This window comes from Blautia sp. OM06-15AC, assembly GCF_003481425.1.
In the GTDB taxonomy this organism is placed as follows: Bacteria; Bacillota; Clostridia; order Lachnospirales; family Lachnospiraceae; genus Fusicatenibacter; species Fusicatenibacter saccharivorans.
In genome coordinates, this window is the sequence record NZ_QULD01000011.1 from 1 (window position 1) to 103,338 (window position 103,338).

Below are 103,338 nucleotides of genomic sequence, written 5' to 3' on the forward strand. Positions count from 1 at the left end.
TTCCGACTACTCTATTCTCCCCAGCATAGCTGGGGGATTAGACTTTTCATTCAGAGCCATGCAAAATGGAAGAAAATTGCGAATCATGCTTGCATGAATGAGCGGTTTTCTTCCTTTTCATATGGCGAGAAGCAACATCGAGATGCAGCGTAAGCGGAATCGAGATGGGGCTCTGAATAGTTACTTTCCTATTATAGTCTGAATCATTATATAGGGAAATTCCCCCTTTTGGCAAGCTTTTTCTATACCGTCCCAGACTTTTATCCCGTATCCGAAAAGTATCCTTTTCCACAACAAAAAAGAAGAACTCCTTCGGAAAAAGGTTCTCCTCTCAGAATTCTTCTTTTTGTTTTTTTGTTCCAAAACCATAACCGTTTCGGAATTTTAAAAGCATTTCTTTTTTTGTCCATACACCCAGTCCGCATACATTTCCTTCACGGATGGATAGACATACTCCACAAGATACTGTGAGCCCTGCATTTCTTCGCGTGTAGATTCGCCCGAAAGCACAAGGGCTGCAGAAATGCCCGCTATGTTTGCGCACGCAATGTCCGTATAGAGACGGTCTCCCACAAGAACAGCCTCATCGCGGGTTCTGCCTGTCATATCAATCGCCATCTCAACCATCCGTGTACCTGGTTTCCCGATATAAGTCGGCATGCGGTGGACAGCATGTCCGATCATCTCGCAGATGGAACCGCAATCCGGCACGTAGCCGAATTCAATCGGACAAACATAGTCCGGGTTCGTTGCAGCGTAATCAAGCTCCGGGCGCTCTGTCAACAGCCGACAGATATCTGTCAGTTTTTGATACGTCAATTCATTATCATAGCTCGCAAGCACACACGCAATTCCTTTTTCCTCTGGATCACGGGTGGTATACACGCCGAAGCTCTCCAATTCCCGAATCAGAGAATTCGTTCCCAGCACATAGACGAGACGGGATCCATATTTCTGTTTTAGGTAATGAGCTGTCGCAACGGATGCTGTCAGAAAGTTTTCGCTTGTTGTCTGGATGCCCAGCTTTGCAAATTTTTTCCGGTAATCTGCCACACTCATCGTCGTATTATTTGTGATAAACACATAATCTCCACCGTATTCGGACAGTCCGTTTAAAAACCGGTCTGCTCCCGGAATCAGACGGTTCCCCACGCAGATGGTTCCGTCGATGTCCAAAAGGAACAGCTTTTTTTCTCCAATCGGTATCACTTCGCACTGCGGCACGAAACGGCCACATCCGGGTAATTGGTGATGACTGCATCTACACCGGCATCCATCAGGCGTTCGATCTCTGCCTTATCATTGACCGTCCATACATGCACAGCAAGATCGCTTTCCACATACCTCTGAAGAAAGTCTGCCATCTGCACATGAAAGGTGGCCGGATGAAGAGCTCCTGTTCCGATTTTTTTCGCATAATTCACGACATCATAAATAATATCTGCGTAGAGGATGCCTGTGCTGGCTTTCGGATCCAGTTCCAGAATTTTTGCAATACTGTAATGGTTAAAGGAAGAATAAATCACACGGTCCTCCATCTCCATCTCTTTTGTCAGTTCGAGTACCTTTTTTTCCAGGCCTTTGTACCAGAAAATACCGGTTTTCAGCTCGACATTGATCGTCATTCCCGTTGGCTTTAATGCTTCATATACTTCGCGAAGCGTCGGGATTTTTACATTCTGATACTCCGGATGTGTCTTATTAAAGTTCAGGGCCTTTAATTCCGCAAGTGTATAATCTTTGACAAATCCGCTTCCGTCACTGACCCGGTCGATTTCTTCATCGTGGACAACAACCATCTCGCCATCTTTCGTCAGCTGTACATCCAGCTCCACACCGTCTGCTCCATGCTCTGCCGCAAGAAGAAACGCTTCCAGTGTATTTTCCGGCGCATATGCACTGGCTCCTCTGTGTGCCCATACTTTTGTTTTCATCTCGTATCTGTCCTCCATTTTCCGTTCCCATTTCCAAATCTGCACTCTTTTCTATCTTTTGTCCCGGCTGCAGCTTTTTTTCTTTTATCGTAAACCCTGAAAATAATTAAAAAAAGCGGTACTGACTCTTTTGCATTATTTGGAGGCTTACTATAAATCCGGAAACACGCCGGATTTTTGTCTCCGACGCATTTCCAGTCATATCTGAAAAATCATTTCCGTAACTCGGATCTTCCCCTTCATAGAAACCGTTCAAACACGCTTTGGGAACTCGTTTTTCTTCACTATAGGACGAAATCTTATTTTTGTAAAGCCTGTCTCTTATTCATTTACCAGATTATAATCCTCGATGGAGCTGTTAATCTGGGAAGCCATCGATTCTACTGCTTTCTCCGGGGTCTCATTTCCGTTGATCATATTCTCGATTTCTGTTTCCACAATCTGTCTTGCCTCCGGGAATACAGAGAGAAGTGCGCCGGCATACTGCGGCTTGGAATCGTGCAGCTGATCAATCGCGGTCTGGAACTGCGGATACTGTGCTACATTATCTTTGAAGGTCTGCTCCTCATCGGCGGCTGTTGTAACTGGGAAGTAACCAGTCTCGGCATTCCAGTATGCCTGAGATTCCGGGGAAATCAGGAATTTGATAAATTTCCAGGTAGCAGCTGCTTTCACATCGTCGTTATTGTTCAATGCCCAAAGAGAAGCTCCTCCAATGGAAACACCGCCCTCATCGCCGTCCTTGATTGTCGGGAAATATGCAGTTCCAACCTCGAAGCTTCCGTTGACATCCTGCAAAATCTGCTTCAGAGATGCGGTAGAGCCAAGGGTGATCGCTGCTTTTCCGGAAGTAAAGTCTGTCGTTGCGGTATCACTTCCGGCACGGCCTACGTTTGGTGCAACGTCGGCATCATTCAGGGCTTTCCACTCATTTAAGATGTTGAGCGCTCCGCCGTTGGAATCAAATTCAACCGCAGTAGCAGCAGCATCACGGCCATTTCCATTATCCGCATAGGAAAGTCCCTGTTTGCAGAGCCACTGTTCGAAATACCATCCATAGATGGAGAGTGCCAGCGGTTCACCGGCTCCGCCCTTTGTTTTCAGATCATCACCGATGGCAAGAATTCCTTCCAGGCTTGTAGGAACCTCGGTGATCCCTGCTTTTTCAAACATATCTTTGTTGTAATACAGAATCGGTGTGGACGAATTGAATGGCATCGAGTACAGCTCATTGTTTACCGTATAATAAGCAGCGATATTCGGCTCGATCTGGGAAATGTCATAGCCATCTGCATTAATCAGCTCCTGCATCGGAATGACCCAGCCGGAATCAATCATAAAGCGTGTTCCGATATCATAAATCTGTACCAGGTCTGCTCCCATATTTCCGATCTGTGCACTTTTCAGTTTGTTAATCGTATCATCATATTCTCCCTGATAAACCGCCTCAACGGTAATGCCATCGGTATTCTCTTCATTGAATTTATTGACAAGATAATCCATCGCTTCGCCATTGACACCTCCCATGGAATGCCAGAAGGTAATCGTGGTTCCCTTCGTATCCTGGTTTAAGTCCGGTGCTTCTGCTCCATCCGCCGTACTTCCTGCCTCAGTGCTGGCTGTGGTTTCATCTGTTGTCGCACTCTGTGCCTCACTCGTTGTTTTTCCGCCTCCGCATCCGGTAAGCGCCATAGCTGCCATAGAAGCCGCAAGAATTGATGCAATCACTTTTTTCTTCATTTTTTTCTCCTCGTTTTCATACAGTTTTCTATTCTTTTTTCTGTCACAGGAATCAGCCCTTGACTGCTCCCGAAAACATTCCTTTGATTAAGGCCTTCTGGCCCACGATAAAGATGGAAATGGATGGAATGATAATCATTACTACGCCCGCCAGCATCAGGGTAATCGACTGTGCGTCGACGCTGTTCAGCATACTGATACCAATCTGTACGGTACGCTTGCTGTCCGAACCTGTAACCAGCAGCGGCCACATGTACATATTCCATGCATTGATAAAGGTGTAAACCGCCATTGCTCCCATTGCTGACTTTGTCAGCGGCATCAGGATTTTTACGATAAACCGCAGATTACCGCAGCCGTCCAGCTTCGCCGATTCATAAAGCGAAATCGGAAAGGTCATGTAGAACTGGCGGAACAGGAAAATTCCCATTGCAGAGGTAAGAGAAGGCAGGATCAGAACAATATAGGTATCGAGCAGTCCGAGACTTCCTACTGTCAGATAATTGGAAATAATGGTTGCCTCACCCGGCACCATCATGGTCGCCATGACCAGCATAAACAGAACATTTTTTCCTTTGAAGTTCAGGAAAGAGAAGGCAAATGCCGCAAGAGAACACGTTACAATCTGACCCAGTGTAATGCTGCCCGCAACCAAAAATGAATTCAGGACAAAGCGTACCAACGGGATTTTATGAAATGCTTCCACAAAATTTTCCAGTGTCGGATGTTTGGGAACGATATTCATCGCCATTGTGTATAACTCGCCGGACGGCATAAATGCTACGCTGATGGTATAAAGCAGCGGAAACAGCATAAACAGGCAGACAATCAGGTTCATGATAACCAACGCTGTTTTCTGAATCATTTTCTTTCTTTTTGCTTTTGCATTCATTGCCAGATGCAGTGCCTGCAGCTCCTCTGCAGAATAAGTTTTGGGTCTGGCAATCGTAGTTGCTATCGTAGACATCAGTATTTTACTCCTCTCTTTTCCACGCGGAACATAACCAGGGTAAGCGCCATGACAATCAGAAACAAAACAACGGACTGTGCAGCTGCGCTTCCAAACCGGTAATTAAAAAACGCATCACGGTAAATCGAATATACAATCAGGTTAGTGGATTCTCCCGGTCCTCCCTGTGTCAGGATTTTCACCTGTCCGAATGACTGGAATGCCTGAATAATGTTAACAACCAGTGTGTAAAACATGATTGGAGAAAGTCCCGGCAGTGTCAGCTTAAAAAATTTCTGTACTGCATTCGCGCCATCCACAGAAGCACGCTCATAAATCGAATCGTCGATGTTTCCAAGTCCCGCTGAAAAGTACAGGAAATTGATGCCACTGTTCAGCCATGCCGTGAGGACAGCCACACAGATCAGCGCATATTTCGGATCGCTGACCCAATTAATGCTCACATGCAGCAGTTTGTTTACGATACCGATCGTGGGATTTAAGATAATCTTGAAAATCATGGCGCCTGAGCTCGATGCTACTGCCATTGGGAGTGCATAGGAAGTACTGAATACCCGGATTCCCGGAAAAGCCTTGCTGCAAAGAACTGCTCCCAGAAGGCCAAGCGCCATACTTCCGACTACAACAATCGCCACAAATTCCAGCGTAACCCAGAGGCTGTTGTAAAAGGATGGATTCGATAATAAGCTTTTATAGTTGTCCAGTCCCACATACAATTTCGCTTCTCCAAGCTTGTTTGTCTTATACAGGCTCAGATAAATGGTCTTAATAAACGGATAAAACAGAAAGATGCTAAAGATCACCATACTCGGGATCAGATACATATAAACTTCTGCTTTTTTACACTTTTCGATTACTTTTTTCACTTCTTGCTCCTTCTTATGCTGTTGCACGTTCTTCTTTTTCAACCGGCAGAGATAAAATATTTTCTTCTGTAAACGGATCAAAGATCTGTGCTTTCTCCATATCTGCATACAATGTAATGCTTTCCTTTACAGCAACCGGTGCCTCGGAAGGCACTCTTGCTGTAATCAGATTTCTTCCGGTATTCATATGCAGATACGCTTCTGCACCTATCATCTCCCGCAGGTCAACAAATGCCTTCAACTGATTCTCTTCATAACAGATCTGATGTGCGGAAGCGGTTATTTCGTCCTGTAAATCCTCCGGTCGCAGGCCCAGGATCATCATTTTTCCGAGATAAGCACGGCGAAGCACCATTTCATTCTCTCCTCTGACACGAAGGGTAATTCCTCCGTCTGCCTCCAGATAAACCGCTCCGTTTCTTTCCATCACCATCGTTTCCATAAAATTCATACTCGGAGCTCCGATAAAACCAGCCACAAATTTGTTTGCCGGATGGCGGTAAATCCGCTCCGGTGTATCCGCCTGCTGCACAACACCGTCTTTCATAACAATAATTTTTGTACCAAGCGTCATCGCCTCCGTCTGATCATGGGTAACATAAATCACCGTCGTTTTCAGTTCCTTATGTAATTTTGCCAGCTCCACCCGCATCTGTGCCCGCAGCTTCGCATCCAGATTTGAAAGCGGCTCATCCATTAAAAATGCTTTCGGCCGTCTCATAATTGCGCTTCCAATCGCAACTCTTTGTTTCTGACCACCGGAAAGTGCTGCCGGTCTCCGGTCAAGTAAATGCTCAATTCCAAGCATTTTAGCTGCCTCATGTACCTTTTTATCAACTTCATCCTTGGGCTGTTTCCGGATTTTCAGAGAAAACGCCATATTTTCATATACCGTCATATTCGGGTAAAGCGCGTAGTTCTGAAATACCATCGAAAGATCGCGATCCTTTGCTTCTACATAATTACAAAGCTGTCCATCAATCCAGAGCTCCCCGCTCGTAATCTCCTCAAGACCGGCAATCATCCGAAGCGTCGTCGATTTTCCGCAGCCGGAAGGTCCAACAAAAATCACAAACTCCCGATCCGGTATTTCAAGCGAAAAATCCTGAACCGCATAATGTTCCTTATCATAAGATTTACAGACATTCTTCAACACAATATTTGACATTCGTTTTTCTTCCTCCTCGTCTTGTCGAGATTCATTATACCTTTCCTTCCGTAAAGCCCACTACCACCGCTTTGTAAAATACCCGTTAATAAAATAACCGGCTACTTTACAAAAATCTTTTACATTTTCTCTCATCTCCGTCTCCATCCCCTTCTTTTCCAGCCATTTTTCCAGATCACTCTTTGTAAAATCCCCGAAAATCACCCGCAAAACCAATTTTCAAAACGAGTTCTGAATAGCCATTCTTTTTCCCAATACCAGACAGATTATTTTTGACACAAAAAAAACGCCGCAACTCTCAAAGCTGCAGCGCTTTCTCATCATAACATACCATATTCTTCTTTCATGTCAACGCAGTGGGCGCTCCCGCGCCCACATCCGTGTCCGTCCAAACCTATTCCACCGGTTCCGCCGGCACAAACACCCTGCTGTTTTCCTGTTCTTTTGGTTTTTCCGCTCTTTCCGTTGCCTCCCTGCAGAAATACTCCTGTGAATTCACCAGCGTCTTTCCGCGCTTATCCGGCTTTGTATACGTTCCGTCTGCCTGTAAAATACTGGCTTTCACATTATCCTTCATCTGGATATCAAGAATATGCATTACTTCTTTCTTGATCTGCTCATCCTCAACCGGGAACACGATCTCCACCCGTTTTTCCAGATTTCGCGGCATCCAGTCCGCGCTTCCCATAAACACCTCTTCATTTCCACCACTGTAGAAGTAGAAAATCCGCGCATGTTCCAGGAAATTGCCGACAATCGAGCGAACGGTAATATTCTCGCTGACACCCGGGATTCCAACCTTCAGGCAACAGATTCCCCGGATAATCAGGTCAATCTTTACTCCGGCTGCCGAAGCACTGTAAAGCGCCGCAATAATATCGCGGTCGCATAACGAGTTCATCTTCGCAATAATATGCGCTTTCTGTCCCTTCTTTGCGTGCTCCTCTTCCATCGCAATCAGATGCAGGAACCGGTCCTTCATCCAGAGCGGTGCAACAATCAGTTTGTTCCAGCGATCCGGCTCCGAATGGCCCGAAAGCATGTTAAATACTGCTGTTGCGTCCTCACCGATCTTTGCATTGCATGTCAGCAGACCACAGTCGGTATACAGCTTTGCCGTAGAATCGTTATAGTTTCCCGTGCCAAGATGTACATATCTGCGAATACCTGTCTCCTCACGCCGAACCACCAGTGTAATCTTACTGTGTGTTTTCAGTCCCAGAAGACCATAAATTACATGGCATCCCGCCTTTTCCAGCATCTTTGCCCAGACAATATTGTTTTCTTCGTCGAACCGTGCCTTTAATTCCACCAGTACGGAAACCTGTTTGCCATTTTCCGCCGCCTGAGCCAGTGCTGCAATAATCGGAGAATTGCCGCTCACACGGTACAGCGTCTGTTTGATTGCCAGTACATCCGGATCCTTTGCTGCCTGTTGTACAAATTGCACGACCGGATCAAACGTCATATAAGGATGATGCAGTAAGATGTCTCCTTTTCGGATGTTTGTAAAAATGTCATCCTCATTCATCAGCGCCGGAACTGCTGCTGGAATGTATTTTGGAATTTTATACTCATCAAAGCCGTCGAGCCCATACATTTTCATTAAAAACGTCAGATCGAGCGGTCCCGGAATCCGGAACAGATCGTCTTCATCGATGTCAAACTCTTTTTCCAGCATCTTCAGGAGCCGCTTATCCATCTTATCTTCCACTTCCAGACGGATCACTTCTCCCCACTGACGTTTTTTAAGCTGCTTCTGGATCTCTTTTAACAGGTCGGAAGCCTCATCCTCATCGATCGAAAGATCTGCATTTCGCATAACACGGTACGGATGCGCGCAGACCACATCGTAGCTTAAGAACAGCTTTCCAATGTTCCGCTCGATGATCTCCTCCAGAAGAATCACATACCGCTGTCCCGTCTTTTCATCCTGCGGAAGCAGAATAAAACGCGGCAGTACCGAAGGAACCTGAACCGTCGCAAATTCCAGTTCTTTCTCTTTTTCCTTCTCCTTGCCTTTCTTCTCTTTCTTATCCTCCGCACGGCTCAGAAGCGAATCCTCTTTCTTCTGCACCAGTGCACCGATATTCAATGTTTTGTTCCGGATCAACGGGAACGGGCGGGCCGAATCCATGGCCATCGGGGTCAGAACCGGGTAAATGTTTTCCTCAAAATAGGAATCCACATACTCCGCCTGCTCCTTCGTCAGCTTCTCGTGCTCACTGATAATCGTAAGGCCAACGTGCTCCAGAGACGGAACCGCCGAGCGATTGTACGTATTGTACTGCAGCTGCACCAGCTCATGCGTCCGTTTGCTGATTTCGGTAAGCTGCTCCTTCGCATCCATGCCGGACAGATCCTTTTTCGTATAGTTTGCATGCACCTGGTCTTTTAGTGAAGCCACACGAACCATATAAAACTCATCCAGGTTGGAGGAGGTAATGCTGATAAATTTCAGACGTTCAAACAGCGGAATACTCTTATCCCGCGCCTCGTTTAAAACACGCTCGTCGAAGCTGATCCAGCTCAATTCCCGGTTTCGAAAATATTCCGGTTTCTTATATGGTGTTATATCCATCTTGTTCGCCTCCTTACATCTGCCGTTTCATCTTAATAATCGGCTGTATGCTGAATACCTCATTGAAAAAATCTAATTTATCCTGGCACAGTCCCTGCTCCAGTGTGAAATCACGGTCAACCGTCAGAGACAGATGCAGTTCTCTCTCCTTTAAGGCAGCGCGGATCGACTGGATTTTCTGCAGGTGACTCCGATCTAGTGCATTCGCCAGACGGACGATTGCTGTCAGCTCCGATACGGTCAGATACTGTTCTGCACTAAGCGACGATTCCATCACCAGCTCATCGTAGGATGGAAGCACTGCCGTATTGTATTTTGCAATCAGTGCGACCATCTCCCGTTCAATATGGGACAGTCCGATGATTTCGTTTGACATGATAATATTATAGGAAGAATCCGCTACATTATTAAGGCTGATGTATTTTCCGACATCGTGCAGCATCACCGCCATCCGAAGCAGCAGCCGCTCGCGTTCTTTCATGCCGTGCATCTTTTTCGTCGCATCAAACATGGCAAGGGCCGTCATCTCCAGGTTCTGGACGTGCGGGCGATTCACCGCGTACCGTTTTCCGATATTTTTTGCCGCCATCAGAATATCATTTTCGAAATTATGACCGCCTTTCAGCAGTTTCATCTGCTCCGCATACTCGTATGCAATACCACGTGTCATATGCACGCCCGGAATCCAGATATGCTCCGCACCCATCATATCAATCAGACATTTATAAATCACAGCAGACGGGTACATCAGTGAAGCGTTTTCCAGCGGAATACCAAGTTTTACAGCAAGCTCCATCGGTGACTGACGGATAATTTTCTCATACCAGGTATTAAAGTTTTCACGGGAAATGATTTTTGTCGTTTTTTCTTCGATATTCTGATAAACACTGTCGGTGAAAACATCGCCGATCAGCATAATGTTTTCGATTTTACGGTCTTTCAGATACATCTTTTTAAAGCTCGATACTTCATTCCAAATCAGCTCTTCGACCATCTCTTCGTAATGTTCCGTCTCACTCTGAATTCCGGCAAGACGCTCGCGGATGCGAAGACTTCCCATGCGGATGTTCTGTGTTGTGACAAGTGCATCCTTGTCGAACAGGGAAATCTGAAAACTGCCACCGTCAAGATCGAGAATCGCAGTTCCCTTTTCAATGATCTTGTTAAAATTGTCCTCCATCGCCGCGAGCGCTTTATAGCTAAGAAAACGCTGCTCCGAGTTGGAGAGAACAGTGACAGAAAAACCGGTCAGCTGATGAATTTTTCCAAGGACATAGAGACTGTTCGACGCCTCACTGATCGCACTGGATGCCGTTGCACGGTAATCGTCCACGCGATAGCCTTCCATAATCCGCACAAAATCTGCGAGTACACGGCACAGCTCTTCTTCCATTTCAGGGCGAATTTTTCCCAACGTGTACGTATCTTTTCCAAGCTCCATCCGATGACAGATCTTATCCACGCTTCGGATTCCCTGTTTTTTGGAGATCTCGAAAATCTCCAGAATGACGTCGTAGCTGCCGATATCAATGGCAGCAAATGTGGAATACTGCATATATGCTTTTCCTCCTTCTTTTTCAAAGGATATCCCAAAAAGCCCGCTCCCAATACCAAGCGGACTTTTTGACCTTTTTCTTTTTACTGTTTTCCGAGCAGATAATCGATAAACTGCTGTGCGGTACGGCCGGACAGACCGCCGTGGGACAGTTCCCATTTGTTCGCTTCTGCCAAAAGCTCTTCCTCACGCAGCGTCACGCCGTATCGTTCGGCCAGTGTGGAAACAATCTTCTGGAATTCTTTCTTATCCGGTGCACCAAAATAGATGCTGACGCCGAAACGGTATACCAAGGATAGTTTCTCCTGTACGGTGTCGGAAGTATGCATATCCTGTCTTGTTCCTTCTTTATCACTGTAATCCTCTTTAATCAGATGGCGACGATTGGAGGTTGCATAAATAAGAATATTGTCCGGACGTTTTTCCAGGCCTCCCTCAATGACAGCTTTCAGGTATTTGTACTCAATCTCAAACTCTTCAAAGGAAAGGTCATCCATGTAAATAATGAATTTATAATTTCTGTTTTTGATCTGTGCAATCAGCTCATTTAGATCCTGAAACTGATGCTTGTAAACCTCGATCATTCGCAGTCCCTGATCGTAATATTCATTCAGGATACCCTTAATGCTGGAGGATTTTCCGGTTCCGGCATCGCCAAAAAGCAGACAGTTGTTTGCTTTCTTGCCCTCGACAAACGCTTTCGTGTTGTCGATCAGCTTCTGCTTTGGAATTTCGTAGCCGACAAGATCAGAAAGGCGCACATCCGGAATGTTGGTAATCGGGATAATCTCAACGTTCTCTCCTGTATGCGCAATACGAAATGCCTTGTGAAGTCCCAGTTTTCCCACTCCGAAATCTTTGTAAAACTGAACCATATCAGCCATAAATTCATCTGCGGATGCAGCCTTTGCCAGACGGATGGCCAGCTCACAGATACGATCCCGGACTTCTTTGTTGAACAGTTTATTTGGACTGTCCGTGTTCTCGTAGGAACTGATGACAGAGGCATCGCCGGACTCAAAAATCTCATCAAAAACACAGATATCAAAATCAAACAGTTCTTTGAAACGGACAAAATCATGTTTTGCCATCTGGTTGATGCTTCCCTCGACTTTTCCGACAATCTCGCAGGAGGTAGAAAATGCATTTTCTTTGTTGACCAGAAGATATGTCAGATAATCGTGCCAGAGATTTCCGGAGAAGCCGTAGCGGTTTGCCATCTCGACAAGGCGGTTCAGTGCCTCGTAAAACTGCGGCTCATATGCGCTCATATTCTCACGGAACCGGCGGTCTTTTAAGGAAATCTGAGCATTGACCAGTTTTTTGTAGGTCTCCACCAGTATCGTCATATCGCGCAGTACCTCTCCCTCTGCGAAATCGCGGTAGAGGATACATTCTTCTATTCTAATCATCTTTTTGTCTCTTCCTTCCTGTCATTTTTCATTTTATTTATGCGAAAAGGCCGCTTGGTACGGCCCTCTCTTCTGGATTAATAATTTCCGAAAATCCGGAATTTTGCGGATTCTGCCTGAAGTCCACGCAGTGCATTTTTGACCGCCGGATCACTTAAATTCCCTTCAAAATCCACGAAAAAACGGTATTCCCATTTCCGCTGCGAAATCGGCCGGGATTCGATCTTTGTCATGTTCAGATCGTTGTAAATAAAATGTGCCAATGCATTGTAAAGAGAACCGCTTTGATGCGGCAGTTCCATGCATACGCTGATTTTCTGTGCATCCTTTACAAAGCGTTTCTGACCGGAAATAATAACAAAACGTGTCGTATTGCCCCGGGCGTCAAAAATGCCTTCTTTTAAGATCTGCAGTCCGAAGTGTTCTGCTGCATATGGGCTTCCGACGGCTGCCATCGTCAAATCCCCGCTCTCAGATACTTCTTTTGCAGCGGCGGCCGTATTCAGTCGTTCCTCTGTTTTCCAGTTTTCATTGGAATCGAGAAAGCGGCGGCACTGGGCCAGTGCCTGCGGGTGGGAAATCACGGTACGGATGTCCTCAACTTTCGCACCCGGCAGTGCCATCAGCACATGCTCGACCGGCAGCTCCTGCTCGCCGACGATGTAGTGCGGGTATTCCACGAGAAGATCGTAAATGTCGGATACGATGCCTGCGGTGGAGTTCTCGATTGGAAGCACAGCGTAATCAGCCTCGCCCTTTGTGATCGCCTCCATCGCCTCTTTCCAGGTGTCTACGTGGAAACTGGTGATCGTATCATCGAAAAATTCTTTCATGGCACCGAAGCTATAGGCGCCCTCCACACCCTGGAAGACAACTCTTCTGCCGTGCGTCGGGAGATGGTCAACCTGTGTGTAATCGGTCATCTCCTCGCCGCCGTTCTCGGTCAGCAGCTGATACTGGCGCTTCCGGCTGATCGACATGATCTGCTGGAACAGCTCCTGGATGCCTTTTGTATTGAATGCATTTGTTCCCTCGCCTGTCAGCTTTTCCAGCTTCTGGCGCTCGCGTTCCGCATCAAAAACGGCTTTTCCTGTCTCTATCTTGTACTGCGCAACCTCCGCCGTCAGCGCCATCCGGTGCTGGAACAGGCGGACGATCTCGTCATCGGTGACATCGATCTCGTCGCGGATTTTTCCTAAGTCTAGCATATCTGGTCCTCCTGATACTCTGCATTTGTTGCAGATATCAATATTTTACTCCATCTCCGTTTAATTTACAAGAAAAGATCTTCCGAAATTCGGCTTTTGTACAATCTTTTTCCTTTTTGACTGCTATTTCACTTTATTTTTTCACATTTCATATTACTCTGCTTTTCGACCTTTTTCCTGCCATTTTTTATCTTGCATTTATCCTGTTTTTGTGTTAAGGTGGAACACAGAAAAAATAAATTACTGTTCACTCAGCAGTGAAACACCTGCTGTTTCGCTGCGTAAGAAAGTGATTCAGGCGTGAGCAGCCCTCCTTTTGCGAAGCAAAACTTTAAATGAGGGCTGCGAATGTTACCGTTCGCAGGGAACCTGTGAACGGTAACAAAAATAAGGATCTTCATAGGAGGTAATATATGCGACACTTAATGAGTCCCCTTGATTTCTCGGTCGAAGAACTGGATCAGTTAATGGATCTGGCGAACGATATTGAAAAGAACCCGGAGAAATATGCACATGCCTGCGATGGCAAAAGACTTGCTACTTTATTTTATGAACCAAGCACACGCACCCGTCTCAGCTTTGAGGCTGCCATGATGAATCTTGGCGGTACTGTTCTTGGTTTTTCTTCTGCCAATTCTTCTTCCGCTTCCAAAGGTGAAAGCGTAGCCGACACCATCCGCGTGGTATCCTGCTTTGCAAATATTTGTGCCATGCGTCATCCGAAAGAAGGCGCTCCGCTCGTTGCATCGATGTACTCCCGTATTCCTGTGATCAACGCAGGTGATGGCGGACATCAGCATCCGACGCAGACTCTTACCGATCTTCTTACCATCCGTTCTTTAAAGGGTCGCCTGAACAATCTTACCATCGGCTTCTGCGGTGATCTTAAATTCGGCAGAACGGTTCATTCCCTGATTGAAGCGCTGGTTCGTTATACCGGCATTAAAATTGTATTAATCTCCCCGGAGGAGCTTCGTCTCCCGGATTACATCCGTGATGATGTGCTGCGGGCGAACAATGTTCCATTTGAGGAAGTTATTAAAATGGAAGATGTTCTCCCGAAGCTGGATGTTCTTTATATGACCCGTGTCCAGAAAGAACGTTTCTTCAACGAGGATGATTACATCCGCATGAAGGATTTCTATATTCTGGATCAGTCCAAAATGGATCTTGCTTCTCCGGAAATGCTGGTTCTGCATCCGCTGCCGCGTGTCAATGAAATCTCCGTTGACGTGGATAATGACCCGCGCGCTGCTTACTTTAAACAGGTTCAGTACGGTGTTTATGCACGTATGGCCCTGATTCTGACGCTGCTGAACATCAAAGTCGATTAAGAAAGGAGCATCTTTCGCTATGCTGAACGTAGGACGTATTGAAGAGGGCTTCGTGCTCGACCATATTAAAGCAGGAAAGGCTATGACCATTTACCATGATCTGGGACTGGACAAGCTGGACTGTACCGTAGCCATTATTAAAAATGCCAAAAGTGAAAAAATGGGAAAAAAGGACATTCTGAAAGTTGAGTGTTCGGTTGATAAGATGGATCTTGACATCTTAGGCTTTATCGATCACAATATCACTGTCAATGTCATTAAAGACGGCGAGATTACGGAGAAAAAAGAACTTCATCTGCCGAAACAGGTGGTTGATGTGATTAAATGTAAAAACCCGCGCTGTATCACCTCTATTGAGCAGGGATTAAAACATGTCTTTATCCTGGCTGACCCGGAAAAAGAGGTTTACCGTTGCAAATACTGTGATGAGAAGTATACAGGAAACAGAAATAAATAAGAGCTGTACGGCAAAGCGCCCGGAACCACGTTCGGTTTCGGGCGCTTTCTTTTATCTTTCCTATGCAGTTTTTGCTTCTTTCGAACCGAGGCACACAATCAGCCAGCCGATGAAGGCCGCAAGAGATGCGCAGATCAGCATCGCGCCAACACCGGCTGCATCGATAAGCCAGCCGCCAAACAGGGAGCTCATTACATTTCCTGCGGTGATGGTCATCGCCATATATGCCTGTCCTTTAATCGAATCCTGCGGCTCCATGATGCCGTCCACGTAATAGACGCAGGCGACGTTGATCAGCGCCCAGCCGAACATCTGGAACGGCTGAACAGCGTAGTATGTCGGAATATTAAAGGCCAGGAAGGTTCCTATGCTTTTCAGGACAAAAAACAGTCCGGAGAGACGGAACCAGAAAACACTGCTCTTCTTTTTCAGCAGATAGCCGAACAGAAACATCGTTGGCAGCTCGGAAACTGCAGAGATGGTCATCGCATTTCCCATCTCACCGCTGCCACCACCTTTTGCCATTGCAATCTGATAATTGAAGCTGTTAATCAGGCTATGTGACATAAAGATCAGAATGCAGCCAAGCAGTACTACCACGAAGGACGGATACCGTTTCAGAAAATCGACCGGACCGGCTGCTCCTGTCTCTTCTTTTTCTGCTTCTGCTTTTTTCCTGTCCTTTTTAAACGGAAAGCGAAATACACAGATGAGGAAAAGAATGGTCAGTGCGATAGCCCAGATCGGAATCATGTCTGCTCCAAAGGATGCGGTCAGCCGGCCGAGCAGCCATGATGCAATCGCATATGCAACGGAACCCATGCCGCGCCCGATTCCGTAATCAAGTTCCTCTCCCTGGCGGATCGTCTCCATACCAAGAGAATTAACGAACGGAATCATCAGCATCAGCATCGTAATGCTTGCGCCGTACAGCAGTGTCCTTACCACCATAGAACTGCTTTCTGCCGTTGCAGCAAGGGAAATGATAAGAACAAGCTGAATCAGGTTCGCTCCAAGGAGCATTGTTCGTACGGACGGGCTTTCCGGCCGATCTGCGTAGGATGCCAGCGCAGGCTGCAGAACCGCTGACACGATACAGCCAACTGCCGTCAGAAGGCCGATTTGTGTGTTTGTGAAGCCTTTTTCAAGAAGATAGACGCTGGCATACCCCATCAGTGCCGCGTATCCCATCCAGTAGCAGCCTTGAATCGTGCCGTAGCGCACGGACAGGTGTTTTTTCATGTTTTTGTCCCCCTTTTTCTACAACTTTTCCCTTATCGTAGCGTATTCTACAGAAAATGGCAACTCAAAATCAACAATAAAACTATTTAGATTTTTTTCGAAATGCTTATTGACTTTTCGCTTTCCATGTGATAAAAAGTATTTAGATGAATTTCTAATTAATTTGCATTCATACTGCCGGAAAGGAGGTTTCCATGGCATTCGCAGAAACGTTTAAAGCTCTCTCCGATCCTGTCCGGCGAAGGATTCTGGAGCTTCTGAAAAACGAAAGACTTTCTGCCGGGGAGATCGGATCGCACTTTGATATGGCAGGTGCAACCATCTCCTACCATCTCGGTATTCTGAAAAAAGCAGATCTTGTGCTGGAATCCCGGGAGAAAAATTTTATTTATTATGAACTCAACACTTCCGTCCTGGAAGAAATCATGCTCTGGATTTCAGAGCTCAAAGGAGGCACTTCTGATGTGGAAAAAATATAAAACAACACTGATTCTGACAACACTCATTTCTCTTTTTCCGATGGTGATCGGACTTCTGCTCTGGAATCGCATGCCGGACACCATTGCCACCCATTTTGGCACAAACAACGTCCCCAACGGCTGGAGCAGCAAAACGATGGCAGTGATCGGTATTCCTCTGTTTCTTGCCGCTCTGCAGATTTTTACCGCTGTTCTCACTTTTTCTGATCCGAAGCGGCAGAACATCGGCCCGAAGATGATCCGTCTTGTTCTGTGGATCATACCTGTAACCTCCCTGATAATCTGCTGCTCCATCTACGCAAACGCAGTCGGCATCGCAGTTGATATCGGTTTTGTTAGCAATGGGATTGTCGGCCTTCTCTTTATTCTCATCGGCAATTACATGCCAAAATGCAAACAGAACTACACAACCGGCATCAAGGTTCCATGGACCCTTCACAGTCAGGAAAACTGGAACCGCACTCACCGCCTCGCCGGCTGGGTTTGGATCATCGGCGGCGTTGCCATGATCGTAAACAGCTTTCTGCAGCTTGAATGGATTTTATTTCTCACGATCGCAGCGCTGGTTTTGATTCCGATCGGATATTCCTTTCTCCTGTTTCAGAAAGGAATCTAAACCCGGAGAATTTTTTATAAGAAAATTCAACGAAGTTTCCTGTTTAAAAAAGCTTCTGTTCTTCCCTTTTTCCGGGAGGAACAGAAGCTTTTTTATTTCGCGATTTTTATATCTATAAGGAAATGATTCCTATTTTTATACTTATTCTACTGGATGCAGATTTTTCAATGATACATCAAGAATCGGTGCAGAATGCGTCAGTGCACCGCTGGAAACATAGTCTACGCCGGTGTCGAGGATCGTGGCGATATTTTCTTTTGTCACATTTCCGGAGCACTCGGTTTTTGCTCTGCCGTTGATGACGGCTACCGCCTCTTTCATCTGCGCCGGAGTCATATTGTCGAGCATGATAATGTCGGCACCTGCATCTGCTGCTTCGCGGACCATATCAATATTTTCGCACTCGACTTCAATCTTGCGCACAAACGGAGCATAATCGCGTGCCATCTCGATCGCTTTTGTGACACTGCCTGCAGCTCCAATATGGTTGTCCTTTAACAGAACGCCATCGGACAGATTGTAGCGGTGATTCTGGCCGCCACCGATTTTGACTGCATACTTTTCAAAAATACGCATATTCGGGGTCGTTTTTCTGGTATCGAGAAGGGTCGTTTTGGAACCTTCGAGCAGCTTCGCAACGCTTCTCGTATACGTTGCGATTCCGCTCATCCGCTGCAGATAATTGAGCGCGGTTCTCTCACCGGACAGCAGAACACGGATATCGCCGTTTACGGTTGCGAGCAGATCGCCTTTTTTGACTTCATCGCCGTCTTTCACATACGGAATAATCTCGGTTTTCTCATCGAGCAGAGTAAATACTCTTGCAAATACTTCCATACCGGCAATGACGCCGTCCTGTTTGCAGAGAAGCTGTACCGTTCCCTGGCAGGCTTCTGGCATGACAGCATTCGTGGTTACATCTTCACTGGAGATATCTTCCTGCAGTGCCAAAAGCAGCAGATTATCCACATTTAGTGTTCTTGTGATTGGATTCATATTCATCTTCCTTTCTGATCGCATCCCAGATGCTCTCTTTGCAGCGTTCTGCATATTCTTCCATATTCTGGTAATCTTCTTTTCTAATATCGTACCGTTTTGCAAGGAGCTTCCATTCATCTTCCTTCGGCTCCGTTGCCGTTTCTTTGCGGTCTGCGTTCTCTGTAAGACCCTCTGCGGCCCATTCGGCAGCCATCTTCTTTGCCGCGCGTTCTGCGAATACAAGGCTCTCCAGCAGAGAATTGCTTGCCAGACGGTTTGCACCGTGCACGCCGTTGCAGCTCGTCTCACCTGCTGCGTACAGATGATCCATCGTCGTTTCGCTATTGCTGTCTACCTTGACGCCGCCCATAAAGTAATGCTGTGCCGGTACAACCGGAATCGGTTCTTTCGTGATATCATATCCCTCTTCCAGGCATTTCTGGTAAATATTCGGGAACCGTTCTTTTACATCGAGCGGAATCGTTTTCAGGGAAAGCCATACGTGCTTCGTGTGGTCCTTTTCCATCTGGCGGTGGATCTCACGGGATACCACGTCACGCGGCTGCAGTTCATCGGTGAAACGCTCGCCGTTTTTATCGAGCAAAACAGCGCCCTCTCCGCGGACAGATTCGGAAATCAGGAAACGGCGGCCTTTCTTTTGGGAATACAGCGTTGTTGGATGAATCTGTACGTAATTGACATTTTTCAGTGCTACGTTCCTGTGGATTGCAATTGCAAGTGCATCTCCGGTCAGATGCGGGAAGTTCGTGGAATTATCGTAAATTCCGCCGATGCCACCGCATGCCCAGATCACATCCCTGGCATAAACCGTAATCAGCTTTCCTTCTTCATCCCGGATCAAAACACCCTCGCAGACATTTTTGCTGGAAAGAATATCACACATTTCCGTGTGCACAAGAAGCGTCACGTTCGGCAGCTTTTTTACCTGCGCGAGAAGCTTGCTCGTAATCTCCTTTCCGGTTACATCGTCGTGGAACAAGATGCGATTGGTAGAATGTGCGCCTTCTTTCGTATAGCAGAGTTCCCCGTTTTCATCGCGGCGGAAATCCACACCCCAGGCGATAAGCTGATTGATGACATTTCGGGAAGAACGGATCATAATGTCGACGGATTCCGGCGTATTTTCATAGTGCCCGGCATGCATCGTATCTTCATAGAACGCATCGTAATCGCTCTCGTTTTTCAGAACACAGATACCGCCCTGTGCGAGGAAGGAGTCGCTGTCCTCGGTATCTGCTTTTGTTATCATCAGAATATCGGCTTTCTGGGGCAGATGAAGTGCCGCAAAGCATCCTGCCACACCACATCCTACAATCACTGCATCATAATACTTTTTCATTTCATTTCCTCTTTTCCGCTTCTGCGTTCTGCTTATTTTGTTACTTTGCAAGCTCGAGCATTCTTAACAGCGGCGCATGTGCGTCTGAAATTTCCTGTTCGCTTAACAGAACTTCATTCTCCTCATTTTCCAGTGCTTCTATTAATTTGTCCAATATCACTTTTTTCATATTTGGGCAGATCTGCGTATTTCCCACTGCATAAAACTTCTTATCCGGGCAGCGCTTTTTCAGCTCTGCGAAAACGCCAAGCTCGGTTGCAACGAGAAACTCGGTATCTTCACTTGCCTCGGCATATTTGATGATGCCTGCGGTGCTTCCGACATAATCGGCAAGTGCAACGACTTCACTTCTGCACTCCGGGTGAACGAGAAGCTTTGCCTGCGGGCGCGCTTCCTTTGCAGCCTTTGCGGCTTCCGGGCGGATGGCAGCATGTACGTGGCAGAAACCGTCATTTAAGATGATATGTTTCTCCGGCACCTGCTCAGCCACATAGGTACCAAGGTGCTCGTCGGGGATAAAGAAGATGTCGTGGTTCGGCAGTTCTTTTACAATTTTCACTGCGTTGGAGGATGTGACACAGACGTCGGAATGACTTTTTAATTCCGCGGTGGAATTGACATAGCATACGACAGCCACATCCGGGTACTCTTTCCGGACTTCCTCGATTTTTTCAATCGCTGCCATGTGAGCCATCGGGCAGTCGGCATGCAGATCCGGGAGCAGTACTTTTTTGCCCGGGTTTAAGATTTTGGCGCTTTCACCCATGAAACGAACGCCGCAGAGAACGATGACACTGGCGTCCACTTTCGTCGCCATGTCGCTTAAGTAATACGAATCCCCGATGTAATCGGCAATTTCCTGCACCTCATCCGGCACGTAATAGTGTGCCATGATAACGGCATTTTTTTCTTTCTTTAATGTTTCCAGCTTTTCTCTTCTGGTATCCATTGGTTTTGTTTCCTTCCTATTTTTACTATCACGATTCAGAACCCTGAATAGTGATATTTTTTTAACACTTTAGCGCTTAGTATACCACAACTTTTGTCATGTGACAAGACAGTTGTAATATCCATTGTCCATTTTTTTCATGCCTTTTCCCTTCCCCGTGCTCTATAATAGGAAGTACTTGTCTAAGACATGAAAATCTGTGACGCAGTAATTCACGTTCTGCTGCGCTGAATTTTTGCATTATTTTCCGGGATTGCTATAAAAACACCCGGAAGTTTGACGGTTGAATAATGATCTACAAAAAAAAAACGGCCACAATACCCATATTTACTGGGTTTGTAACCGTTTTATCACCATACAGCTGTCAAAGACGGGATTCTATCATTTCACCTCTGGTATCTCACTATTTACCATTTCTTCCGCCGTATCTTCTTCTATTTCTGTCCTTGTCACCTGTTTGATATGCTTTTTTTTCAGATGCAGATATACGAATTCCCGAAAAATAGTATAGAACACGGAAAGCAACGGAATGAAAACAAGCATACCTACAATTCCCATAAGGTTTCCGCCGATCGTAACTGCTGCAAGAACCCAAATCGATGGAAGCCCTACAGACTCACCCACAACATGAGGATAGATCAGATTTCCCTCGATCTGCTGCAGCACCAGAAATACTATAATAAATAAAATTGCCTGTTTCGGATTTACCATAAAGATCAAAAAGCTTCCCACTGCACACCCGATGAAGGCTCCGAAAATCGGGATCAATGCCGTAAACGCAATTAAAACTCCGATCAAAAGTGCATATGGCATCCTCAAAATGCTCAATATCACAACAAACATACAGCCAAGGATCACGGCTTCCAGACACTGACCTGTAAGAAAATTTGCAAATGTCTGATAAGTCAGAGAGCAGACTTTAAGAAAAGCATCTGCTTTTTCCTTTGGAAGAAAAGCGAAAAATACTTTTCGAATCTGCACCTGCAGCGTTTCCTTCTGAAAAAGGACATAGCAGGCAAAGGAAAATGCAACAAAAAAGGCTGCCAATCCACTAACTATGGAACCCACTGCTGACATTGTGATATTCATCATATTTCCTGCACCATTTCCAAGCAGGCTTATCCCCCACTTGATCGCCTGATCCGGATTAAACTGTACCTGATCTACAAGCTTCATGATTTCCTGGTTATTATGGGAAAACTCCCGGATCCAGCTTTGCATCTGCGGAATAAAATCAGCGATACTCATCATCAGGGTTCCTATTGTCCGCGTAAGCTGCGGAATCACACCAAACATCACCAGTACAATCACGCCAACCGCAAATACGATCGTGAGGAACAGGCTTATCGGTCTTGCCAGTTTTTCGACTATCTTATTTTCTTTTTTTGCCCTTCCAAAAATTTTCTTTTCCAAAAAGCTCATTGGCACGTTGGTCACAAATGCGATCGCTCCGCCAAGTACAAATGGAAATACGATCCCCCATATTGCTTTCAACACATCGAGTACCACATTAAACTTCCACAGTGCGACCACAAGAAATGCTGTAAACACAATAAGTTCCCGGATTTTTTTTACAGATTTTTTACTTATATCCACTATCATTCTCCTCTTTTTCTTAATTTCATGCGTATCCATTTAAGCAACTGAATAATCGGAAAACTTGCAAACGCAAATTTTCAAACTTAAATTACTCCCCTTTATTAGACCTAATCGTATAACAGAATCGGTACCTCTGTCAAGATTTTTGAAATTATATTTAAAGTGTAATAAGATATAGTCGCCATTTTCTTTCTTGCCTTTTCCCTTCCCTATGGTCTATAATAGAAAGTACTTGTCTAAGATACGAAATTGCTGATAAAGGAGCATTCTATATGAACAAAAAGGAAATTGCTGAAATTAAAAAACTGTTTACCCCATCCCACTGTGCGATCACGCGAATCTGCGGATGCTATGTGGATGCGGAAAAGAATATTAAGACAAAATTAAAAGAAGCGTTTCTCTCTCTCGAAGAGGAAGAAATGTTTAAATATTTTAAGATTTTTAAAAGCACCCTCTCCGGTACCATCGGAAAGAATCTGCTGAATATGGAGTTCCCGCTCTCCCAGGAAAGTGAGAGCGGCACACAGGAGTTTCTCTTAAAACTCCGCAACAGTGAGCTGAAGGACGAAGCGCTGATTGATGAATTTTATGAAAAGGTAATGGCGGATTATCTCTATCCGGAAAACTACTATATTATTCTGATCCATGGTGCCTACGATGTACCGGGACGCGCTTCGGATAATCTGGATATGGACGATGCTTCCGATTACGTCTATGAATTTATCCTCTGCAGCATCTGCCCGGTAAAACTCGACAAACCGGGCCTCTGCTACAATGTGTCCCACAATACGATTGAAAACCGCGTGCAGGACTGGGTGGTCGGCGCACCGGAAAACGGTTTTCTCTTCCCGGCCTTCACAGACCGCAACACGGATATCCACAATCTGCTGTATTTCACGAAAAACGCAGAGATGGATCAGCCGGACTTTCTCGACCACTTCCTGGGCTGTCAGGCGCCACTCTCCGCGAAATCCCAGAAAGAAACGTTTCAGTCTATTATAGAAGAAACTCTCGATTCCGCCTGTGATTTTTCTACTGTTATGACCATTCAGGAGAACTTAAATACCATGATTGAAGAGCGGAAAGACGATCCGGAACCGGTGGTGCTCGATAAACACGAGGTAAAACGTCTGCTCGCCAGCAGCGGCGTACCGAATGAACAGCTTGACGAGTTCGACGAGAAGTACGAATCCATTGCGGATGAGAAAGCAAGCTTCGTTGCCTCGAACGTGGCCAGTACACGGAACTACGAGATCCGCACCCCGGATGTTATCATCAAAGTCAGCCCGGAAAAGGCCCAGCTCATCGAAACCCGTATGATCGACGGAACACCGTATATTCTGATCGAGGCAGCCGATGAAGTGGAAATCAACGGAATTCTTTTAAAACCGTCACGGCCATCCGATGCGGATGATACCGAATTTTAACAACCAAATGACAGCGAGTCTTTCTCATTGTCCGAAAAAAAAAGCGGCAGTCCCAGACAAAAGGGCTGCCGCTTTTTCTTCCTTTTATTTATGCTTAGCAGAGTGCTTTTCCAAGTACAATGCATGCTGCCTCAGCTTCATCATCTGGCGCGTCTGCGCAGATCACGCTGTCGCATACCAGCTCGGCGCCATCATTTTTGCAGCTTTCTTCCCAGGTGCGCATCCACTCGCCGTCTCCCCATCCATAGGAACCGAACAGAGCGATTTTCTTTCCGGAGAGTTTGGATTCACATGCGGAGAACATTGGCTCGAACTCGGTATCTTCCAGCTCTTCTGCCCCCATAGCCGGGCATCCGAAAGCGATTGCATCGTATGCATCTACATCATCCGCAGAGAAATCTGCGCAAGTCAGAACAGAAACTTCTGCGCCTGCCTCTTTTGCTCCCTCTGCTACTTTCTGTGCCATCATTTCTGTGTTGCCGGTTCCACTCCAATAAACTACTGCTACTTTGCTCATGTTTCAAATCCTTCTTTCTTTATTTTCTGATTCCGGGGGATTTTTCTTTCCCCGATCCTACTGCCCTTTTTATGGTATGCAGGATTTTATGTTAAACAGCTACGGTGAGCTGTAAAACGCTTCTTCCCTGCTTCCAGAGACGCAGATACACGTTTCTGCATTTCTGATAGCGCTGAAATGTTTTCTGTGTTTCGCACTCATTGCAATAGACCTTCCAGCATCCCTTGCATTTATAATTGTGGCCTTTGTTCTCAATAAAACCGATCACATCACCGAGCGGATAGTCGAGAAACACACCGATCTCATGCGGAAATCCTTCTTTACACTCTGCCACCCGGGTTTTTAGGCGATTCAGTGCATAAGCAATGTCTGTATTTTCATATCCATAGGATTTTAAAAACGCTGCATTCTCCGGATTTTCCAGCTCCTTCTGGAGAAGCCCTTCACGGTACACATAGACCAGTGCTCTCGTCTCATGCTCCCGCAATACAAAGATGCGAATTCCTTTTGGTTCCAGACAGGCACTCCAGTATGAAATCTGATCTTCCAGTTCTTCTTTGGATGAAAATGTCATATTACATAAATTTGCGGCTTTGATGGAAGCCAGCGTTGCCGAACAGTGTTCGATCAAAAATCTCTCAATCATGCCTTTTACGTCTCCTTCTTACATTGCTGCTGCGCAGTGCTCATCTAATACCGAGCGAAGTGCGGTGGCACTGCTGGTATGGATTCTTGCGATCGGAATATTGTTTTTCTTTGCTTCCTGGGAAGCAGTGATCACCATTTTGTGGGATACGGTGTTGGTAAAGAGAATCATCAGATCCGGATTCCCGATTTTTTTCTTAACGGAGCCATGCTCTTTCGGGAACACCTTTGCTTTACATCCATAGTCTTTACAGATATCTGTATATTGACACACCATTCTTTCATTTCCACCGATAATTACGACACTCATCTTCTCTACCTGCCTTTCTGTTGTTATCTTATGCTACTTGAAATTAGTTTATTCTAACTCCTGTGTTTTAAGAAAGAATCCCTCTACCGGGATCCCGTATGATTTTTGGTTTTATCCGTTGTACTTTAGTTAGCTACATCTAACTGTTGGGTATATCATACCGTTTTTGTCGGATTTTGTCAAGGATATCCTGCAAATTTTTCCGGCTTTTCTTGAGAAAATTGTATCATTTTCTTTTTCACATCACGCTGGTGAAAGAATATTCGCAATGGAAGCAGAGGCTTTCCCTGCTTTTGTTAAAAAGCCGCTGGAATCTTAAGAAGAAGACTCCAGCGGCTTTCCCGTTGCTATTCTGTTCTGTTTTTTATACCGGCTCGTCCAGCAGGTTACCCATACTCTTTAAGCCAATGTAAAGAGTAGATGTATTGTGAAGCAGTGCGGAAGTGGTTGGCTGTAAAATGCCGCCCACGCCGAGCAGAATCAGTCCGGCATTGAACGTAACGATAAAGCGGTAATTCTTATGAATCCGTTTCATCAGACGGTTGCTCAGCATACGAAGCACCAGAATTTCTGCCAGATCGTCTGCGGCAACGGTGATATCCGCGATCTCACGCGCAATCTCTGCGCCCTCGCTGATGGCGATTCCAACGTCTGCGGCAGAAAGTGCCGGTGAATCGTTAATACCGTCACCGATCATAATGACTTTACGTCCCTCTGCTTTTTCTTTCTCCACAAAGTTTGCCTTATCCTCCGGCAGTACCTCAGCATAGTACTCGTCCACGCCGACCTTCTTCGCGATCGCTTTTGCCGTGCGCTCGCTGTCTCCGGTCATCATGACGATCTTTTTCAGACCTGCTTTTTTCAGCTGACGGATAATTTCGGCCGCCTCCGGACGAAGCGGATCCTCAATGCAGATAACTGCTGCAAGTACACCTTCTAAGGCAAGATAGAGATGAGAATACTCCTCCGGCAGATGACGGAACTTCTCTTCCATTCCTTCCGGAATGATACTGTTCTCATCCTCAAATACGAAGTGATAACTTCCAATAATCGCTTTTTCTCCATTGATCGTTGTAGAAATACCGTGTGCAACGATATATTCTACTTTGGAGTGCATCTCCTCGTGATCCAGATGTTTCTCTTTTGCCGCGTCTACTACGGCTTTTGCCATGGAATGCGGAAAATGCTCTTCCAGGCAGGCTGCGATGCGCAGAAGCTCATCCGGGCTCTTTGTTTCGCTGAAGGATACCACCTCTGCTACGGTCGGCTGCGCTTTTGTCAGTGTTCCGGTCTTATCGAAAACGATCGTATCCGCTTCCGCCACAGCCTCCAGGAATTTACCGCCCTTTACGGTGATCTTGTGCTGGTTTGCCTCGCGGATTGCAGAGAGAACGGAAATAGGCATGGCAAGTTTTAACGCACAGGAGAAGTCTACCATCAGAATAGAGAGTGCTTTCGTTGCATTTCTGGTCAGAAGATACGTCAACGCCGTTCCGCCAAGGGAATACGGTACAAGACGGTCTGCCAGATGCTCTGCCTTGCTCTCCAGTCCGGATTTCAGTTTCTCGGACTCTTCGATCATCGCGGTAATCTTCTCGTAACGGCTGGATCCGCCGGTCTGCTTCACAAGAATGGTAAGCTCGCCCTCCTCAAGAACCGTTCCCGCATAGACAACGGAACCTAAGGTACGGCGTACCGGAACAGATTCTCCGGTCAGAGAAGCCTGGTTTACCATACCCTCGCCGTTGGATACCTCGCCGTCGAATGGAATCAGATTTCCCATATGTACGACAATCTCGTCGCCCGCAACAATTTTTTCAGACGGAACGAGAATTTCCTGGCCGTCTTTTTTCAGCCATACCTTTCCGACGTTCAGCGACATGCTGCGTGCCAGATCTCCGACGGATTTTTTATGCGTCCATTCCTCAAGCAGCTCTCCTACGCCGAGCAGGAACATGACAGAGCCTGCGGTTCCATAGTCGCCGCGGAGCATCGAAACACCGATTGCGGTTGCATCAAGAACCGGAACTTCGATCTTTCCCTGTGCCAGTGTCTGGATTCCTTTCCAGATATATTTTACGGAAACAACCGTAGTATAGATGGCACGGATCGGTGCCGGAAGAAGCCATTTTCTTCCAAAGTGGTAAATCACTTTGCTGATCAGCTTTTCCTGATATTCGTTGTTTAACGCTCTGCCGGAGCTCTCAAGCAGTCCGGTCGGCAGCTCTACTTCCTCGTAGTGGAAGAGCTGTATCATCCGAATCACAGCGGCTCGTTCTCCCTCGTAACAGATCACGGCATCGCCGGTTCTGTCATATACCTTCGCGAAAGATACCTGGTTCTGATTCTGCAGATAGTACAGCAGTGTCTCTGCCTGTACGGAGGACATGCGCTTCTGTGCCAGATGGATTCGGATTCTGCCTCTGCTTTCGTGTTTAATATAAAATTTCAAATCTTATGCCTCCTAGAAAAACACCTGCAGAGAATTCTGCAGGCGTTTTGTTTTTTCCGTATGAATACGACGTAAATCAGATGTTGCTGTGTACAGCTTATGCCTCAACCGTATCCTCTGCTTCTGCTTCAACAGCTTCCTCTGCTGTCTCTTCAGCTACATCCTCTACTGCCTCTTCTGCTGCTTCACGCTCTTCGTTGATCTGTTTTGCGTCAGCATAGATGTCCTCCGCATTCTCCTGGATGGTCGTTACCGTATCCATAACAACTTTCTTTGCACGAAGAACAGCTGCGGTGCAGTTGGTGTAAAGTTTTTTCGCATCCTTGCTGGACAGTGCTTTGATACCTGCTGTTCCGAATAATACTCCTGCTGCGAAAAGTCCTGGATGTTTTAAATCTTTGATTGTCATATTACATTTCCTCCTATTGTTAAAATAAATTTTTCCTGAATTTTACATTTTCCCCCGCTGTGGTTCACAGTATAGCACTCACCTGCTCGGTTAGACAATACGTACAGTTCTTTTTGATAATTATTTTCATTAAAACAGGGAAAACGGAAGGAATTTTCACCCGTTTTCCCCGTTTTTCAGCCTTCCACCGCTGAAACAATCACATTTTCAATATCCTGATTCTGAATATAGCCCTTTGCCTTCAGTCCGGATTTCATCACGTCCATCCACATCTCTCCGCTTAAGCGGCAGATGGTATGATCGCTCAGTTCTACGGTACAGCCCTGATCTTTGAAGCATTCTTCTCCACAGGCAATCTTGTAAAAATTTTTGCGGCTGATTGCACCGATGCTCTCCAGTGTATTCACCATGCGATACACCGTAGCAGGCCCGATGCTGCTGTCTTTCTGCAGAGCTTTATAGTAAATTTCTTTACAGCAGGAGCACTCCTCTTCCAGGATAATATCGAGCAGAATCCGTCTCTGTCTGGTTATTCTGCATCCCTGTTCCCGGAGCTTCTGAATAATCAGTTCTCGCTTCATCTGTGTTCTGTGATAATTTCTGGCTTCATGCTTTGTCTGTTCCTGCGGCATACGTTCTACCTCCTGATGATGATTCCTGTCCTGTCAGTCGCAATGTCCCTTGCACTGCCCGCAGTTACCACCACAGCTTCCCTTGCCACTTTTTTTATCTTTAATCATACTGCGTACTGCAAGTCCTACCAGACCAACAACGACTACAAGTGTGATAAAAGTTCCCATAGAAACAACTCCTTTCTTTTCAAAAGAGTCCGCATCCTGCAGCGGATGCCGGATACGGACTCTTCATCAGATACATGTTCTCTATCTGTCACAGCAATTATTTGCTGAACATTTTGTTGGTGGAAACGCTCAGAGTTGCGCTCTCTTTGTAAGGTCTTACCAGCAGATATACAAATCCAATGATGAGCAGAACAGCAACTACCGTTCCGATTCCAAAACCGCCGCCGATGAACAGGTTACCGATCTGATAAATGCACAGGGATACAACATAGGCAAGCAGTGTCTGATATCCGATTGCAGTAAAAAACCATTTGGTATTGTTCATCTCACGTTTGATTGCACCCATTGCTGCGAAGCACGGTGCGCACAGAAGGTTGAATACCAGGAAGGAATAAGCTGCTACCGTAGATAAGCTTCCTGCGAGCTGTCCCCAGATCTCGGCGCCGTCTTCTGCAACTTCACCAAAGCCGAACAGGATACCGAAGGTACCAACAACGTTCTCTTTTGCGATCAATCCGGAAACAGCTGCAACAGCCATCTTCCAGTCGCCCCATCCAAGAGGTGCAAACAGAGGAGCGATCACGCTTCCGATGGAAGCCAGGATACTGTCATTTAACTGCTCAGCTTCCAGCATTCCGAAGGATCCGTCAACCCATCCGAAGTTCATCAGGAACCACAGAACGATGGTAGACATCAGGATGATCGTACCGGCTTTTTTGATGAAAGACCAGCCACGCTCCCACATGCTGCGGAGAACGTTGCTTACCGTCGGCCAGTGGTAAGCCGGAAGCTCCATAACAAACGGAGCCGGATCGCCAGCGAACAGTTTTGTTTTTTTCAGGATGATACCGGAGCAGATGATTGCTGCGATACCAACGAAGTAAGCACTTGGTGCAACCCAGGAAGCTCCATTAAACAGAGCGCCTGCGATCAGGGCGATGATTGGAAGTTTTGCTCCACAAGGTACAAACGTTGTTGTCATGATGGTCATTTTACGGTCACGGTCATTCTCGATGGTACGGGAAGCCATGATACCAGGAACACCGCAACCACTTCCGATCAGCATCGGAATGAAGGATTTTCCGGAAAGTCCAAATTTACGGAAGATACGGTCCATGATGAATGCAACACGCGCCATGTAACCGCAGGACTCCAGAAATGCCAGGAACAGGAACAGTACCAGCATCTGCGGTACGAATCCAAGTACGGCACCAACACCGGCAACAATACCATCCAGGATCAGACCCTGCAGCCAGTCAGCGCAGTGGATCGCGTTCAGCAGATTTTCAATGGCCGGCGGAATGATCTCTCCAAAGAGTACATCGTTGGTCCAGTCCGTTACAAAAGTACCTACTGTTGTGACAGATACATAATATACAACCCACATAACAACTGCAAAGATCGGAAGTGCCAGCCAGCGGTTAGTTACGATCCGGTCGATCTTATCCGATGTTGTCATGGCGTTTTTCTTGTTCTTTGTGACACAGTCACCGATGATGCTGGAAATATAAACGTAACGCTCGTTTGTAATAATACTCTCGGTATCGTCATCAAATTTGTCTTCCAGCTGTTTGATCTCGGCAGATACATCCGGAACGGATTTCATCTGCTCTGTGATCTTATCATCTTTCTCCAGAAGTTTGATTGCAAAGAAGCGTTTCTGCTCATTTACAATATCACTTCCGAGTTTGCTCTCAACGGTGCGGATGACTGCCTCCACATCCTTGTCAAACTCATGAACCGGTACAGCAGCACCTTTTTTCTGTGCAATCTGCACTGCTTTATCAGCAGCTTCTTTGATTCCGGTTCCTTTCAGAGCAGAGATGGTTACAACTTCACAGCCCAGCTTTTTCGCCAGTTTGTCGATATGTATTTTGTCTCCGTTCTTCTCAACAATATCCATCATGTTGACAGCCATGATCACCGGAATACCAAGTTCCATGATCTGTGTGGACAGATACAGGTTACGCTCAATGTTGGTACCATCTACGATGTTCAGAATCGCATCTGGTCTTTCATTAATCAGGTAATTTCTGGCTACCACTTCCTCCAGTGTATACGGAGATAAAGAATAGATACCCGGAAGGTCCATGATGGTGACATCTTTGTGGCCTTTGAGCTTTCCTTCTTTTTTCTCGACGGTTACACCTGGCCAGTTTCCTACGAACTGGTTGGAGCCTGTCAGTGCATTGAACAATGTTGTCTTACCGCAGTTCGGGTTTCCTGCGAGTGCAATCTTAATTGCCATTTTTCCCATGCCCCTCTTTCTTTGATTTTTACTGATTTTAATAACTTCACAAGCCTTACCAATATTGGCTACAGCTTGCTTTTGTTAGCATCCGCTAACAAGCAGACAAAAAAATTTACTCTACTTCAATCATTTCGGCATCTGCTTTTCTTAAGGATAATTCGTATCCTCTGACGGTTACTTCGACCGGATCGCCGAGCGGAGCAACTTTGCGCACGAATACGTCAACACCCTTGGTGATTCCCATATCCATGATTCTTCTTTTGACCGGACCGGAACCGTTGAGTTTTACAACTTTAACGGTTTCTCCTACGGAAGTCTCTTTTAAAGTCTTCATCTTCTCTCCTTCTTTCCTATCAAATCAGGATTTTGGCTGCCATATCTTTTCCAACGGCTACCCTGGAATCTTTCACATTCACGATGAGATTGCCGTCGATTTCCGATACGACTGTCACGTTTCCGCCAACGACGAAGCCAAGATTTTCAAGAAATCTTCTGGTCTCTTCTTTTCCGCCAACTTTTCTGATTGTGTAACATTCGCCTGGATTTGCCATCGTTAAAGGCATAGTCAATTACCTCCTGTGTATGATAATGAGTTTCATCTCTATTTCAGTTGTTAGTATATGCTAACGTACGTTAGATGTCAACTGCTTTTTTACTATTTTTTTGTATTTTTTTCTGAAATTTACTCCGTTACTGAGAAAAAGCCTTCGTTAAGGGCCCTGTTTTTTTGAAAAATAAGGCAGAACAGAGAAATTTCGTATCTACCTGTTCTGCCCTTTTTGCTTTCCATTTTTTTTTACAAACGGTACATCATCTTATGCCATTTTGCACCGCCATGCGTCGAGTCGGAAAGTTCGATATATTCGTATCCGATCCTTTTGTAGAATGGAATCATATGATCCTTGCATGTAAGAACAACGGCTTTTTTGTCACGCTCTCCTGCGCTTTTTACCATATGACGCATCAGTGCTTCTCCAATGCCCTGTTTCTGGAACTTCGGATTGACGTCCAGTCCGAAAATCATCTGATAATCGCCGTCCGGGTTGTGCAGCGTGGCGTCATGGTAGAGTGCATCCGCCAGATAATCGGTATCCGCACAGCAGCCATTGCAGAAGCCTGCGATTTCGCCATCTTCAGTTTCCGCTACAAAAAAGCTGTTTTTGCAGGTTTTGTACCGCTCCATGAAGTCTTCATAACCTGCCGCCTCGGCAGCCGGGAAACATAGCGCCTCCACCTCGGCTACCTTTTTCAGATCTTCCTCTTTTACCGGACGGATCGTATACTTTACTTTTTGTTTTAAATAGGGCTTCAGTCCCGCAACGACTTCTTCCACCGTTCCATCCACGAACGGATTCTTCAGTCCGGCCAGCTCCAGCAGTGCAAAATATCCTTTGCTTCCGCCTGCCTGGCAGAGACGGTAATAATCGCCCCACGCCTTTTCCGGCTCTTTTTTGAAACGCTCAAAGAACTGGAAAGCACAGATCTGTGCCAGCGCATAATCAATATAATAGAACGGGTTCACAAAGATATGCTGCTTCTGCATCCAGAAACCGCCCTCCTCGAGGAACTTGTGGCCGTCATAATTTCTCCATGGCATATAGGTCAGCTCTAACTGATGCCAGATCGCACGGCGCTCCTTGGCCGTCATGCCGATATTTTCAAATACCTTATGCTGGAACTCATCCACACATACCATGTACGGAATCACTTCCAGCGCGCTCATCAGGTGCGCATAACGGTAATCATCTGCTTTCTCTCCAAAGAATGCATTCATCCAGGGGTATGCGAAATGCTCCATTGTCATCGAGTGAATCTCCGCCACCTCGCTTGTCGGGAATACCATATCCATAAACGGAATCTGTTTTGCCGCTGTATACGCCTCGAACGCATGGCCCGCCTCATGAGTCAGAACATCAACGTCCGCGCTCGTACCATTAAAATTGGAGAAGATGAACGGCGCCTTGAACGTATTCAGAAATGTGCAGTAACCGCCTGTCTGTTTTCCCGGCTTCGTCTCCAGGTCAAACAGCTCATGCTCCACCATAAAATCAAAGAACTCACCCGTCTCTTTCGACAGCTCATGGTACATCTTCTGCGCCTTCGCAACCAGTTCCTCCGTCGTTCCTTCCGGAACCGCGTTTCCTTCCGGGAAAATCAGCTCCTCATCGTAATAATGCAGCCTGTCCACTCCAAGCCGTTTCTCCTGCTCCTTCCGAAGCTCCAGGCAGAGCGGTACAATCTTCTCCTTCACCTGCGCACGGAACTTTGCAACATCCTCCGCCGTATAATCGTATCTTCCATAGCTCAGGTAAATAAATTCAATGTAAGAAGAAAATCCCAGCTTCTTCGCAATTTTATCGCGCAGCGGAACCATCTTGTCATACAGCGCATCCAGCTCCCCGGAAATCTCTTCATACAAATCTCCCCATGCCGTCATCGCCTCTTTCCGCATCTGGCGGTCCGTACTCTGCATCGCCTTCAGCAGTCCATAAAAATTACACGTTTCGCCCTTAAATTCCGTCGAAGCATTCGCCGTAATTTTACTGTACTGCTGCGTCAGATTCGCCTCTTCGATCAGATCCTCCACGATACAGTCGTCCGCTAATTTTTGGCCAACCTCCATATTCTTCACAAAAAATTCCCCGAACTCCTCTGCAAACTCTTTGATAAACGGAGACTCCAGAATCACCTTCTCTGCCTTTTGTATCAGCAGATGGATCGCCGGAATCGTCTCATTCCAGAACTGAACCTCTCCTTCATAAAACGAATCTCTGGTGTCCACCGTATATCTTACCTGCGCCACTTCCGCCATTGTCGCCCAGGCATCCTCGCGCGTTTTTTCTTCCATAAAAAGTCCGCGCAGCTCCTCATATGATTTTGCCTCTTTGAGCGCCTTCGTATACGCTCTTACTTTTTCCTGCTCTGCCTCCATGTCCGGCCTTACGTATTCAATTTCCGAAAACTTTTTCATCTTCTCTTACCTCCTTCTATTCCAGAACGCCCAGATTTTTCAACTCATGATAAACCCGGGACGCCGGCAGTCCCATCACATTATAATAGTCTCCCTGGATTCCTTTCACAAACTTTGTCCCAAACACCGTCTGAATTCCGTATCCTCCAGCCTTATCCGACCACACAGGAGCCTCCCCCTCTTTCTCAAGAGCAAGATACCCGTTTATCTCCTCCTCTGTCATCGCATAAAACTCTACATCTGTACGGTCACAGAACGATACCACACGCTTTGCGTCCCCCTCTGTTACCGCAATCGTAACTCCAGTATACACCTGATGCACCCTTCCCTGCAACTGCTGCATCATGCTTCTGGCATGTTCTATCCCTTTCGGCTTGCCAAGGATCTCCCCTTCAAAAGCCACAACCGTATCCGCCCCGATCACAACGGCATCCCCTTCGGTAATCTCCGCAACATCCAGACATTTCAGCCGTGAAAGCTCCTCCACAACCATCTCCGGTTCCGCAGACGTCACAACTTCTTCCGCCCCTGAAGCCTGAACCTTACACCGTATTCCCAACATCTCCATCAACTCTCTTCTTCTGGGTGACCCCGAAGCCAATATCACTTTCATCCTGCTGTCTCCTTTATTTTTTCTTTCATGACATGCATTTTTTTCACACCATGCAGCGATCCGCGGGAATGTGCGGCTTGCGCCGGATGGCCGGATAAAATAAGTACGCCGGGAACGAACACAATCCACTCGTGTCCGTTCCCGGCGTACTTATTTTATCCAGATGCCTGAATTTCCGTCTTAAGCAAAGCAAAACGATAAGCCGGGTTATGTCGTGTGTAATCATCTATCCAATGGAACTGTCGCCAGTCCCCTTAAGCGACCCACCTGAAAACATGACGGGCAGCCATATACGTTTTCTATTCGGTCTTGCTTCGGATGGGGTTTACATGGCTTTCTCTGTTACCAGAGAAACGGTAGTCTCTTACACTGCCTTTCCACCCTTACCAGGAAAAACCTGGCGGTATCTCTCTGTTGCACTATCCCTGGAGTCACCTCCGCCGGACGTTATCCGGCACCCTGCCCTGCGAAGCCCGGACTTTCCTCACCTGGCCCCTTTCGGTCCTGCCAGCCGCGATTACATATCTTACTTTGTCAAAAACGGAACATCAGACAGTTAATAATCTTACCACAAACTCTCTTTCTTGTCCATCCCCAAATCGCAGATCCCACAAATCCATACAAAACAGCCTTTCACACATCAAAGCAGCTTCCCCCCACAAACTCCCGCAGAATCGAATTCTTGGGAATATCCTCAATCGGCACTCCGACAAAATAATCCAAAAACTTCAACAGCCGCTTTGCCTCCTGGTACTCCGGCTCTCCCTCCTCAATCTGGAACAGCAGCGGTTCCGCATACAGCTTCAGAACCGAAAGCTCATACACCAGCGCTGAATTGAACATCACATCCGCCTTCTCCTGGTTCGGAAAAATATTCCGATCCTCGCCGCGGCGCACCGACGGCCACATCGCAATCGTCTCCTTCGCCGACGTTGCCCGCGTCCGGCTGTCGCGCACCATCCGCCGGATCAGACGTCCGTCCGTCGTCGGAATCCGGTTGTGCTCATCCACATTAATCTGCGTCAGCGCACTGATATAAATCCGGAATTTACTTTCCGAAGGAAGCGACCACGTCAGTTTTTCATTCAGCCCGTGAATTCCCTCCAGCACCAGCACATCGGTCTCCTTCATCTGAATAAAATTCCCCTTGTACTCGCGCTTGCCCGTCTTAAAATTAAAATACGGCAGTTCCACACGCTCTCCGTTCAAAAGTGCTGTCATATCCCGGTTCAAAAGCTCGATATCCAGTGCTTCCAGGCATTCAAAATCATAATCGCCGTTTTCATCCCGCGGCGTATCTACCCGGTTCACATAGTAATTATCAAGGCTGATCGGATGCGGCGTCAGACCATGCGCTGAAAGCTGGATGGAAAGCCGGTTGCAGAACGTTGTCTTTCCGGAGGAAGACGGCCCCGCAATCAGCACAAATTTAACCTGCTTTCTTTCCGCAATCTGCTCCGCAATCTTCGCAATCTTCTGCTCCTGCAGCGCCTCCGCAATCAGCATCATCTGCTGAATATTGCCCTTCGTGATGCGTTCATTTAAGTCGGCAACCGTGGAAATTCCCATCTGCTCACCCCAGCGCTCCGATTCCCGCTGCACCTGGAACACCTTCGGGGAGAGATTCGCCGCCGGCACCGTCTCCGGCGCCTTTTTCTCCGGCATCTGCAGCACAAAGCCGTCATCGTATAAATAGAGATCAAAATACTTCAGATAACTCGTATCATACGTCATAAATCCATAATAATAGTCTTCAAAATCCCCGAGACTGTACAGATTCACACGGGAGACACGGCGGTAACGGAACAAGCGGTCTTTATCCGTCATGCCATGCAGCCGGAACCGTTCTCTCGCCTCGTGCGTATCGACACTCCGCTTATAAATCGGCACCGCCTTTTCCACCTGTTCATGCATATACGCTTTTACTTCGTCCAAAAACTCCTGATTCAGCGTGATATCGCCGTCCACCGTGTAGAAAAAGCCCGAACCCGCCGAAAAATGCAGCATCACATGGCGGATCTTATCGTAGCCTCCCACATGATACACCGCTTTTACCAGCAGAAGAGAAAGACTCCTCTGATACGTTTTATGTCCGATCTCATCCTCCGTTGTCACAAATTCCAGTTCACAGTCTTTTTTCAGCTGTTTGTGCAGCTCCCGCAGCCGTCCGTCCACTTTCACAAGGACAATCGGCGCGTCCATTGTTTTTTCAAAATCCTTTGCAATCTCATAATAAGAGCAATTTTCCGGATATTCGTATCCTTTTCCATCAATTGTTACCTGAATCAATTGTAATTCCTCCTTCTTGCAAAACTTTCTGAAAATTCAGAAGTGACAGAAAAGGCGCGCCCGAAAATTACAACTGCTGAAATTTTCAGACACGCCCCTCTTGTGCAAACGCTGTCGTTACATCGTATGGAAACGCGCAAGCGCAGATTCCAGTACTGCCTCTTTTTCTTTTAATTCCCAAAGGCGCTGTGCTGCCTTTTCACTGGAGTGATCCGAAAGCTGGCGGATCAGCGTCTGGTTCTGCTCCTGCTGTTTCAGAAGGTATTCCCTCAGCACCGGATTTTCCTTTTCCAGAAGGCGCGGTCCATAGAAAAGCTCCTCCGCCTTCAGATTCTCCTTTTCCCCTGGCACTGCCCGCAGAATCGGATAATATTTTCCATCCTCCTCTACAAAATTCTCCTGTGCAAGGAAAAATCCGTGTTCCAGAAGCCATGCACGCACGCGGTCGATATCCGACTGCGGCTCCAGGATCAGCTCCCGAAAACCGGACAGCAGCGGCTCACCTTCGCTTAAAATTCTTATGGTAAGCCCGCCGCCCATGCCCGCGATGAGAAGAGAATCACCCTCTCCCGCACGCAGGGCATGGAGTCCGTCGGAAAGTCTTGTTTCTATGTAGTCCCCCATCTGGTACTGCGCAATATGCTCCCTGGCCCGCTCCAGCGGTCCGCGGTTCACATCCATGGCGATTGCGGAGGAAATCTTCTTCTGTTCCAGCAGCGCAATCGGCACATAGCCGTGATCTGTTCCCACATCGACCAGGCAGCCGCCCGGGGTGACAAACTCCGCTACCGCGGAAAGTCTTTTTGATAACTGCATTTTCCTGTCGTCCTTTTCTTCCTCGCAGATTAGTCCAGGTAATCTTTCAGCTTTCTGGAACGGCTCGGATGGCGCAGTTTACGGAGCGCTTTCGCCTCAATCTGACGGATACGCTCTCTTGTAACGTTGAACTCTTTACCAACCTCTTCGAGGGTTCTCGCACGGCCGTCATCGAGTCCGAAACGGAGACGCAGAACCTTCTGCTCACGGTCAGTCAGCGTGCTTAACACATCCTCGAGCTGCTCTTTCAGCATGGTGAATGCTGCCGCGTCTGCCGGTACCGGCACATTGTCGTCCTGGATGAAGTCACCGAGGTGGCTGTCCTCTTCCTCACCGATTGGTGTCTCGAGTGAAACCGGTTCCTGGGAGATTTTCAGGATCTCACGCACACGCTCTACAGACATGTGCATCTCCTCTGCGATCTCTTCCGGAGTAGGTTCGCGGCCTAACTCCTGCAGTAACTGACGGGAAACGCGGATCAGCTTGTTGATGGTCTCTACCATATGAACCGGAATACGGATCGTTCTCGCCTGGTCTGCAATCGCTCTTGTGATTGCCTGGCGGATCCACCATGTTGCATACGTAGAGAATTTGTATCCCTTGCGGTAATCGAATTTTTCAACCGCTTTGATGAGGCCTAAGTTACCTTCCTGAATCAGATCCAGGAACAGCATGCCGCGGCCGACATAACGTTTTGCAATGGAAACAACGAGACGAAGGTTGGCCTCTGCCAGACGTTTTTTCGCATCCTCATCGCCCTCTTCCATTCTCTGTGCCAGCTTGATCTCTTCCTCTGCGGAAAGAAGCGGCACTTTACCGATCTCTTTTAAGTACATGCGGACCGGGTCCTCAATGCTGATGCCTTCCGGAACGGAAAGGTCGATGTTTTCCATATCGATCTCTTCTTCCTCGGAAAGGTCGATGTCATCGTCGTCCAGAAGGAGAAGATCGCGGTCTGCCGCATTTGGATCCTCGGTCATATCGGAGAGGCGCAGTACGTCGATACCGCTTGCCTCCAGGTATTCAAATACCTTCTCCATCTGCTCCGCATCCAGCGGCATATCGCGGAAAAAGTCGTTGATTTCCTGATATTCCAGGACGCTCTTTTTCTTTTTGCCGTATGCTACCAGCTCTTTTAATTTTTCCATAAATTTTGCTTTATCGAACTCCATTGACTGTCCATCCTTCCATAGCTTGTATATATTCTGTCCCTGCCCTGCGAAATTAAACACGCAGAACAGAAGATTCCAGGGTTTTTCTTTGGTATCCAGGCCTCCTTAAAAAGCGAAATCCGGAAGTTCCCCTGCTTTCCACCGCTCCAGGCTCTTTTTGTCCGCCATCAGCTTCTGCAGCGCCGCCATATCGGTCACATTCATATGTGCCGACTGATACGCAATGCTGTTTTCTTTCATATTGCAGATCACATCATGCAGCGCGCGCCGTTTTTCCTCCTCTGTCTCCAGCGGGATTCTGGCATTAAAAAGGCCTGCAACTTCTTTCTGCTCCTCGGAATCAACAAACTGATTCAAAAGCTTTGCCGGATTCACCCCGCCCTCGTGATACTGCAGCACAATCATCTCTGCAATCTGGCGGTAAAGAGGTGTGGTAAAATCCTCCGGCGTAATATATTTTTCCAGTTTTCCAATGAGCGCCGGATAAGAGGTCATCCATGTCAGCATCAGCTTCTGTGCTTTTTCGACACCGCCCTCTTTCTCTTTTTTGTTTGCGGCTGTATTCCGCGGCTTGACACGCTCCGTCCTTCCGGCTCCTGATAGTGCCATCTGACCGACCTGCTTTCGCAGTACTTCGACGGCAATCCCGTATTTTCCTGCCACTGCCTCAAGATAACTGTTCCGCTCGATCTCATCCTCGATTGCAACGAGACGACGCACCGCCTCATGCAGGAAATCGGATTTGCCCTGCGGGTCGGCAAGGTCGAAATCGCGTTCCTTCATGCGGATCTCATACAAAACGCTGTTCTCCGCCTCTTCCAGACGTTTTTCGAACGCTTCGCAGCCCTCGTGCTGGATAAACTCATCCGGGTCCTTATACGGTCTCAAATTGACGACACGCGTTGTAAGACCAACCCCTTTGAGCATCGGAATCGCACGAAGCGCCGCTTTGACGCCTGCCTCATCGCTGTCATAGATCACAAGAACCTCGTCGGTATACCGTTTCATCAGCCCCGCCTGCAGCGATGTGAGTGCTGTTCCAAGAGAAGCTACCGCGTTATTGAATCCTGCCTGGTGCATGGAGATGACGTCCATATAGCCCTCGCAGATAATCAGATTTTTTCTCCGTGAAGAGCGCGCCAGATGCAGCCCGTAGAGATTGCGGCTCTTATCGAAAATCTTTGTCTCCGGCGAATTCAGGTATTTCGGCTTTCCATCCCCCATCACACGGCCTCCGAAGCCGATGACACGGCTGTTGGCATCCATGATCGGGTAAATGACACGGTTCCAGAACTTGTCCTGCATGCCATGCACCTCGTCCGCCAGAAAAAGGCCCGACTGACGCAGGATTTCATCGTCATACCCTTTTTCTTTTAAGAAACGGTACAGCAGGCTTCCATACTTATCTGAATAGCCAAGGCCGAATTTTCGAATCGTATCATCCGAAAGGCCGCGCCCCTTCAGGTAATCGTAGCCCTGTTTTCCGCGTTCGGTGTGGAGCTGGTAATAATAGAATTTCGCCGCCTGTTTGTTGATTTCCAGCAGCGTGTTCTTTAAATCCGCCTGCTCCTTTGCTTCTTTCGAATACTCCATCTGCGGAAGCTCCACCCCGGCCCGGTCGGCCAGAAATTTCAAGGCTTCCACAAACGTGAAGTTTTCGTATTCCATCAAAAATGTGAAAACATTTCCTCCGGCTCCGCATCCGAAGCAGTAATACATCTGCTTTCCTGGGCTGACGGAAAAGGAAGGGGACTTCTCATTGTGGAAAGGGCAGAGCCCGAAGTAAGAGCTTCCTCTTCTTGTCAGCTTTACGTAGCCGGATATCACATCTACGATGTCATTTTTCATACGAATCTCTTCCACTAAATCATCGGAATATCGCATTTTTTCCTCCCTGTATCTAATAAACCGCCCAGGCTTTCGGCACGAACAGCTCCTCGTATTTGTGCATGGAATACTGATCGGTCATACCGGCAATGTAATCGCATACTACCTGTGTCTTGTCCTCGCCGCACCCGATCAGATTCCGGTACTCGCGGGACATCTGTTCCGGGTGCTCCTGGTAGTAGGTGTAGAGGGAAATCAGCATCTTTTTTGCCTTCTCCTCCTCTTTTTTCGCCTCCGGGTTGCGGTAGACGTTCGCGAACATCAACTCCCGCAGCATGCGCATGCCCTCGGCAATCTCCGCCGACTGGCGCACATACTCCGTTCCGCGGCTCTGCTCCACAATGTCGTGGATCAGCGTATTGAGCCGCTCGCGGCATGTATCGCCAAGGACGACGCGGATCGTAATCGGGATGTCATCCTCGCTTAAAATGCCGGCACGGATGGCATCGTCCATATCGTGGTGGATGTAGGCGATCTTGTCGCAGAGACGCACAACCTGTCCCTCCAGGGTCGACGGCTTTCCCGCCGTGCGGTGGTTCAGAATTCCATCCCGCACTTCCCAGGTCAGGTTCAGGCCCTGTCCTTCCTTTTCTAGAACCTCCACGACACGGACGCTCTGTTCCGCGTGGCGGAAGCCCCCGGGATGCACCGCATTGAGCGCCGCTTCCCCGGAATGGCCAAACGGCGTGTGTCCGAGATCGTGGCCAAGCGCAATGGCTTCGGTCAGATCCTCATTCAGATTCAGCGCCCGCGCAATCGTGCGGGCAATCTGGGACACCTCGAGTGTGTGCGTCAGGCGGGTCCGGTAATGATCGCCCTGCGCAGCAAGAAACACCTGTGTTTTGTCTTTCATCCTGCGAAAGGCTTTGGAGTGGAGAATCCGGTCCCGGTCTCTCTGGTAGACGGTGCGGATGTCACACTCCGGTTCATATCGGTCCCTTCCTCTGGAATTCCGGCTGTGCGCCGCATAAGGACTCAGCTCCTGAAATTCCCGTTCTTCAAACGATTCTCTCAAGTTCAAACGAAGACCACCTCTTTCCCGGTAATATGCCTGTAACAGTTCTTTTCATTGTCCTCCTATTTCCTATATTCGGTGCCCGATTCCGATTTCCTTTTTTATTTTTCAAATTTTTCAAATTTTTTCAAAAAAAGTGTTGACGGCTTACAACTCTGGTGCTATAATACATCTTGTCGTCAGCGAGATGACAAAAACTTAAAGAACATGCGGAAGTGCTGGAATTGGCAGACAGGCCAGACTAAGGATCTGGTGGTCATTGCGATCGTGTGGGTTCAAGTCCCATCTTCCGCATGAAATTTAAAAAACTACATAACATGCGGAAGTGCTGGAATTGGCAGACAGGCCAGACTAAGGATCTGGTGGTCATTGCGATCGTGTGGGTTCAAGTCCCATCTTCCGCAGAATGAAAACCCTTGTGCATGCAAGGGTTTTTTCCTGCTCAAAAAAAATCAGAGGAAATTCCTTTCCGGATCCCTCTGATTTCTTATTTTTCTTTTTTTCAGAATTTTCTCTGCAATTTCTGTTTTTACAGGTTCGGTCTTACAATCTTCGGTGTATAGCCAGCCTCTTCCAGTGCTTTGACAATACGGTTCTTGTGATCGGTGCCGAATGCCTCCATTGTGATGCGGAGCTCTACTGCAGCACTTCTGTTCGTTGTGAAGAACTGGTTGTGGTCCAGTTTGATGACGTTTCCGTTCTCGTTTGCAATCACCTGGGAAACGCGTACCAGCTCGCCTGGTTTATCCGGCAGAAGAACGGATACAGTAAAGATACGGTCTCTCTGGATCAGTCCGTTCTGGATCACGGAAGACATGGTGATGACGTCCATATTTCCGCCGCTTAAGATCGAAACAATCTTTTTGCCCTTGACATCCAGATGCTTTAATGCAGCCACAGTCAGAAGACCGGAGTTCTCAACGATCATCTTGTGGTTTTCTACCATATCAAGGAATGCTACGATCAGCTCATCATCATCCACAGTAATGATCTCGTCCAGGTTCTGTCTTACATACGGGAAAATCTTGGATCCCGGTGTCTGTACTGCAGTACCGTCTGCAATTGTGCTGACAGGAGATACGGTCGTTACCTCGCCTTTTTCAAAAGAAGCCTTCATACAGGCTGCTCCGGACGGCTCAACACCGATGACTTTGATGTTTGGTTTCAGCAGCTTTGCCAGTGTGGAAACACCGGTAGCCAGTCCGCCTCCTCCGATCGGAACAAGGATATAATCTACGAGCGGAAGCTCCTGAATCACTTCCATAGCGATGGTTCCCTGGCCGGTTGCAACGGTCAGATCATCAAACGGGTGAATAAAGGTATAGCCATGCTCTGCTGCAAGCTCGTATGCTTTTGCACATGCCTCATCGTACACATCTCCGTACAGAACAACCTCAGCGCCGTAGCTCTGGGTACGCTCTACTTTGATGAGCGGTGTGGTAGTCGGCATTACGATGACAGCCTTTGCACCGTAGCATTTTGCCGCATACGCAACGCCCTGTGCATGGTTTCCTGCAGATGCGGTGATCAGTCCTTTTGCGCGCTCCTCTTCACTTAAGGTGCTGATTTTGTAATAGGCACCGCGCAGCTTATAGGCGCCGGTCAGCTGCATATTTTCCGGTTTTAAGTAGACTTTATTTCCCGTCTGCTCGCTGAAATATTTGCTGTAAACCAGTTTGGTCTCCTGTGTTACTTTTTTTACGATTTCAGACGCTTCCTCAAATTTCGGGAGTGTCAGCATTTCTTCTGCCATAGTCTTTTCTCCTTGTTGTCTTTTTAAGCATTCTCTTCGGATGTATGGAACAGTGCATTTACAAACTGGTCTGCATCAAATTTCTGTAGATCGTGGATGCTCTCGCCCACGCCGATGTATTTGACCGGAATATCAAGCTCGGACTGGATGGCAACGGCGATACCGCCCTTTGCAGTTCCGTCCAGCTTCGTCAGAATGATACCGGTGACATTTGCCACTTCTGCAAACTGTCTTGCCTGCTGCAGCGCATTCTGGCCCGTGGTACCGTCCAGCACCACCAGCGTTTCCAGGTATGCCTCTGGGTACTCTTTTTCCAGAATCCGGTAAATCTTGTGGAGCTCTTCCATCAGGTTCTTCTTGTTGTGAAGTCTTCCTGCCGTATCACAGATCAGCACATCCGCATTTCTGGCTTTTGCCGCTGCGACTGCATCGTACACGATGGACGCCGGATCTGCTCCGTTCTGTCCGCCGATGATATCCACGCCGGCGCGGTGCGCCCACTCCGTGAGCTGCTCGCCTGCCGCTGCACGGAACGTATCTGCTGCCGCAAGAACAACCTTTTTGCCCTGATCCTTCAGAAGGCCGGCCAGCTTTCCGACGGAGGTCGTTTTTCCGACTCCATTGACACCGATCACCAGCACTACCGATTTCCGGTTTTCAAATTCATAGGCTGTATCGCCTACATCCATCTGTTTTTTGATGCTCTCGATCAGAAGCTGTTTGCACTCTGCCGGATCGGTAATGTGCTCTTCTGCCACCCGCTCTTTTAAGTGGTCAATAATTTTGGTCGTTGTATTGATGCCGATATCTCCCATGACGAGAATCTCCTCGATCTCCTCATAAAAATCGTCATCAATATTGGAATAGCCACTGAAAATAGAATCAATTCCAGCTACAATGCTGTCTCGGGTCTTCGTCAGACCGTTGACAAGACGTTTGAAAAAGCCTACTTTCTCCTCCGCCATACCGTTCGCCTCCCTTTATCTTTTCTATCTTACTTCTTTCGTATTGTATCTTATTCGTTTCTATTTGTCCAGTTCTCCCTCGATCAAATCGACAGAAACAAGGGTAGAAACACCCTTCTCCTGCATCGTGATGCCGTACAGACGGTCTGCCGCCGTCATCGTACCGCGCCTGTGGGTGATGACGATGAACTGGGTATTTTTTGTCAGCTTATGCAGATACTGCGCAAAACGCGTTACGTTGGAATCGTCGAGCGCCGCCTCGATCTCGTCAAGTAAACAGAACGGGGACGGCTTTAAGTTCTGGATTGCAAAAAGCAGCGCAATCGCGGTCAGTGCCTTCTCGCCTCCGGAGAGCTGCATCATATTCTGCAGTTTCTTTCCCGGCGGCTGGGAAATGATGCGGATACCTGCCTCGAGTACATCCGTGTCCTCCTCGAGCTCCAGCGTTCCCTTTCCGCCGCCGAACAACTGGCGGAACACGCGGTCAAACTCTTTCCGGATCTCCTCGAATTTTTCCGTGAACTGCTTGCGCATACCGGCATCCAGCTCATCGATGATGCCCTGCAGTGTCTCTGCCGCTTTGACAAGATCGGTGTGCTGTGCATCGAGAAAGGCGTGGCGCTCCGAAATCTCTTTGTACTCCTCAATCGCATTCACATTGACAGAGCCAAGCTTCCGGATCGCATCTTTTACTTCCAGCACACGCCGCTTTAATTCACTGCGCTCCGGAATTTCCTCCATCTGGAACTCTCTTGCGTGGCCCGGTGTCACTTCGTACTCTTCCCAGAGATACGAGGTCTGTGCCTCTTTTGTCTCCTCCAGCTTTTCTTTCTGGCTGTTCAGACGGAAGCACTCTTTGTCCATTAGGGAAATCTGGTCGGAGAGCTGATCCCGCTTCTCGAAAAATTCTTTGTGATCTGCGCTTAATGCTTCTTTTTTCTCCTGCAGTTCCACAATCCGGCGGTCTTCCTCTTCTTTTGCCTGCACTGCTGCTGCAATCGTCTTCTGGATCTCCACGATGTCCTGCTGTTTCCTTTTGACATCGTCTTTTTCCTCCGCCGCTTTTTCCAGCATGGTGCGGCTTTCCGCTTCCAGTTTTCCCGTCTCTTCCTCAAGACGGCGGATGTTCTGGGCAAGGAATCCATCCTTCTGGGACAGATTTGCGTAATTTAACCGGATTTCTTCAAGATCCTTCGTATATTCTGCTTCCCGGCGGCGAAGCCCTGTAAGCGCTTCCTGCGCCTTCTGGATATTCTCCTGCAGCGTGCTTTCCCGCTCCACCGATTCCTGCATTTCCTGACCGATGACTTTCCGGTTCCGCTCAATCTCGGCGATCTGATTTTCAATCTCGAGACTCTCCTTCTGAAGCGCTTCAAAATCCAGACGGATTTCCGTCTTTTTCTCGCGCGCTTTTTCCAGATTCAGGCGCACCGTATTCTGCTCGATGTACTGCCGCTGCAGTTTTTCATTCAGCTCGGTGCGGAGATCGCGGATTTCATTCCGCTTATTTTTCTTCTCTTCAAGTTCCTGCTGGATTTCCCGCAGTTCCTTCGCAAGACCCTGTACGCTCTTTTCGAGTTCCTCAATCTCACGCCGTCTTCCGAGCAGATTGCTGTTGTTCCGGAACGAACCTCCTGTCATGGAACCGCCCGGGCTCAAGAGCTCGCCCTCGAGGGTTACCATGCGGAGCGTCTGACGGTATTTCCGCTGGATCACAATGGCATGGTCGATCGTGTCGACCACCAGCGTTCTTCCAAGCAGCTGTGCCACAAGGCCCTCATACACCGGGTCGTACGAAACAAGTGCATTTGCCACACCGAGCACACCGGTTTCTCTTGCCGCATCCTCATTCACCTGCGCTTTTTTCCCGCGCATACTGGTGAGCGGAAGGAACGTCGCACGGCCGAAATGGCCCCGTTTCAGGTATTCAATCAGGTATTTCGCCGTGGCCTCATTGTCGGTGACAATATTCTGAATGCTACCGCCAAGTGCGGTCTCGATCGCCGTCTCGTACTTTTTCTCCGCCTGCAGAAGATCCGCCACAACGCCGTGGATGCCGGGATTCCGGTCTTTCTGCTCCATGACCTTCCGAATACTGTTTCCATAGCCGTCGTACCGCTCGGTGATGTTCTTTAAGGATTCGAGCCTTGACGCTTCTCTGTGGTAATTGGTCTGGCCGGCTTCCATCTCTTTCGTCTGGTTCGAGAGATCCGCCGTCAGCGCGGTAATCTTCTGATCTGCCTCCTGGTACTGCTGTTTCAGGCTGCTTACCGTCTCTTCGAGCGCTTCAAACGCGTTCTGCAGTTCTTCCATCTGCCCGTTCTGTTCGGACTCACTCGTCTTTAAATGCAGCACCCTCTGGCTTAATTCTGCCTTTCGGATGCCGATCTGCTCGAGCATCGCATCGTAGCGCTGCATTTTTCCCTTCGTGGAACCCCGCTGGTTCAGAAGGCCGATGACTTCGCTCTTATCCTGTTCACTCTGCAGCTCGACTGCCTGGATCTGCTCCTGGCATTCCGAGAGAGCGGCCTCTTTCTCACTCTTTTCCGTCTCTGACGCAAGAAGTGCTTCATGAAGCCCGTCCTTTTCTGCCTGATATGTATTTTTTTCTGCCGTCTTTGTGCGGCTCTCCGCGCGGATCGCCTCCAGACGTTCTCTTAATGTGTCGCTGTTCCTCTCCGATGCATGAATCTGCTCATTCAACACCTCGATCTGGTTTTCGAGCTGCTGACGTTTCAGTGCATTCTCCCCCGCCTGATCGCGCGCAGAAAGAATCGTCTGGTCCAGTTTTTCCTGCTCCTGTTCCAGCTTTTCATACTCCTGCTTCGTATGCTCAAAAGCCTCTTTCGTGCTCTTTAACTGCTCTTCTGTAATCCGGTACCGGTCTTCTACTTTCGCGAGATCGTTCCGGATGCGCTCCATCTCGAGCAGAAACATATTGATATCGAGGAGCTTTAATTCCTCTTTCTTCTTTAAATAAATCTTTGCCGTCTCAGACTGGCGTTCCAGCGGCTCTAACTGCCTTGTCAGTTCCGAGAGAATGTCGTTGACGCGCACCAGATTCTGCTGCTCTTCCGCCAGCTTCTTTTCGGTCACGGCCTTCCTTCTCTTGAATTTGACAATTCCTGCCGCTTCGTCAAACAGCTCCCGGCGCTCTTCCGGCTTACCACTTAAAATCTTATCAATCTGACCCTGTCCGATGATGGAATAGCCTTCTTTTCCGATACCGGTATCGTAGAACAGCTCGTTGATGTCCTTTAACCGGCACGATGCGCCGTTCATCAGATACTCGCTCTCACCGGAGCGGTAGAGCCGTCTCGTCACCGTGACTTCCTCGAAATCGACATTCAGCTTGTGGTCGGAATTGTCGAGTGTAATTGCAACCGACGCGTAGCCGAGCGGCTTTCTCGTCTCGGTTCCGGAGAAAATAACATCCTGCATATTTCCGCCGCGGAGCTGCTTGGCGCTCTGTTCGCCGAGCACCCAGCGCACCGCATCGCCAACATTGCTCTTTCCACTGCCGTTCGGCCCTACAACGCCGGTAATACCGTCGTGGAACTGCAGAATGGTTTTGTTGGCAAACGACTTAAATCCCTGCATTTCAATGGATTTGAGATACATAATTCACCTACGCTTTTTTTCTGGCAAGAATTGCATCGTATGCCGCTGCCTGTTCTGCCGCTTTTTTCGTTCTGCCCTTTCCGGTACCGAGCGCTTTCTTTCCGACGCTGACCTGTGCCCAGAAGCTCTTGTCGTGATCCGGTCCCTCTTCTTTTAAGATGGTGTAAACAATCTCTTCATCCGTCTCACCCTGGATCAGCTCCTGCAGAATCGTTTTGCTGTCGTAGAAAAGCTGTTTGTGTTCGATATCGTTTAAGATATAGTTCAGAACGAACGCTTTTGCCGGTTCAAAGCCGCCGTCCAGGAAAATCGCACCGATCGTTGCCTCCATAGCATCCGAAACGATGGAATCGCGGTGACGGCCGCCGGTTGCCTCCTCGCCCTTTCCAAGGAGCAGAAAGCTGCCAAGGTCAATCTCACGGGCACAGAATGCCAGTGCCGGTTCACAGACGAGGCTGGCGCGTTTTTTCGTCATCTCGCCCTCCGGGAGACGCGGGAATGTCTTGTATAAAAATTCGCTGGATACAACTTCCAGCACGGCATCTCCTAAGAACTCCAGACGCTCGTTGCACTCCAGGCGCTCCATATGGTGCTCATTTGCGTAGGAAGAATGGCGCATCGCCATCTCCAGCAGTCCGAAATCCTGAAATTTATACTGGATCTTCTTTTCCAAATCCACGAGTTTATCAATATTATTCATAACCTGTTTTAAGCCTGTCCTTCCTCATAGTTACCGTTTGCAGGTGTTCTGCGGACGGTAACAAAGGGGCTGTCCTGTAGCAAACAGCCCCTTCGCCATTTTCTATTATTCTGCCAGTTTCTTTTTGATCGCTTCCACCGCATCCTCAACCGATACGATGTGCTCTGCTTCTTCTGCTTCGATCTGGATATCAAATTCTTCTTCAATTCCCATCACAATCTGAAATACATCCAGGGAATCCGCTCCCAGATCATCTGTAAAGGTTGTCTCCATGGTTACTTCATTCGGATCTACGTTTAATACATCCGCAATGATCTCCTGTAATTTCTCAAATTCCATCTTTCGCTGCCTCCCTGCTGCTCTTATAGTCTGCCAGATGCTCCTGCACTTTCTGCGGAATCTTCTCCTCGCTAAATGAAATGCACTGGAGAATGGAATTTTTAAATTCGTTGGCTTTTGAGCTTCCGTGCGTTTTTACAACGAGTCCTTTTAAGCCAAGCAGCGGTGCTCCGCCGTACTCACTGGCATCAAAAGACTTCAGTGTCTCTTTCAGCGCCGGTTTCACAAGAAGGGCTCCGATTTTACTGCGCAGAGATGTCATCATGCCCTGTTTTACCTTGGAAATCAGGGTCGCGCCGACGCCCTCATACAGCTTTAAGATAACGTTTCCGACAAACGCCTCACAGACAACAACGTCTGCGGCTCCGTTTGGAATTTCTCTTGCTTCGATACTGCCGACAAAGTTGATATACGGGTTTTCTTTCAGAAGCGGATACGTCTCTTTGACGAGCGCGTTTCCTTTTTCTTCTTCCACACCGATATTCACGATTCCCACACGCGGATTTTTAATGCCGACAACGTGTTCCATATAGATGGAACCCATCATGGCAAACTGCACCAGATGGGACGGTCTTGCATCAACATTCGCACCGCAGTCGATCAGAAGGGATACACCGTCTTTCGTCGGGATCAGCGGAGCCAGCGGCGGGCGCTCTACGCCCTTGATGCGTCCTACGATCGTCTGTCCGCCGACCAGGACTGCTCCGGTGCTTCCGGAGGAGACAAACGCGTCTGCCTCTCCGCAGCGCACTTTTTTCATGCCGACAACGATCGAAGAATCTTTTTTGTGGCGGATCGCATTGACCGGCGGCTCTCCCGTCTCAATGATCTCGGTTGCCGGAACGATCTCAACCCGCTCCTTCGGGTACGTATATTTCTGCAGTTCTTTTTCGATGACATCCACCTGGCCGACCAGCTGGACTTTGACACGTTCATCTGCGTTTACGGCCTCAACGGCGCCTTTTACCGGCTCCACAGGCGCATAATCGCCGCCCATCGCGTCCACTGCAACTCTGACTAAGTCACTCATGTTTTTTCCTCTTTTCTCTTTTCTAAAGCGCGTTTGAAAACTCTTTTTCTTTCAAAAAACCGTTTTCAACCACGCTCTAAAAGCACTCATGCAAGTGCTGTATTAACTATACTAAACTCCTTTGCAAAAATCAAGCACAAATGCCCATCCGCGCTTTCTCCTGTATTCCAAAAAAGCGGGTGGATTTATCTTTCCAAAATCCACCCGCTCTGTTTTATCTTATTTTTCTTAAGAAACCTTGACTCCGCTCGAATTCATCTCATGACCGTCTATGGTTGTATTCCGTGCCATGACACCGGTATCCGGATCCAAATAATATTCCTCACCATCCTGCGTGAACCAGCCGGTCTGCATCTGACCGTTGTCCGCCAGATAATACCATTCTTCTCCGCTCCAGTACCATCCTGTCACCATGTATGAATTTTCATCAAACACGTACCAGTAGCCGTCGATATTCTGCCAGGTATTGGTTGCATAGCTTCCATCATTATTCTGATACTGCCATCCGTTTTCATTCTGAACCCATTTCCCTGCCGGAATTACCGTAACTTCTGTTACTGTACTCGTCGCCATGGAAACGGTATTTCCAACCGTGTTTGTTGCCACAACGTAATAGTAATCTTTGCCCTCCGCCGAAGTATCGACCTGGTATGTCACTTCTGTTGCGCCTTCAATCGGCGTTCCTCCGCCGTTGGAATTTACGTTGTTCTTATACCACTGATATGTTACTGTGCCTTCTCCCGTTATTCCTGCCTCACAAGTCAGCTTTCCAGATGTATTTCCAACGGGAATCTGCAGGCTCTCCACCGGATTTACCGAAAAAACCGGCTTTTCCAGATTGGCATCTACATGAACAGCATCGCTGTCCTCTTTTGAAATATCTACACTGGCCGAAGACGAAACCGTCGTCTCAGTTCCCATCATTTTATCCATCAGACTGTCTGTGGAACATCCTGAGAGGAATACTACACTGCACATGCATGCTGCCAGAAATATGATTCGTCTATTCTTCATATGCTTTGCACTCCTTTTTTATAATTGTTACGAAAATGTTGCAATATTGTTTCAATTCTCACCGAGACCATTATAGCACATCACGACACACCACGTCAAATCTTTTATATGACGCTTCCAGACAACCCGCAGAGACAACAAAAAAGCCCCCGGTGACGGGAGCCTTTTGCTGCATTGCACATCGGAACTGATTCCGATTTATGAATATTAGTCCATTGCAACGACTTCTTTTTTGTTGTAAGAACCACAAGCTTTGCAAACTCTGTGCGGCATCATAAGAGCACCACATTTGCTGCATTTTACAAGGTTCGGAGCAGACATTTTCCAGTTTGCTCTTCTCTTATCGCGTCTTGCTTTGGAAGATTTATTCTTAGGACAAATGGACATAGTTACACCTCCTTAAATTTGCTGAATATATCTTTGATTGCAGCCATTCGGGGGTCTAGCCCTGTGGTATCACAATCACAGGTCTGAATATTCAGATTCGCACCACAACGGCTGCAGATTCCTTTACAGTCATCTTTACACAGCACTCGAATCGGCCATTGGACTATGAGCTCATTACGAACCAGTTCTTCCACATCGAGCTCGTCTCCCTCCACAAACGAAGAGTCCTCTTCTTTTTCCTCGCGTTCTTCCTCTGACAGATTCAGATCAATCTGCAGATCGAACTCGAGCTGGAATGGAGTCGCTACCGGTGTCAGGCATCTTGCACATGGAATCTCCATTGTAAGGTCTGCGCTGCCGGTGATCGTGATCACACGATTGCCTTCATGCGTAAGGCCAAGGATAACAGGATGTTTTTCGATTACCCGATAGTCCTGCCCGCCGATCGAAAAAGTTTCGGATGTAAGCGGAATTTCATACTTTTCGGACTTTCCGTCCTGCGCAAATAACTTGGTCAGACTGATTTTCATATTGTTCTCCTAATCACACTTTACCAATTATACCCGGGAAGGTAAGAATTGTCAACTGCTTTTTGAATTATTTTTTATTTTCCTTTTACTAACTCTACAGTCTCCTCGCAGATTGCGATTTCCTCGTTGGTCGGGATCACGCATGCTGTAATCTTGGAGCCTTCTTTGGTGATGATCTTCTCAACGCCGCGGCAGTTATTTGCCTCAGAATCGAATTCCAGACCCATGAACTCAAATGCTTTGCAGATGGTCTCACGAAGTGGAATAGCGTTCTCTCCAAGGCCTGCGGTGAAGGTGATCACATCTACGCCGCCCATAGCTGCGATGTAGGAACCGATGTATTTGATAATGCGGTAAGCGTATGCTTCCAGACAGTTGATGGCATCCTGATTACCTGCCTCTGCTGCTGCAGATACATCACGGTAATCGCTGGAGATGCCGGTCATGCCGAGCATACCGGATTTCTTGTTCAGAATGTTCAGAACCTCGGATACGGTCAGGTTCTCTTTGTTGCACAGATACTCAACAAAAGCCGGATCGATATCTCCGGAACGGGTTCCCATGATCACACCTTCGAGCGGGGTAAGGCCCATGGAGGTATCTACACATTTGCCGTTCTTTACAGCGGAAAGGGAAGCACCATTTCCCATATGGCATACGATGATCTTCAGATCGTTGTAGTCTTTGCCAAGGAACTCTGCGGTTCTCTTGGATACGAATTTATGAGAAGTTCCGTGGAAGCCGTATTTACGGATTGCGTATTTCTCATAGTACTCTTTCGGAATACCGTACATATATGCTTTCGGAGGCATGGTCTGATGGAATGCGGTATCAAATACTGCTACGTTTGGAACGCCCGGCATCAGTTTCATGCAGGCATTGATTCCCATCAGGTTTGCCGGATTGTGCAGAGGACCAAGGTCAGCGCACTCCTCGATAACTTTGATTACTTCGTCATCGATGATAACAGAGTTTGTGATCTTCATTCCGCCGTGCAGAACGCGGTGTCCGATGGCATCTACTTCTTCCAGGCTCTTAATGACGCCGCTCTTCTCGTTTACCAGAGCGTCCAGAACCATCTGGATTGCCTCTACGTGTGTCGGCATTGCTGCTTCTGTTACCTCTTTTTCGCCGTTCTTTGGCTCATAAACGAGGCGTCCGTCGATACCGATTCTCTCACAGAGTCCTTTTGCCAGGACGTCACGGTTATCGTAATTGATCAGCTGGAATTTCAGAGAGGAACTTCCGCAGTTTACTACTAATACGTTCATTTCTAAATTCTCCTATTTTAAAAGTCTTATTAAAACTTCTGGCCGGCCTGTTCTCCGCAGCCGGCCAGAAAACCGCTTGTAATTGGTTTTATTTCGTGCTTACTGTGCCTGGCACTGTACAGCAGTGATTGCTACAACACCAACGATATCCTCTGCGGAGCATCCACGGGACAGATCGTTGACTGGAGCTGCGATACCCTGCGTCATTGGGCCGTATGCTTCTGCTTTTGCCAGTCTCTGTACCAGTTTGTATCCGATGTTTCCGGCATCCAGATCCGGGAAGATCAGAACGTTTGCTTTTCCTGCTACTTTGCTGTCCGGAGCTTTGGATGCACCTACGCTCGGAACGATTGCTGCATCAAGCTGCAGCTCGCCGTCGAGAGCGAGATCCGGGTTTGCTTCTTTTGCAATTCTGGTAGCCTCAACAACTTTGTCTACATCAGCATGTTTTGCACTTCCTTTGGAGGAGTGGGAAAGCATAGCAACTCTTGGCTCGTTTCCGGTCAGCATGCGGTAGGACTCTGCGGAAGACTCTGCGATTGCAGCCAGCTCTTCCGGATTCGGGTTCTGGTTCAGACCGCAGTCACCGAATACGAATACACCGTCATCGCCGTACTCGCAGTCCGGAACTACCATCAGGAAGAATGCGGATACGAGTTTTGTGCCCGGTTTGGTCTTTAAGATCTGCAGGCATGGACGAAGGGTATTTGCGGTAGAATGGCAGGCACCGGAAACAAGTCCGTCTGCATCTCCCATTTTAACCATCATAACGCCATAATATGTATAGTCATTCAGGATGGTCTCTCTTGCTTTCTCCGGAGTCATGCCTTTCTTTGCACGAAGCTCTACCAGCTTATCTACATAAGCCTGTGTTTTCTCGTTTTTCTCTGGATCTACAATAGTAGCTTTGGAGACATCCAGTCCCTCGCTGCCTTTCTTTACTGCCTCTTCGCTTCCGATGATGATCAGATTTGCAAGGTCCTCTTTCAGGATCTGTGCAGCAGCCTCATATGTTCTTCTGTCTTCTGACTCTGGCAGTACAATTGTTTTTTTGTCTGCTTTTGCTCTTGCTTTAATTGTGTCAATAAATCCCATGATCTTTTGACTCCTTTCGATAAATTTACTCGATATTCTCATTGTAGTACGCTTTTTGCCCTTTCGCAAGTATAAAATTCAAAACAACTGGACAAAAAATCCAAAACGGAGGAATTCTTGCATTCCTTTTCTGTTTTTGTTACGATAGGGCTATGTGATCCGCGGTTCCTCTCTGTTTGGAATCGTGCTATTTTTTTCGAAAGAAGGTACGTTTTATGACCATTACCGCAGTCATTGCAGAATATAATCCTTTTCATAACGGCCATGCTTATCAGCTGGCAAAAGCCAGGGAACTGACCGGGGCGGACTATCTTGTCGTGATTATGAGCGGCGATTTCGTCCAGCGCGGCGCACCTGCGATTCTTGACCAACATGACCGTGCGGAGCTGGCGCTTCTTGGCGGCGCGGACCTTATCTTACAGCTTCCGTGTCACTTTGCACTCGGCAGTGCACAGCATTTCGCACGCGGGGCGGTATCGCTTCTTACTGCGCTTGGCTGCGTCGATTTTCTCTGCTTTGGCAGTGAATATGGAGACACGGCGCCGTTTCTGGAACTCGCTGATGTTCTGCTCCACGAGCCGGAGGAATACCGCGAGCTGCTCTCCGGTCTGCTTCGGAACGGACTTTCCTTCCCGACGGCGCGCGCACAGGCACTTTCCGCTTATTTTTCTGACAGCGCTTCCTTCTCTTCGCTTTCAAAAGAAGAACTTGATACCTTTTTAAAAGAACCAAACAATATTTTAGGCATTGAATATGTCCAGGCACTTCTGCTGTCACAAAGCCGCATTCGGCCGGTAACGATCCGCCGGGAGGGCAGCGGCTACCACGAAGGAGCGCTTTTCACACAGGCACTCCCTTCTGCTACAGCAATGCGGAATCTTCTTTTTTCCAATCCGCATAAGGATCCGGAACTGTCCGCGCTCGCCTCCTGCATGCCGGAAGCAGTCTATCCCGCTTTCCAGGACGCCGTCACCGCACACGGCCTGCTTTCCAGCGATGATTTCAGCCTGCTCCTCGCCGCGCGGCTCCTCACAGAAACGAAGGAATCCCTTTCCTCTTATCTTGATCTTTCGCCGGATCTTGCCAACCGCATCCTCCGCCAGCGCCACGCATGCTCCTCATTCTCGGAGTTCGCCCTGCAGCTCAAAACAAAAGAGATGACCTACACCCGCATCAGCCGTGCCCTGATGCATCTGCTTCTGAACCAGAAAACATTGTACCCGGCCGGCTATAACCGTGTTCTCGGTTTCCGAAAAAGTGCCGGTGCATTGTTAAAAGAGATTAGAAGACGTTCTTCTCTGCCGCTCATTGCCAAGGCAGCCGACGCCCCGCGGCTTCTTACCGGCGATGCACTTGCCGCCTTTGAGAGCGATATACAGGCCTCTCTTTTTTACGAGACTGTCCGTTCTCACAAAACAGGGACACAGTTCGTCCATGAATACACAAAAAAGCTGGTTCTGTTATAGAACCAGCTTTTTTCCAGCAGCAGCATCATCTGCTGCTGTGGAACTGTATAGTCCTCCACAAACAGGAAAACATTTTTTGTATCTGCACTTTCTCTTGTAAAGTCAAACTGCATGAAACGCATCTCACCATTCAGTATAAAATTGATCATAACATGATGCATGATGTGTTCTGCTGTTCCCTGTGTGATTGCTTCCATCGTCATCTGCTGTTTTATCCGATTAAGATCATCTATATTGCCAGATGCATAACGCATGAGTATCTTCAAAATCAATGTACAGGATTTCTATATAATGATTTTTAAGAGCTTTTTCATATATTGCAGCCTGAACCGCTTTCTCCAACAACTGAATTCCTCCTTGTTTTCTCATGTACTATTAATGCTTCATAGCACTCCCGCTATAAATTACTTTCATCAGTAATTCCACATCAACAGGCTTAGCAACATGTTCATTCATCCCTGCTTCTTTTTCCCTTATTCTGTCCTCCGTGAACGCATTTGCTGTCATTGCAATGATCGGTATTTTCTTTGCATCCTCTCTGTCCAGAGACCTAATCATCTTTGTAGCTTCATAACCATTCATGACCGGCATCATAATGTCCATAAGAATGACATCAAATTCACCAGGTTCACTATTTCTGAACAGTTCAACAGCTTCCTGACCATCCCATGTTTTTGTCACGTCGGCACCTTTTTTCTTTCAGGAAATCCTCTCTTAGCTGCCCGCCGTTTTCTGTTTCCATTTTAATATTTGTACTCATTTGTCTGGCACTTTCAATGGCACGGAGGAGACTTTTGGATTCCGAAGATTCATTATAATGGGTGTAGTGGAACACTGCACTTTCACATAGTTTACAATCTCCACCATTCTTTTCTCTGCTTCTGCTTTTTCTGCGTGGAAGAAATAAAACAGAGAGACTACAGCTACACAGATTCCTATCAGACCGCCGAGCAGCTGGATCCGTTTTTCTCCACCTCCAGATACTTCTGGGGATCATCCAGGTATTTTTCAATGATTTTCAGGGATGTGCCATCCAGACGCATCTCTTCCTGTGTCTGGCCCATCTGCTCACAGATTCCCCTGTCATCCTCTTTTGCAAAAGCAACGCCTATTCCGGTGATCATCAGAGGCTCTTCCAGGATACGGCAGCTTGCATCATAATCCTTCCTATACTGAACGATAGATTCCTCGTGTGCAGCAACCGCATCTACATATCCTTTTCCCAGAAACGTATAGATCAGCTCCCGGTGTCCCAGGATGATCAGATTTCCCAGCTTTGGGATCCTCTCATCCGTCCGGTTCAGAAAGATGCTTTTCGGTTTGGTTGTGGACTGGACAGCGGTAATCGTCAAGACGTCCTTCCATAGAAAAAACAGCCCATGATACAATCAATCTCGCCGCTCTCCACCAGTTCTTTTTTCTCCTCCCAGTTGATCTGGACAACCTTCACCTGTTATCCCATTCTTTTGAATGCTTCCGTAGCCAGTTCTACATCAATTCCTGTCGGTACACCATCCTCATTCAGATAATTGTATGGTGGATAGCTGTCGCAGCCGAGAGTAATAACAGGCTTTTCGGTTTCTTCTTTCGTGTTATCTGTGTTTTTGCACCCTGCCACGGTGACTGCTAAAATTCCAATTACTATAGTTCTTCTTAATTTCAATGAATGATTATGTTTTTGCGTTTACTACCCCTTTTTGTCAGCAGTTTTGTGATCGCTCTTTTTAATTGCGGAATATCAATCGGCTTTCCAATATGTTCATTCATCCCGGCCTCCAGACATGCTTTCCGATCTTCCTCAAAAGCATTTGCCGTCATGGCAATGATTGGAATCTTTTTGGCATCTTCACGTTCCAGCATACGAATTGCTTTTGTTGCTTCCAGCCCATCCATGACCGGCATCATCACATCCATGATGATGACATCATACTCATCCAACCTGGAATTCTGAAATATTTCAAATGCCTCTTTTCCGTTTTTCGCTTCTGTAATGTTCAGATGCTCCTCCTCCAGGATTGCATGGGCTATCTCCATATTAATGACATTATCTTCAACAAGAAGCACCCGTTTTCCTGACAGATCCCTGTCCTGTGAGTAGCTGTCCTTCTGTGAATCATTATTTTCAGCCAAATAATCTATTTCAAATGGAACCGTAACCGTAAACGTGCTTCCTACATTTTCTTCGCTTTCCAGTTCTATCGTTCCACCCATCCGTTCAACAATATCTTTGACAATCGAAAGTCCCAGACCGGAGCCACTGAATGTTGTAGTTGACTGTTTGCCTTCCTGCGCAAAAGCATCAAACGCATGTTTTTGAAATTCTTCACTCATACCAAGACCGGTATCTGAACATACAAACTGAAAAACAGCTATATTCCCATCATCCGATAATTCTTCGCAATGAACATTCACTGTTCCATGAAAATGATTGTATTTAATCGCGTTGGAAGAAAGATTCATTAAAACCCTGCTCAGATGTACCGGACTTCCAATCAAATATCTGTGGCGGATTGTGCTTGCTTCCACGCCGCCTTCAAATCTTACACCATTCTCATAAGCACTCATTGCAACAACCGTCAGATTATTCCTTAACAGTTCTGCCAGATCAAAGGATTTATGTTCCAACACAAGGGAACCGGATTCCAGTTTGCCGATATCCAGGACATTGTTGATCAGATTTTGCAGATAATCGGCGGACTGAAGTACCTTCTTCCTGCATTCCCTTAACTTGACCACATCATTGTTATATTTTTCAGCGATATGGATCATCCCCACGATTCCGTTTAGCGGTGTACGGATATCGTGGCTCATACGCCGGAGAAAGGCTGTTTTTGAAAGATTCGCGCGATGAGCATCTTCCATGCTTTCCTTAAGCTGTTTCTGATACATGAGTTCCCGTGATTTTTCTTCCGTAATATCTCGTACGACATAAAGCACATCCACAGCGTTTCCATGTGCATCTCTGCTCTTTACAATAAATCTGGCCAGCCGCCATTCTCCGTTTACTCCCATAAATTCAATCGAAACAGAATTCGTATTACGAAGTCTCTCTGTCAATGTATCAAAGTCAAGAAACTCCCGGTATTTTTCTCTCTCTTCCTGGGCGGCAAATGCTGTTGGAAGTCTTTCCATAACATCATCAATTTTCCCCTTTTGTCCAAGGATTTTTTGCACAAGGTCATGACCTTTCAAAAGCTCATATGTCCGCTCTTTAACATTGGCTTGTACGATTGTTACATACAACGTAGCAATTGCGGCAATAATCTCTGACCTCTTTGTCGCCTCATCAAGAGCCTTTTTCAACAGTACCGTACTTTTCAGATTTTCCCTCACACATCCAAGATGTCCGCCAACATCAGACAGCAGTGTAATGGAAATCTCATTCTGCCTCAAATCAGGATTATCTACCCCGATGAATCCATTCATCTGATGATTGGCATAAATCGGCACCGCAATCAAGGAACATATTTCCTGTGTTTTTAACAATTCATATTCTTCCGGTTCAGAATTTTTTGTCGCTTCCAGATCATGAATCACGATTACTTCCTTGTTTTCAAATCGTTTCACCCAGTTCGGCATCGAACTGACCGGGATTGCCTGAAGGTTATCTATCTCTGGTGCCACTCCATCGGCACACCATTCAAATGCATTGCTCAGACTGTCCTTCTGATCGGTTTCCCAGTCAAAAACATATACCCGGTCTGCCCCTGTATAGTTTCCAATCGCCTGCAACAAAGAGTGAATAATTTCTGACAGCTCCTGCTCATTTTCCACCTGATCCATAAGCGATATCTGATGCAGGATCGTGTCCATACTATGTAATTTTATTTGATAGAGTTCCTGAATCTCTTTTGTTTTCATTTTCTATCCCCCCTGCAGTAAAACTATTATGGTTACGTCTGTGAAATAACACCGTAAGAAAGGATCCTGCTACGGCAGGATTCTCCGCCTAAACTTATGCAAAAAACTGGTTTTATTATACTCTAACACTTTACTGCACACAAGAAAAACATTACCTTTTAGCGTTAAAAGGCAAAAAAAGAACAGCAACTGTGCCCGAAGTTCCAGTGATGTGTATCAAAAACGGAAATGGACTTTCGGCAGATATATTTTCTTCTGTTTCTCTGTCTTCAGGATCAGATGGAGGAACTGACAAAACAGACACAGACCCGCAATGATAAGATGCAGCTGATGATGGAACAGATCGTGCTGTCCAATAAGAGCAGCCAAAAAGAAAAAACAGATCGGCAAAAAGAATGAAAACAGCTTCCAGATGCCATATCCAGATGTTACCGCTTTGTGCCTGAAAAGTCGAAGTTGAGGAACATCATATTTTGGAGATCTGAAGATCGCAGGGTGCTGGGTACATTACAGGCGCAAGTTCCATGAGGCACTGGAGGTCATACCGAAAGATCTGAGGAAACAGTCTGTTTTGTACCTCATCATGAACCAGATCCGTGCGATTTACCGGGAGGAAGGAAAGCTTTCCGGTCTTTCATCAGACGAACGGACTGCCCATCGACTTTTACATAATAAATTCCGCTGATCCATTTAGATTCCTGCAGCGCTCCGTTCTTATCCATGTAATACCATTTTCCACCGATCTTCTGCCAGCCAGTCTGCATTTTGCCGTTTTTGTTCAAATAATACTTTGTGTTTTCTATGGCGGCCTTCACATCCACATCCGCAGAGGTATTGCTAGAACAACGGCTGCTACCGCTGAAGTTCCCCGTAATAATTCATTTTTTCTTACACTTTTTATGGGTTGCAAGTAAAATTATCAGTATGTAATATATCATACTATACATTCCTTAAAATTACTATTTTTATTTGCGCAGATAGTAAAAAAAGCCGGCAGCGATCCTTTCCATCCAGGATCACTGCCGGCTTTTCAGCTGTCTTTTTAGTTTTTAAACGAATGAATCGGTGCCGGGATTCTTCCGGTGCGGTTGACGAATGCCTCGCAGGAGAAGTTGTTGACCGGCATGATCGGTGCATAGCCGAGGAGGCCGCCGAATTCTACGGTCTCGCCCACGCCTTTTCCGATGACCGGGATCAGGCGGACTGCCGTTGTTTTCTGGTTGACCATACCGATGGCAAGCTCATCTGCGATGATTCCGGAGATGGTCGATGCTTTCGTGTCTCCCGGGATGGCGATCATGTCAAGGCCTACAGAGCAGACACAAGTCATAGCTTCCAGCTTCTCGATGGTCAACGCACCGTCGTTGACTGCGTTGATCATACCCTGGTCCTCAGAAACCGGGATGAATGCGCCGGAGAGACCGCCGACATAGGAAGATGCCATAACACCGCCCTTTTTCACCTGATCGTTCAGAAGTGCCAGCGCCGCTGTCGTTCCCGGTGCACCTGCGTGCTCGAGGCCGATCTCCTCAAGGATATCCGCAACGGAATCTCCGATCGCCGGAGTCGGTGCCAGGGAAAGGTCAATGATACCAAACGGAATGTTCAGCCGCTTGGAAGCCTCCTGTGCAACGAGCTGGCCGACACGCGTTACCTTAAACGCCGTCTTCTTGATCGTCTCGCAGAGTACCTCAAAGTTCTCGCCGCGTACTTTTTCCAGAGCATGTTTGACAACACCAGGGCCGGAAACGCCGACATTGATGATGGCATCCGCCTCGGTTACGCCGTGGAAAGCGCCTGCCATGAACGGGTTGTCGTCCGGTGCATTGCAGAAAACAACGAGTTTTGCGCATCCAAGGCAGTTGTTCTCTTTGCTTGCCTCCGCCGTCTTCTTGATGATCTCACCCATCAGTTTGACAGCATCCATGTTGATACCGGTTTTAGTGGAGCCAAGGTTGATGGAGCTGCAGACAAAATCCGTCACAGCCAGTGCCTTCGGGATAGAACGGATCAGAAGCTCATCTGCTGTCGTCATACCTTTGCTTACCAGAGCGGAATAGCCGCCGAGGAAATTGACGCCGACTTCTTTTGCCGCACGGTCCAGAGTCTGTGCAATCGTCACGAAATCCTCCGGCGTTCTGCAGGCTGCTGCGCCGACTAAGGCAATCGGGGTAACGGAAATTCTCTTGTTTACAATCGGAATACCGAACTCGCCCTCGATCTCCTCACCTACGGAAACCAGATTTCTGGCAGTCGTCGTGATTTTGTCGTAGATTTTGCGGTTCAGCTTGTCAAGATTGGAGTCGATACAGTCCATAAGACTGATTCCAAGGGTAATGGTACGAACGTCCAGATTCTCTTTTTCGATCATCTCGTTCGTTTCCTTTACTTCAAACAGATTTATCATGTCGTTTTTCTCCTTCGCTTTAGATACGGTGCATCATATTGAAAATATCTTCATGCTGGCAGCGGATGACAACGCCGATGGAACTTCCAAGCTCCTCCAGATCTTTTGCAAGCTCTGCGTTGGATTTCTCGCTCTTGGAGACGTCCGTTACCATCATCATGTTGAAATATCCCTGCACAATCGTCTGAGAAATGTCTTCGATGTTTACCTGGTTCTCTGCCAGATAATTACATACCTTTGCGATAATGCCCACGGTGTCCTTGCCTACGACAGTGATAATTGTCTTCTTCATGTTTCCATTCTCCTTTTTCTGGTTTTATGTCAAAGCCCCGGAAAAACCGGTAATGGCGGCCTTGCGAAAAACATGGTATGTAGCTCTAAAAATGTATATTTAAACCTCAATTAACGGTGATACTTCGCTTCTTTTAGCGACAGCGAGATGAAAATCACCCGAGTGATACGGATTATCACCCGTTGTGACCTCGCAGGCCACGGTTTCAAAGGCCAGTGCCTCATAATTATTTTCCTTGCTCAGATGGCCGAGCAGCACTTCCTGCAGATTGTCGTGCAGAATCTCGCAGAGGAGATGGCCTGCCGCCAGGTTCGATAAATGGCCTTTTGCCCCGGCGATCCGCTGTTTTAACGGATACGGGTACGGTCCGACCGCAAGCATGTTCTCGTCGTGATTTGCCTCTAGCAAAACGGCATCCAGCCCGGTCAGATTCTGAACCGTGTAATCGCTGTAAACGCCAAGATCCGTCGCAATCGCAATCGATTTCCCGCCGGATTCCATGCGGTAGCCGACCGGCTCTGCCGCATCGTGGGAGATCGTAAACGGATGTACGGCGATGTCTCCCAGTGTAAACGTGTCATCCGCGTGAATCGTGTGAAAAATCCCCTCCGGAAACTTTCCAAGGCTCTTCGTCTGCTGCATCGCCTGAATTGTTCCATCCGTTGCGTAAATCGGAATACCATACCGGCGCGCCAGCACGCCAAGGCCCTGGATATGATCGGAATGCTCATGTGTCACGAGAATGCCGTCCAGCTCCTTCGCGCTGCGGTCGAGAACAGCCAGTCCCGCCTCCACGCGCTTTCCGCTGATGCCCGCATCAATCAGAAGGCTTGTGGTCTCGCTTCCCGCGAAAATGCAGTTTCCGCTCGAACCACTTGCAATACTACAAAGTTTCATATTTTTTCATCCTATGGTCTAACTGTTTTTTTGTTTCCTCAAAATCGCCGCTGTTGTCGATTTCAAAATCGCAGTGGCTGCTGAATTCATCCTCGGAGAGCTGATTTGCCATGATTTCGCGTACTTTCTTCTCGGAATAGCCGCGTCCTTCGATCAATCGCTCCTTCCGGACTTCTTCATCCGCATAAATATACCACAGTTCATCACAAATTTCATCATATTTTTCTTCGATTAAGAGTGCGGCCTCCACAAAGACGTATTCCGTCCCTGCTTTTTCCGCGGCTGCAATGGCTTTTTTGATATACCGTTTTACCGCCGGATGAACGATCGCATTCAGGGCTTTTAACTTTTCTTCGTCCTGAAAAACGATCTCAGCAATCCGTTTCCGGTCAAGTTCGCCGGTCTCTGTGGTGATCTGTCTGCCGAACAGCTTCACAATCTCTCCATAGCATTCGCCGCCCGGCAGCATCACAAGGTAACCTGCCTCGTCCGCCTGGATCACCGTTGCATCATAATTCTGTCCAAGGTACGTGAGCACTTCGCTTTTTCCGGCGCCCACGCCGCCTGTAATTCCAAAAACTTTCATTCTTTTGTATCCTTTCGCTCCTGGTATGAGTGCACTATTTCGCCTCGTACCAGTTGTTTCCTGTGTGCATATCGATCTCGAGTTTGACAGCCAGATGTGCTGCCCCGGTCATCTCCTCTTCCAGGATCTGTTCTGCCTTTTCGAGCTCGTCTTCCGGCACTTCCAGCAGCAGCTCATCGTGTACCTGAAGAAGAAGTCTGGTCTTTAACCGCTCCTCTTTCAGCCGTTTCGCCACGCGGATCATCGCTATTTTAATAATATCCGCCGCCGTTCCCTGGATCGGCGCATTCATCGCAACGCGCTCGCCGAATGACCGCTGCATAAAGTTGCTCGATTTCAGCTCCGGCATCGGCCGTCTGCGTCCGAACATCGTCACGGAATAGCCTTTTTCTTTGGCATCCTCTACGCAGCGGTTCAAAAACTCATGGATACCCGGATACGTCTCGAAATACTGCTGGATATAGGCCTCTGCCTCTTTCCGGCTGATGCCGAGATCCTGGCCCAGACCGAACGAACTGATGCCGTATACGATACCGAAGTTGACCGCCTTCGCATTTCTTCTCTGCAGCGGTGTTACCTCTTCAAGCGGCACATGGAACACTTTCGATGCCGTCATGCGGTGGATATCCTCCGCCTCGCGGTACGCCTCGATCAGGTTTTCATCGCCCGACATATGGGCCAGCACGCGGAGCTCAATCTGGGAATAGTCGGCATCCAGAAAGACACAGCCAGGCTTTGGCACGAAGGCTTTCCGGATCAGACGGCCAAGCTCCATCCGCACCGGAATGTTCTGCAGATTCGGATCGGTACTGCTGATGCGGCCGGTCGCGGTGATGGTCTGGTTAAATGTCGAATGGATTCTTCCATCTTTCCCGATCACGGCCTGCAGACCGTCGGCGTACGTCGATTTCAGTTTGGCAAGCTGGCGGTACTCCAGAATATCGGCAACGAGTTTGTGATCCGGTGCGAGCTTTTCGAGCACATCGGCGGCGGTGGAATAACCCGTCTTGGTCTTTTTGCCGCCCGGAAGCTGCAGCTTTTCAAACAGAATCACGCCGAGCTGCTTCGGGGAATTGATGTTGAACTCCTCGCCGGCCTCCTCGTAGATCTGTGCCTCCAGCTCTCCGATCCGCTCCGCCAGCTCAGCTCCGTAAACGGAAAGTGCTTCTTTTTCTGCGGCGATTCCATCCGCTTCCATCTGACGGAGCGTAAACACCAGCGGAATCTCCACATTCCGGTACAGATCCCACATGCCCTGCTCCTTCAGCAGCTTTTCCATGTTTTCCTGTGCGGCAAATACAGCATACGCCTGATGACCTGCATACGACTCCTGCTGTTCCGGCGTCATCTTTCCTGCGGCCGGAATCTTGCTTCCGCCGAAGATCTCTTCCACTGCCGGCACATAGCGGTGTACGTACTCTTTTACGATATCATCGTACGAATACTGTGATTTCAATGGATTTAATAAATACGCGGCAATTCCGGCATCAAACAGATGGGCTTCATCGGCGTCCGGCATATCCTTCAGAAATTCTTTTCCGTCCATGACGCAGAAAACCGAAATCTGCTTCTGCAGCTCAGTCAATTTTTCTTTTAAATAATCTCCGGTCAGGAAACCTTCTGCTGGGAAGTAAACAACATCCGGCTCTCCGCTTCCATACGCAACTGCCATACCGACAAGTGAACGGCTCCGATCTGCCATCGGTCCGTCCTTCGGGGTTTCTTCTGTCAGAAGAGCGGCTCCTGCCTTCTCCTCCTTCGCGATGGTTTCAAAGAGTTCTTCCGCCTCGGAAAAATCCGTTACGGTGCGCAGAAAGACGGCATCCTCTGGTTCTGCATTCGTCTCCTCGAAGCGGCCCAGCAGGTTCTTAAACTCCAGACGTTTGAACATCTCATACGCTTTTGGTGTATAAAAATTCGAGAGTGCCGCTTTTTCACGGTCGAGCTCCACCGGCGCATCGGTATCAATCGTTGCAAGTTTTTTGCTTAATTCCGCCAGATCATAATGATCACGCATCGCTTCTTTTGCCTTGTTCGGTTTGATCTCCTCGAAATGTGCATGCGCATTTTCCAGTGTCTCGTACTGCAGCAGGATTTTCGTCGCGGTTTTCTCGCCGACACCCGGCAGACCCGGGATATTGTCTGCGGTATCGCCCATCAGCGCTTTCAGATCGATGATCTGTTTAGGGAGAAGACTGTATTTTTCCAGCACCTCTGCCGTGTGGTAATTTTCAATCGTCGTCACACGCTTTACGGTCTTTGGAATCCGGATCAGAATGTGGTCCGTTGCAAGCTGCAGCAGGTCGCGGTCTCCGGATACGATCGTAACTTCCATCCCTTCCGCCTCGCATTTGCGGCCGAGCGTTCCTAAGATATCATCCGCCTCATAGCCCTCTTTTGTGACAATCTCAATGTCCATTGCTGCGAGCACTTCCTGGATCACCGGGACCTGTTCGCGCAATTCCTGCGGCATCGGCTTTCTCGTTCCCTTGTATTGGTCATACATTTTGTGGCGGAATGTCGGTGCATGGAGGTCAAACGCCACGGCAAGATACTGCGGCTGCTCCTCATCGAGAATTTTAAACAGAATATTCAGGAATCCATATACGGCGTTCGTGTGCAGTCCTTCTGCATTGGACAGATCCGGTACGCCGTAAAAAGCCCGGTTCAGAATACTGTGTCCGTCCAGTAATACGATTTTATCACTCATAATAATCCTTTCAGCCAGGGTAATTCTATCACTTCAAAATAGTGCAGAGCCAGGAGCACCAGAAACAGAACGAGAATCAGCATCAGCACCCGGAAAAACGTATCTTTGTACCGGCGGTGTCTCGCTTCTTCCTCTTTTTTCTCCAGATCGCGTTCCAGAAGTCCTGTCAGATTGTAGGAATCGGGCGCGTCATCCTCGAAATATGCCATCGCACGGTTCACAATAAAATATGTCTCCAGTTCCTCGTGGCATGTATGGCATTTCCGGATATGGGAAATAAACGGTTCCATCTCTTTCTCCGGCATATTTCCCTGCACGTATGGCTGTATTAATTTTTCTGCTTCTTTACAGTCCATAAAATCCTGCTCTCCTTTTGTATCCGGCCAGTGTTTTCCTCTGGCCGTTTTTTCTGCTATCTACCATCATACACTATTTTCTCATAATTTAAAAGAGACAACCCGCCGAAAATGGGTTGTCTCTTGTTCTCTTATAAGATAACTGTTTTCTAGTGGATTTCCATTATACACGGACAATGTTCGGGGTCTCTTTTCCTGCCTCGAAATCCAGTGCATTCTGCAGTGTGGTCTCTGCAATCGCACGCAGTGCTTCCTCGGTGAAGAATCCCTGATGTGAAGTGATCATAACGTTCGGGAAGGACAGGAGACGTGCTGTGGTGGAGTGCTCCAGAATCTCATCGGAACGGTCCTCGAATACGTTCGGGGTTTCCTCCTCGTATACGTCAAGGCCGACGCCGAAGAATTTTCTTGCACGGATTCCCTCGATCAGGTCGTCTGTCTTTACCAGACCTCCGCGGGACGTATTGACCAGGATCACGCCGTCTTTCATCTTTTTGATGCTCTCGCGGTTGATCATGTGGTATGTGCTGTCCATCAGCGGGCAGTGCAGGGAGATCAGATCACTCTGTGCCAGCAGTTCATCAAGAGTTACGTACGTAACAAAATCTTTTAAGGATTCATTCTGGTATACATCGTAAGCAATGACTTTCATGCCGAAACCGCGGCAGATTCTTGCCATAGCCGCACCGATTTTTCCGGTTCCGACGATTCCGGCGGTCTTCTGATAGAAGTTAAATCCCATCAGTCCGCCCAGACTGAAGTCGTTTTCTCTTACTTTCGTATATGCTTTGTGCATGTGGCGGTTTACCGTCATGGCCAGTGTCATCGCATGCTCAGCTACAGCCTCCGGGGAGTAACCCGGTACACGGCGTACATCAATGCCGTATTTTGCAGCTGTCTTTAAATCTACGTTGTTGAAGCCTGCGCAGCGCATTAGGATCAGCTTGACGCCTGCCTCATGCAGTGCTTCTACGGTTTTTGTTCCGACATCGGAGTTTACGAAGGCGCACACGGCATCGTAGCCCTTTGCCAGGGAAGCGGTTCTTGCAGCAAGGCCGGTTTTTAAATATTCCACTTCAATTTCTGGAAACTGCTCTTTGGTTCGGTCGAAAGATTCTCTGTCGTAGCTCTGGGTATCGTAAAATAAAATTTTCATAATGTTTTTCCTCCTCGCTTTGCGGTCATCTTATTGTTCCCGCTTACAGGTATTACTATACTTCATTGTTAAAACTTTGTCAATGTATTATTTGTTAAAATTTTATCAATTAGTAAATTTATTTTCAACATCTTTCACAACAGTACAAATTTACTGGATCACCTCGTCCAGGAACCGGGACGGCTCGACTTTCTTTTCAAACCGTTCCTCCACATAACAGAGCGTCAGCTCTTTCCGGGCGCGCGTCATTCCGACGTAGAACATCCGCCGCTCCTCCTCGATCGCCTCCGCAAGGACTGCTTTCTGATACGGCATTACACCCTCGTTGACGTCAAGAAGATAGACCTTGTCGTACTCGAGTCCCTTGACGCTGTGCAGGGTGGAAACCATAACTCCTTCCGCACTCTCTGCGCGCTGCTTCTGTTTTTCCTTCATCTTCTGCTGGTATTCCTCAATATGTGCAAACCAGCCCTCGATGCTTTTCTGGCTCTTTGCCGCCTCCTGCAGCTCGTCCAAAACGGAAATCAGATCATCCTCTTTCAGATGGCGGTATGCAGCATATTCCTTCACATACTGTTCATAGCCGATCGCATAGCGGATGTAATTGACCGCGCCGAACGGCGATAAATGCGTCAGTGTCGTGATATCCTGCTCCAGTTTGCGGATCCGCTGGCACATCCAGTCTTTTTCTTCGTAATATTCCAGAAGTGCATCGAACGAAACAGTCGCCTCCTCAAAGGCATCCCGCGACAGATAACGGTTCGGGCGGTTGGCAATCTTTAAAAACTCGCCGCGCTTCCGGCTTCCCATCGCAAGATTCAGATACGTCAGCAGATCTTTCGCAATCCAGTGGTCATAGAGATCCGGCAGGGTATCCCGCATCTGGAACGGGATCTGTGCTTCCATCAGTTCCTCTACTGCTGTCCGGCAGCCAAGATTCGTGCGGAACAAAAGCGCCATCTCTTCATACGGACAGCCGTTTTTCTCCGCCTCCCGCAGCTCCTCGGCAACGGCACGCATCTCCTCGCGCGGGTTCTTATATCCCCGGATTGCAACCGGAGCGCCTTTCTCGTTGTCGGTGGAAATCGCCTTTTCATACCGCTTTTTGTTGTGGTGGATCAGGCATTGGGACCGCTTCACGATAAATTCCGTACTACGGTAATTTTTATCGAGCACTACCTGCGCCGCGCCCGGGTAATCTTTCGGAAAATTCAGCATGATCTCCGGCTTGGCCCCGCGGAACTGATAAATCGACTGATCGTCATCCCCGACAATAAAGAGGTTATTTTCCGGCAGCGCCAGCATCCGCACAATCTCATACTGCACGGGGCTGATGTCCTGAAACTCGTCAATCAGGATATACTGAAATTTCTGCTGCCAGGCGCGGAGGACCTCCGGCCGCTCCAGAAAGAGACGTTTGCACTGCACCATCAGATCGTCGAAATCGAGTTTTTTGTTCTCCTTCCGCCATTTCTCATACGCCTCATAGATTTCGCGGAACTTTTCCTGCGGCATACAGGCGGAATAGTAATGTTCCAGCGGGATCTGATTGTTCTTCACAGTGCTGATTTCGCGCGCCAGATTTTCCTCGAGATCCTCTTCCTCCAGGTCTCTGGCATAGTGGTTGACCAGCTCGCGCATCAGCCGCTTTTTCTCTTCCTCGCTTAAAATATTGTTGCCGGACATGCGGTACGTATGGCGCAGAATCGCGTAGAATACCCCGTGGAACGTTCCAAAGGTGACCTGGGTACTCGTCTTTCCCATCGCCTTCAAATACCGCTCCTTCATCTCTTTTGCCGCCGCACGCGTAAATGTTACGACAAGAATACGAGAGGCGGAAATGCCGCTCGTTACAAGCTGGCAGGTCCGCCCCGTAATCACTGCGGTTTTCCCCGACCCCGGTCCGGCAAGGACCATCATGGGGCCGGTGGTATGCATCACCGCTTTTTTCTGTGAATTATTATATATCATTTGGATAATTTCTCAATCGCTTTGTCGATGCGGGCAAGAGACTCCTCTTTTCCCAGAACCTCAAGGATTTCCGTTGCGCCGGCCGGTGTCATCTGTTTTCCGGAAAGAGCGGTACGGATCGGCCACATAATATAACCGGTCTTGTATCCTTTTTCTTTTCCGAATGCGCTGAGCATCTCAAAGAGAGCATCATTGCTGAAATCTTCCTGCGCTGCCAGCAGCGGTTTTACTTCCTGAAGAAGTGCAAGGGAGGTCTCCTCGTTTGTCTTCATCTTTTTGTGAGTGTACATCGAAGCGTCGTACTCCGGAACTTCCTCGAAGAAGTCGATGAGGTCTGCAATATCCGGGAATACTTCGATTCTTGTTTTTACCATGGCTGCAATTTTCTTAAAATCGAGCGGACGGTGGATTGTCTTCTGGATATACGGAAGCGCCATCTCATAGAACTTCTCGTCGTCCATTGCCTTCATGTACTCGCCGTTCATCCAGCGGAGTTTTGTCATATCGAAAACGGCCGGAGATTTGCTGATGTGGTGGTAATCGAAGATTTTTACCAGCTCCTCGAGAGAATAGATCTCGCGGTTTCCTTCCGGGCTCCATCCAAGAAGGGCTACGAAGTTGACAATGGCATCTTTTAAGAAACCCTGATTGATCAGGTCTTCATAAGAAGAATGGCCGCAGCGTTTGGACAGCTTCTGATGCTCCTCGTTGGTGATCAGCGGACAGTGTACGTAAACCGGAACTTCCCAGCCGAATGCCTCGTAAATACGGTTGTATTTCGGGGATGAGGACAGATACTCATTACCGCGGACAACGTGGGTTACACCCATCAGATGGTCGTCGATGACGTTTGCGAAGTTGTAGGTCGGATATCCGTCGGATTTGATCAGGATCAGGTCTTCCAGCTCCTCGTTGTTTACGGTGATGTCTCCGTAGATCTCATCGTGGAAGGTTGTGGTTCCTTCGGTCGGCATATTGAAACGGATGACGTACGGTTTGCCGGCTGCCAGATTGGCCTCTACTTCCTCTTTGGAAAGACCAAGGCAGTGTTTGTCGTAGATCGAGATTTCTTTTCCGCCTACGTTACGCTTGCACTGGCTCAGGCGCTCTGCGTCACAGAAGCAGTAATAAGCGTCACCCTGCTCTACCAGCTGTTTTGCGTATTTCAGGTACAGACCTGCTGCATTACGCTCGCTCTGTACGTACGGGCCGCAGCCGCCGTCTTTGTCCGGTCCCTCGTCGTGTACCAGGCCGGTCTCTTTTAAGGTACGGTAGATGATATCAAGTGCGCCTTCCTGGAAACGCTCCTGGTCGGTATCCTCGATACGGAGCATAAAGGTTCCGTCATCGTGTTTTGCGATCAGATACGCATACAGGGCAGTACGCAGATTTCCTACATGCATCCGGCCTGTCGGGCTCGGTGCAAATCTTGTTTTTACATTGCTCATTTTTCTTTTCTCCTGATTTCTGGTTTTTCTGGAACAATCCTTTTGTCTGTTCCCTTCCACCATTTATTTAGAATGGAAAACAGCCCGGCGTTTCTTCCGAGCTGCACCATCCTTCCACTTTTGCCAGCGGCAATGCTCTTTTTCAGACCTCTACGCCGTGCTGTTTCAAATATTCCATAAAGTCGCCGACGGTAGAAAGGTCTGTCAGTTCGTCGGTGTCGATTTCAATTCCGTACTCGTCTTCTAATGCCATAACCATCTCGTAGAGATCCAGGGAATCTGCACCCAGGTCATCTTTAAAAGAGGTATCTTCGTTGATGCTGTCTGCATCACAGTTGAGCTGTTCTACTAAAATTTCTTTTATCTTTTCTAACATTGTTCTGCTCCTTCCTGCCTCTACCCGGCAGCCAGTATTTCTTTCGAAAAAAGTGTATCTGTTATTCCGGCATTTGTCAATAGATTTTTCTACTTTTACTGTTCTTCCGCCTGTGCCTCTCCTTCTCCGCTCTTTCCATCCTGGAACACAATAAAGCGGGAGACGCACAGGGCAATGCCGATTTCCGTCAGGATAAAGAGCACCGATGTTCCTCCGTAACTGATAAATGGAAGGGTAATTCCCGTTGCCGGCATCAGTTTCAGAACAACGCACAGGTTCAGAATAACCTGAATGGAAATATGTGCAAAAACGCCGCTCACCATCAGCATTCCATACGCGTCCGGTGCATTCTGTGCAACCACAAACAGACGGTACAGCAGGTAGCCAAACAGCAGCAATACAAGAAGCGCGCCAAATATTCCAAGCTCCTCGCAGATGATCGAGAAGATCATATCGTTCTGTGCTTCCGGAATTGTTGTAATCTTCTGCGTACTGTTGCCAAGTCCTTTTCCGAGAAATCCACCGGAGCCAATCGCATAAAGTCCCTGCAGAATCTGATAGCTGCCTCCGGAAAGCCATTCATAGATACGGTTCGACCGGAAGTCACCGCCTATTCTTTCAAAGATCTGCAGATTATTTTTTAAAATGATAATCGCAAAAACGCCAATTACCGCCGCGCCCGGAATCACACGCGCATAAAATTTTACCTCCGGGTCCGCCAGAAACAAAATGACGCAGGCGATGAGTCCCAGAATAATGGCGGTACTCAGGTTGTCCGTCAGAATCCACGCAGCCAGCGCCTGCAGCACGCCAAGTCCGAGGACAATTGCTTTTGCGCGGATGGTACGCATATTTTTTCCCATCTTCAGGATAATGTATGGCAAATACAGAATCAGCCCCAGCTTTCCAATCTCCGCAGGCTGAAGACTGCCACCGCCGATCCGGAGCCATCTTCTCGCCCCGTAGGCTTCATAACCAAGCGGCGTAAACCTTACCGCCGCCATCAGAAGGAGACTTCCCCAGTATACCAGTGCTGCAATCCGCTGGAACCATACACTATGATAATCTACAAACTTCGACAATATCACAATCCCCACCAGAACAATAGCAGAAAGCCCCGCCTGATGCGTGAAATAATACATATCATTTCCCTTGAATGTACTGGCCGCCTCGTAGGCACTCGCGCTGTACAGCATAATCAGTCCGAAGCTGACCAGCAAAATAGTGCAGGCCAGCAGGTTATAATCATAAAAATCCGAAGGAAGTTTTTTCTTCCTCTTTTTCTTCTTTTCTTTCTTCTGGGATGGCATGTTTACTTTCTCTGCCATGAAGTTTCCACCTCCATTGTTTTACTCCATTTATTTCAGTGCATAGCCAAGCAGGCTGACAAAGCCCGGATTTCGGTCGGTCGTTCCGAGGATAACCTTACGCACCAGCTCCGGATCGTCCGTGATAATGTTGTCCACGCCGCAGTTGACCATCCGCTGCATATCTCCCTGATAATTCAGCGTCCAGGCACAGACTTCTTTACCAAGACTGTGCGCATGCTCTACAAAGCTTTCGGTGATGTACGTATATTTTACAGAAAAGAAGTCCGCCGCGTCCATATCCTCCAGGCCTCCGTACGACATTTTCATCGTATACCCGGTCTTGATATCCGGATTGATTTTCTTTGCCTGCCTGAGGAAATTGTAGTTCATGGAAGTCAGCACACACTGATCCACAAAGTCATTGTCCTCGATGATTTTCACCACTTTTTTGACAATATTCTGGTTGTGGCCGTTGTATTTTACTTCGATATTCAGGTTGATTTTTCCTTTCGCGTACGCGATGACTTCTTCCAGCTTCGGAATCTGCTCGCCGCGGAATTTTTTGTTGAATCGTACACCGGCATCGAGCTGGCTGATTTCATCGTAGGTCAGGGTCCAGATGCTGGCATTCAGACCGGTTGTCCGCTTCAGATTTGTGTCGTGCATAAGGACAATCTCACCATCACTCGTCTCCTGTACATCGATCTCCGCGTAATCCGACATGCTGTCCACTGCATATTTGATCGCGCTCATCGTATTTTCCGGTGCTTTTCTGGCTCCGCCCCGGTGCGCTGACACCGAAATATACTGGGAGGAAGCCGTTGCCTCTGCACGTGTTGCGCGCATGGCATATACAAGATAAACCGTTTCTCCCGCCAGCATGGCGATCGTGAGAACCACCGCCGTTACCGGACCGCAGAAGGTGCGTACCAGCTTCGAGCTCGGCTTTTTCGTTGTCCGGCTCTTCTGGTAGCCCTTTCGGGAGGAACGGATAAAAATCAGATACAGATACGTAATGCTTCCGACAAGGCCGAACGCTCCGCCGATCAGGCTCATCGTCGATTTGACCCAGTCACCGTAGACGATGACGGTACTGACAACGGTAGACGGCGTTTTCACCAGCTTTGCATAGGCAACGACAGCCGTTCCGAAAATCAGATACAAAACCCACGTAATCAGAAAAATCATCACCTGGAAAAAGACGTTGATGCCAAGCTCACGCAGCACGCGTTTTTCCAGTGTCTGGCGCACCCGCAGATGGGTATTTTTCTCTTTTTCCGTCATCATGCACCGGAACGGGATGGTGTAGGAAAACACAAACGAGAACGCGACAAGCAGAATCGTCAGCACCACCGGGATCCAGTATGCCGGGAAGGCATTGAAAATCTTCGTCAGGGAAACCTGAAGCAGTTTCATACTGCGGATGGCGCTGTAGCTGCTGTGCAGCCAAAGGTACGGGAAGCTCGCTGCCATGTAGAAAAACCAGGTCCACGGGCGGGCACGCACAAACTGTGCAGCTCCTCTTCCGCCGGCAAGCATCATGACAGGAACGGAAATCCGTTTTCGTTTCCAGGAGGCCTCCAGAGCCGCCATGACAGCATAGATTTCAAACAGCATACAGAAAAAGAAAGCAAGCAGAATTCCAAAAATCAGCAGAAGGGTCAGCGGATGCAGCATGATCTTGTTGAAGTTTTCCGATGTCATATAACTCGTTCCCAGCTGTTTTAAGGAAAAGTTGATCGCCGCATTGGCGAGTCTTGAAACCAGCTGGCTGGAAAACAGGCGGTAGACCGTCTCAAATATCACGATGCTAAGCAGGTTTTTCTGCAAAAGTTTCCATGCCATATTCAGATAAATTCGTATCATTCCTGCATTTTTTACTGCCTTTTTTCTCATCTGCTGTTGTTCTCTCCTGTCAGCCGCAATTCCCCCCGATGAATCTGTATGCAAAAATTACCTTTATTTTTTCTCTTTTGTATTTTACATTTGACACTTCGAGTCTTTTTTGAAGCTCTTTTTCTTTCTGTTCATTTTAAACTATCTTCCAGTATAACACAAAACCGGGTCTTTGAGTATTCTTTTTTCTATTTCTGGTTGCACCACTTCTGCAGTTTTTTTACCATGGCGGATGGGCCGCTTACTGTGCCGTCGATCGGCGTGCCGAGTTTTTTCTGCCAGGCGAGGATTGTCTGCGGACCGATATAGCCGTCCATGCCGGCCGATGCCCATTTCTGCATTTCTTTTACAAGGGCCGATCCGCCTTTTGGCGTACTGTCCCACTCGGCGGCTGTGATGCCATCACAGAATTTCCGGTTGACGGCCAGCTGATTGCTGATTTTTCCATCCTGCGGTGTGCCGAAAAGTTCCTGCAGACGGCGCGTCAGATTTTCGCCCCAGATTCCGTCCTCTGCGACTGTCTTTCCGGATGACTTTGCTGTCTCTGCCGATTTTTCTTTTGCGGGACCGGCATAACGGCAATACGCTGTATGGCAGTTGACCCAGCCTGCCCCTGAGAGAAGCCGTCCCCAGCTTGTGTTCTGGATTTCCGTCACCGTGTAGCTTCCCTGATCCCGGATCGTTCCGGCAATCCTGCTGTCCGCATCCGGTGCCTGACGGATGTTGAGGGCCGCTGTCTGCACCTGATAGATCCCGGGCGCATACGTTTTTCCTGTTCCGCTGCCTGCTGTTCCCGTTCCTGTGCTCCCTGCACCGCTTCCGATCATCCGCTTCATGCGGTCCCAGTCACCGCGGTTCATGATCTGGCTCGGACAGTATTTGCTGCAGATGTCATAATGACGATAGACTCTTTCCAGCGGAATCCCCGTCTCCCGCATGATCTCCCGCACCAGTGCCGCAGTATTTTCAAATGCTTTTTCATAATTATACCCGGCCTGCACACACATCTCCACACCGATGCTGTTCTTGTTGCCGTACTGCTGAAACAGATTTTTTCCGCCGTAATTAATGCCGACATGCCAGCACCCCCGGCTGTGCGGTGCCGCCTGGTAGGCTGTGTCACCGTCATCGACGTAATAGTGTGCGGAAATGTTCTGGAAATTCCCGTCATGCTGTGCTCTCGCATGTGCCCGCGCATCGGCACCTGCTGCGAAGTTGTCGGTGTTGTGGACTACGATACATTTGGGATTGTTTTCCGCATACGTATTCTGATTTCCAAGATACGACCGATCAATTCTCATATTCTCCCCTTTCTGATGGTTCAGACTGCCCGGCATAACACAGATTTTTTGAAGCGCCGTTCACTCTGGCTTATGGATCTGCTTGATAATCTGATTCACATAATTGCTCAGCCCCGCCACCAGAATCCCCTGCATGACCGCCGTAAAAACCGCCATCGCCCCTTCCTTCGCCGTCTCAATCTCACTCGTCGCCATCACCCAAACCGCACACAGCACCATGCTGATGCCGCCTAAGATCAGCGGAATGTACTTATTCTTCACCGCCTGCGCCTGCCGCAAAGCAACACCGAAAAAATACAACACGAACGCAACGACGATGAGTTCGGGCTTTACATAATTCATTGCTTCCATGGAACATCCTTTCTGACTGTTCTGTTTTTGAAAGTCTTTTTTCTATATTATGATGGGATAATGATTTACGACTGGATAAGATTTTCTTACTGTAAACCCAAAAAATCCCACCTGTTTTTCAGATGGGATTTTCCAGTGGTGTGCTGTTCTTTGATTTTTAATTTACTATCTTGTGCAGCAATTCCCCTGACCTGCCCCTGGCTGCGGTGCCGCACAGAAAGTCTTTGCATCAAACGACGGATTAAACGCATAAAAGTTCTTCGAATTCAATTCGTCCTGTACAGAACGCAGTGCTTCACCAAAACGCTGGAAATGCACAACTTCACGCGCCCGCAGGAAACGAATCGGATCTGCAACTTCAGGATCTTTTACCAAACGAAGGATGTTATCATACGTTGACCGGGCTTTCTGCTCCGCAGCGAGGTCTTCGAACAAATCTGTCAAAGGATCACCTTTCGACTGGAACTCACAAGAATTAAACGGAACTCCGCCAGCCGCCTGTGGCCAGATTCCGGCTGTGTGGTCTACATAGTAATTAGCAAAACCGGAATTCTGAATTTCTTCCAGCGAAAGATTACAGGTAAGCTGATGAACGATCGTGGATACCATTTCGAGATGAGCTAATTCCTCGGTACCAACATCATTCAACACCCCCGCTACAATTCGGTTCGGTGCTGTGAAACGCTGAGAGAGATACCGCATGGATGCGCCCATCTCTCCATCCGGTCCACCATACTGACTCATGATAATTTGGGCGATTTTGGGGTTTGGTGTCGTGATGTTTACAGGATACTCGAGGCGTTTTTCATAATTCCACATCCGTCAGCACCCTCCTTTCCGGTTGACTTCCCACGGCCATGGCTGCATAACCCATTCGAAAGAACGGCTCATGCGGTCGTTGGCGGTATCGATCGTGAGCGGGCCGTACTGTTCGGCGTACTGTTTCAGTGCTTCTTTTCGAAGCTCCACTTTTTCCCGGAAAAAGGCAAGTGCATCTTCATCCTCCGGGTGGGTGTCGAGGTAAAGGTTCATTTCAACAACAGCAAAGCTGACCTGATCAATCCAGGCGAGCAGCTTTTCGCGGGATGGCATCTGCGGCATCATAGGCACTGTCCTCCTCCCTTTCCACAGAATGGTTTACAGAGTTCCGGGAATAAGGTTCCATTTTTTAATGCAGCGGAAAGATCATAGATCTGTTCAAACCGCTGCATCGGAACGTACGCCATTGCAGGTATCATATGATCTACATGCTGCATTTTCCGCGGGAAATTCCTTGGTTCCATCTTCAGTTCCATATTGTTTGAAGCGGCGCGGCGGTTCTGCATATTGTTCGCACCGCAGCAGCCGCGATTCATACGGGATGAATCCATACCATGTTCCTCTTTCATTTTCTGTTCTTTATAGAGTATGAAGAAAATAAGAAAGTGTCAAAAAAGGCAGCGGTTTCTCTTCCGCTGCCTTTCTGTCATACTAATGAAATTTTCATCAAAACTGCATCTCATACAAATGCGCATAAATCCCGCCTTTCGCGAGCAGTTCCTTATGTGTGCCTTCCTCCGCAATTCCATTCTCCGTCAGCACCAGAATCCGCTTTGCATTCCGGATTGTGGACAGCCGGTGCGCAATCACGAAGGTTGTCCTGTCTTTCGCCAGAAGTTCCAAAGATTTCTGGACGACTTTTTCGCTTTCGTTATCGAGCGCTGAGGTTGCCTCGTCGAAAATCAGGATCGGCGGGTTTTTGAGGAATACGCGGGCGATGGAAAGCCGTTGTTTCTGGCCACCGGAAAGTTTTACGCCGCGCTGGCCGATATCGGTGTCGTAGCCGTCCGCCAGCTCCATGATAAATTCATGTGCATTGGCCGCTTTCGCTGCGCGGATGACCTCCTCGTCGGTCGCATCCGGTCTGCCATAGCGGATGTTGTCGATGATCGTTCCCGCAAACAGGTACACATCCTGCTGCACAATACCGATCTCATCGCGCAGATCCTTTAACTTCACATCGCGGATGTCCTTTCCATCCAGCAGAATCCGTCCTTCTGTCACATCGTAAAAACGCGGAAGCAGAGAACAGAGTGTCGTCTTTCCGGCGCCGGAGCTGCCGACCAGTGCCACATAGTCGCCGGCCGGGACATGCAGATTCACATTGCTTAACACGTTTTCCTTCGACTCCTCATAGTGGAACGAAACGTTTTCAAAGGTTACTTCTCCCTGCACATTCTTCAGTGGCAGTGCATCCGGCTTGTCCTGGATATCCGGTGCGATGCTCATAATTTCCAGGAAACGTTCATAACCGGAATAACCATTCTGGAACTGCTCTGTAAAGTTCACCAGCTTTTTCACCGGATCTGTACAGTTGTTGATGTACAGAAGAAAGGTAACCAGATCCGCCGCCCCAAGCTTCCCGCCTGTCATCAGCAATGCGCCGACAATCAGCGAAATAACGGTAATCAGCGTCGAAAAGGCTCCCATTCCCGAATTGTAAATTCCCATATAGCGGTAGCTGACCTTCTTCGAATCGACAAAACGGTCATTTCCCGCATTGAACTTACGCATCTCTTCTGTCTCATTTCCAAACGATTTGACAACACGGATCCCCGAAAGACTGTCCTCAATCTGACTGTTGATATCCGCAATTCTGCGGCGGTTTTCCTTGAATGCACTCTTCATGCGGCTGTTCATCACTAACGCAAACAGCAGCATCACCACAATAACCACAAGCGGCACACATGCCAGCATAGGATTTACCACAAACAGAATAATCATCGCGCCGATCAGTTTGATAAACGAAATGACAATATTCTCCGGCCCATGATGTAAAAGCTCACTGATATCGAACAGATCGCTTGTGATGCGCGACAGCAGATGGCCAACCTTCTGGTTATCGAAAAAAGCAAACGAAAGCTTCTGATAATGGCCGAAGATCTCGTTCCGCATATCATGCTCAATCCGCGCCCCCATCACATGGCCGTAATAGGCAATATAAAAGTTACAGTACATTTCAACCAGAACCATAGCAATCATCAGAATACCGAGGCGGATAATCTCACCCGTTGCCTGCTCCAGCGGCTTTTCCACAACCGTACTCGTAATATACCGTACAATCAGCGGAATCACCAGTGTAATGGCTGCTCCAAGCATTGCAAAAAACATGTCGGTAAAAAACAATCCCTTATATGGAATGTAATACCGCGCCAGCTGGCGGATTCTTCCCTTCTCTTTTCCTGTTTCTTTTTCTTTACTCATCCTGTCCTCCCTTTCCGTTGGAAACCATTTTGTAATCTTTTCGGAACTCAGACGGTGATACGCCGCATGCCGTTTTAAATGATTTCATGAAATGCTTATCATTTTCAAATCCAACCTGTTTGGCAATTTCCGTAATTTTATCTTCTGTTTGAATCAACAGACGCTTTGCCTCCGCAATGCGGATCTCCTTCAGATAGTTCACAAAATTCACACCGGTATGTTCTTTAAACGCTGCTGAAAACAGCGAATAATTCATGCAAATATGGTTAGATACCATCGCCATATTCAGATCTTTTGCATAATTTTCCCGAATATATGAAATTGCCTCTTCCATTTTTTCTTTTCCGGCTGTCTGACTTTTCAGGCTTTCCCTGTAAACGTGTATCCATTCTTCAAACGCATCCAGAAACAGATCTGCATCACGGTACTGCAGAGGACGCGGACATTTTTCCTGTTTTTCCGGCATGCGGTAAAAAAGATCCAGTTCTTTGCAGATTGCTTCCGTCACTGTCAGAAGCTGATAGGGGGAGACCCTCTGATGCGCCGCCTCAAAATACCAGTTCCGCATTTTTCGCAGCACAGTATCTGCCCGGTCCGTTGGCACCTGCAGAATAAATTTTTCCTGAAACTGTGCCAGCTCCGGCTTTTCCTCAAAACATTTTTTCTGATATTCTTCCACAGGATTTTTCTGTATAAATGCCATTTCCCGGGCCAGCAGTGCTTCCTGGTATGCCTCTGGAATTTCCATCACAGAACGATGTTCTTTTCCCACTCCGAGACAAAATCTCTCATCTTTTTCTTTCATGATCCGCTCTGCCTCCGGTTCCGGCAGAAGATACAGAACTCCTCCTTCTACGCCTTCCAGCAGAATTCCGCTGCATTTCGAAAACCGTTCCCCATTTGCCTTGCTGGTCAGCAGGATCCGGAAGCTGTCGTTTCCGATGTGGCGCCGGAGCCTGCTTTCCATATCCATCCATTCGTTTTCTTCGGCCATTTCTGCATTCATCATCAGATAACGGAGCTGATTTAAAAAGCACCGTTCTTCCTCTTCTTCCGTTTCCCGGGTCTCCGAAAGCTCTCGTTCCAGATTTTCCAGAAGCTGTTCTATCGTCTCCCGCTTGATCGGTTTTAAAATATAGTCCCGAACTCCATGTTTCATCATTTCAACCGCATAGGAAAATTCATCATAGCCACTTAAAACAATAACAACAGGTTTCTGTGACAGCTCCTCCATTTTGTTGACCAGTGTCAGACCGTCCATTTTGGGCATACGGATATCAGTGAACATGACGTCCACCCTCTGTTTTCTCAAAATCTCCAATGCCTCTTCTCCGTTTCGACACTCCAGAATCTCCTCCACCGGCACGCTGCTTCGCCGGATCATCGCCACGATTCCCTGTCGAATCAATTTTTCATCTTCTACAACCAGCAGTGTATTCATTTTCTTTTTCTTCCTCTTTCTCGTCACCCTCTTGATCCATCGGAGAATATTTCCCCCTCGTGATGGGAAGATGAATGCTCACCTTCGTATAGCAATGCTCTTTTGTATAAACTGACAGTCCATACTCTGTTCCAAATTGAATGTGGATTCTGTCCTGTACATTCCGAAGCCCGATTCCATGTTTCGGCTGTGTATCTGAATTCAGGCGCATTCTTAGTTTACGTCTCAGAATTGCAAGCTGCTTTTCTGACATGCCTATTCCGGAATCTGTGATTTCAATCTCAAAGCTCTTTTCATGCTCTATTCCTTTGATTTCAATGACGGCGTCTGCATCCAGCTCCTCAATTCCATGTGTGATTGCATTTTCCACAATCGGCTGAAGAGACATCTTGGGGATATCCTGCCGATACAAATTTTCCGGTATCTGAACAGATAATGTAATTGTGAAATCATACCGCAGATTCATCAGTTCCACATAGTTCTGAATATAATTCATCTCATCCTGAACGGTTACCAGAAATTTATTCCAGCGCATATTGTAGTGCAGCATTTCACCAAGTGCTGTTACCGCATCGGAAATCGTATACTCTTCATTAATCTCAGCCATCATCTTAATGGATTCCAGAACATTATAAATAAAATGAGCGTTAATCTGGTTCTGCATTGCCCGGATTGCCGTATCTTTCAGCGCTGCCTCCCTTTTGATGCTTTCCTCGTTCTGTTTCTGAATTCTCTCCAGCATTCCGTTGATACCATAGCTCATTTCCCGCATCTCTTCTGCGCTGTAACAAACCTTTATCTTTGTTGTTCCATTGTCAATCTGACGCATCTCACACAGGACGTCATAAAACTCCTTCAGCAGGCCACGCACAATCAGATTGACCACCACAATCAGAAGCAGCCCGAAGCCGGCAAATTCAAGCAGCATTCTCTGCTGCTGTTTGATCATGTTTCCGGTTGCATCATCCAAATTGGTCAGTGTTACAAACATTCCATTGAGTTTATCGACTTTCCGAAGCACAATTGCAACGTTTTTCCGGTCAATCACCGCGCTCTGCTGACTCTCTTTTCTGTCACGGATTCCTGCCCGGAACAGAATCAGCCCCCGATAGGACTGCCATTTGCAGGCTGCCGCTGTTTTTCCGCAGTCATATAAATTCCAATTTTCATCAACAAAGCAGGCCCAGCTGCTGTCACCGGATCGATAAATTTCGGGAAATATGTCTGCCATACGCATGGATACCTCGATCACGCCAAGCCTTCCTCCGCTTTGATCCCGCAGTTCCCGTACATAAGTCATCAAATGGGAACCTTCTTTTTTTGTACCGGAGATAATATTTTTTTCCTGTATGTCAAAAAACCACTGTCCTCCGCCCTGATAGCTTCGGTACCAGGCGCAGTTTTTCATCTTTTCCTTCTGGTACAGGATCGGCTGCTGCTCCAGAAAACCATCTGCCATGGCAAAAATATGGATCTGGTACAGATCTGGCATTGCCTCCTGCATTTTATCGATTATGCTGATGCTGTTGTTTCGAAATTGCTGATAATAGCTCTCCGAGATCTCCTCTCCCCTCCTGAGATGAAGAAGATATTTTTCCAACGGTTCATACTCCTGCAGCGTATCTACAACCATTGAGCAGGCATTCGCTTTTGCATTCACCTCCGCACAGGTAAGATCTATTGCCGTTACTGCTTCATTTACCCCATGATCTATGGCATTCTTTTTGATACTCCTAAACCCAAAGCACATCATGCCAAAAAGCGGAATAAAAATAAAGATCAACGTTGTTACGGTAAATTTTTGGTTCAGTTTCAGTCCGCGAAACCAGTTTCGCATTTTTCATCCCCCAGTTTTCTTTTCGGTTCTGTAACCTTACTAATTTTACCAGTTTTTTCTTTAAAAAGCAATTTTTTCAGAAAAATTATTGACAAAAAGAGAAGACGGTACACTTTTTTTCCGTGCACCGTCTCTCTTTTCGCAAGACTCATATATGACGCAAAGCATGATTCCAGGGAAACAGCTTTCGTACCATTGTTATACTGTTGTCAGATCCCACGGTTCATAAATCTTTGGAACATCGCTGATCAGACGTTTGGTATACGCTGCTGTCGGGTGAAGAATTACTTCTTCTGCCGGTCCCGATTCCACAAATTTTCCATGCTCCATAATATAAACATTATCGGATACATAGTAAGCAAGACCAATATCGTGGGTGATGAAGATAATCGTCATATTGATCTCATCACGCAACTTCAGCAGCATATCCAGGATCGTTGCACGTGAGCAGGCATCAATCATAGACGTCGGCTCATCGGCAAGCAGAATCTTTGGTTTCAGAAGGAAAATACGTGCAATCATCAGTCGCTGCATCTGGCCTCCTGACAGCTCAAATGGATATTTGTTTGTCAGTTCTGCGTATTTTAAGTTTACAAAGCTGCAGGCCTCTGTCATCAGACGTTCTTTTTCTTCTTTCGGCAGATTCTTGTCACCGCGCATATTAATGCAATCCAGCAGAACAGAATCTACACGTTTAAACATATTGTAGGAAGCAAACGGATCCTGGAAAATCGCCTGAATTCCCTTCCAGTACTCTTTTTTCTTCTTTCCGTTCGAGATGTCTCTTGGTTTACCCTGGAAATCAATTTCACCTTCCGTTACGCTGATCAGCCCGAGCAACATCTTCGAAAGGGTTGTTTTTCCGGATCCGGATTCTCCTACGATAGAAACAAATTCACCTTCATGAAAATCGAAATCAACATGGTCTACAGCGACCGTTTTTGCATCGCCAAAGCCAAACACTTTCGTTACGCCTCTTCCGGAGAGGCATGGTTTTAATTCTTTACCATCACGCATTTGCATACACCTCCCGAACCTTTCTCTCAGACATCAGGCAGCGGTACTCTCTTCCGTTCGGCAGTTCGATGACCTCTGGTTTCATACCGCGGCAGGTTGGCTGTGCATAAGGACAGCGGTCTGCGAAACGGCAGCCCTCCGGCGGATGCTTCAGGTTTGGCGGAGTTCCCGGAATTGCAGTCAGCTTCTGTTCTCTTACACCTTCCTCCGGAACGATGATCGATCCCATCAGACCTTTGGAATATGGATGCAGCGGATCGAATACCATTTCTTTTGCGGTACCTTTTTCTACAATCTGTCCAGCATACATAACCATAATATCATCGGTTACGTTGTAAAGAAGCGGCAGCTCGTGTGTGATGAAGATCATGGATTTGATAAATCCTTTTTCCATCAGATCACGCATCATTTTAATAACCATTTTCTGGGAAGTTACATCCAGCGCGGACGATGGCTCATCGGCGATCAGTACCTTCGGAGAAAGAATGGTCGAAATTGCGATAACGGTTCTCTGTTTCATACCTCCGGAAAGCTCAACCGCATGCTTTTGCAGTACCTCCTCCGGCAGGCCTAAGATCTGAAAACGTTCTTTTGCCAGATCATAAATATCCTTTCTCGGCATTTTCGGATCATGCGCATGAATAACGTCTTCTACAAATCGGATGATTTTCTGTGTCGGGTTCAGAGCATTCATTGCTGCCTGCGGAATGTAGGCGATCTCATTGCCCAGAATATTTTTCCGGACATCGTCTGGTTTCATTCCGGAAATTTTTCTTCCATCTACGATAATATCGCCGCTGATGTAGTGAAGCGGTGCGAAATAATAGCCCATCAGGGACAGTGCCAGCGTCGATTTACCACAGCCGGACTCACCTGCTACACCGAGGGATTTTCCCTCCTCAATCTTCAGGGAGACTCCGTCTACGGCGTATACATCTTCATGAAAACGAGTTACATATTTCGTTTTCAGATTGTTTACTTCCAGCATTACTTTTCCCATAGCTGCCTCCTTAGTCTCTTAACTGCGGGTTGAATACCTGGTCAAGACCGGTGTTCATCAGGTTAAGAGAGAATGAAATAAGTGCGATTACAAGAATAACCGGGAAATATGCCCACCATGCACCGTTTAAGTGTGCATTGTACTGGGTTGCCCATTGCATCATAAGACCAAGTGTTGCAGTCTTTGTGGTTGCCGGTCCAAGTCCGATCATAGAAAGCTGTGCCTCTGCCAGAATTCCGGAGGAAATCTGGAGAATGAAGGCCATAACAACGTAGGATGCAACGTACGGAAGGATGTCGGTAAGGACAATCCGCAGCATGCTGTGGCCGGACAGTTTGGAAAGGTTTACATGGTCACGGTTTCGAAGAGAAATAACCTGGGAACGTACAGAACGTGTTGTCCACGGCCATGCGGTAATTCCGATCAGGAGTGCCACCATCATGATTCCCCTCTGAGACTCACCTACGCTGTAGGAGATGAGGATCAGGAGAACGAAGGATGGGATAACGGTGAACAAGTTGGTAAAGAACAGAATCAGGTTGTCCACAAAACCTCCAAGGTAACCTGCAAGAAGTCCGAGGAACAGTCCGATCACAGTTGCAATGATTCCCGCAACCAGACCAATTTTCAGGGATGAACCTGTTGCAGAGATCAGCTCAGTCAAAACATCACGACCAAAGTTATCTGTACCAAGAACAAAGTTCTGACGGTTAATGACATCTTTTTCATTGATGTACTGCTTGCTGTCGATGCTCTGAACCTCTTCCAGCTCACCGGTCTCTTCATTTTTCTCGGCAATAATGGTTGGAACATCCTCTAAAATACCGTCGATTTCGTTGTCAAGACGCTGATATTTTTTCTTTTTTGCTGCGATAAGGCCTTTCTGTTCTGCATTTGGGTCATATTTTTCCTCCCAGAGAGCAATCAGACCTTCTGCATCGGTAACATCGATTTCACTGGCATCTACACCGCCGTATTTTTCCAGCCATTCTGCCATCATAGAACGGTTGTCCATTGTCAGTTTGCTTTCAACGATGGATGCGGTTGCATCAACATTCATCTTATACGTTTTGCCGGAATTTACGGTGTCCTGAATCGAAAGATAGGTACCCGGTTTGAAAAAGTTTCCGTTTCCGATCATTGCCAGCGGATCTTTTGCCACAACAAGCGGATAGATGATAATAGTCAGGAGAATTGCCAAGAAGATTACAAATCCTGTCACGAATTTTCCTGAATGAAAAATCTGTTTGATTGTATTTTTCATAGCGTATTCTCCTTTCTAATCCTGCTGGGATGCTTTGACACGTGGGTCAATGACTGCATACAGAAGTTCAACAAGCAGGTTGGCCAGCAGAACCATGATAGTAATGATTAACGTACAGGCAGAAAGCAACGGATAATCCTGGCCGGTAACTGCTGAGAGCATCGTTGTTCCAAGTCCCGGATAACTGAATACCATCTCAGCTACCAGGTTACCGCCTATCATGGTACCAAGGGACATTGCAAGACCGGTGATCTGCGGAAGCATTGCGTTACGGAACACATATTTCACAATCGTATGATCCTTGATTCCAAGGAAACGACTGTATTTTACATAGTCGGCATTCAATTCATAAATTGACATTGAACGCATACCAATAGCCTGGCCGCCGATCGTGATGATTACGATAGACCAGAACGGCAACTGGTAATGTGAAAGCACAGATTTCATAAAAGCAAGGCTCATATGCGGAATCATACTGCTCGCATAGCCGCCTGCTGCAGGTGCAATATGTAATTTCAGTGAGAAAACAAATAAAAGTACGGTTGCCATACCAAAGGCAGGTACGTTACTGATAAACAGGAATGCCGGAAGGATTGCCTTGTCGAAAACACCTTTCATGTAAGCTGCAATTGCACCAAGCAGGTTACCAAGAATCCATCCAACAATAATGGCCGGAAGCTGTAAACATATGGTCCACAGAACCGAACTGGAAATAATATCGGATACGGTACGCGGATACTGGCTGAAAGAAATGCCGAAATCACCGCGAAGTGCATTTTTTACCCAAGTAAAAAACTGGACATACATTGGTTTGTTAATACCAAATTTCGCTGCATAGTCTTCATATACTTTCTGAATTGCAGTCGCATCGGTCATACCTTCTACCGATTTGGACGCAATAGTTGAAACCGGATCGCCCGGCATCAGACGCGGAAGAATGAAGTTCAGCAGCACTGCAAAGACTAACGTCAAAAGATACCACATGATCTTCTGCGTATAATACTTTTTCATTCCTTTCATAGAGGAACCCTCCTTCTGATTTTGTAAAAGCGGCCGGAGCACCCCGGCTCCGGCCGCCTCTGTTACAATTCAGTGTGTGCTTTCTTTCTGTTTGGCAAATCAGCCGTCAATCAGTTCCAGATTGTACAGTGCTGCTACGCCATAACCATCGGTGCAGTCCATCGGAGGAACATTGGTTCCATCGTCTTTCTGCGGATAGTTGGTCCATACGGACTCGTTTACTTCGTGGAATACCTGCGGTCTGTACATCAGCGGTACACACGGGCAATCTTCCAGCATAATCTTGGAAAGTTCTGTATAGTAATCTTTCAGTTTTGCATCATCGGTCTCATGAGGAATTGCTGCAAGGATTTCATCTACACGGTCGTTCTGATAATGACCGAAGTTACCACTGAAGTTAACCTCAAGATCGTTGTAATCAGAGCTCATGAAGAAACGGCATCTCATGTACGGGTTGGCAACCGATGTACCAGGGCCGGACTGCATGGTGATTTCGAAGTTTCCGGTACTGTAATCCGTGCTGTAGTTTGCTGCTTCCGGGAAGTAGGTCTCAATGTTGATACCAATATTCTTTCCTGCTGCTGCTACGATTTCAAGGGTTGCATTCCAGTCAGACCATCCTGTCGGGCACTCAGCCTTATAGGAAAGGTTCTTTCCGTTGTACTCACGGATTCCGTCTCCGTCGGTGTCTACGATTCCGGCATCGTCCAGAAGCTTCTTAGCACCTTCTACATCGGCATTGGACCACTGATACTCTTTTAAGGCATCCTGATCCACCATAGCCTGCTCAGCATCGGTCGGGTTCATGACAGAACGCGGAACATCTGCGAAGGTAGGAGACTGTCCGGACATTGCTGAAGAAATAACCTGATCGTAGTCAACTGCCATAGCGATTGCCTTACGAACAGCTACCTGATCCAGTCCTTCTACTTCTGTATTAAAGAACAGGGTAGGCATTGTCATACACAGCTGATACGGTGCTTCATCAACATAGGTAGAAATCGGAAGATCCTGCTCTAACCACAATTTCTGAAGGTCTGTGATGAATATCTGTGCCACATCAATATCACCATTCTGGAATGCGGTGGTAGCTGCTGCGTTATCTTTAAAGATCGGGTGAGAAATATATTTCGGAACCGGAAGCTTACCCCACATGGAATCTGCCTGTCCCCAATAATTATCATCGCGGATCAGAACTACGTTCTGGTCATTGTCAAAGTATTTTTTGTACGGTCCGGAAGTTACCAGATCGTCCATCTTATCCATTTTAATTGCTTCAGCATCGTTGTTGTTTCTGTCAGCTACGGTCTTCAGATAGTTTTCCTGCATGATATAAAGCATTGGAAGATATCTTTCCGCAAGAACCGGGTTAACTGCTTCGCCGGAGTCATCGGTTGTCAGTTTGAAGACTACGGTACTGTCATCCTGTGCAACAACATCTGCAATGTAGCTCTTCATTTCAGCGCCAGTAGAAGAATTGTAATCTACATGTGCATGATAGGTAGCTGCTACATCTTTTGCAGTAACCGGTGTGCCGTCATTCCATTTTGCGTCAGCTTTGATTTTCACTGTGATCTCGGTACGATTGTCGTTCCATACCGGATCTCCGTCTGCAAGCAACGGATACATTTTTGCATCCAGTGGATTCCACATATAAAGAGTTTCATAAACAAGTACACGTGAAGCATCGCCCTGTGCTATAACCATTGCATTGTTTGAGTTTGCGGACATTGGGTTGTAATCATTGACGGTACCCCACTGCTGTCCTGCGAAGTAAAGAGTTTCATTTCTTGGAAGCTCGCCTACCACATCATCTGAACCTGTGGTATCTTCGCTGGAAGCATCTGCTGTGCTGGAAGATGCTGCTGTGGTATCGCTTGATGCATCTGCTGTTCCGCTGGAGGATGCTGTTGCTCCTCCGCTTGAACTAGTGCTTGTGCTTCCGCTGTCTCCACATCCGGCAAGCATCGTTCCTGCCATTGTCACTGTCATTAACAGTGCAAGGACTTTCATGTTACGCTTTTTCATACTTTTTACCTCCTTAAGGTTTTCGTTCTTGCTTGATGAATTCATTATACACAAAGACTGTTAGAAAAACAGTGTCTATTTTTTGTTTTTGGTGTTCTTTTTTTGTTTTATGTTGGTTAAATTGCTCATTTTACTCTTTTTAACTCCCTTTATTCTGCTCATTTTTCACATATCCGTTTTCGCAACATCTGCACTATTTCGTCATTATGATTATTTGTGCTATTTTTCCGTCTTTTCCGACATTTTTCCGTTCGCTTTTTCCATCTCTTTGTGCTATGATGAATATCGTATCAATTTCAGGAGGTTTTTTCTATTATGAATACTGTTTCTCATAAGTACCGACAGTCAGCGCTTCTGCTTCTGACCGCTGCGATCTGGGGTTCTGCCTTTGTCGCACAGCAGACCGGTATGGATTATGTCGGACCTTTTACGTTCAACGCGGCACGAAACCTGCTCGGCGGACTTACGCTTCTTCCGCTGATTGTCTTTTTCTCCTCACGTAAAAAGCGAACCCTACCGCCAGATGCTTCGTCAGAAAATACCACACAGCCAAAAACGCTCTGGGCGGGCGGTATTCTCTGCGGCATCGCACTGTTTGTCGCCTCAACTCTGCAGCAGATCGGCATCCAGTACACAACCGTCGGAAAGACCGGTTTTATCACCGCACTTTACATCGTACTTGTTCCGGTCTGCGGTTTTTTTCTCCGAAAGCGTGTACAGCCGAAGGTCTGGCTCGCAGTTCTTATTGCCGTCGCTGGTCTCTATCTGCTCTGTATGACAGACGGCTCCTTCTCTTTGCAGAAGGGAGATTTTCTTGTGCTTGCCTGCGCGCTCGGATTTACCGTACATATTCTGGTTATTGATCATTTTTCTCCGCTTGTCAGCGGCATCAAAATGTCCTGCATTCAGTTTTTTACCTGTTCGATCCTGTCCGCTGTCTGTATGGTTCTCTTTGAAACCGTAAACTTCTCCGATCTTCTGCACGCCTGGATGCCGATTCTCTATGCCGGAATTCTCTCTTCAGGTATTGGCTATACCCTGCAGATCATCGGGCAGAAAGGATTAAATCCTACCACAGCTTCTCTGTTTATGAGCCTGGAATCCGTTTTTTCTGTTCTTGCCGGTTGGATTCTCCTTCATCAGGCTCTCTCCGCTCGCGAGCTCTCCGGCTGTATTCTGATGTTTGCAGCGATCGTGCTGGTACAGCTTCCGAACTTTCACAAAGCCAACGCTGTTTCCTGATGTTATTCCTTTTTCAGTGTAAGAAAGATTTCTGTTTTGCGAGCTTCTTTCTTACGGCAGCTTGCTTTGATGACATAATTCCCCTCCGCCGCAGTGTGATCCTGTCCGGAGGGCTTTTTTATGCCATCCGAAAATTTAACCGAATCAAGTAAGTCACCTGCTTCCATTTCGAATATCCGCTTGCCCAATATTTTCATAGCATAAAAATACAAAATTCTGCATATTGATTGCAGGATTTTTTAATTCGTGCTACACTGTTTTTATTGTACCAATAAGCACTTATTTTATTAGGAGGTTCTGTCATGCCCGTTTTTGATTTCAGCAATTCCCCGGAAAAAGCAAAAGTTTCCGAATGTACGTATACTGTTTTCCGCACAAACGCACCGTTTACTTCTCCGGATCAGCCGATCCTAATTCTGGATACAAAAGAGAAGGCTTTCCCGCATCATCCCTGTGGTATTTTCACAAACCCATCCAAACGGACCTCGTTTGAATTTAAAGAGGAAGAAGAAACCTTTATTGCCGACATTCTTCAGATCGATGCCCGTTTTGTCAGCCTTTTAAAATGGCTCGGTGAAAACCATATCAATGTCCGCCTTTCCGGTACACAAACATCCGACGGTTATGCAGTTTACAAAATCCGCGAGATCGCTTTCGGTGGCGGCGCAAAGCTTTCGGCTGAGGATGGATTTTTACAGTTTATGATTGAGCGTCTCCTCGCCAGCAATGCACCGGAAGAAGAAGTTGAGGATGAGGATCAGGAGGAAACCGGTGACAGCATGAAGCTCACCAGCATCCAATCCATCACTGATTTTATGAACTGTGCCGGAAGAACGCTGCCGGACAATATCCGCCTTTGGGCTCGTCGAAACCTCGCTGTTGCCCGTTCCCACGAAGTCTCTCCCGAAGAACGTCGTCACGCACAGCGCGCCCTCTCCATGATGATGAATATTCAATGGAAAAGCAACTATTTTGAAGCCATTGATCCAGTGGAAGCACGCCGGATCCTCGATGAAGAACTGTATGGCATGGAACGCGTGAAGCAGAGAATTATCGAAACCATCATTCAGATTAACCGGACTCATACGCTGCCGGCCTATGGTCTGTTACTGATCGGTCCTGCCGGAACCGGAAAATCGCAGATTGCTTATGCCGTTGCGCGTATCTTAAAACTGCCGTGGACAACACTCGATATGAGTTCAATCAATGACCCGGAACAGCTGACCGGAAGCTCCCGCATTTACGCAAACGCAAAACCGGGAATCATCATGGATGCTTTTTCCATGGCCGGCGAATCCAACCTCGTCTTTATCATCAACGAACTCGACAAGGCTGCCTCCGGCAAGGGTAATGGAAACCCGGCAGATGTTCTGCTGACCCTTCTTGATAATCTTGGTTTTACCGATAACTATATCGAATGTATGATCCCGACCGTCGGTGTATACCCGATTGCAACCGCAAACGACAAGGACCAGATCAGTGCTCCGCTGATGTCCCGCTTCGCTGTGATTGAAATTCCGGATTACACACCGGAAGAAAAGAAAATCATTTTCTCCCGCTATGCACTTCCAAAGGTGTTAAAACGTATCGGTATGAAAGAAAAGGAATGCATTCTGACACCGGAAGGACTCGATGCCGTAATCTCCTGCCACGAAAACACAAGCGGTATTCGTGATCTTGAGCAGGCTGCTGAGCATATCGCAGCAAATGCGTTATATCAGATAGAAGTCAACCATGTTTCCTCTGTTACCTTTAATGCAGAAATGGTACGTGAACTGCTCTTGTCCTGCTGATCTGCCTTATTTTCTATTTTGAAGGCGTATCAGGGTACGGCGAAAACCAGTGACGCAACAATTCACGCTCTGTGGTGCTGAAATTTTTTGTATTATTTTAGAGTGTGCTGTAAAATAGTTTCCTGTCCCATCAGTCTGTACTTTCGGGCAGGGAACTATTTTATTTCTCCAGATATTTTCATAAAAGAAAGCCCCTGACACTTTCATGTCAGGGGCTTCCTTTCGATCAATTCAGAAAATTTATTTCTGCGGGCCGGCGGAAACAAGTGCTTTACCAGCAGCGTTTCCTTCATATTTTGCAAAGTTCTTGATGAATCTTTCAGCCAGATCCAGTGCTTTTGTCTCCCACTCGGAAGCATCAGCATAGGTATCGCGAGGATCCAGGATAGCCGGATCAACGCCCGGAAGTTCAGTCGGAACTTCGAAGTTGAAGTACGGAATAGTCTTCGTCGGAGCTTCGTTGATAGCACCGCTTAAGATTGCATCGATGATTCCACGGGTATCACGGATGGAGATACGTTTTCCGGTTCCGTTCCAGCCTGTGTTAACCAGGTATGCTTTTGCTCCGCTCTTCTCCATTTTCTTAACAAGCTCTTCTGCATATTTGGTTGGGTGCAGCTCCAGGAATGCCTGGCCGAAGCATGCAGAGAAGGTAGGAGTCGGCTCGGTAATTCCGCGCTCGGTTCCTGCAAGTTTTGCAGTAAATCCGGACAGGAAGTAGTACTGAGTCTGCTCTGGTGTCAGAATAGATACTGGCGGAAGTACGCCGAATGCATCTGCGGACAGGAAAATAACATTCTTAGCTGCCGGTGCAGAAGAAATCGGGCGAACGATGTTCTCAATGTGGTTGATCGGATAAGATACACGAGTATTCTCGGTTACGCTCTTATCATTGAAGTCAATTTTGCCTTCTGCATCAACAGTAACGTTCTCAAGCAGAGCGTCACGTCTGATTGCATTGTAGATATCCGGCTCAGACTCTTTGTCCAGGTTGATAACTTTTGCATAGCAGCCGCCCTCGAAGTTGAATACTCCGTTGTCGTCCCAGCCGTGCTCGTCATCACCGATCAGGAGACGTTTCGGGTCTGTGGAAAGTGTTGTTTTTCCTGTTCCGGAAAGTCCAAAGAAAATTGCGGTGTTCTCACCGTTCAGGTCTGTGTTTGCAGAGCAGTGCATGGAAGCGATACCCTTCAGCGGCAGATAGTAGTTCATCATGGAGAACATACCTTTCTTCATCTCTCCGCCGTACCATGTGTTGATGATAACCTGCTCACGGCTTGTGATGTTGAATACTACTGCTGTCTCAGAGTTCAGACCCAGCTCTTTGTAATTCTCAACTTTTGCTTTGGATGCGTTGTATACAACGAAATCCGGCTCGAAGTTCTCAAGCTCTTCTGCTGTAGGTTTGATGAACATGTTAGTTACGAAATGTGCCTGCCAAGCTACCTCAACGATGAAGCGGATAGCCATACGGGTATCTTTATTTGCACCGCAGAATGCATCTACAACGAACAGTCTTTTGTTGGAGAGCTCTTTTTTTGCGATCTCTTTTACTGCTGCCCATGCTTCCTGGGTTGCCGGATGGTTATCGTTTTTGTACTCATCGGAAGTCCACCATACAGTATCTTTCGAATTCTCGTCCACAACGATGTATTTGTCTTTCGGTGAACGGCCTGTATAGATACCGGTCATAACGTTAACTGCACCAAGCTCTGTCTCCCGGCCTTTTTCATAGCCTTCCAGCTCTGGTTTTGTCTCTTCCTCAAATAACTGCTCATAAGAAGGGTTGTACACAATTTCTGTGGTACCGGTGATGCCATACTTTGTTAAATCGATCTGTGCCATCTTGTAATTAACCTCTTTCCTTTGATAGTAATACTACTTCATTCTGCAGAATGCAAAAATTTGAAGGTATCCTTTAGAAGAAACCGGACCAGCCGGCCTCTTCTACTCTAATTATACATAAAAGGCCAAAAAAATCAACTGAAAATCTTCCGTTTTTTTACAGAACATGTCCCAAAATCTGTAAAAATTTTATAAACTTCGATTTTTCGAAATTTTCTGACAATTGCACTTTTGTACACTTCATCCTGCAAATTGACATTTTTTGATTTTTTATGTTATAATATTAACAATTATGTTCGGAAAGAAGTTTCTTTATGTATTACGATCTGACCCGCGGGAAAATCTCCCGCTCTCTTATCCTGTTTGCCCTGCCGATGATCGCAGGAAATCTGTTGCAGCAGTTTTACAACATTGCCGACACCCTGATCGTCGGACGCGTTCTCGGAAGCAATGCGCTCGCCGCCGTCGGCTCCTCCTATACGCTGATGACGTTTCTGACTTCCATTTTTCTCGGCCTGTCGATGGGCGCCGGTGCGCTCTTTTCGATTTATCAGGGACGAAAAGATCTTTCTTCTTTAAAACTTTCAATTCTCCACGCGTTTCTGCTGATCCTTGCCGTTACGCTCGTGCTGAATCTCGCTGTTTATGCAGGCATCGAGCCGATCCTTACGTTTCTTCGCGTCCCGGATGAAGTCCGTCCCGGCATGCGGACGTATCTTCTGATTATCTTTGCCGGCCTTATTGCAACATCCGTATACAATTTCTTTTCCTGTATGCTGCGCGCGCTCGGAAACTCTTCTGTGCCGCTGATTTTTCTCGCTGTCTCTGCTGTGCTGAACATTGCACTGGATCTGCTCTTTGTCGCTGTACTGCCGTTCGGCATCGCAGGCGCGGCGCTCGCTACGGTTCTTGCGCAGTATGTGTCCGCCGTCGGTATTCTGCTCTATGTGCTGCTCCGCTGCCGCATGTGGCTGCCGTCAAAAAAAGAATGGCGTTTCAGCCATTCCATTTTAAAAGAGATTCTGAATCTTTCTTCGATGACCTGCATTCAGCAGTCGGTCATGAATTTCGGCATTCTGATGGTACAGGGGCTCGTCAACAGCTTCGGTCCGGCGGTCATGGCGGCATTTGCGGCCGCGGTGAAAATTGATACCTTTGCCTATCTGCCGGTGCAGGATTTCGGAAATGCCTACTCCACTTTCACCGCACAGAATTACGGGGCCGGAAATCACGAGCGGATCCGGCGCGGCACGAAAGATGCTTTTGCACTGAGCGCTGCTTTTTCCATCGTCATTTCTCTGCTTGTCAATCTGTTCGCGCATCCGCTGATGCAGATTTTCGTGAAAGCATCAGAAATGGAGGTCGTCGCGATCGGCGTACAGTACCTGCGGCTGGAAGGCTCGTTCTATCTCGGCATCGGATGGCTGTTTCTGCTGTACGGGTATTACCGCGCTGTCAAACGCGCCGAGATGTCGGTTGTTCTGACCGTCATTTCGCTTGGCATGCGTGTGGCGCTGGCATACCTTTTCTCCGCCACGGCGCTTGGCGTTGCCGGAATCTGGATCGCCATTCCGATCGGCTGGGCACTGGCTGATATGACCGGACTTTTCTTCCTGCGGCGTGCATTCCGATCGCAGAAGCCTGCATAAGTTCCGAATCTTATATCGCAGTACGGTTTTCTGCGGATAAACTGCGGAACTGCCCCGGCGTCTGGTGCATGCGTTCCTGGAAGACTCGGTTAAAATAGCTGATATTTCGGAATCCGCAGTCGCTCGCAATCTTGCTGATCGCCTCCTCGGTGGAAAGCAGCAGCCGGCAGCTCTCGGCAATCCGCAGGTTATTGACATACGTCACGGCGGAAATATGCATAATCGACTTAAAGAAGCGGCAGAAAGCGCTCTCACTCATATGAAACTGGCTCGCCAGTTCCGCGATTTCGAGATCCTCACAGAAATGAGCATTCATGTATGTGAGGATCTCTTTCATTCTGCTGACACGGTAATTCGTCGAGGCATCCGTTTTTCCGCCGTTCTTTTCTGCCGCACTGTAATATCCCTGCCAGATTTTCAGAAGTTCCGCTTTTAACAGCAGCTCCCAGCCCGGTTCTTTTCTTTCCTGCAGATTTCGGATCTCCTGCATGGCCTGTGCCGTTTTTTCTGCAAGGCGTGTCCCCCGCTCTGTCTTGGATGGAAAACGGATCTCGGAGGACAGCACTGGTTCGATATACTGCTGCTGGATCCGGTCAAGCGATGTGCCGGACAGAAAACGCGGCTGGAATACAACGGCAAGAAACGTAAATTCCTGTCCGTCGATTCCCTCTACCTCATGCAGGCGGTTTGCATTGACAAAGGCGGTCTCCCCTTCCCGCAGGAGAAAGGTTTCGGTATCCATATGAAAAACAGCTTCGCCCTTTACTGCATAAAAGAGCTCCACTTCCTCATGCCAGTGGCAGTACACCCGCACGGTACTCTGCAGGTCTGTCTCGAAAACGTGAATGCTCAGCGGAAAAAGCTCATCACCGTGGGGCTGTGTTTCTTTTCGGTAATTCATCTGTGAGAGCATATTTTTGTCTCCTCTCTTGTTTTGCTCTGCTGTCCCAATTGTAACACGAACTTTGCGATTCCGGCAAGTTTCCATGTTCTGCCGGCGAATCGCCCTTCCATGACCGTATTTTTCCTTCTTAAATGATAATAATTATCATATTTTATCAGCTTATTGACATTTCTTTTCATCCGCGCTATATTTTAGATACCCCGATAGGGTATGTGATTTCAAATTTTTCATCAAACTCCAGGAATACAGTCCGGCACGCTTTCGTTTCGCTGTATTCCCGGAAGAAAGCAGGTATTGTATGATTAAAACAGTCTTAAAAATTGATGGTATGATGTGCGGCATGTGCGAATCCCATATGAATGATGTAGTCCGCAAGAGCTGCTCTCCAAAAAAAGTAAACTCTTCTGCAAAAAACGGCGAGACCGTTGTCATCAGCGAAGCACCGCTCGATATTCCGTATCTGAAACAGCAGATCAAGGACATCGGATATGAGCTGGTTTCGTATACGAGTGAGCCGTATGAGAAAAAGGGATTTTTCCATTTCGGACGATAAGCGGATTTCATGCCCTTCCTTTTGCAGTTTGTGCGTTGGAAAAAAGCACCGTTTCAGAAGTTTATTTCCTTTTGGAAATCTGCCTCTGAAACGGTGTTTTCTATTTTTTATCTATGATTTGATCAGCCGCAGCAGCATCCGCAGGACGGCGGCGTTTCTTTCTCCTCTTTTTTCGGAGATTCTGCGCCCAGATCGTACCAGGTCGGGTCGATGTCGAATCTGCGGTTGTTTCCAAGATAGATCGGATGGGTCGGGTCTGAGGACAGGTAGGCGCGCTCGGTCGAAACCTTCCACTGTGCATCCCAGTCAATCTTCGGAAGTGCCAGATCGTAGTGTGTGCTGGCGCGGAAGCCGTCTTCCTCTCCCTCAATTCTTCCCTTGGCGTCTGCCGGCGGCACGGCAAAATCTGCAAAGAAGGTGTTCACACCGTCGAAATGGCCTTCGTTGCTTCTGGAGAAGGAACTGCGGTATACCGCGTTGTTGATATTATCGAAGAGCCAGAGATTCATCTTGTCAATCTCTTCCCGCAGCTCCACCGGATACAGCTCCGGCGCGCCTTTTTTGTGCCATGGGCGGAAGTTGACCTCGAAATAAGTGGTCAGCCAGTTGTAATCGTTGTTGACTACCTTTCCCGTCGTTGTGTCGCTCAGCGCCGGAACGGTCGTTCTTCCCTGGTAATCATCATCAGCACGGTAATACGCCTCAGAGAGGAACTGATCACCGAGCACCGGGTCGATGTTGTTTTCATTGTAAACGTATTCCCAGCCAAGGTTTTTCCCATGCGGGGCATGTTCTACCATATTGACGGAAATCTGATCTTCCAGGCCCTCCAGCTCTCTTACGATCGCCGCGCGGTTGGACCAGTGGCACAGCTTTGCCCAGACGAGACGGTATCTCTTATTACCTTCTGCCTTCAGATCGTTTTCACCGTCGCCGAACGGAGTCGTGAAGTGATTCGGCTATCTGCGGAAATAGCCGTTTTTGTCGATCTCCGATACGGTTTCTTTTGGTCTTACGCGGATTTTTCTTCCATTTACAATCTCATAATCATAATTCGTCATTGATTTTCTGCCTCTCTTTCGCGTGTTCTATCGAATGAATTTTCAAATAGGAAAGCTTTTATTTTTCTATTATTTCGCTATGTTTTCTATGCAGTTATCATACCATATTTGTCTGGTTACGTCTAATTGCTAATTTTTTGGAGTGGCTATAGGATTTTCTTATAGTAAAAGGCCAGTGCCGCATTCTCTGCAAATGGGCACTGGCCTTGTTTTCGGCGCTTTTTGTTTTTCAGATTTTTCCTTCCCGGCGCAGATACGCCAGAAAGCCGTTGCATCCCTCCACGACATCGCGGTACGTCGCCTCAAAATCTCCCGTATACCACGGATCCGCAATATCGCGGCCGGAACCGATGAAGGAAAGAAATTTGTAAACCTTTCCATCCGGATCATTTTTCAGCATCCGGTTCAGATTGCGGATATTCGCGGTATCCATGCCGATGATGTAGTCGGCGCGCTCGTAATCCTTCCATGTAATCTGCTTTGCGTGATGCGGCACGAGCGGAATGTGCTCCTCGCGCAGTTTATTGACTGTCCCGTAGTGCGGCGGATTGCCGATCTCCTCGCGGCTGGTGGCGAAGCTGTCGATTTCAAAATTGTGGGCAAGGCCGAGGGAATTTACTTTGTGGGTGAATACGCTCTCAGCAAGAGTCGAGCGGCAAATATTGCCGTGGCAAATAAATAATACTTTAATCATCTTTTTATATCTCCATTTAAGTCTTGTATTTCTTCTCAAACGCTTGATATTTCAGGGTTTTCCGACTTTTGAGTTTTCCTTTCTTTTCAAGGTATCTTCTCAAATCTTCTCGTATTTTCTTGTGTTTTTCCCTGCAATCTTGGTAAATCCGTTGGTAAAGCAAGCGTCCTTACCAACGGGCTTTTTTAACTATTCGCTATCCGATATACTTCTTCCTTTGCATCATCAAAATTCACATGGGTGTAAGTGTTCAAGGTTACACTGATGTCTGCGTGACCCATGATATACTGCAAGGTTTTCGGATTCATCCCGGATTTTGCCATATTAGAGCAAAAGGTGTGCCTGCATACATGAGGGGTAACTTTCGGCATCTGGATACGGTAAATCCTGTTGTATTTCTGAATGATATGCTCCATGTACTTCTCCCAGTGAAGGGCAACCATCGGCATATCGTTTTTATCCAAAAATAAAAATCCAGCGTATCCTTCCACCATCGGTTCAACTTTTGGTGTCTTTCGGTTGGCAATAATTCTGCGAAAACACGCTGCGACAGCTTCCGTCATCGGCACATAGCGAATACCTTTGTCAGTTTTTGGTTCTTCAATTACATACTGCATCTGTGCAGTACGCTGTAACTGATGGTCTACCTTAATACGCATTTCTCCAAACTCAATCTCCGAAATCGTCAGCCCACAGAACTCTGAAATACGAAGCCCTGTGTGAAAAAGAATATAGATTGCATCATAGTATCTGCTGAAATGCTTATCCTCCTGAATAAACTTCAGCAAATCTCTCTGCTGCTTTCGGGTAATCGCTTCTCTGGTAACAGAATCATTAACAATGACGGATGCCAGCTCAAATTCAAATGGATTTTTGCGAAGCAGGTCATCATCTACTGCCATCTGAAATGCTGGTCTGAGAACTCCCCGGATCGAATGAATGGAACTGTATCCCCGCCCATCAATTTGTTGGAGCTTAATCAACCATGCCTTTGCGTCTGACAAACGCACCTTATCAATTCGCAGATTCCCAAAACTCTCTTTTTTCAGCATATTGATGACCGTTTTATATCCGGCAACCGTATTGTGACGAACTCCTGTTTTCAATGAAACATACTTTTCTACCAGTTCCAAAACAGTATAGTTGCCACCGTTGGTTACGATACGGTCAAACAAATCCGCTTCAATCTGTTTTTCTTTCTCACGCAGGGAAGGCTCCCGCTTCTTCCCTTTTGGCATTGGGTCATTCTTGTCCAAACGCCAACTGTATACATTTTTCTCTTTTCCGTCCTCATCAATATAGCGGAACCGATACCTCCCATCTTTACGCTGGTACTCGCCCTCTCGCAAAATCCGATTACGGTTATCTCGTCTTTTCTCACTCATCGTGAACTCTCCTTTCAAAAAAGAGAGCCAGACTTGCGCTCTTATCATAGCACAAATCCAGCTCTCCGCATAGTTATATCATGTGAAATCGGTAAATCTGTCAGCTCTGTTTACACAGCAGTAGCCTGATCCAGATACCTCTCAAATTTCTCACGCTTAATGAGGGCACGATTGCCGTTCATCACATAAAAATCCTCATTGGGATGTGTGTCAATAAGCGTTCTCAATTTTCCTTCGCCGATATGATAATATCTGGCTGCTTCCTCAATGGTAAGCGTATATCTACGCCACACCGGAATATCCGAGTAATTTTTTCCTTCAATATTCATCTTATTATTCGCCATAGGCAGTTATCCTCCATGCATGAAAATAGCCAGACAGAGGGTGTCGGCAACGAAGTCCGGCAACGGGCTTCAAAAGACCTTGCAAACAATCTCAATCTGGCGATGGTTACTATTTATACTTTTCTTTTATTTTTCTGTTGTTTTGGTTGTTATAAGGGAGAAAAGCCCGGAAATAAGGGGTTTTTCCCGGCAACCGGCTCGGCAACGGGATAGCAACAGGGGGTGCAACGGGCGGTCATTTTCAGAATGGAAGCTCCATCTGTTCTGTGACCTCCACAAAACCATCCATCGTTTTTTCAGACGGGTTGCCGGAGTCCGTTGCCGGGTTTTCACGCTCCCAGCCCTTTTGTCTGCCATATTCGGAAAACATTCTTGGGTTCGGGAAGTACCGCCAGCCGGAAATGCACTGGTTCATAATCTCGTTGATTTCCCGGATTTCCCATTGCTTCGGCTCGTCAAAGGTATGGTTCAAGGCTTCCTTGTAAAGCTGCTTGGAACAGACCATGCTCCCGGTGTACTTATCAAGATACGCCTGTATCATTCCGGCTTTGGTGTCCTCCGGCATAAAATCCCGCTGGTGTTCTTTGAGATACCGTTGCATGGTGGGGCTGAAAGCCAGCTTGAACCTGCCGCTTCGGTAAATCTCCATAGCTTCTGCCCACATCTGCTCGATATAGGCTCTGGAAGCAGCTTCGTCCTCCAAAATGTGAACCTCGGCTTGCTCCGGGTACACCATGACGGGGATAAAGCGGCGGTTGCCGGAACGGTCAAGGGGCAGGAAGTCAAGGGCATTGGAAGTGCCGCCAAACACGCACTGACGGGGGCGGTCTGCCGGGTGGGTTTCATAGGGTATCTTGTAAACTTCTTTCTGCCGGCTTAAAAATGACTTGATTTCCTCAATGCTCTTGGCGTTGGCGGTTGCCATCATTTCCGACATTTCGATAATCCAGTGACCTTGCAGCTTGCGGTACACATTGTCATCGTCCAGCTTCCGCAAATCATCGGAGAACCACTCGTCCCGGACTGCCAGCAGACGGAAGAAGGTGGACTTGCCAGCCCCCTGACCTCCGACCAGACAGAGCATGATTTCAAACTTGCACCCCGGCTGAAAGGCTCGTGAGATTGCACCCAGCAGGAACAGCTTCAACGCTTCATAGGTGTAATCGTCTGCGTCAGCCCCCAGAAAGTGCCGCAGACAGAAACGGATTCGTTCTGTCCCGTCCCACACAAGGGCACTTAGGTAGTCCCGGATGGGATGGTACTTGTTTTCATTCGCCACAATCCCGATGGCGTTATCAATCTTTTTCTCATTGGTAAGCCCGTAGGTTTCTTCCAGATAGAGAAGCAGATATTTCATGTCCGTATCGTTCAGGGCGGTGCTTTCTCTGTGGAAGCCGATGGGCTTTATGATGTCCTTGCGGTCAGTTAGGATGTTGTATGCGATAGCCCCGGAAAGCAGAGGGTCACGCTGGAATACGGTCAGGCAGTTCCGGATGCTCTGACGGACACCGCCTTTCTCGGTAGTTTCCAGCCCCGCCTTGATTTCCTCAATGCTCTGGGGCGGCTGCATAGCGTTCATGGTGTTTTTTAGTTCTTGCTGCGTCTGCGGCTGCAAGCTCTGCCATTCGTTGTTCAAGCTGTATCACATCCTTTCCGTAATCCGTAATCAAAGCCGCTTTTTCCTCTGTCTCCCCGAACAGCAGCACATCCAGCAGATATTCCACTTGGTCTTGCTTCTGTAAGGCTTCCACAAACCGGGGATGAAAGGCTTCCTCCGGGGAGTGCGGGGCGTAGTCCGTTCTCCATGCCATAAGCAAGTGAAGATAATCGGTAAGAATACGGAAGCAGCGGTTTTTTGCTTCCTGAAACTGTTCCTCCGGGGATTTCTGCCGGGGCTTGGGCTTTTT

The 103,338-nt window shown here is 47.6% G+C and carries 90 protein-coding genes, 2 tRNA genes, 1 other RNA gene and 3 pseudogenes; 13 read left to right on the forward strand and 83 right to left on the reverse strand.

Annotation, left to right across the window (positions count from 1 at the left end; all coding sequences use genetic code 11):
* Nucleotides 1-384: 384 nt before the first annotated feature.
* The 10 genes from DXB83_RS13025 to pheA form a co-directional block, all read right to left on the reverse strand.
* Nucleotides 385-1,224, reverse strand: coding sequence for an HAD-IIA family hydrolase (locus tag DXB83_RS13025; RefSeq protein WP_243108931.1), 840 nt, complete (start codon nt 1,222-1,224; stop codon nt 385-387).
* Nucleotides 1,206-1,934: a glycerophosphodiester phosphodiesterase gene (locus DXB83_RS13030; protein WP_022462396.1), complete on the reverse strand. Its 729-nt coding sequence runs from the start codon at nt 1,932-1,934 to the stop codon at nt 1,206-1,208. Before DXB83_RS13030 ends, DXB83_RS13025 begins: the two co-directional genes overlap by 19 nt.
* 321 nt (nt 1,935-2,255) lie before the next feature.
* Nucleotides 2,256-3,674, reverse strand: a complete 1,419-nt coding sequence (locus DXB83_RS13035) for an ABC transporter substrate-binding protein (protein WP_022462395.1) — start codon at nt 3,672-3,674, stop codon at nt 2,256-2,258.
* Between the two features lie 52 nt (nt 3,675-3,726).
* Entirely contained in the window at nt 3,727-4,539 is an 813-nt protein-coding gene (locus DXB83_RS13040) for a carbohydrate ABC transporter permease (protein WP_442857844.1), read from the reverse strand.
* 101 nt (nt 4,540-4,640) lie between these two features.
* Nucleotides 4,641-5,468 carry a carbohydrate ABC transporter permease gene (locus DXB83_RS13045; protein ID WP_118697757.1) on the reverse strand — a complete coding sequence of 276 codons (828 nt, stop codon included), beginning with the start codon at nt 5,466-5,468 and terminating at the stop codon, nt 4,641-4,643.
* A gap of 55 nt (nt 5,469-5,523) precedes the next feature.
* The gene (locus tag DXB83_RS13050; RefSeq protein WP_022462392.1) at nt 5,524-6,678 is read right to left on the reverse strand and encodes an ABC transporter ATP-binding protein; all 1,155 of its coding nucleotides are present in this window, start codon (nt 6,676-6,678) and stop codon (nt 5,524-5,526) included.
* 394 nt (nt 6,679-7,072) lie between these two features.
* Nucleotides 7,073-9,259, reverse strand: coding sequence for an RNA degradosome polyphosphate kinase (locus tag DXB83_RS13055; RefSeq protein WP_118697743.1), 2,187 nt, complete (start codon nt 9,257-9,259; stop codon nt 7,073-7,075).
* A gap of 13 nt (nt 9,260-9,272) precedes the next feature.
* Complete coding sequence (locus tag DXB83_RS13060; protein ID WP_022462390.1) at nt 9,273-10,814, reverse strand: Ppx/GppA phosphatase family protein; 1,542 nt, start codon at nt 10,812-10,814, stop codon at nt 9,273-9,275.
* An 83-nt stretch (nt 10,815-10,897) separates the two neighbouring features.
* Complete coding sequence (locus DXB83_RS13065; protein WP_055222098.1) at nt 10,898-12,226, reverse strand: ATP-binding protein; 1,329 nt, start codon at nt 12,224-12,226, stop codon at nt 10,898-10,900.
* A gap of 77 nt (nt 12,227-12,303) precedes the next feature.
* Nucleotides 12,304-13,434, reverse strand: a complete 1,131-nt coding sequence (pheA, locus tag DXB83_RS13070; RefSeq protein WP_117510295.1) for a prephenate dehydratase — start codon at nt 13,432-13,434, stop codon at nt 12,304-12,306.
* A 413-nt stretch (nt 13,435-13,847) separates the two neighbouring features.
* On the opposite strand from pheA, the gene pyrB reads away from it, so the two are divergent.
* Together pyrB and DXB83_RS13080 are read left to right on the forward strand one after the other, a co-directional pair.
* Entirely contained in the window at nt 13,848-14,768 is a 921-nt protein-coding gene (gene pyrB, locus DXB83_RS13075) for an aspartate carbamoyltransferase (RefSeq protein WP_022462762.1), read from the forward strand.
* Nucleotides 14,769-14,787: 19 nt separating this feature from the next.
* Nucleotides 14,788-15,225, forward strand: coding sequence for an aspartate carbamoyltransferase regulatory subunit (locus DXB83_RS13080; RefSeq protein ID WP_022462761.1), 438 nt, complete (start codon nt 14,788-14,790; stop codon nt 15,223-15,225).
* Nucleotides 15,226-15,285: 60 nt separating this feature from the next.
* Here DXB83_RS13080 and DXB83_RS13085 read toward each other — a convergent pair whose 3' ends face one another.
* Entirely contained in the window at nt 15,286-16,467 is a 1,182-nt protein-coding gene (locus tag DXB83_RS13085) for an MFS transporter (RefSeq protein WP_117510297.1), read from the reverse strand.
* A 194-nt stretch (nt 16,468-16,661) separates the two neighbouring features.
* On the opposite strand from DXB83_RS13085, the gene DXB83_RS13090 reads away from it, so the two are divergent.
* Entirely contained in the window at nt 16,662-16,946 is a 285-nt protein-coding gene (locus DXB83_RS13090; protein ID WP_022462759.1) for an autorepressor SdpR family transcription factor, read from the forward strand.
* Nucleotides 16,930-17,562 (forward strand): SdpI family protein, encoded by a 633-nt coding sequence (locus DXB83_RS13095; protein WP_055267355.1) that lies wholly within the window; start codon nt 16,930-16,932, stop codon nt 17,560-17,562. Before DXB83_RS13090 ends, DXB83_RS13095 begins: the two co-directional genes overlap by 17 nt.
* A 141-nt stretch (nt 17,563-17,703) precedes the next feature.
* Here DXB83_RS13095 and nadC read toward each other — a convergent pair whose 3' ends face one another.
* From nadC to DXB83_RS13115, 4 genes are all read right to left on the reverse strand, one after another.
* The gene (gene nadC, locus DXB83_RS13100) at nt 17,704-18,558 is read right to left on the reverse strand and encodes a carboxylating nicotinate-nucleotide diphosphorylase (RefSeq protein ID WP_117761766.1); all 855 of its coding nucleotides are present in this window, start codon (nt 18,556-18,558) and stop codon (nt 17,704-17,706) included.
* Nucleotides 18,524-19,900 carry an L-aspartate oxidase gene (locus DXB83_RS13105; protein ID WP_118697744.1) on the reverse strand — a complete coding sequence of 459 codons (1,377 nt, stop codon included), beginning with the start codon at nt 19,898-19,900 and terminating at the stop codon, nt 18,524-18,526. The genes nadC and DXB83_RS13105 overlap by 35 nt, the downstream gene beginning before the upstream one ends.
* Before the next feature lie 40 nt (nt 19,901-19,940).
* Entirely contained in the window at nt 19,941-20,849 is a 909-nt protein-coding gene (nadA, locus tag DXB83_RS13110) for a quinolinate synthase NadA (protein WP_118697745.1), read from the reverse strand.
* Nucleotides 20,850-21,230: 381 nt separating this feature from the next.
* Nucleotides 21,231-22,445 carry an AI-2E family transporter gene (locus DXB83_RS13115; RefSeq protein ID WP_243108932.1) on the reverse strand — a complete coding sequence of 405 codons (1,215 nt, stop codon included), beginning with the start codon at nt 22,443-22,445 and terminating at the stop codon, nt 21,231-21,233.
* A gap of 275 nt (nt 22,446-22,720) precedes the next feature.
* Between DXB83_RS13115 and DXB83_RS13120 the strand changes: the two genes are divergently transcribed.
* Entirely contained in the window at nt 22,721-23,875 is a 1,155-nt protein-coding gene (locus DXB83_RS13120; protein ID WP_118697747.1) for a DUF4317 domain-containing protein, read from the forward strand.
* A 94-nt stretch (nt 23,876-23,969) separates the two neighbouring features.
* On the opposite strand, the gene DXB83_RS13125 is transcribed toward DXB83_RS13120, so the two are convergent.
* The 18 genes from DXB83_RS13125 to DXB83_RS13210 all read right to left on the reverse strand — a co-directional run bounded on the left by DXB83_RS13125 (nt 23,970) and on the right by DXB83_RS13210 (nt 42,028).
* On the reverse strand, nt 23,970-24,392 hold the full coding sequence (locus DXB83_RS13125; protein ID WP_118697748.1) for a flavodoxin: 423 nt from the start codon (nt 24,390-24,392) through the stop codon (nt 23,970-23,972).
* Between the two features lie 91 nt (nt 24,393-24,483).
* Nucleotides 24,484-25,038, reverse strand: coding sequence for a DUF3793 family protein (locus DXB83_RS13130; RefSeq protein ID WP_117761771.1), 555 nt, complete (start codon nt 25,036-25,038; stop codon nt 24,484-24,486).
* A gap of 18 nt (nt 25,039-25,056) precedes the next feature.
* A complete protein-coding gene (locus tag DXB83_RS13135; protein WP_022462751.1) occupies nt 25,057-25,347 on the reverse strand; it encodes a DUF2325 domain-containing protein in 291 nt (96 codons plus the stop codon).
* 364 nt (nt 25,348-25,711) lie between these two features.
* On the reverse strand, nt 25,712-27,799 hold the full coding sequence (locus tag DXB83_RS13140; RefSeq protein WP_022462750.1) for a heavy metal translocating P-type ATPase: 2,088 nt from the start codon (nt 27,797-27,799) through the stop codon (nt 25,712-25,714).
* A 97-nt stretch (nt 27,800-27,896) separates the two neighbouring features.
* A complete protein-coding gene (locus DXB83_RS13145) occupies nt 27,897-28,208 on the reverse strand; it encodes a DUF6110 family protein (RefSeq protein ID WP_022462749.1) in 312 nt (103 codons plus the stop codon).
* 176 nt (nt 28,209-28,384) lie between these two features.
* Nucleotides 28,385-28,840: a transcriptional repressor gene (locus DXB83_RS13150; RefSeq protein WP_022462748.1), complete on the reverse strand. Its 456-nt coding sequence runs from the start codon at nt 28,838-28,840 to the stop codon at nt 28,385-28,387.
* Nucleotides 28,841-28,873: 33 nt separating this feature from the next.
* Nucleotides 28,874-29,008, reverse strand: a complete 135-nt coding sequence (locus DXB83_RS13155) for a FeoB-associated Cys-rich membrane protein (protein WP_022462747.1) — start codon at nt 29,006-29,008, stop codon at nt 28,874-28,876.
* Nucleotides 29,009-29,105: 97 nt separating this feature from the next.
* Nucleotides 29,106-31,256 carry a ferrous iron transport protein B gene (gene feoB / locus DXB83_RS13160; RefSeq protein ID WP_022462746.1) on the reverse strand — a complete coding sequence of 717 codons (2,151 nt, stop codon included), beginning with the start codon at nt 31,254-31,256 and terminating at the stop codon, nt 29,106-29,108.
* Between the two features lie 115 nt (nt 31,257-31,371).
* A complete protein-coding gene (locus DXB83_RS13165) occupies nt 31,372-31,593 on the reverse strand; it encodes a FeoA family protein (RefSeq protein ID WP_022462745.1) in 222 nt (73 codons plus the stop codon).
* Between the two features lie 19 nt (nt 31,594-31,612).
* Nucleotides 31,613-31,822 carry a FeoA family protein gene (locus tag DXB83_RS13170; RefSeq protein WP_022462744.1) on the reverse strand — a complete coding sequence of 70 codons (210 nt, stop codon included), beginning with the start codon at nt 31,820-31,822 and terminating at the stop codon, nt 31,613-31,615.
* 233 nt (nt 31,823-32,055) lie between these two features.
* Nucleotides 32,056-34,230 carry a M3 family oligoendopeptidase gene (locus DXB83_RS13175; RefSeq protein WP_022462743.1) on the reverse strand — a complete coding sequence of 725 codons (2,175 nt, stop codon included), beginning with the start codon at nt 34,228-34,230 and terminating at the stop codon, nt 32,056-32,058.
* 16 nt (nt 34,231-34,246) lie between these two features.
* Nucleotides 34,247-34,843 carry a Maf family protein gene (locus DXB83_RS13180; protein WP_118666840.1) on the reverse strand — a complete coding sequence of 199 codons (597 nt, stop codon included), beginning with the start codon at nt 34,841-34,843 and terminating at the stop codon, nt 34,247-34,249.
* A 182-nt stretch (nt 34,844-35,025) separates the two neighbouring features.
* Nucleotides 35,026-35,376, reverse strand: an RNA gene (gene rnpB, locus DXB83_RS13185) — RNase P RNA component class A.
* Between the two features lie 100 nt (nt 35,377-35,476).
* A complete protein-coding gene (locus DXB83_RS13190) occupies nt 35,477-37,132 on the reverse strand; it encodes a nucleoside kinase (RefSeq protein ID WP_022462741.1) in 1,656 nt (551 codons plus the stop codon).
* Nucleotides 37,133-37,249: 117 nt separating this feature from the next.
* On the reverse strand, nt 37,250-37,948 hold the full coding sequence (locus DXB83_RS13195) for a tRNA (adenine(22)-N(1))-methyltransferase (RefSeq protein ID WP_022462740.1): 699 nt from the start codon (nt 37,946-37,948) through the stop codon (nt 37,250-37,252).
* Between the two features lie 29 nt (nt 37,949-37,977).
* Nucleotides 37,978-39,120, reverse strand: a complete 1,143-nt coding sequence (rpoD, locus tag DXB83_RS13200) for an RNA polymerase sigma factor RpoD (protein ID WP_055228389.1) — start codon at nt 39,118-39,120, stop codon at nt 37,978-37,980.
* Between the two features lie 105 nt (nt 39,121-39,225).
* Complete coding sequence (gene dnaG, locus DXB83_RS13205; protein WP_055228390.1) at nt 39,226-41,004, reverse strand: DNA primase; 1,779 nt, start codon at nt 41,002-41,004, stop codon at nt 39,226-39,228.
* Nucleotides 41,005-41,020: 16 nt separating this feature from the next.
* Nucleotides 41,021-42,028: a deoxyguanosinetriphosphate triphosphohydrolase gene (locus tag DXB83_RS13210; protein WP_055218880.1), complete on the reverse strand. Its 1,008-nt coding sequence runs from the start codon at nt 42,026-42,028 to the stop codon at nt 41,021-41,023.
* A 203-nt stretch (nt 42,029-42,231) separates the two neighbouring features.
* On the opposite strand from DXB83_RS13210, the gene DXB83_RS13215 reads away from it, so the two are divergent.
* Nucleotides 42,232-42,316 (forward strand) — tRNA-Leu (locus DXB83_RS13215).
* A 25-nt stretch (nt 42,317-42,341) separates the two neighbouring features.
* Nucleotides 42,342-42,426: transfer RNA gene (locus tag DXB83_RS13220), tRNA-Leu, on the forward strand.
* A gap of 125 nt (nt 42,427-42,551) precedes the next feature.
* Here DXB83_RS13220 and ilvA read toward each other — a convergent pair.
* The 11 genes from ilvA to pta form a co-directional block, all read right to left on the reverse strand.
* Nucleotides 42,552-43,763 carry a threonine ammonia-lyase gene (gene ilvA, locus DXB83_RS13225; protein WP_055219017.1) on the reverse strand — a complete coding sequence of 404 codons (1,212 nt, stop codon included), beginning with the start codon at nt 43,761-43,763 and terminating at the stop codon, nt 42,552-42,554.
* 35 nt (nt 43,764-43,798) lie between these two features.
* Nucleotides 43,799-44,740: a signal recognition particle-docking protein FtsY gene (ftsY, locus tag DXB83_RS13230; RefSeq protein WP_022462735.1), complete on the reverse strand. Its 942-nt coding sequence runs from the start codon at nt 44,738-44,740 to the stop codon at nt 43,799-43,801.
* Nucleotides 44,741-44,800: 60 nt separating this feature from the next.
* On the reverse strand, nt 44,801-48,361 hold the full coding sequence (gene smc / locus DXB83_RS13235) for a chromosome segregation protein SMC (protein ID WP_117805082.1): 3,561 nt from the start codon (nt 48,359-48,361) through the stop codon (nt 44,801-44,803).
* Between the two features lie 7 nt (nt 48,362-48,368).
* Nucleotides 48,369-49,061 (reverse strand): ribonuclease III, encoded by a 693-nt coding sequence (gene rnc / locus DXB83_RS13240; protein ID WP_055228392.1) that lies wholly within the window; start codon nt 49,059-49,061, stop codon nt 48,369-48,371.
* Between the two features lie 105 nt (nt 49,062-49,166).
* Complete coding sequence (acpP, locus tag DXB83_RS13245; protein WP_117802558.1) at nt 49,167-49,400, reverse strand: acyl carrier protein; 234 nt, start codon at nt 49,398-49,400, stop codon at nt 49,167-49,169.
* A complete protein-coding gene (gene plsX, locus DXB83_RS13250; protein ID WP_117802559.1) occupies nt 49,390-50,430 on the reverse strand; it encodes a phosphate acyltransferase PlsX in 1,041 nt (346 codons plus the stop codon). The genes acpP (DXB83_RS13245) and plsX overlap by 11 nt, the downstream gene beginning before the upstream one ends.
* 228 nt (nt 50,431-50,658) lie before the next feature.
* A complete protein-coding gene (locus DXB83_RS13255) occupies nt 50,659-51,444 on the reverse strand; it encodes a hypothetical protein (RefSeq protein ID WP_055218872.1) in 786 nt (261 codons plus the stop codon).
* A gap of 207 nt (nt 51,445-51,651) precedes the next feature.
* Complete coding sequence (gene rpmF, locus DXB83_RS13260; protein ID WP_022462729.1) at nt 51,652-51,831, reverse strand: 50S ribosomal protein L32; 180 nt, start codon at nt 51,829-51,831, stop codon at nt 51,652-51,654.
* A 2-nt stretch (nt 51,832-51,833) separates the two neighbouring features.
* A complete protein-coding gene (locus tag DXB83_RS13265) occupies nt 51,834-52,361 on the reverse strand; it encodes a YceD family protein (RefSeq protein ID WP_055267341.1) in 528 nt (175 codons plus the stop codon).
* A gap of 74 nt (nt 52,362-52,435) precedes the next feature.
* Entirely contained in the window at nt 52,436-53,632 is a 1,197-nt protein-coding gene (locus tag DXB83_RS13270) for an acetate kinase (RefSeq protein ID WP_022462727.1), read from the reverse strand.
* 99 nt (nt 53,633-53,731) lie between these two features.
* The gene (gene pta / locus DXB83_RS13275; protein ID WP_022462726.1) at nt 53,732-54,727 is read right to left on the reverse strand and encodes a phosphate acetyltransferase; all 996 of its coding nucleotides are present in this window, start codon (nt 54,725-54,727) and stop codon (nt 53,732-53,734) included.
* A 215-nt stretch (nt 54,728-54,942) separates the two neighbouring features.
* Here pta and DXB83_RS13280 point away from each other — a divergent pair, with 215 nt between their 5' ends.
* Entirely contained in the window at nt 54,943-56,193 is a 1,251-nt protein-coding gene (locus DXB83_RS13280; protein ID WP_117805083.1) for a tRNA(Met) cytidine acetate ligase, read from the forward strand.
* Here DXB83_RS13280 and DXB83_RS13285 read toward each other — a convergent pair.
* The 4 genes and pseudogenes from DXB83_RS13285 to DXB83_RS13300 all read right to left on the reverse strand — a co-directional run bounded on the left by DXB83_RS13285 (nt 56,136) and on the right by DXB83_RS13300 (nt 60,054).
* A complete protein-coding gene (locus tag DXB83_RS13285; protein WP_147342484.1) occupies nt 56,136-56,447 on the reverse strand; it encodes a hypothetical protein in 312 nt (103 codons plus the stop codon). The two genes, DXB83_RS13280 and DXB83_RS13285, sit on opposite strands and share 58 nt — an antisense overlap.
* Nucleotides 56,448-56,568: 121 nt before the next feature.
* Nucleotides 56,569-56,874, reverse strand: a complete 306-nt coding sequence (locus DXB83_RS13290) for a response regulator (protein ID WP_416388356.1) — start codon at nt 56,872-56,874, stop codon at nt 56,569-56,571.
* Nucleotides 56,875-57,131: 257 nt separating this feature from the next.
* Nucleotides 57,132-57,856: pseudogene (locus DXB83_RS17405) on the reverse strand (substrate-binding periplasmic protein).
* Nucleotides 57,853-60,054: a hybrid sensor histidine kinase/response regulator gene (locus DXB83_RS13300; protein ID WP_117805085.1), complete on the reverse strand. Its 2,202-nt coding sequence runs from the start codon at nt 60,052-60,054 to the stop codon at nt 57,853-57,855. The pseudogene DXB83_RS17405 and the gene DXB83_RS13300 overlap by 4 nt, the downstream one beginning before the upstream one ends.
* Before the next feature lie 478 nt (nt 60,055-60,532).
* Here DXB83_RS13300 and DXB83_RS13305 point away from each other — a divergent pair.
* Nucleotides 60,533-60,715, forward strand: a pseudogene (locus tag DXB83_RS13305) (IS66 family transposase); the annotation flags it as partial.
* Here DXB83_RS13305 and DXB83_RS17410 read toward each other — a convergent pair.
* The 26 genes from DXB83_RS17410 to DXB83_RS13435 all read right to left on the reverse strand — a co-directional run bounded on the left by DXB83_RS17410 (nt 60,636) and on the right by DXB83_RS13435 (nt 89,961).
* Entirely contained in the window at nt 60,636-60,875 is a 240-nt protein-coding gene (locus DXB83_RS17410) for a hypothetical protein (protein ID WP_438267032.1), read from the reverse strand. The pseudogene DXB83_RS13305 and the gene DXB83_RS17410 overlap by 80 nt on opposite strands.
* A gap of 221 nt (nt 60,876-61,096) precedes the next feature.
* Nucleotides 61,097-62,461 (reverse strand): PFL family protein, encoded by a 1,365-nt coding sequence (locus tag DXB83_RS13315; RefSeq protein WP_022462720.1) that lies wholly within the window; start codon nt 62,459-62,461, stop codon nt 61,097-61,099.
* 19 nt (nt 62,462-62,480) lie between these two features.
* Nucleotides 62,481-62,753: an ACT domain-containing protein gene (locus DXB83_RS13320; RefSeq protein ID WP_022462719.1), complete on the reverse strand. Its 273-nt coding sequence runs from the start codon at nt 62,751-62,753 to the stop codon at nt 62,481-62,483.
* A gap of 99 nt (nt 62,754-62,852) precedes the next feature.
* Nucleotides 62,853-63,650 (reverse strand): MBL fold metallo-hydrolase, encoded by a 798-nt coding sequence (locus tag DXB83_RS13325; protein ID WP_055218850.1) that lies wholly within the window; start codon nt 63,648-63,650, stop codon nt 62,853-62,855.
* Nucleotides 63,637-64,236, reverse strand: coding sequence for a dephospho-CoA kinase (gene coaE / locus DXB83_RS13330; protein ID WP_117510320.1), 600 nt, complete (start codon nt 64,234-64,236; stop codon nt 63,637-63,639). The genes DXB83_RS13325 and coaE overlap by 14 nt, the downstream gene beginning before the upstream one ends.
* A gap of 34 nt (nt 64,237-64,270) precedes the next feature.
* On the reverse strand, nt 64,271-66,946 hold the full coding sequence (gene polA, locus DXB83_RS13335; protein WP_117805088.1) for a DNA polymerase I: 2,676 nt from the start codon (nt 66,944-66,946) through the stop codon (nt 64,271-64,273).
* Nucleotides 66,943-67,302 (reverse strand): zf-HC2 domain-containing protein, encoded by a 360-nt coding sequence (locus DXB83_RS13340; RefSeq protein ID WP_022462716.1) that lies wholly within the window; start codon nt 67,300-67,302, stop codon nt 66,943-66,945. Before DXB83_RS13340 ends, polA begins: the two co-directional genes overlap by 4 nt.
* Nucleotides 67,303-67,465: 163 nt before the next feature.
* Nucleotides 67,466-68,458, reverse strand: a complete 993-nt coding sequence (locus DXB83_RS13345; protein ID WP_117805089.1) for a 2-hydroxyacid dehydrogenase — start codon at nt 68,456-68,458, stop codon at nt 67,466-67,468.
* A gap of 150 nt (nt 68,459-68,608) precedes the next feature.
* Entirely contained in the window at nt 68,609-70,429 is a 1,821-nt protein-coding gene (locus DXB83_RS13350; protein WP_118666839.1) for an ATP-dependent helicase, read from the reverse strand.
* Nucleotides 70,426-71,877 carry a glutamate--tRNA ligase gene (gene gltX / locus DXB83_RS13355; protein ID WP_118697749.1) on the reverse strand — a complete coding sequence of 484 codons (1,452 nt, stop codon included), beginning with the start codon at nt 71,875-71,877 and terminating at the stop codon, nt 70,426-70,428. The genes DXB83_RS13350 and gltX overlap by 4 nt, the downstream gene beginning before the upstream one ends.
* A gap of 142 nt (nt 71,878-72,019) precedes the next feature.
* Nucleotides 72,020-72,253, reverse strand: coding sequence for an acyl carrier protein (gene acpP, locus DXB83_RS13360; RefSeq protein WP_022462712.1), 234 nt, complete (start codon nt 72,251-72,253; stop codon nt 72,020-72,022).
* Between the two features lie 95 nt (nt 72,254-72,348).
* Nucleotides 72,349-73,581, reverse strand: coding sequence for an FtsW/RodA/SpoVE family cell cycle protein (locus DXB83_RS13365; RefSeq protein WP_022462711.1), 1,233 nt, complete (start codon nt 73,579-73,581; stop codon nt 72,349-72,351).
* Between the two features lie 30 nt (nt 73,582-73,611).
* Nucleotides 73,612-75,459: a glycerophosphodiester phosphodiesterase gene (locus DXB83_RS13370; RefSeq protein WP_118697750.1), complete on the reverse strand. Its 1,848-nt coding sequence runs from the start codon at nt 75,457-75,459 to the stop codon at nt 73,612-73,614.
* Nucleotides 75,460-75,647: 188 nt separating this feature from the next.
* Nucleotides 75,648-76,760, reverse strand: coding sequence for an N-acetylmuramoyl-L-alanine amidase (locus DXB83_RS13375; RefSeq protein ID WP_118697758.1), 1,113 nt, complete (start codon nt 76,758-76,760; stop codon nt 75,648-75,650).
* A 60-nt stretch (nt 76,761-76,820) separates the two neighbouring features.
* Nucleotides 76,821-77,111 carry a phage holin family protein gene (locus DXB83_RS13380; protein WP_118697751.1) on the reverse strand — a complete coding sequence of 97 codons (291 nt, stop codon included), beginning with the start codon at nt 77,109-77,111 and terminating at the stop codon, nt 76,821-76,823.
* 165 nt (nt 77,112-77,276) lie between these two features.
* The gene (locus tag DXB83_RS13385) at nt 77,277-77,930 is read right to left on the reverse strand and encodes a manganese catalase family protein (RefSeq protein WP_055218834.1); all 654 of its coding nucleotides are present in this window, start codon (nt 77,928-77,930) and stop codon (nt 77,277-77,279) included.
* A 3-nt stretch (nt 77,931-77,933) separates the two neighbouring features.
* Nucleotides 77,934-78,215 (reverse strand): spore coat protein CotJB, encoded by a 282-nt coding sequence (locus DXB83_RS13390; protein ID WP_022462706.1) that lies wholly within the window; start codon nt 78,213-78,215, stop codon nt 77,934-77,936.
* Complete coding sequence (locus DXB83_RS13395) at nt 78,212-78,481, reverse strand: spore coat associated protein CotJA (RefSeq protein ID WP_082424512.1); 270 nt, start codon at nt 78,479-78,481, stop codon at nt 78,212-78,214. Before DXB83_RS13395 ends, DXB83_RS13390 begins: the two co-directional genes overlap by 4 nt.
* 115 nt (nt 78,482-78,596) lie before the next feature.
* Nucleotides 78,597-80,354 (reverse strand): ABC transporter ATP-binding protein, encoded by a 1,758-nt coding sequence (locus DXB83_RS13400; RefSeq protein ID WP_022462704.1) that lies wholly within the window; start codon nt 80,352-80,354, stop codon nt 78,597-78,599.
* On the reverse strand, nt 80,347-81,795 hold the full coding sequence (locus DXB83_RS13405) for a response regulator (RefSeq protein WP_118697752.1): 1,449 nt from the start codon (nt 81,793-81,795) through the stop codon (nt 80,347-80,349). Before DXB83_RS13405 ends, DXB83_RS13400 begins: the two co-directional genes overlap by 8 nt.
* Nucleotides 81,767-83,632 carry a sensor histidine kinase gene (locus DXB83_RS13410; protein ID WP_022462702.1) on the reverse strand — a complete coding sequence of 622 codons (1,866 nt, stop codon included), beginning with the start codon at nt 83,630-83,632 and terminating at the stop codon, nt 81,767-81,769. The genes DXB83_RS13405 and DXB83_RS13410 overlap by 29 nt, the downstream gene beginning before the upstream one ends.
* 198 nt (nt 83,633-83,830) lie before the next feature.
* Nucleotides 83,831-84,649 (reverse strand): ABC transporter ATP-binding protein, encoded by an 819-nt coding sequence (locus DXB83_RS13415; protein WP_022462701.1) that lies wholly within the window; start codon nt 84,647-84,649, stop codon nt 83,831-83,833.
* Entirely contained in the window at nt 84,642-85,649 is a 1,008-nt protein-coding gene (locus tag DXB83_RS13420; protein WP_022462700.1) for an ABC transporter ATP-binding protein, read from the reverse strand. The genes DXB83_RS13415 and DXB83_RS13420 overlap by 8 nt, the downstream gene beginning before the upstream one ends.
* A gap of 10 nt (nt 85,650-85,659) precedes the next feature.
* A complete protein-coding gene (locus DXB83_RS13425; protein ID WP_055228407.1) occupies nt 85,660-86,913 on the reverse strand; it encodes an ABC transporter permease in 1,254 nt (417 codons plus the stop codon).
* A gap of 15 nt (nt 86,914-86,928) precedes the next feature.
* Nucleotides 86,929-87,933, reverse strand: a complete 1,005-nt coding sequence (locus DXB83_RS13430) for an ABC transporter permease (RefSeq protein ID WP_022462698.1) — start codon at nt 87,931-87,933, stop codon at nt 86,929-86,931.
* A 99-nt stretch (nt 87,934-88,032) separates the two neighbouring features.
* Nucleotides 88,033-89,961 (reverse strand): ABC transporter substrate-binding protein, encoded by a 1,929-nt coding sequence (locus DXB83_RS13435; protein ID WP_158565918.1) that lies wholly within the window; start codon nt 89,959-89,961, stop codon nt 88,033-88,035.
* 315 nt (nt 89,962-90,276) lie between these two features.
* Here DXB83_RS13435 and DXB83_RS13440 point away from each other — a divergent pair, with 315 nt between their 5' ends.
* Nucleotides 90,277-91,203, forward strand: coding sequence for a DMT family transporter (locus DXB83_RS13440; RefSeq protein WP_118697753.1), 927 nt, complete (start codon nt 90,277-90,279; stop codon nt 91,201-91,203).
* 2 nt (nt 91,204-91,205) lie between these two features.
* Here DXB83_RS13440 and DXB83_RS16535 read toward each other — a convergent pair whose 3' ends face one another.
* Nucleotides 91,206-91,370, reverse strand: a complete 165-nt coding sequence (locus DXB83_RS16535; protein WP_158578772.1) for a hypothetical protein — start codon at nt 91,368-91,370, stop codon at nt 91,206-91,208.
* Nucleotides 91,371-91,505: 135 nt separating this feature from the next.
* On the opposite strand from DXB83_RS16535, the gene DXB83_RS13445 reads away from it, so the two are divergent.
* Nucleotides 91,506-92,996 carry an AAA family ATPase gene (locus tag DXB83_RS13445; protein ID WP_117802572.1) on the forward strand — a complete coding sequence of 497 codons (1,491 nt, stop codon included), beginning with the start codon at nt 91,506-91,508 and terminating at the stop codon, nt 92,994-92,996.
* 240 nt (nt 92,997-93,236) lie between these two features.
* Here DXB83_RS13445 and pckA read toward each other — a convergent pair whose 3' ends face one another.
* The gene (gene pckA, locus DXB83_RS13450; RefSeq protein ID WP_022461055.1) at nt 93,237-94,841 is read right to left on the reverse strand and encodes a phosphoenolpyruvate carboxykinase (ATP); all 1,605 of its coding nucleotides are present in this window, start codon (nt 94,839-94,841) and stop codon (nt 93,237-93,239) included.
* A gap of 314 nt (nt 94,842-95,155) precedes the next feature.
* Between pckA and DXB83_RS13455 the strand changes: the two genes are divergently transcribed.
* Complete coding sequence (locus tag DXB83_RS13455; protein WP_118660331.1) at nt 95,156-96,490, forward strand: MATE family efflux transporter; 1,335 nt, start codon at nt 95,156-95,158, stop codon at nt 96,488-96,490.
* 10 nt (nt 96,491-96,500) lie between these two features.
* Here DXB83_RS13455 and DXB83_RS13460 read toward each other — a convergent pair whose 3' ends face one another.
* Nucleotides 96,501-97,403 carry an AraC family transcriptional regulator gene (locus DXB83_RS13460; RefSeq protein ID WP_055228413.1) on the reverse strand — a complete coding sequence of 301 codons (903 nt, stop codon included), beginning with the start codon at nt 97,401-97,403 and terminating at the stop codon, nt 96,501-96,503.
* Nucleotides 97,404-97,692: 289 nt separating this feature from the next.
* On the opposite strand from DXB83_RS13460, the gene DXB83_RS13465 reads away from it, so the two are divergent.
* Complete coding sequence (locus DXB83_RS13465; protein ID WP_022461058.1) at nt 97,693-97,947, forward strand: heavy-metal-associated domain-containing protein; 255 nt, start codon at nt 97,693-97,695, stop codon at nt 97,945-97,947.
* Nucleotides 97,948-98,069: 122 nt separating this feature from the next.
* Here the strand turns inward: DXB83_RS13465 and DXB83_RS13470 are convergent, their stop codons facing one another.
* The 6 genes and pseudogenes from DXB83_RS13470 to DXB83_RS13500 form a co-directional block, all read right to left on the reverse strand.
* A complete protein-coding gene (locus DXB83_RS13470) occupies nt 98,070-98,747 on the reverse strand; it encodes a hypothetical protein (protein WP_442857936.1) in 678 nt (225 codons plus the stop codon).
* A gap of 490 nt (nt 98,748-99,237) precedes the next feature.
* Complete coding sequence (locus DXB83_RS13475; protein WP_118697754.1) at nt 99,238-99,702, reverse strand: low molecular weight protein-tyrosine-phosphatase; 465 nt, start codon at nt 99,700-99,702, stop codon at nt 99,238-99,240.
* Nucleotides 99,703-99,887: 185 nt separating this feature from the next.
* Nucleotides 99,888-101,087: a site-specific integrase gene (locus DXB83_RS13480; RefSeq protein WP_066562017.1), complete on the reverse strand. Its 1,200-nt coding sequence runs from the start codon at nt 101,085-101,087 to the stop codon at nt 99,888-99,890.
* A gap of 110 nt (nt 101,088-101,197) precedes the next feature.
* Nucleotides 101,198-101,431, reverse strand: coding sequence for an excisionase (locus DXB83_RS13485; protein WP_016218019.1), 234 nt, complete (start codon nt 101,429-101,431; stop codon nt 101,198-101,200).
* A 241-nt stretch (nt 101,432-101,672) separates the two neighbouring features.
* A complete protein-coding gene (locus tag DXB83_RS13495) occupies nt 101,673-103,010 on the reverse strand; it encodes a virulence-associated E family protein (protein WP_118697755.1) in 1,338 nt (445 codons plus the stop codon).
* A pseudogene (locus tag DXB83_RS13500) lies at nt 102,979-103,338 on the reverse strand (CHC2 zinc finger domain-containing protein); the annotation flags it as partial. The gene DXB83_RS13495 and the pseudogene DXB83_RS13500, both read right to left, overlap by 32 nt.

Bases quoted from the DNA above. Each gene is read 5' to 3' on its own strand.
- DXB83_RS13030 (WP_022462396.1), bottom strand. From the start codon at position 1,934: ATGAAAACAAAAGTATGGGCACACAGAGGAGCCAGTGCATATGCGCCG.
- DXB83_RS13035 (WP_022462395.1), bottom strand. From the start codon at position 3,674: ATGAAGAAAAAAGTGATTGCATCAATTCTTGCGGCTTCTATGGCAGCT.
- DXB83_RS13040 (WP_442857844.1), bottom strand. From the start codon at position 4,539: ATGATTCAGAAAACAGCGTTGGTTATCATGAACCTGATTGTCTGCCTG.
- DXB83_RS13045 (WP_118697757.1), bottom strand. From the start codon at position 5,468: ATGTATCTGATCCCGAGTATGGTGATCTTTAGCATCTTTCTGTTTTAT.
- DXB83_RS13050 (WP_022462392.1), bottom strand. From the start codon at position 6,678: ATGTCAAATATTGTGTTGAAGAATGTCTGTAAATCTTATGATAAGGAA.
- DXB83_RS13055 (WP_118697743.1), bottom strand. From the start codon at position 9,259: ATGGATATAACACCATATAAGAAACCGGAATATTTTCGAAACCGGGAA.
- DXB83_RS13060 (WP_022462390.1), bottom strand. From the start codon at position 10,814: ATGCAGTATTCCACATTTGCTGCCATTGATATCGGCAGCTACGACGTC.
- DXB83_RS13065 (WP_055222098.1), bottom strand. From the start codon at position 12,226: ATGATTAGAATAGAAGAATGTATCCTCTACCGCGATTTCGCAGAGGGA.
- pheA (WP_117510295.1), bottom strand. From the start codon at position 13,434: ATGCTAGACTTAGGAAAAATCCGCGACGAGATCGATGTCACCGATGAC.
- pyrB (WP_022462762.1), top strand. From the start codon at position 13,848: ATGCGACACTTAATGAGTCCCCTTGATTTCTCGGTCGAAGAACTGGAT.
- DXB83_RS13080 (WP_022462761.1), top strand. From the start codon at position 14,788: ATGCTGAACGTAGGACGTATTGAAGAGGGCTTCGTGCTCGACCATATT.
- DXB83_RS13085 (WP_117510297.1), bottom strand. From the start codon at position 16,467: ATGAAAAAACACCTGTCCGTGCGCTACGGCACGATTCAAGGCTGCTAC.
- DXB83_RS13090 (WP_022462759.1), top strand. From the start codon at position 16,662: ATGGCATTCGCAGAAACGTTTAAAGCTCTCTCCGATCCTGTCCGGCGA.
- DXB83_RS13095 (WP_055267355.1), top strand. From the start codon at position 16,930: ATGTGGAAAAAATATAAAACAACACTGATTCTGACAACACTCATTTCT.
- nadC (WP_117761766.1), bottom strand. From the start codon at position 18,558: ATGAATCCAATCACAAGAACACTAAATGTGGATAATCTGCTGCTTTTG.
- DXB83_RS13105 (WP_118697744.1), bottom strand. From the start codon at position 19,900: ATGAAAAAGTATTATGATGCAGTGATTGTAGGATGTGGTGTGGCAGGA.
- nadA (WP_118697745.1), bottom strand. From the start codon at position 20,849: ATGGATACCAGAAGAGAAAAGCTGGAAACATTAAAGAAAGAAAAAAAT.
- DXB83_RS13120 (WP_118697747.1), top strand. From the start codon at position 22,721: ATGAACAAAAAGGAAATTGCTGAAATTAAAAAACTGTTTACCCCATCC.
- DXB83_RS13125 (WP_118697748.1), bottom strand. From the start codon at position 24,392: ATGAGCAAAGTAGCAGTAGTTTATTGGAGTGGAACCGGCAACACAGAA.
- DXB83_RS13130 (WP_117761771.1), bottom strand. From the start codon at position 25,038: ATGATTGAGAGATTTTTGATCGAACACTGTTCGGCAACGCTGGCTTCC.
- DXB83_RS13135 (WP_022462751.1), bottom strand. From the start codon at position 25,347: ATGAGTGTCGTAATTATCGGTGGAAATGAAAGAATGGTGTGTCAATAT.
- DXB83_RS13145 (WP_022462749.1), bottom strand. From the start codon at position 28,208: ATGACAATCAAAGATTTAAAACATCCAGGACTTTTCGCAGCAGGAGTA.
- DXB83_RS13150 (WP_022462748.1), bottom strand. From the start codon at position 28,840: ATGCCGCAGGAACAGACAAAGCATGAAGCCAGAAATTATCACAGAACA.
- DXB83_RS13155 (WP_022462747.1), bottom strand. From the start codon at position 29,008: ATGGGAACTTTTATCACACTTGTAGTCGTTGTTGGTCTGGTAGGACTT.
- feoB (WP_022462746.1), bottom strand. From the start codon at position 31,256: ATGGCAATTAAGATTGCACTCGCAGGAAACCCGAACTGCGGTAAGACA.
- DXB83_RS13165 (WP_022462745.1), bottom strand. From the start codon at position 31,593: ATGAAGACTTTAAAAGAGACTTCCGTAGGAGAAACCGTTAAAGTTGTA.
- DXB83_RS13170 (WP_022462744.1), bottom strand. From the start codon at position 31,822: ATGCCTTTAACGATGGCAAATCCAGGCGAATGTTACACAATCAGAAAA.
- DXB83_RS13175 (WP_022462743.1), bottom strand. From the start codon at position 34,230: ATGAAAAAGTTTTCGGAAATTGAATACGTAAGGCCGGACATGGAGGCA.
- DXB83_RS13180 (WP_118666840.1), bottom strand. From the start codon at position 34,843: ATGAAAGTGATATTGGCTTCGGGGTCACCCAGAAGAAGAGAGTTGATG.
- DXB83_RS13195 (WP_022462740.1), bottom strand. From the start codon at position 37,948: ATGCAGTTATCAAAAAGACTTTCCGCGGTAGCGGAGTTTGTCACCCCG.
- rpoD (WP_055228389.1), bottom strand. From the start codon at position 39,120: ATGGAGTTCGATAAAGCAAAATTTATGGAAAAATTAAAAGAGCTGGTA.
- dnaG (WP_055228390.1), bottom strand. From the start codon at position 41,004: ATGCGATATTCCGATGATTTAGTGGAAGAGATTCGTATGAAAAATGAC.
- ilvA (WP_055219017.1), bottom strand. From the start codon at position 43,763: ATGCTGACACTCCCGAAATTTGAGGAAGCGTCTGAAATCGTAAAAAAA.
- ftsY (WP_022462735.1), bottom strand. From the start codon at position 44,740: ATGGCGGAGGAGAAAGTAGGCTTTTTCAAACGTCTTGTCAACGGTCTG.
- smc (WP_117805082.1), bottom strand. From the start codon at position 48,361: ATGTATCTCAAATCCATTGAAATGCAGGGATTTAAGTCGTTTGCCAAC.
- rnc (WP_055228392.1), bottom strand. From the start codon at position 49,061: ATGAATAATATTGATAAACTCGTGGATTTGGAAAAGAAGATCCAGTAT.
- acpP (WP_117802558.1), bottom strand. From the start codon at position 49,400: ATGGAATTTGAGAAATTACAGGAGATCATTGCGGATGTATTAAACGTA.
- plsX (WP_117802559.1), bottom strand. From the start codon at position 50,430: ATGAGTGACTTAGTCAGAGTTGCAGTGGACGCGATGGGCGGCGATTAT.
- DXB83_RS13255 (WP_055218872.1), bottom strand. From the start codon at position 51,444: ATGAAGAATAGACGAATCATATTTCTGGCAGCATGCATGTGCAGTGTA.
- rpmF (WP_022462729.1), bottom strand. From the start codon at position 51,831: ATGTCCATTTGTCCTAAGAATAAATCTTCCAAAGCAAGACGCGATAAG.
- DXB83_RS13265 (WP_055267341.1), bottom strand. From the start codon at position 52,361: ATGAAAATCAGTCTGACCAAGTTATTTGCGCAGGACGGAAAGTCCGAA.
- DXB83_RS13270 (WP_022462727.1), bottom strand. From the start codon at position 53,632: ATGAACGTATTAGTAGTAAACTGCGGAAGTTCCTCTCTGAAATTCCAG.
- pta (WP_022462726.1), bottom strand. From the start codon at position 54,727: ATGGGATTTATTGACACAATTAAAGCAAGAGCAAAAGCAGACAAAAAA.
- DXB83_RS13280 (WP_117805083.1), top strand. From the start codon at position 54,943: ATGACCATTACCGCAGTCATTGCAGAATATAATCCTTTTCATAACGGC.
- DXB83_RS13285 (WP_147342484.1), bottom strand. From the start codon at position 56,447: ATGCGTTATGCATCTGGCAATATAGATGATCTTAATCGGATAAAACAG.
- DXB83_RS13300 (WP_117805085.1), bottom strand. From the start codon at position 60,054: ATGAAAACAAAAGAGATTCAGGAACTCTATCAAATAAAATTACATAGT.
- DXB83_RS13315 (WP_022462720.1), bottom strand. From the start codon at position 62,461: ATGATAAATCTGTTTGAAGTAAAGGAAACGAACGAGATGATCGAAAAA.
- DXB83_RS13320 (WP_022462719.1), bottom strand. From the start codon at position 62,753: ATGAAGAAGACAATTATCACTGTCGTAGGCAAGGACACCGTGGGCATT.
- DXB83_RS13325 (WP_055218850.1), bottom strand. From the start codon at position 63,650: ATGAAACTTTGTAGTATTGCAAGTGGTTCGAGCGGAAACTGCATTTTC.
- coaE (WP_117510320.1), bottom strand. From the start codon at position 64,236: ATGAAAGTTTTTGGAATTACAGGCGGCGTGGGCGCCGGAAAAAGCGAA.
- polA (WP_117805088.1), bottom strand. From the start codon at position 66,946: ATGAGTGATAAAATCGTATTACTGGACGGACACAGTATTCTGAACCGG.
- DXB83_RS13340 (WP_022462716.1), bottom strand. From the start codon at position 67,302: ATGGACTGTAAAGAAGCAGAAAAATTAATACAGCCATACGTGCAGGGA.
- DXB83_RS13345 (WP_117805089.1), bottom strand. From the start codon at position 68,458: ATGAAAATTTTATTTTACGATACCCAGAGCTACGACAGAGAATCTTTC.
- DXB83_RS13350 (WP_118666839.1), bottom strand. From the start codon at position 70,429: ATGATATATAATAATTCACAGAAAAAAGCGGTGATGCATACCACCGGC.
- gltX (WP_118697749.1), bottom strand. From the start codon at position 71,877: ATGAGCAATGTAAAAACAAGATTTGCACCGAGCCCGACAGGCCGGATG.
- acpP (WP_022462712.1), bottom strand. From the start codon at position 72,253: ATGTTAGAAAAGATAAAAGAAATTTTAGTAGAACAGCTCAACTGTGAT.
- DXB83_RS13365 (WP_022462711.1), bottom strand. From the start codon at position 73,581: ATGGCAGAGAAAGTAAACATGCCATCCCAGAAGAAAGAAAAGAAGAAA.
- DXB83_RS13370 (WP_118697750.1), bottom strand. From the start codon at position 75,459: ATGAGAAAAAAGGCAGTAAAAAATGCAGGAATGATACGAATTTATCTG.
- DXB83_RS13375 (WP_118697758.1), bottom strand. From the start codon at position 76,760: ATGAGAATTGATCGGTCGTATCTTGGAAATCAGAATACGTATGCGGAA.
- DXB83_RS13380 (WP_118697751.1), bottom strand. From the start codon at position 77,111: ATGGAAGCAATGAATTATGTAAAGCCCGAACTCATCGTCGTTGCGTTC.
- DXB83_RS13385 (WP_055218834.1), bottom strand. From the start codon at position 77,930: ATGTGGAATTATGAAAAACGCCTCGAGTATCCTGTAAACATCACGACA.
- DXB83_RS13390 (WP_022462706.1), bottom strand. From the start codon at position 78,215: ATGATGCCGCAGATGCCATCCCGCGAAAAGCTGCTCGCCTGGATTGAT.
- DXB83_RS13395 (WP_082424512.1), bottom strand. From the start codon at position 78,481: ATGGATTCATCCCGTATGAATCGCGGCTGCTGCGGTGCGAACAATATG.
- DXB83_RS13400 (WP_022462704.1), bottom strand. From the start codon at position 80,354: ATGAGTAAAGAAAAAGAAACAGGAAAAGAGAAGGGAAGAATCCGCCAG.
- DXB83_RS13405 (WP_118697752.1), bottom strand. From the start codon at position 81,795: ATGAATACACTGCTGGTTGTAGAAGATGAAAAATTGATTCGACAGGGA.
- DXB83_RS13410 (WP_022462702.1), bottom strand. From the start codon at position 83,632: ATGCGAAACTGGTTTCGCGGACTGAAACTGAACCAAAAATTTACCGTA.
- DXB83_RS13415 (WP_022462701.1), bottom strand. From the start codon at position 84,649: ATGCGTGATGGTAAAGAATTAAAACCATGCCTCTCCGGAAGAGGCGTA.
- DXB83_RS13420 (WP_022462700.1), bottom strand. From the start codon at position 85,649: ATGGGAAAAGTAATGCTGGAAGTAAACAATCTGAAAACGAAATATGTA.
- DXB83_RS13425 (WP_055228407.1), bottom strand. From the start codon at position 86,913: ATGAAAAATACAATCAAACAGATTTTTCATTCAGGAAAATTCGTGACA.
- DXB83_RS13430 (WP_022462698.1), bottom strand. From the start codon at position 87,933: ATGAAAGGAATGAAAAAGTATTATACGCAGAAGATCATGTGGTATCTT.
- DXB83_RS13435 (WP_158565918.1), bottom strand. From the start codon at position 89,961: ATGAAAAAGCGTAACATGAAAGTCCTTGCACTGTTAATGACAGTGACA.
- DXB83_RS13440 (WP_118697753.1), top strand. From the start codon at position 90,277: ATGAATACTGTTTCTCATAAGTACCGACAGTCAGCGCTTCTGCTTCTG.
- DXB83_RS16535 (WP_158578772.1), bottom strand. From the start codon at position 91,370: ATGGAAGCAGGTGACTTACTTGATTCGGTTAAATTTTCGGATGGCATA.
- DXB83_RS13445 (WP_117802572.1), top strand. From the start codon at position 91,506: ATGCCCGTTTTTGATTTCAGCAATTCCCCGGAAAAAGCAAAAGTTTCC.
- pckA (WP_022461055.1), bottom strand. From the start codon at position 94,841: ATGGCACAGATCGATTTAACAAAGTATGGCATCACCGGTACCACAGAA.
- DXB83_RS13455 (WP_118660331.1), top strand. From the start codon at position 95,156: ATGTATTACGATCTGACCCGCGGGAAAATCTCCCGCTCTCTTATCCTG.
- DXB83_RS13460 (WP_055228413.1), bottom strand. From the start codon at position 97,403: ATGCTCTCACAGATGAATTACCGAAAAGAAACACAGCCCCACGGTGAT.
- DXB83_RS13465 (WP_022461058.1), top strand. From the start codon at position 97,693: ATGATTAAAACAGTCTTAAAAATTGATGGTATGATGTGCGGCATGTGC.
- DXB83_RS13470 (WP_442857936.1), bottom strand. From the start codon at position 98,747: ATGGTAGAACATGCCCCGCATGGGAAAAACCTTGGCTGGGAATACGTT.
- DXB83_RS13475 (WP_118697754.1), bottom strand. From the start codon at position 99,702: ATGATTAAAGTATTATTTATTTGCCACGGCAATATTTGCCGCTCGACT.
- DXB83_RS13480 (WP_066562017.1), bottom strand. From the start codon at position 101,087: ATGAGTGAGAAAAGACGAGATAACCGTAATCGGATTTTGCGAGAGGGC.
- DXB83_RS13485 (WP_016218019.1), bottom strand. From the start codon at position 101,431: ATGGCGAATAATAAGATGAATATTGAAGGAAAAAATTACTCGGATATT.
- DXB83_RS13495 (WP_118697755.1), bottom strand. From the start codon at position 103,010: ATGAACGCTATGCAGCCGCCCCAGAGCATTGAGGAAATCAAGGCGGGG.